The sequence below is a fragment of the Burkholderia crassaminum genome (genome assembly GCF_964265005.1).
In the GTDB taxonomy this organism is placed as follows: Bacteria; Pseudomonadota; Gammaproteobacteria; order Burkholderiales; family Burkholderiaceae; genus Burkholderia.
The window spans coordinates 3,410,990-3,522,470 of sequence record NZ_OZ183800.1 but is presented as its reverse complement, the minus strand read 5'-3'; the positions used below and the strand labels follow the sequence as shown (position 1 = coordinate 3,522,470).

Genomic DNA, 111,481 nt, shown 5'->3' with positions numbered 1-111,481 from the left:
ACATCGTCATTGGCGCCGGGTCGGCGGGCTGCACCCTTGCGACCCGTCTCGTCGAGCGCCGCAAGGGCACCGTCCTGCTGCTGGAAGCGGGCGGGCACGACAAGGACCTGTTCATCCACATGCCGGGCGGGATCGCCAAGGCGATTCCGCGCCATACGTGGCCGTATGCGGCCGAGCCGTCGGACGACGTGAAGGGCCGCTCGATCGCGGTGCCGCAAGGGCGCGTGCTCGGCGGCTCGAGTTCGGTCAACGGGATGCTTTACGTGCGCGGGCACCGCAACGACTACGACCGTTGGGAGAACGAATTCGGCTGCACCGGCTGGGGCGCGGACGACATGCTGCGCTACTTCGCGAAGGCGGAGAACAACGAGTCGCTGACCGCGCCCAATCACGGCAACGACGGACATCTGCAAGTCACCGAGATCCGCTATCGCCATCCGCTGTCGCAGGCGTTCGTGCGGGCCGGCCAGCAGATGGGCCTCGATTATCTGATCGACTACAACGGCGAGCGGCAGGAGGGTGTCGGGTTCTATCAGGCGACGATCTTCAACGGCGAGCGCGGCTCGACGGCCGCGACCTATCTGAAGTCGGTCAGGCACCGCCAGGAACTGCAACTCGAAGTCGATGCGCTGGTGGAGCGGATCGAAATCGAAGGCGGCCGTGCAACCGGCGTCACGTATCGGCAGGGCGGCCGCAAGGTGACGGCCCGGGCGCGTGCGGAAGTCATCCTGACGGCCGGCGCGATCGGCTCGCCGAAGATCCTGCAGCTTTCCGGCATCGGGCCGCGCGGCGTGCTCGACGACGCGGGGGTGGCGGTCAGGCACGTGCTGCCGGTCGGCGAAAATTTCCACGATCACCTGCACATGTCGGTCAACGCGACCATCAACGCGCCGATCTCGCTCTACGGCGAGGATCGCGGCTGGCGCGCGCTCAAGCACGGCATCCAGTGGAAGTGCTTCCGCTCGGGCGTCCTGACGTCGCCGGTGCTCGAAGGGTTCGCGTTCGTCGACACCTGCGGCCAGGGGCAACCGGATGTCCAGTTTCATTTCCTGCCGACGATCGACTCGTTCGACGATCCGGTCGGCGTCACGCGGGGTCGCACGCACGGCATCACCATCAAGACGGGGCATCTGCAGCCGCGTTCGCGCGGCCGCGTGACGATCCGCTCGTCGAACCCGGACGACTTGCCGCGCATCGATGGCCGCTACTTGTCCGACCGCCGGGACGTGGACGGCCAGATCCGCGCGGCGAAGCTCGCGCTGAAGCTGCTGCGCCAGCCCGCGCTCGCCGCACTCGTCGACGAAGTCTTCTCGCCGGACTGCCCGCCCGACGACGAAGCCGCGATCGAGGACTGGGTGCGCGGCGCCGCGAAGACGGTCTATCACCCGGTGGGCACGTGCCGGATGGGCACGGACGCGGCGTCGTCCGTCGTCGATCCGCAACTGCGCGTGCACGGCATCGCGGGGCTGCGGGTGGCCGACAGTTCGACGATGCCGAGTATCCCGAGCGGCAACACGAATGCGCCGACGATCGCGCTCGCCGAAAAGGCGTCGGACCTGATCGCGAACGCGGCCTGACCGATTTTTCATCCCAATCGATTTCCGGAGGTAAACAGATGGCGCTGGTACAGATGCTGGACGAAGTCAAAGCGTTTCTCGCGCGCGAGCAGGGTCAGTACATCGACGGGCGGGCGGTGGCCGGCCGCGGTGGCGAACGGATCGAGGTCGTGAACCCGGCGACGCGAGCGGTGGTCGGTTCCGTCGCGCAGGCGACCGACGACGAGATCGAGGCCGCGATCGCGTCGTCCGATCGCGCGTTTCGCGGCGAGTGGGCGCGCATGACACCGGCCGATCGCGAGCGCATCCTGTTGCGGTTCGCGGATCTGATCGATGCGCACGGCGAGGAGATCGCGCAGATCGAAACCGCGCAATCGGGCAAGCTGATCGGCGTGTCGCGCATGATCGAGGTCGCGTGGTCGGCGCGCTGGCTGCGCTACTACGCGGGCTGGGCGACCAAGATCGCGGGCGAAACGCTGGCGCCGTCGTTTCCGAGCATGAATGGCGAGCGGTACACGTCGTTTACGCTGCGCGAGCCGCTCGGCGTTGTCTTCGGCATCATCCCGTGGAACTTCCCGGTGATGATTCCCGTATGGAAATTCGGTGCGGCGCTCGCGACCGGCAACACGGTGTTGATCAAGTCGTCGGAATTCACGCCGCTGACGATGCTGCGTATCGCCGAGCTCGGTACCGAAGCGGGCCTGCCGCCGGGGACGCTGAACGTCATCAACGGTGCGGGCAAGGTCGGGGCAAAGGTTATTCGGGATCCTCGCGTGGCGAAGGTCTCGTTCACGGGCTCGGTGCCGACCGGCCGCATCATCGGCGAAGAAGCCGTCAACGCGAACCTCACGCGCTTCACGCTCGAACTGGGCGGCAAGAACGCGGCCGCATTCCTGCCGGATACGCCGGTCGAGAAAATTCTCGACGGCGTGGTCGAGGCCGGGTTCCTGCACAGCGGGCAGATCTGCGCGTCGGCGGAGCGCTTCTTCGTGCATCGTTCGCAGTTCGATGAAGTCGTCGGAAAACTGAAGGCGCGCCTCGACAGCTTCGAGCCGTCCGATCCGATGGACGACGCGGGCATGATCGGCCCGGTCTGCAACGAGCCGCAGTTCCGCAAGTGCCTCGATGCATTCGCGCAGGCGAAAGCGGAGGGCGACGACATCGTCGCGGGCGGCGGCGCGTATGCGCGCGACGGGTTCTACGTGAAGCCGACGCTCGTCGTGCCGAAGTCGCTGCAGTCGAGCGTGTACCGCAACGAAATCTTCGGGCCGGTCGGCGCGTTCGTGCCGTTCGACGACGAGGACGAACTGATCGCGATGATGAACGACACGCCGTTCGGGCTGACCGCTAGCCTCTGGACGAACGATCTGTCGAAGGCGCTTCGTCATGTGCCGCGCATCGCGGCGGGCACCGTGTGGGTGAACATGCATACGCTGGTGGATCCGGCCGTGCCGTTCGGCGGCGCGAAAGGGTCCGGCGTCGGCCGCGAATACGGGTCGGCGTTCATCGACGCTTATACGGAACCGAAATCCGTGACGATCCGCTTTTGAGTGCAGGACAGGCGCGTTGCCGCATGAAGGCCCGGTAACGCGCCGGTTCGACCCAAACCGATCGGTTGCGTCGGCCCGGCGACGCGGGCGACGCAATCGATCCCGCCCCGTCAGAACCGCGTACTGAATCCGACTCGGGCGATCGATTGCAGCGCGCCGCTCGACGCGCCGTTCGCATCCATCACGCCGTTGATCTGCGCGTTGCTGCCGTGATTTGCGCGCTGATGCACACCCGCCACGTACACCATCGTGCGCTTCGACAACCAGTACTGGACGGCGGCGAGAAACTGGTGCGCATGTGCGTTGTCGAGCGTGTCGTTGCCTTTCATGTACGTGTAGCTCGCGCCGACCACCCAGGCGGGCGACGGATGCCACGACGCGCCGGCCTCGGCCGACCAGACGCCCGCGCCGTTCGCGGCGTTGCGCACGGTCGTCACGAGCGCCTTCCCCGTGACCGTGCCGAGCGTGTAGTGCACGCCCGCGCCCCAGTTGCGCACGCTGGTGGCCGGCAGCCCGGCCGCCGCGCCGTATTTCTCGTTCGTATAGGCCGCGCCCGCGCCGAACGGGCCGTTGTCGTAGCTCGCGCCGACGCTGACCGTGTTGTTCGCGCCGACCGACCCCGCGACGTTGCCGAAACCGTATAGCGCGCCGAAGGTCAGGCCCGACAGCGACGGGCTCGTGTACTTGACGGAGTTCGCGACGCGATTGCTGCCCGCGACACGATCCCAGTCGAACGCGCCGGTCGGGTTGTTCGGCAGCGCGAGCTTGTCGAACGGCCCGTTGCGAAAGCCGTACAGGCCGACGAGATCCTGCGCGATCTCGTTGCCGCTGCCGGCGAGCGCATCGACCATGAACTCGTACTGGTTGCCGAGCGTGAGCTTGCCGTAGCGGTCGTTTTCCAGCCCGACGTAGGCCTGCCGCGCGAACAGCCCGCCGCCGATGATCGAGCCGTTGCCGAGCGAATACTGGTTCACGAGCCGGAAGATCGCGCGCGTGCCCGCGCCGAGATCCTCCTTGCCTTCGAAACCGAGCAGGTTCGGGAAGAAGATGTTGTCGTCGAATTTCGCATTGCCGTGGCCGCCTTCGTTGCTGACGTAGCTGATGCCGGCGTCCATCAGCCCGAACATCGTTACGCTGCTTTGCGCGAACGCCACGGCGGGAATGGCGCATGCCGCGAGCGCCAGAAGGGTCTTTTTCGTCATCTCCAATGTGCTCCTCACATGTTTCCGATCGGGTCGGATATTTTTGATTGGACTACTGATTGATATGAAGAAACCTGAACCGGAACGATCCCGAATCAGGTGCAACCGAACGGGGCGCGTCGCGCACGGGGCATCGGGGAGCGCTGCCCGCCCGCCGACACGCCGTGCGCCGCGCGCTAGACCGTCGAATACCCGCCATCCACCGGCACGACCGCGCCGGTCACGAACGATGCACCGGGCGAACACAGAAACAGGATCACGTCCGCAACTTCGTCGGCCGTGCCCCAGCGCCCGAGCGGCGTGCGCTCGAGGATGCGGCGCGACGCCTGCGTGTCGGCCATCAGGCCGCTGCTGAGCGGCGTGTCGATCCAGCCGGGGGCGACCGCGTTCACGCGAATGCCGCGATCGGCCCACGCCTGCGCGAGCGAGCGCGTGAGCTGCGCGATGCCGCCCTTGCTCGCGCTGTACGCGGGGCGGTCCTTGCTGCCGAAGTACGTGTACATCGATGCGACGTTGACGATGCTGCCGCCTTGTACGGACAGCGCCGGCAACGCGGCGTCGGACGCGCGCATCACCGACGTCAGGTTCACGTTCAGCACGAGTTCGAACTGGTCCATCCGGTATTCGTCCGCATGCCGGCTGATGCCGACGCCGTTGACGAGCACGTCGAGCCGCGGCAAGGCGGCGATCGTGCGTGTCAGTGCGTCGCTGTCGGTCACGTCCAGCTCCATGCACCGGACGCGCGGATGCACCGGCGCATGTGCGCCGTTCGCGTTGAGCCCAAGCGCAACGACCGATGCGCCGGCTTCCGCGAAGCGCCACGCAGTGCTCGCGCCGATGCCTGACGTGCCGCCCGTTATGGCGACGGTCTTGCCCTCAAATAACCACTGGCGACTCATGTTCGATACTCTCGACGGCGTGGGTGGAGCGCGCGTGCCGCTGCGCGGGGGAAACCAGGATCTTGATCTGCGTACGATCGGCGAGCAGCGCGTCGAAGCCGTCGGCGACGGCGTCCTCCAGCGACACGGTGCGCGTGACGATCGACGTGAGATCGAGCGCGCCCGACGCGACGATGCGCAGCAGGTCCTCGTACGCATGCCGGTAGCCGACGCTCGCCGTGAAGGTCAGTTCGTCGTTGACCGCGCGGAACGCGTCGAAGCCCGCCTGGGGCATCAGGCCGACCATCACGACGCGGCCGCCCTTGCGCAGTGCCTGCATTGCCGCCTCGAACGTGGCCGGCAAGCCGGCCGCCTCGAAGCTCGCATCGACACCGAGCCCGCCCGACGCCTCGTGGATCGCGTCGCGCAGCACGGACGCGTCGAGCGTGCGCGCATTGAACGTGTGCGTTGCGCCGAAGCGTGCGGCGGCCGCGAGGCGCTCGGGCGACACGTCGACCGCGACGATGGTCGTCGCACCCTGCAGCTTCGCGAGCTGGATCAGCAGCAGGCCGATCGGCCCGAGCCCGAACACCGCGCACGTATCGCCGAGCCGGAGCTCGGCGCGGCGCAGCGCGTGCAGCGCGACGGCGGCTGGTTCCATCACGGCGGCCTGTTCGAGACTCACGCCGTCGGGCAGCCGATACAGCATGTAGGCGGGCACGACCGCGAAGTCGGCCATCCCGCCGTCGCCCATCAGCCCGGCGAAGCCCATCGACACGCACAGGTTGTACGACCCCGAACGGCAGTACGCGCATTGGTGGCAGCGATATTCGGGCTCGACGGCGACACAATCGCCGGGGTTCAGCGTCGTCACGCCTTCGCCGACTTCGACAACGGTGCCGCAGAACTCGTGGCCGAGCGTCAGCGGCGCGGTGCGGCCGGACAACGCATGCGGCGTGTCGACCGGAATCGCGTGCGGGCCGTCCGCGTATTCGTGCAGGTCGCTGCCGCAGATGCCGCAATACGCGACCGCGATGCGTACCTCGCCCGGCCCGGCGCGCGGCGTATCGATTTCCACGAGACGGACGTCGCGCGGGCCATGCCATTGAAGTGCACGCATGTCAGCGTCCTCCGAGGTTCTGTGTATCGAGACGGTTCGCGGCCGTGCCGGCGAGCGCGCGCTTGCGCAGCACGGCGGGCGCGGTTTCGACGAGGCCGAACGACAGCACGCACGCGAGGATCGCGCCGGTCGCCGACGTCCACATCGCGAACTGCAGGCCGTACTTGTCGGCGGCGAAGCCGGCGACGGTCGGCGCGACGAAGCCGCCGATCAGTTCGCCGGCGCCCATGATCAGCCCGAGCGCGCTGGCGATCGAACGGGGCGCGACGGTTTCGGCGGGGATCGTCGCCATGAACAGCGTGAAACAGCCGAGGCCCGTGTAGGTCGCGAGTACGAGCGCGCAGAGCGCCCCCAGCGAATTCGCGTGAATCATCGCGACGGGGCACGCGGCGGCGATCAGCGCGAACGCGATCATCGTCGGCTTGCGGCCGATCCGGTCGGAGATCGCGGGCACCGCGAAACCCCAGAACACCCACGCGGCGCCGAGGCAGGTCATCACGACGCCCATGTCGGCAGGGGACAGGTGGCGGCTCTCGACGAGGAACACCGGCGCGAACGAGATGATCACGATGAACCACGTGAGGAAGAAGCAACTGATCAGCATGCAAAGCAGGATGTTGCGTTCCTTCAGCAGCGCCCAGCGGCTGATCGCTGCGCCGCCCGCGGCCGGCGCGCCGACGGTGTCGGCCTGCGCATGCCGTGCACCGCCGGGCGGCCTTTCGCGGACCCAGCGCCAGATGCAGAACGCGATCAGGAAGCCGGGGATGCACGATACGAAGAACGCGTGGCGCCAGCCGTACGCGGTCGCGATGCCGATCACGACCGGCGGGCCGATCATCGCGCCGAGCAGGCCGGCGGCGGAGCCCTGCAGCAGGCCCATGTTCAGCCCGCGGCGGCTCGGCGTCGAGCTCTCGACCATCAGCGATTGCGACAGCGGCAGCACGGGGCCTTCGGCGATGCCCATCAGTGCGCGGAACGCGATCAGGCTCGCGAAGCCGCCGACGAGCCCCGACAGCGCCGAGAACACGGAAAAGCCGATCACGGCGGCGATCAGCAGCGGCTTGCGGGTGCCGCGCGCGTCGGACCACGCGCCGGTCGCGGCGCCCGACAACGCCCACGTGAGCGCGAGCGCGGACGACACCATGCCGAGCTGCGCATTCGTCAGGTGCAGCTCGGCCGACATGAACGGGAACAGGAACGACAGCGCGAGGCGGTCGAAGAATACGAAGCCGAACGTCATGAACAGGATCAGCAGCAGCCTGTTCTCGTACGTCCATGCGGGCCTGGAGGAGGAAGGGGATGTCATGGTGAGCCTCGCCGCGCGTCAGCGGAACAGCTTCTCGATCGCTTGCGCGCCGAGGCCGACCTTCTCGTAGTGCGCCTTGCACATCGCGATGTACGAGTGCACGTCGAAGTAGCCGTCGGGATTGCCTTCGTCGTCGAGCCAGATCAGTGGCCCCTTGACGATGAAGAACGCGCGCATCGGCTCGGGGTGATCGAATGCGACGAGCGTGTGGCCCTCCCCCGGCGTCTCGTACACGAAATCGCCGCGCGTCGCGGTCCATTCGTGTTCCAGGTAGCCCCACTTGCCCGACAGCGTGTACGCGAACACCTCGTGCGGGTGATAGTGCCGGTTCACGAGCCCTGCTTGCTTCGCCATCAGGATGTCGCACCATTTGTTCTGCGACGGCGAGATCCACAGCGGCCGCGACGAAACCGTTTCGGTGAACGGAACGTAATAGCGCTCGTCGTCGGTGGCCGCGTTCGCGATGTACGCTTCGGGCAACGCATCGGGCTTGAACGGATTGGCAATCGGCGGGATGTTTTGCCAGAATTCGGCTACGGCTTTGTCGACCACGGTTCGTCTCCTTGTGTTTGGGTGTCGTGGGCTCGACTTTAGCCAGCAGGTGCGCGCCGCTCTTGACTGGGCTGGACGAATTGCTTGATCGGGCCGGACATCGCACCGCACGACGTTTAAACGATCCATCCCCCAATTCCGCAATGCATGCCGCTCCGTACGACGGGCGCCAGCAGGAGGCGACGTGACGAATTCGACCGTTTTTTCCCGCACGCGAGGCTCGACCGCCGACGTGCCGGTGCGCGACCGGATGGCGTACTGGGACGCGTTCAACGCGGCGACGCTGGTCGGCCTGCGCTGCTCGTCGCTATCGCCGGCCGGGCTCGAGGTCGAGAAGACCGATATCGCGCTGCCGGGCCTTGGCCTCGCCGACATCAGCGGCCAGGATCACGTGATCGAACGCAGCCCAGCGCTGGTGCGCCAGTTGCCGAAGGAGTCGCTGTTCGCGTGCCAGATCCTGAGCGGCCGCGCGTATTTCATCCAGCGCGACCGGTGCCTGCTCGCGGAAGCCGGGGATGTCGTCGTCTACGACACGCGCGTGCCTTATCTATTCGGATTCCTCACGCCGATGCGGCAGCTGCTGATCGATATCCCGATCACGACGTTCGACGAACGGCTCGATGCGGAACTGGCGGCGCTGCCGCTGCGGATCGCGCCGAAGCCCGGCGCGGGCGCGATGCTCGGCGCGACGTTGCGCGCGAGTGTCGAGCGGTTCATGAAGGATCCGGTCGAGCGCGACGCCGCGCAGTTCGCCGAACACACGCGCACGCTGATCGCGGAGCTCATCGATGCGGAGGTGAACGGTGCAGGCGCATCGCGCGCGTCGCTGTCGTATCTGCTGACCGCGAAGCAGTACATCGCGACGCACCTGGGTGACCCGGAGCTCGGGCCGCAGGCCGTCGCCGACGCGGTCGGGTTGTCGCTGCGACATCTGAGCCGGCTCTTTGCGGCCGAAGGCGAGTCGATCACGCAGCACATCTGGTCGGAACGGCTGTCGCATGCGCATCGCGAGCTGACCGATGCGCGGCTGCGCAAGGCGAGTGTCGGCGAAATCGCGTTTCGCTGGGGCTTCTCGAGCCAGGCGCACTTCAGCCGTGCGATACGCGAGCGCTATGGCGCGTCGCCGATGGCGCTGCGCGAGGCGGCACGTACGGCCGGGGGCTGATTCCGGCAGTCGATGCGGATGGAGCGGCGGCGCGTGTCTCACGCGCCGTTTCTTTTAGTACAGTGAACGACGGCGCATACGCGCCGCGCCGCGTCGTGTCATTCCGCCAGCATGAATTCGGCGCAGCGCTCCGAGATCATGATCGTCGGCGCGTTCGTGTTGCCGGACACGATGCGCGGCATCACCGACGCATCGCAGATCCGCAAGCCTTCGACGCCCTGCACCGAGAGGCGCGGCGTCACGACCGCGTGTTCGTCGTTGCCCATGCGGCAGGTGCCGGCCGGGTGATAGACGGTTTTCGCGCGGCGCCGCACGTAGTCGGCGAGTGCCGTATCGGTCAGCGTCTCGGCTTCGCGCACGATGCGGGCGAGCGACGGCGCGCGGATGATCTGCCGCGCGAGCGCGACGCCGCGCACGAGACCGTCGACATCGGCCGGGTCGGACAGCGCGCCGCTGTCGAACAGGATCGGCGCGGCCGGATCGTTGCCGCGCAGTTGCACCGAGCCGCGCGAGCGCGGCCTGAGCAGGCACGGGTTGATTGACAGGCCGTGGCCGGGCAGCGGCTCGCGATCGACGTCGCCGACGAGCGTCGGCAGCACGTGGAACTGGATGTCCGGGCGGCCGCTGCCGGTCGTGTCGACGAACGCACCGGATTCGACGACGTTCGACGTCAGCAGGCCCGTGCGGCACAGCATCCACTGCAGCCCGTGCCGCAACGCCTTCAGCCCGCGATCCTCGCCCAGCAGGCTGACAGGCGCGTGGCTGCGGCCGTAGATCGAGACTTCGAGATGATCCTGGTAATTCGCGCCTACGTCGCGGCTGTCGTGCAACACGTCGATGCCGTGCGCGTGCAGGTGCGCGCCGGGCCCGATGCCCGACAGCATCAGCAGCTTCGGTGTGCTCAGCGCGCCGGCCGCGAGCACGACGTCGGCGCGTGCGGCGGCCGAACCCGTCGCGCCGCTTTCCGTCCGCCATTCGACGCCGGTCGCGCGCCGGCCGTCGAACCGGATGCGCGTGACGCGGCAGCCGGTCAGCACGCGCAGGTTCGGGTGGCCGATCGCGGCGGCGAGATAGGTGGCCGCGGTACTGCCGCGCTGCCCGTCGAAGATCGTCGTGTGGTAGAAGCCAGCGCCATGTTGCGCGGCGCCGTTGAAATCGTCGTTGTAGGCGATGCCGGTTTCCTGCGCGGCTTTCACGAACGCGAGGCTCAACGGATGCCGGAAGCGCGTGTCGCCGACCTTCAGCGGCCCGTCGGTGCCGTGAAACGGCTCGGAGAGCCGCAGGTGCGATTCGGCGCGCTTGAACACGGGCAGCACGTCGTCCCAGCCCCAGCCCGTGCAGCCGAGTGAGGCCCAGTCGTCGTAATCGTCGCGCGTGCCGCGCACGTACAGCATCGCGTTGACCGAACTGCCGCCACCGAGCGTACGGCCCTGCGGCACGTAGGTCTTGCGTCCCGCCGCACCGGGTTGCGGCTCGCTCTCGAACGTGACCGTGCGCCGCGTGCCGAGCACGCGGATGAACGTCGCCGGAATCCGGATGAACAGGCTGTCGTCCTTCGGACCGTCCTCGAGCAGCAGCACGCGCCTGCCGGCCTTCACCAGCCGGTGCGCGACCGTGCAGCCGGCCGAGCCGCCGCCGACGACGATATGGTCGTACGTCTCCATCCTGCTTCTTCTCCTTGCTGTTCGGCGGCGAAACGAGTGCCGCCACGCAGGAAGCCAGCTTAGCGGCCGCTATGCGGCCCCATTTGACCGGAACGGACGCCGTGCTTGCCTCGCAGGGACACGGTGGCGGGGGACGGTGGCGGACTATCGCGCGTCGGCCGGCGCCGGTGCCGACGCACGCGACTCGCTCGGCGTCTCGCCGAAGCGCGCGCGATAGCTGCGGCTGAAGTGCGCGCTGTTGTTGAAGCCCCAGCGGAACGCGATTTCGCTGACCGTCAGGTGCTTCAGCGACCGGTCGCGCAAGTCGGCGCGGCAGCGCTCGAGCCGCCGCGCCAGGATGTAGCGCGTGAGCGGCATTCCTTCGATTTCGAAGACGCGCGCGAGCTGGCGCGGCGACAGGTTGATCGCGCGGCTCACCGACTGGCTGTCGAGGTCGTCGTCGGCGAGATGACTGTCGATGAACGCCTTCGCGCGCGACAGCGTGTGGACGGTCGACTTGGTCGGGGACGCGTCGCCGTCGCGCAGCCGCAGCGTCGACTGCACGAGATCGAGTATCGCGGCGGCGCGCCGTTCGCGCGCATCGGGCGTCGGCTCCTGCGGTGCGGCGAGCAGCGCGTAGACCTGCCGCACGGCCCACGATGCGACGCCGTCGTCACGGTCGATCTTGACCAGGCTGCGGTAGCGCCACGGGCCGACGCGCGCTTCGAACACGTCACGCGGCACGTCGAGCACGGTCATCGCCATGTCGGCGGGAAAGCCGTGACCGTACGGCATCGACGTGTCGTAGAGGACGAGGTCGCCGGGCCCGTGCTGCATGCAGTCGACGTCCTGGAACGTATAGCCTTGCCCCGCGTGCATCAGGCAGATGAACACGGCGTCGCGCTGGTCCGCATGGATGTTGTGCGACGTGCGCACGACCGCATGCCGGTTCGCGACGATGTCGCAGGCACCGAACAGCCCGAGATCGCGCCTGCGCAGCGTCGCGTCGATGCCTTCGGACGACTTGCCGCTGCATTCGATCCGCACGAGCGTGCGCGCGACATGGTCGACCCAGAAGTCGACGCGTTCGTGGCCGCGTACGGCGCGCGTCGAGATCGTTGCGATCTCCGTGCTGGTGTCCGGCATGACGTTCTCCCAATGACCGCTCGAGCGGCGCAGTCTCGGGCACGTGGAACGGCGCGGTCAATCCGTGAAAGACCCGGGAAGGGCGTGTGACGCGCTTGCAGCGGGGCGTTGCGGGCGGCGGCGCGATCGATGTCCGGCTGAGTCAACACAAGCGGCCGTTTCGGTCAAAACACGATGTCGGTTTTCAGCTATGTGGCGTGCATTCGCTACGCACGGGAGACAGGTGCCGCCGGCCTACCTTGACGAAGACGACGTCAGCCCGAGCGACACGTCCTGCTCGTAACCCATCTTGCCGCCGCGGTACTCGACGCTGACGTAGCCGGCCCGCCGCGCGTCGGCGACGTTCGCGTAGATCGACGTCATCACCATTCCCGCGTCGCAGTCGAGCGGGATCGTGCGGTCGATGCGGCCCGTCGCGATGTTTACGGCCCGCAGCGACTGCATGGCAATGCCGCACTTGTCGGAAAGCGCGTAGACGCCAACCAGCATGTGCGTCTTCGTGCGATACCACATGGGAATATCGACGGTGCCGTCGAGCTGGAGGTGATCCTGGTCGTTGTCGTTCAGTCGCCCGACTTCGTTCAGCGTGATCGGGAATGTCTTGCGACCGTCGTCCCAGGTGCCGGTTGCCGTTCTACCGGCGACGTTCAAGGCGATCGGGCAGGGCTTCGGCCGCGACGGGGAGGCGGCCGGTACGACCGGCGACTCGGCGTTCGATGCGGGCAGCGATGCTTCGCAGAGCGTGACGCGGCCGTCGGGCTCGCGGTGGCCCTGCAACGGGATCGGCTTGCGATGTGCATCGTAGTAGTAGCTGCCGTCGACGCGCCAGCGGCCCGCGTCGTTGCGGTTGATTGCATCGTAGGTCTGCAGCGATACGTGGACGGGCGCATTGCCGATCGCGCCGGTGTAGTTCGCGACTTCGTACCAGCCTGCGTAAGACGCGACCGGCGCGCACGCGAACAGCACGGCAAGCATGGCGGCGAACGGGGAGGCGTAGCGGGTGCGACGGGTGTTCCGGGGCATGGGCGGTCCGTGTGCGTGGTGTTGGTCCGGCCGTCACGGATATCGGTCCGGCCATGTCGGGCCGTGCGGCGGGCCGCCCGGACGCACACCATTGTATCCATCCGCCACTCACGAATTACCGGCCCCGCGAGTGCGGCGACAAGGTCGTGCACATGACACGGGCCGGTCGCGGAACCGCGCAGACCGCGCGATCCGATCGACCGGCCTGCTACCGACGACCTCAGGCCGCGCTGGCCTCGTCGATTCGTCGAATGTCGTCCTGATCGAGCGTGACTCGGATCGCTTCGCCAAGCGATTCCAACTGCGCCAGCGACGTCGCGCTCGCGATTGGCGCGGTGATCGTCGGCCGAGCGATTTGCCACGCGAGCGCGATCGCGGCCGGCTGCGTGCCGTGCTTCGCCGCCACCGCATCGAGCGCCGCGAGGATGCGCAGCCCGCGTTCATTCAGATAGCCGGCGACGCGATCGCCGCGCACGCTCTTCTTCAGGTCGGCCTCGCTGCGGTACTTGCCCGACAGGAAGCCGCTCGCGAGCGCGTAATAGTTAACGACACCGAGCTTCAGGTCGCGCACGACCGGTTCGAGATCGCGCTCGTAGTCCGCGCGATCGAGCTGGTTGTATTCGGGCTGGATGACCTGGTACGCGGGCAGGCCGTCGCGCTTGCTGACGTCGGCGGCTTCGCGCAGGCGTGCGCCGCTGTAGTTCGATGCGCCGATGATCCGCACCTTGCCCGCGTCGATCAGCGTCTGATAGGCGCCGAGCGTTTCCTCGAGCGGGGCCGTATCGGCGAGATCGCTATGCGAGAAATACAGGTCGATGTAGTCGGTCTGCAGGCGGCGCAGCGAATCGTCGGCGGCTTTCAGGATGTTGTCTTTCGTCAGGCCCGCCCGCGCGGCCAGCAGGCCGACCTTGGTCGAGATCACGACCTGTTCGCGCTTGCCGGAGCGCTTGAGCCACTTGCCGATGATCGTTTCCGACTCGCCGCCGCTGTTGCCGGGGGCCCAGGCCGAATAGACGTCGGCTGTGTCGATGAAGTTGATGCCGGTGTCGGCGAGTGCGTCGAGCAGCGCGAACGATGTGTTCTCGTCGACGGTCCAGCCGAAGACGTTGCCGCCGAATGCGAGCGGTGAAACCTGGATGTTCGACGTGCCGAGGGTGCGGTGTGCCATGTTCTGCTCCGATATCTGCGGGTGACGGAAGGGAACTGCGGGATGGGCCGAGGCGATCACGGCGAGACGACGGGGTACGTGGTGCGGTCACGCCGTTGTCGCGGGACGCCGGACATTCTCGCCGATCGCTCCGATTCGTGCAGGCGGCGCGCCGTCGCGATAGCGGATCGCTTGATGCGCATGGCGGACACCGCGTCCGTTGCGTGAGCGCTTCGTGTGGCTGCGTTCGATCGGGAACCGATTTTTGTTGACGCTGGCGCAGCGGGACGCGGAACGGCGCGTGGGTGGAAGCAGGCGGGAGGGCGGGAAGGTGAATGCTCCGGCGTTGCGCCGGAGCGTACGCGACGACGGGCGGCAAGCGGCCGCCCGTGCGAGGGTGAGCCGGTCAGCGCAACTGCACGGCCGCGAGAAACAGCACCATGCTGCCGATCGCGCCGTCCAGCACGCGCCACGCCACGGCCTTGCGGAACCACGGCGCGAGCAGTCGCGCACCGTAGCCGAGCCCGAGGAACCACACGACGCTGACCGACATCGCGCCGATCGCGAACGCGAGCCGTGCGCCTTCCGGCTCGCGTGCGCCGGCCGTGCCGATCAACAGGAACGTGTCGAGATACACGTGCGGGTTGAGCCACGTGAACGCGAGCGTCATCAGCACGATGGCGAGCCCGCTCTGCGGCGGCGGGGCGACCGCATCGCCGCGCACGTCGAGCGTTTCATGGCCCGGCTTGAACGCGCGGCGCAGCGCGTTGATGCCGAACCACGCGAGATACGCGAGGCCCACATACAGCACCGCGTGGACGAAGGTCGGATAGCGTTCGACGAGCACCGATGCGCCGCCGACGCCCGTGCCGATCAGGATCATGTCGGACAGTGCGCACAGCAGCACGATCTTGCCGACATGCGAGCGCATGATGCCCTGCCGCAGCACGAATGCGTTCTGCGCGCCGATGGTGACGATGAGCGAGCCGCAGAGTGCGGCGCCGTGGGAAAAAGCGAGCCAGTTCATGATGGATGACAGCAGTGGAAGCGGTAGACGGATGAATCGGGTAGCGCTAGTCTGCGGTCAGCATGAAAATAAGAGAAGCTAATTCACCTAATGCAGATTAAGGAAATCTAATGCTCGACTACGCGTTGCTCGATGCCCTCGCGGCCGTGATCCGGCACGGTTCGTTCGAGCGTGCGGCCAAGGAGCTGAATGTCACGCCGTCGGCCGTGTCGCAGCGTGTGAAATTGCTGGAGGAGCGGGTCGGCAGCGTGCTCGTCAAGCGCGGGCAGCCGTGTGTCGCGACCACATCCGGTGCGCTGCTGTGCCGGCACACCGAGCGCGTGCAACTGCTCGAAGCCGAGCTGGGCGGCCGGATGCCGGCGTTGCCGGGCCAGATCGCGAGCGCGTGGCCGACGTTGCGTGTGGCCGTCAACGACGACAGCGTCGCGACGTGGTTCATCGACGCGGTCGGGCCGTTCTGCACGGAGCGCGAGACGTTGCTCGACCTCGTGATCGACGACCAGGATTACACGGCCTCGCGCATTCGCGACGGCAGCGTACAGGGCGCCGTGACCGCGCAGGCCGAACCTATCCAGGGATGCCGGTCGGAGCGGCTCGGGCGGATCTGCTATCGTGCGGTGTGCTCGCCGGCGTTTTACGAACGCTACTTCAGCGCGGGCATTACGCGCGATGCGCTGCGCCGGGCGCCGTGCGTGATGTTCAATCCGAAGGACGGGCTGCAGGCACGTTTCATCCGGCGCGTGACGCGCGCGGATCTCGATCCGCCACAGCACTGGATACCGCACGTCGCGGGCTATCTGCGCGCATGCGAGACGGGATTGGGATGGGGGATGTGTCCGGACCGGATGGTCGATCGCCAACTGGCGGCGGGTGAACTGGTCGACATGTCGCGCGGGCGAACGATCGACATCGACCTTTACTGGCAGAGCTGGCGTTTGTCGATCGGCTGGCTCGACGATTTCAGCGCGGCGCTGAAGGCGCGTGCCGCGCTGTTCCTCGATTGACCGATCGGGTGACGCAGGCGGCGCGGCGCGCAAGATCCGCGCCGTGCGGCATCACGTCAGACTTGATGCAGGCCGTCGAAATCGACGATCTGGACGTGGCGGCCCTGCATTTCGATCAGTCCGCGCTTCTGGAATTTCGACAGCGTGCGGCTGACCGTTTCGAGCGTCATGCCGAGGTAGCTGCCGATGTCTTCGCGCGTCATCCGCAGGTTGAATTCCGACGGCGAGTAACCGCGCTTCAGGTAGCGCGACGATACGTCGAGCAGGAACGCGGCGACGCGCTCTTCGGCATTCAGCGAACCGAGCAGCATCGTTTGCGACGTTTCGCGCACGATCTGTTCGCTCATCAGCTTGTGCATGCGCAACTGCATCGAACCGGCTTCCGAGCACAGCGCCTTGAGCGCGCTGTACGGAATCACACAGACGGAGCTGTCTTCCAGTGCGACCGCGGTGCGCGGATGCGTGTCGTCGCAGATGCCGTCGAGGCCGAGCGCTTCGCCCGCCAGATGCAGGCCGGTGACCTGCTCGCGGCCGTCGTGGCGCGTCGCGACGGTTTTCAGCGAACCCGAGCGCACCGCGTACAGGTTGTCGAATGCGTCGCCTTCGCGGAACAGCGCTTCGCCGCGCTTGACGGGGCGCGCCGCGCAGATGACCGACTCGAGGCGGCTGAGCGCTTCGGGCGCCAGGCCCTGCGGCATGCACAGGTGCCGCATCGCGCACGTCGAGCAGTGCGCAGCCTGGCGAGGGGCCCAGCTACCGGCATGAGGCGTGGCGGCGGGACGTGTGGCGACGGGCGTCAGCATGATCGTTTACTCCGGCGTTGAATCGACGGAATCATTGTCCCACCGCAACTTGCCGCTGTCGGGTGACAAAACGTCGCGACCGGCCGCGCATGCCGAATGCCGTTTACGCGGCCGGTTCGTCGACGTTGGCGGCCGCCGGGATCAGCAGCACGGGCAGCGTCGCGTGGCGCACGCATTGCTCGGCGATGCTGCCGAGCACGAGACGGCGGAACCCGCGGCGGCCGTGCGTGCCGAGCACGAGCAGATCGGCGCCGAACGCTTTCGCGCCGTCGAGGATCAGCGACGCTACGTCGTTGAGCGACGTCGCTTCGCTCAATCGCGTCTCGCCCTTCACGCCCGCTGCCTGCATCAGCGTCGTGAAATCCTTCGCGAGTGCGTTGCCTTGCGCGACGAGCTGGTCGCGCAGCACGGACGGATCGTAGCCGGGCACGTTGTAGTAGATCGCGGCGTTCTCGACGACGTAGAACGGTTGCAGCTCGGCGCCGTGCGATTTCGCGAGCGCCAGCGCGGCGTCGAACGCATGGCGGGACGTGTCGCTGCCGTCGACGGCAACCAGAATACGCTTGTACATAGTGTCTCCGAGTGGCGGGTTGAAACGAAGTCGGCCGGATGGCCGATCAGGCTGGGCAATGCGCAATGCTGCGAGGCAGAGTAAACCAATGGCGGGGACTTTGCAGTGAGGTGCCGGTCGTGCCGCGCGGCAGTGCCGCTTCAGTTTCTACGGTGTACGCCATACACATGGCGCATGCTGGGACGCACGACGCACGACGCACGACGCACGACGCACGACGCACGACGCACGACGCACGACGCACGACGCACGACGCACGACGCACGACGCACGACGCACGACGCACGACGCACGACGCACGACGCACGACGCACGACGCACGGCGTGCGCCGTGGTCGCCGCCGTTGTCCGCATCGTCGGCGGAAAGGCATGCGCGAGCGCCTGAGTCGCATTTGGCACACGCATACGCACGCACCGCACGCACCGCACGCGCCGAACACGCCGAACACGCCGAACACGCCGAACACGCCGAACACGCCGAACACGCCGAACACGCCGAACACGCCGAACACGCCGAACACGCCGAACACGCCGAACACGCCGAACACGCCGAACACGCCGAACACGCCGATCGCATCGACACGGCGCGACAGTCACGCGGATGCCTTACCCGCATCGCCATTCAATCTCAATCGCGCCGTTTCGACATGACCTCGATCAACGCATCTGCGTCGGTGCGATTCACCGCATGAATGACACCGCCGGTGTCGCCGCGCGGAATCGTTCGCTCCTGCATCGCGCGGTTGCCGGCACACGTCCGGCGCACTGTCGCGTACGCCGATCCTCAGCCATCGGCCGTCGGCCGATGCCGGTCCGCAAACGAACGATCGATTCAAACGCCGCGCCGGCTATCTCGGGACGGCCGTCAGCTCGAACACGCGTTCCGGCCGCCGCTGGTGGCCGGGCCAGTACGTGCTGCCGTACATCCGGTGAACGGGGCCGAACAGGGCATCGCTCATGGGCTGCGGCGCGTCGAAGCCTTTCTCGATCACCATGTATCCGGCGCGCAGCGCGAACGCCGGATGATTGCCGCCGGGGCGGCTGTCGAAACCGGCGAAACCGTCGCCGGCTTCGGGCATCGCATTGACGAGCGACGCGTTGCTGCCCGTGATCTGGTCGGGCGAGATCGGCCCGCCGCCGGCGAGAAGCCACGCCTCGCGGTTCTTGCCGTCGGTATCGACCGTGCTGTCGTGGGTTTCGTCGTTGTCGATCTCGACGCTGTGCGGATGCGAACGTTCGGTTTGACCGGATGATTCCATCGCGGCTCTCCTGGCGGCGAAGCGTTCCGGATCGAAGCAAATCCCGTTCCGGCTGTGACGGGAAAAGGCGCGCGGGCGATCGCCGCGGTCGCGCGACGCGCACTGATTTGTCGTGATTTATTTCAGCTAGAAGACGCGTTTTCTACAGAGTATGATTCTTTTCCTGCAAAGCGGCGACAGGGGATTCGGTCGCGCCGCCTCTGCCCGCGCCGGGGGCGCCGCAGCACCCTTAAAGACGGGCAGTGAACAACAAAGCAAGGGACTAGAGGTGGCGGATTCATGCAAGCGACTACTGCCTTCACGCACCGCGGTTATCTGTTGAATTGCGCGCCCGCGCGCGCCAGTGACGGTTCGTTCAAGCCCTATGTCGTGATCTCCCGATCGAGCGACGGGGAGCTCGTGGCGAACCGTTTTTTCCCGATCGAGCTCCAGTTCAACGACGAAGGCGACGCGATTGCGCACGCGCGCGACTGGGCCGTGCGATGGATCGACGCCAGCAGCATCACGATCTGACGCCGCCGCGATTCGGCACCATCGGCCGTCCGGCCGATCCCCTGCGTGCCGCCCCGCGGCAAAAAACGCGGTAATCTTGCGGAACCCGTCACTTTATTCGCGGCCGTGCGACCGAGCGCGGCCGCCTGCATTGGCATATGTCGACATCACCCGCCCGTCAGTGGGGCCTTGAAGAAATCGTCGCCGGCTTGCGCGAGTCGCGCGAGGAACTCCATCGCACGCGCCATCCGCGCGGCATCCGCGAACTGCCGTCGCGCGATGCAATCTGCAAGATTGTGACCGGCCTGCGCGCGTCGATGTTTCCGACGCATTACGGCGCACCGGATCTGACCGACGAAAGCGTCGACTTCTACGTCGGCCACACGCTCGAAAGCACATTGCGCATTCTGTCCGAACAGATCCGCCGTGCGCTGCCGTTCCTGCCCGAGCATGCGGATACGCCGTTCGCCGAGCTCGACGAACGCGCGTTCGAGATCGCGCGCGAATTCGGCCGGCAGTTGCCGGCGGTCCGCGCGCTGCTCGTCAGCGATATCCAGGCCGCCTATGCGGGCGATCCGGCCGCGCAGCACATCACCGAGATCCTGCTGTGCTACCCCGGCGTGCTGGCGATGATGCACCACCGGCTTGCGCACGCGCTGCACCAGCTTGGCGTACCGCTGCTTGCGCGATTCATCAATGAAATCGCCCACTCGGCTACCGGCATCGACATTCACCCGGGTGCGCGGATCGGCCCGAGCTTCTTCATCGACCACGGCACCGGCGTCGTGATCGGCGAGACGGCGATCATCGGCGAGCGCGTGCGCGTGTACCAGGCCGTCACGCTCGGCGCGAAAAGCTTCCCGGCCGATGGCGAAGGCGCGCTGGTCAAGGGCAACGCACGGCACCCGATCGTCGAGGACGACGTGGTGATCTACGCGGGCGCGACGATTCTCGGCCGCGTGACGATCGGGCGCGGTTCGGTGATCGGCGGCAACGTGTGGCTCACGCACAGCGTGCCGCCCGGCACGAGCGTCGCGCAGGGCAAGGTTCGCGAAGGCGGGAGCGCAGATAAGCCGTAACGCGGCGCGCGGCCACTGGCCGCCGCCACACGCGTCGGTCAGTGCTTGCCGTCGGGCGCGCGGTGCTTGTACAGCACGTCCTGGTCGACGCGGATCAGGTTCTGCCCTGCATCGACGACGAAATCCACGCCGTTGTACGCGTTGCCCGTCAGCATCAGGATCGCGCTCGCGACATCGTCGGGGCCCGCGATGCGCGCGAGCGGCGTCGAAGCGCGGCTCGCGTGCTCGAAGTCGGCCGGCGTCTGGTCGTCGCTCGGCAGCATCAGTCCGGGGAACACCGCGTTCACACGCAGCACCGGCGCGGACGACAGCGCGAGCATCTGCGTGAGGTTGCCGAGCGCGGCTTTCGCGACCGTATAGCTGAAATGGTCGCGGTGAAAGTTTTCCTTGATCTTCTGGTCGACGACATTCACGACGACGCCCTGCGTACCGGCCGCGCGGGCCCGTTCGTAGACCGCGCGCGTGAGCAGGATCGGCGCGCGGCAGTTGACCGCCCACGCCTGGTCGAATGCCGCGAGGTCGAAGCTCGGGAAATGGTCCTGCCAGAATACCGACGCATTGTTGACGAGCACGTCGAGGCGCCCGAAGCGCGCATACACCTGGTCGATCAGCGCGGTGATCTGTTCGGCGTCGGACAGGTCGGCCTGCAACGCAATCGAATCGTGCCCGCGTTCGGCGATCGCGCGGGCCGCCGCCTGCGCCGCATCGGCCGAACGGTCGTAGTGCACCGCGGTGCGATAGCCGTGCGTGGCGAAATACTCGGCGAACGCGCGCCCGGCCCGGCGCGCGGCGCCGGTCACGAGCACGACAGGCGCGTGCGCCGCTTGCTTCGTCGACTCCATTACGTATTCGTCAGGTTGACTGAAGAAGGATTCGCGACGATCGACAGGAATTCACGCCGCGTCGACGGGTCGGTGCGGAACGTGCCGAGCATGCGCGACGTCACCATCTCGACGCCCGGCTTGTGCACGCCGCGGGTCGAGATGCACTGGTGCGCGGCTTCGAGGATCACGCCGACGCCCTTCGGCTGCAGCACGTCGAACAGCGTGTCGGCGATCTGCACGGTCATCTTTTCCTGGATCTGCAGGCGCTTCGCGAACGCGTCGACGAGGCGTGCGAGCTTCGAGATGCCGACCACGCGATGGTTCGGCAGATACGCGACGTGTGCGCGGCCGATGATCGGCACCATGTGGTGCTCGCAATAGCTCTCGAAGCGGATGTCCTTCAGCACGATCATTTCGTCGTAGCCGTCGACTTCGCTGAACGTGCGCGCGAGGATGTCGCGCGGCTCCAGCGCATAACCGGCGAAGAACTGCTCATAGGCGCGCACGACGCGTGCGGGCGTGTCGAGCAGGCCTTCGCGTGCGGGATCGTCGCCGGCCCAGCGCAACAGCACGCGAACGGCGTCTTCCGCTTCTTCACGGCTCGGGCGGGATGCGGCCGGCTCGGGCCGCGCGGATTTCTTTTTAGCCATCTATCTACTCCATCGAATGCCGCCGCCGGGGCGGCGCGGAATCCGGGCATTGTTTCATGCTTTCGCAGGGCGCGTGCGCGGCCTGGCGCTCACTTCGGCCATTCGTCCTGCTCGTCGTTGAACAGCGACGCGACGACGCCACGCAGCCACGCGGTGCGCGGATCGTTGTGGTACTTGCGATGCCAGTGCTGCTTCAGGTCGAAGCGCGGCAGTGCGAGCGGCGGCTCGACGGGCACGATGAACGCATGCTCGGCCGCATACGCATAGCCGATCGCATGCGGCACCGTCGCAATCAGGTCGGTGCGGCTCAGGATGAACGGCAGGCTCATGAAGTGCGGCGTCTCGAGCACCGCGCGGCGCTGCATGCGCTGCTTCGCGAGATATTTCTCGAGCACCTCCTGGCTGCGGCCTTCGGCGCGCACCACCGCGTGCCCGCACGTGAGGAACTGTTCGACCGTAAACGGCGGCGCCTGTTCGAACGGATGGCCGCGCCGCATCAGGCAGACGAACCGGTGCGTGAACAACCGCTGCTGGAAGAAGTTGTTGCCGTCGAGGTCGGGGAAGTAGCCGACCGCGAGATCGATCGACCCGGCTTCGAGGCCACGCCCGACTTCGTCGTGCGCGAGCGAGACCGAGCGCAGGTTCGCGTGCGGCGCGCGCGTGGCGAATGCCTGCAGCAGCTTCGGCAGGAACACGATCTCGCCGACGTCCGACAGCGCGATCGAGAAGGTATGCGTGCTCGCGGCCGGGTCGAAATCGTGCGGCGCGACGAGGCCGCGCTCGATCTGCGCGAGCGCGTCTCGGGCGGCCGGCAGCAGCGCGAGCGCGCGTGGCGTCGGTTCCATCCCGCGCGACGTGCGCACGAACAGCGGATCGCCGAAATATTCGCGCAGCCGGCCGAGCGCGGTGCTCACGCGTGGCTGGCTCACGCCGAGCAGGTCGCCCGCGCGGCTCACGTTGCGCGTGTCGTCGAGCGCGACGAGGTAGGGAATCAGGTTCAGATCGAGCGTGTCCATCGCCAGGCCAGTATCTTCAAAACGTATACAACATATCTCCTGAATCGCGTTGCCGCATAGTCGGGAAAGCGCTCAAATGTGTTCCATTACTCGAACCAATGTTCAGGAGACGAACAATGCGCACCCAAGTCGCGATCATCGGCGCCGGTCCGTCCGGCCTTCTGCTTTCCCATCTGCTGCGCCTGCAAGGCGTCGATTCCATCCTCGTCGAAGCGCGTTCGCGCGAATACTGCGAGAACCGCATCCGCGCCGGCGTGCTGGAGCAGGGCACGGTCGACACGCTGAACGAAGCCGGCCTCGGCGAGCGGATGCGCCGCGAAGGGCTCGAGCATCATGGCATCGAGCTGTTGTTCTCGGGCCAGCGCCATCGCATCGACCTGTCCGCGCTCACCGGCGGGCGCGCGATCACCGTCTACAGCCAGCATGAAGTGGTGCGCGACCTGATCGCGGCCGGCGTCGAGCATGGCCACGCGATGCATTTCGAAGTGAGCGACGTCGCGCTGCACGACGTCGAAGGCGAGCATCCGTTCGTCACGTTCAAGCATGCCGACGGCCGCGAAGACCGCATCGACTGTGACTACATCGCCGGCTGCGACGGCTTCCACGGCATCGCGCGCCAGACGATTCCGGCCGAGCGGCTGAATACGTTCGAGCGCGTCTACCCGTTCGCGTGGCTCGGCATCCTCGCGGACGCGGCGCCGTCGCTCGACGAGCTCGTCTACGCGCATCACGACAACGGCTTCGCGCTGTTCTCGATGCGTTCGCCGACGGTCACGCGCCTGTACCTGCAGTGCAAGCCCGATGAAGACCTCGCCGAATGGTCCGACACGCGGATCTGGGACGAACTGCACACGCGCTTCTCGAACGACACGGGCTGGACGCCGACCGAGGGCCGGATCACGCAGAAAAGCGTCACGCCGATGCGCAGTTTCGTGTCGGAGACGATGCAGCACGGGCGCCTCTTCCTTGCCGGCGACGCCGCGCACATCGTGCCGCCGACCGGCGCGAAGGGGATGAACCTGGCGGTGGCCGACGTCCGCGCGCTGTCCCGTGCGCTCGGTGCGCGCTATCGCAACGGCGACACGACGCCGCTCGACACGTATTCCGCGACCTGCCTCGAACGCGTGTGGCGTGCCGAGCACTTCTCGTACTTCATGACGAACATGCTGCATTCGTCGCCGGAGGATTCGCCGTTCGTCAATCGCCTGAAGTTTGCCGAACTGAAGTACGTGACGCGCTCGCGGGCCGCCGCGCAGGCGCTTGCCGAAAACTACGTCGGGCTGCCGTTCGACGACGCGACGGCCCCCGAGGGAACCCGCCTTGACAACGCGCTGTGCGCGACTCTATGATCGGCTCATCGTTCGCTAATCGAATCTAGGTTCGAATAGCGAACAAAACCGGGATCGATATCGGCCCCGGCGCGGCACGCGGCACGCGCGTGTCCCCTCGACAGGCCGCGCATCGAGCCGCGGGTTCGTATCAGGAAGAGACATGGTCAACAAGATTTTCGAATCGCTTCAGTCGGCGGTGGCCGACATCCACGACGGCGCGACAATCATGATCGGCGGCTTCGGCACGGCCGGCATGCCGTCCGAGCTGATCGACGCGCTGATCGAACAGGGCGCGCGCGACCTGACGATCGTCAACAACAACGCGGGCAACGGCGAGACGGGCCTCGCGGCGCTGCTGAAGGCGAAGCAGGTGCGCAAGATCATCTGTTCGTTCCCGCGCCAGAGCGACTCGCAGGTGTTCGACGGGCTGTATCGCGCCGGCGAGATCGAGCTGGAGCTCGTGCCGCAGGGCAACCTCGCGGAGCGCATCCGCGCGGCGGGCGCCGGCATCGGCGGCTTCTTCACGCCGACGGGTTTTGGCACCAAGCTCGCGGAAGGCAAGGAAACGCGCGTGATCGACGGCAAGCAGTACGTGTTCGAGACGCCGATCCACGCCGATTTCGCGCTCGTGAAAGCGTACAAGGGCGATCGCTGGGGCAATCTCGTGTATCGCAAGACCGCGCGCAACTTCGGGCCGATCATGGCCAGCGCCGCGAAGGTCGCGATCGTGCAGGTGTCGGAAGTCGTGCCGCTCGGCGCGCTGAACCCGGAACACATCGTGACGCCGGGCATTTTCGTCCAGCGCATCGTCGAGGTGCCGCAGGCCGCGCATGCGGCCGAGCTGGCCGCCGAACACGCTGCATCGCAAGCTGCCTGACCGAGGAGACCGACATGAAACGACTGACCCGCGATGAAATGGCCAAGCGCGTCGCCCAGGACATCCCCGAAGGCGCGTACGTGAACCTCGGCATCGGCGTGCCGACGCTGGTGGCGAACCACCTCGACCCGAGCAAGGAAATCTTCCTGCACAGCGAGAACGGGCTGCTCGGCATGGGCCCCGCGCCCGCACCCGGCGAGGAAGACGACGAACTGATCAACGCCGGCAAGCAGCACGTGACGCTGCTCACCGGCGGCGCGTATTTCCACCATTCGGATTCGTTCGCGATGATGCGCGGCGGCCACCTCGACTACTGCGTGCTCGGCGCGTTCCAGGTGTCCGCGACCGGCGACCTCGCGAACTGGCACACGGGCGCACCCGATGCGATTCCGGCCGTCGGCGGCGCGATGGATCTCGCGATCGGCGCGAAGCAGGTGTTCGTGATGATGGAGCACCTGACGAAGCAGGGCGAAAGCAAGATCGTCGCGCAGTGTTCGTATCCGGTCACCGGCGTGCAATGCGTGAGCCGCATCTATACGGATCTCGCCGTGCTCGACGTGACGGCCGATGGCCTTGCGGTGAGCGAGATCTTCACCGACCTGTCGTTCGACGAACTGCAGAAGCTGACCGGCGTGCCGCTGATCGACGCGACGCAAAAGGCCGCTGCCTGAACCGCAGGCGTGCCGGCGCGTGCGCTTGCGCGCAGGCCGGCACGCTTGGGTGGACAATAGGCGCACGCCGTTTCCCCAATCTGATGCCATGCTCGAAGACAGCGCCCGCCTGACCTCCCTCATCTGCGGCACCGAGCCGCTCAACCGGATCTGGTCGCCCCGCGCGACGATCCAGCGGATGCTCGACGTCGAGGCCGCGCTCGCGCGCGCGCTCGCCGCGCAGCAGGTGATTCCCGCCGCCGCGGTCGCGCCGATCGAGCGCGCGTGCGACGCCGGCCGGCTCGACGCCGACGCGCTCGCCCACGGCGCGGCGCTCGGCGGCAATCTCGCGATTCCGCTCGTCAAGCAGCTCACCGCGCAAGTGAAGGCCGACGACCCCGAGGCCGCGAAGTTCGTGCACTGGGGGGCAACGAGCCAGGACATCATCGATACCGCCACCGTGCTGCAGCTGCGCGACACGCTCGACGTGCTCGAGCCGATGCTCGACGAAGCGTGTGCGTCGCTCGCAGCGCTCGCACGCACGCATCGCGCAACGCCGATGATCGGCCGCACGTGGCTGCAGCAGGCGCTGCCGATCACGCTCGGCCTGAAATTCGCCCAATGGCTCGATGCGCTGCTGCGCCATCGCACGCGTTTCGCCGAATTGCGTGCGCGCGTGCTCGTGCTGCAGTTCGGCGGCGCGGCCGGCACGCTCGCGAGCCTGCGCGAGCAGGCGACCGGTGTCACGGCCGCGCTGGCCGCGGACCTGAAGCTCACGGCACCGGCCGTGCCGTGGCACACGCAGCGCGACCGCATCGCGGAAGCCGCGTCCTGCTTCGGGATGCTGACGGGTACGCTCGGCAAGATCGCGCGCGACGTGTCGCTGCAGATGCAGACCGAAGTCGGCGAACTTGGCGAACCGGCCGCTGCCGGCAAGGGCGGCTCGTCGACGATGCCGCACAAGCGCAACCCGGTCGGTTGCGCGGCCGTGCTCACCGCTGCGGTGCGCGCGCCGAACCTCGTTGCGACGGTGTTCGCGGGAATGGTCCAGGAACATGAACGCGCACTCGGCGGCTGGCAAGCCGAATGGGATGCGCTGCCCGATCTCGCGCGCCTGACCGGCGGCGCGCTTGCACAGATCGCGCAGATCGTCGCGGGCCTCGACGTGAACACCGAACGCCTGGCCGCGAACCTCGACCTGACGCGCGGGCTGATTCTCGGCGAAGCGGTGATGCTCGCGCTCGGCGACAAGATCGGCCGGCTCGACGCGCATCACGTCGTCGAGCATGCGTCGAAGGAAGCCGTGCGCACGGGCGCAACGCTATTCGATGTGCTCGCCGCCGATGCGACCGTGTCGGCGCACCTGTCGCGCGACGCGCTCGCGCGGCTGCTCGATCCCGCTCATTACGTCGGCGAGGCCCAGGCCTACGTCGACGCCGTGCTCGCGTTGCACGCGGGCGCGCAATAACCAGGAGAACCTCGATGCCTTTCGCCACTGTCAACGGCGTGAAACTGCATTACCGGATCGACCGTGCCGCGCGCGACGACGCGTCGTGGCTCGTCTTCTCGAATTCGCTCGGCGCCGACCTGCAGATGTGGGCACCGCAGATCCGTCCGCTCACGCAGCACTTCAACATCCTGCGCTACGACACGCGCGGCCACGGCCATTCCGATGCATCGGCCGGTTCGTACACGATCGAGCAGCTCGCCGGCGACGTGATCGGCCTGCTCGACCACGTCGGCATCGCACGCGCGCATTTCTGCGGGATCTCGATGGGCGGGCTGACGGGTGCGGCGCTGGCCGCACGCTTCCCGTCGCGCATCGTTCGTGCGGTGCTGTCGAACACCGCCGCGAAGATCGGTTCGCCGGAAGTGTGGGCGCCGCGCGCGCAGAAGGCACGCACCGAAGGGATGGCCGCGCTCGCCGACGCCGTGCTGCCGCGCTGGTTCACGGACGCGTTCGTCGAGCGTGAGCCGCGCCTGTTCGATGCGATCCGCGACACCTTCGTGCATACCGACAAGGACGGCTATGCGGCGAACTGCGACGCGCTGAATGCAGCCGACCTGCGCGAAGAGGTGAAAGGCATCGCGCTGCCGGTGCTCGTCGTGACCGGCGCGAAGGACATGTCGACGCCGCCCGACCAGGGCCGCGCGCTCGCCGCCGCGATTCCGGGTTCGCAGCACGTCGAATTCGACGCTGCGCATATTTCGAACATCGAGTGCACCGACGGCTTCAACCGCGCGCTGCTCGATTTCCTGACCGCGTGAGGCAAAGGCGATGGACGACCAGGAACGTTATGAAGCAGGGATGAAGGTGCGTCGCGCGGTGCTCGGCGATGCACACGTCGATCGCTCGATCGAGAACCGCACCGAGGTGACCGACGAGTTCCAGAACCTGATCACGCGCTATGCATGGGGCGAGATCTGGACGCGCGACGGCCTGCCGCGCCATACGCGCAGCCTGCTGACCATCGCGATGATGGTGGCGCTCAACCGCGGCGAGGAACTGGCGCTGCACCTGCGCGCCGCGCGCAACAACGGCGTGACGCGCGACGAGATCAAGGAAGTGCTGCTGCAGACCGCGATCTATTGCGGCGTGCCGGCCGCGAATTCCGCGTTCCATCTCGCGGACAGGATTTTCAAGGAACAGGACGGGGCCGCCTAGGTGGCGGCCGTGTAGTGCGATCTTGAATCGAGGCCCGCTGACCTGATGGTTGGCGGGCCGTCGACGATGAATGAACGCGCCGGCAGAGCATCGGCGCGCGGCGCACCGGATGACCGGTGCGCGAACAAAGGCAAGACGCGGTTCCGAGGCCGCGTCGCTTATAAACATATCAGTGCTGCGTGGGGCCAGAGTAAGCGCTGAAACGCAAACTCAGGTCGACCGCGAAGCATGGGACCGGAATAAGCGCTAAAGCGCAAACTCCGGTCGACCGCGCAGCATGGGATCCAAGTAAGCGCTGAAGCGCAAACTTGGATCCGCACAGGAGACTAGCGATGAATCGCGCACCCGTGGTCGATGTCCAGACCTTCATCAACGAGCAGCCGTTCGGCGGTTTTCAATGGCTCGTGTTCCTCATGTGTTTCGTGATCGTGCTGCTCGACGGCTTCGATACGGCCGCGATCGGCTTTATCGCGCCGTCGCTGCTCGGCGAATGGAACCTCACCAAGCCCGATCTCGCACCGGTGCTGAGCGCCGCGCTGTTCGGCCTCGCGTGCGGTGCGCTCGTGTCGGGCCCGCTGTCCGACCGGCTCGGGCGCCGCTCGCTGCTGCTCGGCTCGGTATTCCTGTTCGGCGTCGCATGCCTGATGTCCGCATTCTCGACGACCATCGGGCATCTGACGATCCTGCGTTTCATCACCGGCGTCGGGCTGGGCGCGGCGATGCCGAACGCGGTCACGATGATGGGCGAGTTCTGCCCGGACAAGCGCCGCGCGACCGTGATCAACCTGATGTTCTGCGGCTTCCCGCTCGGCGCAGCGTTCGGCGGTTTCCTGGCCGCGTGGATGATTCCGCATTTCGGCTGGCGCAGCGTGCTGATCCTCGGCGGCGTGACGCCGCTCCTGCTCGGTGTGCTGTTGCTGCTGAAGATGCCGGAATCGGTGCGCTTCATGGTCGCCAACGGCCATGCTGTCGACAAGATCCGCGAAACGCTCGCGCGCATCTCGCGCGATGCGCTGAACGCCGGCTCGTTCGCGATGACCGAAGCCGCGCCGCAGACCGGCAGCAAGGGCCTCGGCGTCGTGCTTTCGCGCTCGTACATCGTCGGTTCGGTGATGCTGTGGATCGCGTACTTCATGGGGCTCGTGATCTTCTACGCGTCGATCAACTGGATGCCGATCCTGCTGAAGGATGCGGGGCTGACGCCGAAGAGCGCGACGCTGATCTCCGCGCTGTTCCCGCTCGGCGGCGTGGGCGCGGTGCTGTGCGGCGTGCTGATGGACCGCTTCAACGCGAACCGCGTGATCGCCGTGTGCTACGCGCTGACGGCGGTGAGCGTCTATGCGATCGGGCAGGCGGCCGGCAACGTCGGGCTGCTCGTGCTGGCCGTGTTCGTGGCCGGCGTGCTGATGAACACCGCGCAATCGTCGATGCCGGCGCTCGCCGCCGCGTTCTATCCGACCGAGGGGCGCGGCACGGGTGTCGCGTGGATGCTCGGCGTCGGCCGCTTCGGCGGGATTGCGGGATCGTTCCTCGTCGCCGAACTGACGCGCCGGCATTTCTCGTTCGCGGGCGTGTTCGCGACGATCGCCGTCGCGGGCTTGCTCGCGTGTATCGCGCTGCTGATCAAGCAGATGGCGCGGCCGCATGGCGTGACGCAGCAGGCAGGCAAGATCGAATCGCTCGGCCATTGAGCGAAGCGCGGGCCGGTGCGATGCGCCGGCCCGCCGATGCGGCGGCCATCGGGCCGCCGGCTATTCTTCCGCGTCGTGTTGCTTCACGAAGTTGCGCAGATACGCGTGCAGCGCGGCCTCCCGGCTGCGATGATCGGCGAGGTTCGCGGCGCCCATGTCTTCCTCTTCGCCGAACATCGTCGGCGGCGCGCAGTAGGTGCCGATCTCGATGTCTTCGCGCAGCACGCGAATCTCGTGCGTGAGCGGGTGATACTCGGCGATCCAGTGCATCCCCTCGATGTGGTCGCCCACCCTCAGCAGTGGTTTCATCGGCACTCTCCCGGCAGCAGCGGCGCAACCGGCGAAGCGGTTGCGCGCGCCCGTACCGAAAGGGTACGCCTGCATCGCATGAATCTCAACGGGCGCGCTGTGAGCGCTCACTGCGCCAGCAAGTGCGCGATGAGGGGGTACAGCGACAGGATCAGCAGCACGGCCATCGTCACGTTGAAGATGCGCAGCGCGCGGCGATTTGACAGGAAGCGGCGCAGGCCGAGCCCGAACGCGGCCCACAGGCTGATGCACGGGAAGCCGATCAGGATGAACACGACGGCCATCCACGCGGCGTTCATCCCGTAGTCGGCGGACAGGCGGATCGTCGTCGCGGCGGTCAGCACCATCATCCATGCCTTCGGATTGATCCACTGGAAAGCGGCGGCCTCGATGAACGTCATCGGCCGCGGCTTGCCGCCGTGCGCCTTCACTTCGCCCGACGTACCGATGCGCCACGCGAGGTACAGCAGGTACGCGACGCTCGCGGCTTCGAGGATCGTGTAGAGCAGCGGCAGGCGCTTGAATACTTCGCCGAGGCCGAAGCCGACGCAAAGCATCAGGATCGCGACGCCGATGCTGATGCCGAACAGGTGCGGCATGGTGCGGCGGAACCCGAAATTGACGCCGGATGCGAGCAGCATCGTGTTGTTCGGGCCGGGCGTGATCGTTGTGACGAGCGCAAACAGCATGCCGGCGGGCAGCGCGCTCAGGGTGAGGAATTCCATCGCGGATTCTCCATTCTGTTCTGGACTGGGATGGAGGTCAGTTTAGCGACGGTTTTCTGTACAGTACCGGTACAGTTTGATTGACGATTGCCGGTACGGGGATGCGGGGCGGGATGGTTGCTGCGGGGCTAGTTGTTGTCTCTCGGAAAAGACGTCCGCGGTCTCGATAAGTTGTCTTTGAATAAAAGACGGCGTCCGACCCGTTCGGGGTGAGATCTGACTCGCTCTGCGAGACTCTGTGAGTCAATATTTGGCAGTGTGGGATTTTGACGCGTTGTTAGATCGACATCATCGTGTCGTTGTTGTCGCACTGAGGGTACTCAACCGCCACTTCACTTCGAACGCTTATCGGCAGAGGCAGGAGCCGGGAAGTGCGAACGGCAAACGCTTAAGCTATGCAAGACGTAACTCTGCCGGGCCTCCTGCAGCTGCGTTCGTCTTAAGTGGCATGCCTGCGATGATATGAGCCACATATTGGCCATCCCGCCGACTGAGCTGGAAATCGTGCTTAGCGCGCCAATGCGGTTTGAGGAGCATCTCATGTGGCATCGTGATAGTTAGGTAAATTCGCAGCCGCTAAAGACGCTGTGTCCAAAAGACTAAGAGACGCGTGGTGCGGGGATTCCGTCACACTCGACTTTTTGGAGGCGCAAGCTGCCGGCAACCAGGACATGGTCGAACTGATGCGGCTATCCGCCAGCAACTTTTCGAGTTTGCCACCGCCGTCGAGCCGACCGAGCACGGTTTCGCTCGGCTGCTTTTCCCATCGCCCCGTCAGACCGGCGTCATGCTCGTGCCAACCGCTTCCCCATTTCATTTCTTCGAGGCAGTAGTACGCACCGACGTGTTCAGCGATCAAGCCTGTGTATTTCGTGTCGAGCATCTTCGATACGGCAACGTGCCCCCACGCGCACCCAAGAATGGAGGCGCGGAGGTAGGCAATCCCGTGCACTCGCAGCCCAACGTTGAGACGCCGGCTCAGGCTGCTGAAGCGAATTAAGTGCGCAGTGCTACCTGGCCGGAATTGATACTGAAACCTGTGCTGCAAGCAAGGCGTTCAGTCGGCAAGGGGGTGCCGCGCCAAACTTGTTGCACCAGCAACGGATCGTTTCGCATGTGACCACGACACCACGCTCGAGCAGCAACTCCTCGATGTCCCGCAGGTTCAGGTTGAACCGGAAATACCAGCGAATCGCACAGCTAATGACGATAGCCGGGAAGCGGTGGCCATGATAAAGCGATTTTGTCCTCTTTATTGTTTCATTTTTCCGCCCTATCGCCGCCTCCAACTTGACGCTGCGAAAATAAGCGCATAGCGCGTTATATTGCAGATAGAAATTTATTTTCATGCAAATTAGGTTGAAGTATTAGTGAGCGATTTCTAGAATCAGTCTTAATACAAGGTGTGAAGACGCCGCTTTTTTCGGCATTTCACGGGGGCGCACAATGAAAGCGGCTTGCATCGCTCGATGGGCAGTGTTGATGCTTGTGGCCAGCGAACCCGCGCTGGCGCAATTGGCCGCGCAGCCTTTTCTTCCGCCGCCAAAGCTGGCAGAGAAGGGGCCGCTGGAAGCGCCGACAATCGAGAAGCAATCCTCTGCGACGACGTGCAATCCTTCGGGCGATATCACTCGTGACGGGCAGACCGTCACGCTGAACCTGCGCGTCGAGAAGCGAGAAAACAAGATCTACAACCCCGGCAATCCCAACGGAGCGGAGGATCGCGTCAGGCTGCGGTCGTATGGCGGCTGCCTTTCCGGCCCGCTGCTTGAACTGAAACCCGGCAACACGCTGCGGGTGAATCTTGACAACCGGCTGGACAAGAATGACCCGAGCTGTCCTGGCGGGCACGATCCGGCGGGCGGGAAGCCAGGCTGCTTCAACACGATCAACATGCATTTCCACGGACTGCATGTATCGCCTGCCGGAAACAGCGACAATGTCCTGCTCAACATCGGCCCGCAAACAAAATTCGAATACGAGATCAACATCCCGTCCGATCATCCATCGGGCACCTTCTGGTACCACGCGCACCGCCACGGCTCAACTGCGCTACAAGTCGCGAGCGGAGCGGCAGGGCCGCTGATCGTGCGCGGCAATCGGCGCTACGTCGGTGCAGCACCGGGAGACATCGATACAATCCTGCACGACGCCTCGGGACGGCCGATCCCCGAGCAAATCTTCCTCTTCCAACAGATTCCGTACGCCTGCTTCGACGACAAAGGCGAAATCATCCAGGCGAAAGGCCAATGGTTATGTCCGGCTGGAAAGGTCGGTGTCGTTGAAGACTTCAACAAGCAACTCTCTTCGTCAACCGTATGGGACGACAGCGGCCGGTTCACAAGCATCAACGGCGTCGTCCAGCCGACGCTACGTAACGTAGCCGCTGGGGAAATTCAGCGCTGGCGCTTCATCCATGCAGGCATCCACGACACGATCAACTTGCAGATCGTGCCTATGGCCACCAATACGCCCGAGTCCCGGGCGGCACTCGCGGGCGTACTGGCGGGTTCGCGCAAGGAGCAGCTGGCCGCGATCGCGGCACTTTGCCCGGTGCTTGTGCCGGACACGAGCAAGCCTGTCGATCTGGTGCCACAGTTTGAAATCGCATCAGATGGCCTGACCCGTAAGGCCATACGCGCGATCGGCGTCGACAAGAAAAGCGTGAGCGGCGGCATCGGCAGCAATTTCCTGCAGCCGGGCTATCGCAGCGACGTGTTGATCGCGTTCCCGCGGCCAGGTGTCTATTGCATCCTGAACCAGGCTGCAACGCGCGCGGAGCGCGCCAACGCTGGCTCCCATGGCGGCCAAGGGCCAAACGAGACGCAGCTGCTTGCAACGGTGGTCGTGTCGGACGGCAAGCCTGTGGTGACTGGCGATCTCAAGACCTATGTCCAGCAGGCTCTCTACGACGGGAACAAGGCCGACAAATCGCTTCCACCCGCGGCCTTGAATGGACTGCTGGCTGGTGACTTGACACCCTGGCGTGCCATGGACGACCTCAAGAATGTGGCTGTCAACCCCGCTATGCAGAAGGTCGATTTCTTCATCGGCTATCCGCCCTCCCCGCCAGCGCCGCCTGTCACGCCACCCGCCAAGCCGGGTGAGCCCTGGACTGGCCCGTTCGGTTTCTACATCAACGACAAGGCGTACGATCCAGACCGCGTCGACTTCACGCGCCAAGTGGGCACCACGGACGACTGGGTGCTCACCTCGCAGGGCGAACCGCACATCTTCCATATTCATGTCAACCCGTTCGAGGTGATGGATGTCCGCCACGCGCCGCGAGGTGCGCAGCCCAAGAGCATCTTCGGTCCGAACGGAGAGTGCCTGGTTCCACCCAACGAAAACGGTCTGCAAAACCAGTATTGCGGGATGTGGCACGTCTTCAAGGACACCGTCTTCGTGCAGAACGACTACCAGGTGCTTGTGCGCACACGCTACGACCGTTACATCGGCGAGTTCGTTATCCACTGCCATATCCTCGATCACGAAGACGGCGGGATGATGACCAACATCCGCATTGTTCCGGATGCAACGGCCCCCGGCGGCGGCATCGGCATGGTTGGCATGAATCACGCGAACCACAACCATCCGACCGGCGACTTCCCCTAAGCCCGCGTCGGGGCTTCCACACACCGTGGCTTGGCGACACCACCGCTCATGCGTGCGGTGCTGATTGGCCTGCACCTCGATTTTTCTTTCGTCGAAATACCCCAAGGAGATATACATGGTATCCAGCCTGGCAGCTTCAGTCGTCGCCAATCCCACCTGGTATGGACCGCTTCCCGTATAAGTTGATGGGCAACCCCACCATCGAGGTAAATATCCCGCTGGAGACGGACTAACGGACCCGGCGCGTCTTCACAACAGGCGCCGCAGTGAGCCCTTCCCGGAGTGACCTGGAGGTACGCCATGACGCAAGAGCATCCGCCGTTCCACATCACGATCCCGATCTATCCCGGTGTTGACCTGCTGGACGTGGCCGCGCCGGTCGAGTTGTTCAGTTGGATGGCCGAAATCTGGACCACGCGGGCGACGACGATCACCCTGGCTGCGGAGCACCTGTCTCCGCTCAAAACTCGCGATGGCCTGACCCTCACGCCACAGCGCCGATTTGCCGACTACGCTGAGCCTGAATCCCAAACCCACTTGCTATGGGTACCAGGTGGGAATCCGAGTGCCCTGCAGCAGTTGATGCAAGGTGGCCCGTATCTGGACTTCCTGAAGGTGCAGAGCGCTGGCGCCGACTATGTCTCGTCCGTATGCGAGGGTGCCATGCTGCTCGCCGCCGCAGGTCTGCTCGATAACTATTGGGCGACCACGCATTGGGCGTTTATCCCTTGCCTCGGCCAATTCCCCGCGATCAAGGTAGCCGAAGGCTTCCCCCGCTATGTCATCGATGGCAACCGGATCACCGGCGGTGGCATTTCGTCAGGACTGGACGAGGCGTTGGCCATCGTAGAGTGTGTCGCAGGATCGGATGTCGCCAAGGAGGTCCAGATGACCACGCAATATTTCCCGCAACCGCCTTTCCAGCAAACCATCGTTCCGGCCACGCACTGCCCGCTCGATCCGTGATGCCGATGGCGACGTGCCTTGTTGACCTTCGTGGCACGGACTTTACCTCTGCCGCGTCGCTGGTACGACGGCTGTCGATCGACTGCGTCGATCGCGATTTCTGGATCAAGACTTCACCTGAGGAGCTGGCACTTCTCATGGACGCGATCGAGGTATCACTAGTGCTTCGGTCCGCACTTATCTGGCGCCAGATGCATTTGTGATTCGCGAGCCAACCCTCACGCTGCAACGGCACGTGAATACGGCGATAGCCGTAGCGGCGCTTTTGTGCTCGCAATGGCGATCATCCGGTCGGTTACCCCGACGCAGATGGGCAATCTTCCCAAGGACGACTTTTCTGAGAATTCCCGTGCCCAAGGACACTTTTTCTGAGACGGGCGCCATGCAGTAGTCTCAGAAAAGATGTCCAAGTCCTTGATTTATCGAGGGTGCCAAAGACATCTTTTCCGAGAGCCCACAGTTGTTGGTTCTCACAAAAGATGTCCGCAGTCTCGATATGTTGTCTTTGAATAAAAGGCGACATTTCAGGGGTTGTGTCCCCCTGCACTCCGCGTTTAGCACGATGACAGTGTAGAGACCGTTCCAGAGTGAACCGCAATGAAAAGGCGATTCAACGAAGAACAAATCATCGGCATCTTGAAGGAAGCCGAGGCTGCGCGCCCCGTTGAACAGGCCGCCGCGCGCACTGCGCGTCGCCTGGTCGTGGGATGGGACCGAGAAAAAAGCGCTGACTGGCGGCGGCCACGCCCAAGTTGATGACGGTAGTGTTGCTTGAGGGGATCGTGCCGATCATGGCCCTGATGTGAGATAGCGCTTGCATGGCCGTGGTATAGGGCGCATTCTCGTGAGGTTCGATGTGCGCGACCGATGGTTTTGCTTCGACTCCATACGCTTCCCCTTGTCCGCACAGCTAAGCCGAAAGCTCACCACGACGATTCCGCGCGCGAACGTCGAAGCTGCGAACTTCACGCGTCAACCGAGCCTCCCTTTGGGGTTCGATCCGGCAGTTCCGTGCGCGAGAGATGCCGTCTGCGGCAAGCCCGCGGGTCGTCGTCCGGTCCTCGTATAGGGCGAGCGACGACGAAATTCAGTCAACGCGACGGTCCTGAAACTTGAAATGCATTTCTGGGGAACCGGCATGCCTAAGCAAACTGAACTGAAGCCAGCCACGCCCGCCGCGCACAGCGATTACGTTGACATGAAAAAGGCGCGTGCGTCGGCACTGAAGCGCGCGGACAGTGAGCGTGCCGAGAAGCGGCGCGAAAATGACGCCCGCATCAATGTCAACGCGAGCAAGTGGCGTTATATCTGTCAGGAGGGTTAGATGGGGAATAGCGCCATGACACTCAACTTTCCCAATCCTAGTCGCACCTACGACGCTTCCAGGCACTGTGTATGCTTCTGGGGCTACGACAATTCTCGCGAGATTACCTTTCTGGTCGACGATGCGATGCTGGCGAAACTGAACGCCGACATGGGTTCTGGCGAGCCCGCCTTGCTTGCGGCCTTCGACCGTAATCGCGACCGGATTCTGGGGCTTGCCAGGGACCTTTACAAGGGTGGCCCCCAGAACCGGTACACGATCTCGTGAAAGTGGCCCTCGTTTGCGCACGCACCCCACGTGCGCCTTCTTCCTGACCTGCACTGGCCACGTGTGCGGGTATTCCGGGCTGAGGGGGCATGGATCGGTCAAAGCGTGCGCTGCTTGATTATCACGAACGCAGCAAGCACCGTCTCAACTTCTATGCTCCTGGCCCTGGGGGGCTCGACTGGACAACCCAGCCGGATCCGTTCCGGGTATTTCACGGGGCGCCGCGCGTTGCTCTGCCGTTAGCCGCAGACACCCTGGCCGCGCGCTACAACGCGTTACGCCGCGGCACCCTGCCGCCCGCGCAGAGATTCGATCTATCCAATCTGGCAATCCTGTTCGAACTCTCGCTCGGCTTGTCGGCGTGGAAATCCAGTGGCGCCAAGCGGTGGGCACTGCGCTGCAACCCTTCGAGCGGAAATCTGCATCCGACAGAGGGATATCTTCTCTGTCCGGCTCTGCCCGGCTTGTCCGCAGGCGTCTACCACTACCTGAGCCGGGATCATGCGCTTGAACATCGCGCTGCGGTGGACGAGCCACAATGGACCGAGGCGTTTTCGGCAAGTGGTGTCCTGGTCGGCATAAGCTCGATCCATTGGCGCGAGGCGTGGAAATACGGCATGCGCGCCTGGCGCTACTGCCAGCAGGATTGCGGCCATGTCATCGCTGCGATGAGTTACGCAGCCGCAGCGCTCGGCTGGCAGACGCGGTTGATGGAGTCTGCTGCGGATGATGCAGTGGCCGGCTTGCTTGGAGTGGACCGCCACGAGGATTTCAAGGATGCCGAAATGGAGTCGCCGGATCTTTTGCTCTGGATCGGGAATCCCGACACGCGGCCCGATCTCGAGCGCATGCTGATCGCTTTGGACAGGGCACAGTGGCACGGACGCGCCAATCAACTCAGTTCGGGGCATGTGATGTGGCCGGACATCGATTCGATTCATTGCGCCACACACAAGACCCATACTCGCGAACCACCCTCGCCGCCGGACCCTGGGCAGTGTTCAGCGCCGGCGACGCCAGGCCTCGATCTCAGCTTCGCCCGAATCGCCAGACAGCGTCGCAGCGCTGTCAATTTCGATGGCACGACGCGCATCAGCGACGCGGCTTTTCTCGGCATGCTGGCGTGCCTGCTGGCACATCCCGATACGCCGCCTTGGAATGCGTTGATGTCTCCTGCCGCAGTGCATGCGGCGCTATTGGTGCACCGCGTCGACGGCCTGGAGCCGGGCCTCTATATGCTCGTACGAACGCCGGGCGCACTGCCGGATCTCAAGCGATCTCTGCGTCCAGAATGGCTGTGGCTAAAGACCGGGCCGGACGATCTGCCGCTCTATCTTCTACTGCCTTACGATTTGCGCGCGGCGGCAAAGTTGATTTGCTGCCACCAGGATATCGGGGCTGATTCCTGCTTTGCGCTTGGGATGATCGCGAGATTCGAAATCGCGTTGAAGCAACCATGGCGTTATCGACATCTGTTCTGGGAATGCGGCATGCTTGGCCAGGCGCTCTATCTCGAAGCAGAAGCCGCCGGTGTGCGCGCGACGGGGATCGGCTGCTTTTTCGATGATGAAATGCACGCATTGCTCGGCGTGAAGGATCATGTCTGGCAATCCCTGTATCACTTCACCGTCGGTGGCGCGGTGGACGATCCACGCCTGTCGGCATTTCCGCCGTACGAGATTCAGCCATGATGGGAAAGCCCACGCATCGATCCTGGCGGGAGAATATCCGCAAGGATTGCTCGCTGCCCGGACATCGAACGTCATTTCGATGAAGTGAACGCCATGACGCGTGCACAGTGAGCGGCGGGCATAGTGGTCCGATGTCGCCATCGTCCTTGCCAGCTTCCTGGTCGACCTGTGCGGATTTGACCGGTTCCGTTCGATTTCACGCAGAGTACCAGGATGATTGAACACGCGCAGAAAGTCATCCTGGACGATTTCACATCGAGAGCAGTACGGTCTCGCGCTCTAAGGCGCCAAGATCCTCGCGCAACGTCTGCTTCGCGAGGTCGAGTCGTAAGCCGATGACTCTTCGCGTCATCGGGTCGTCTTGGGTAGACGCCGCAGCCACGGGAGGCATGACATATGTCGGGTCAGCCGTCCATGATCGAGAATCATCTGCCAGCAGCATTACCGGCAGAAGATCTGGCGCATGTTTCGAAGCAGCTTGCGTTGGTTGACATGCCGTTGGGAAAGGTGCTGTACGAGTCGGATGGCGCAAACAGCCGTATGCAATTGGTATCACTCGATCGATCAACCACTCTGCCGATGGCTCCTGCCCAGCCTCGATCGCCTGCCATCGAGTGAGCTGAAAATGACGCAGGAGCTGATCGCCAATATGCTCGGTGTCCGACGGTCGGGCGTGACGGAAGCTGCGCTGACACATCAGGATGCCGGACTGATCCGGTACAACTATGGGCACATCGAGGTATCGGATCGCTCCGGGCTCGAGAGGCGTGTGTGCGAATGCTACGGCTTGGTCCGGCGAGAATTCGACCGCCTGCTCCGTGATTTGAACGCCTTTAGAAGCGGCACGGATGCCAGCCCAGCATCCATGCCATCCCTTCCGTACGGCAACGTACCGACTTCAGACGCTCGCACGCGCAGGCTGACACATGACGCACAGACTGCGGATCGGCCGCAGCCGTCATCGAGATGGAAACGCCGTGATTGAAGTGGGCTGTCGCGATCCGTATCGCGTGCGCAGTTTTATCTCGATTCGAGCAGCGCGAGCCAATCAATGACGAAACCGGGGTTGTGGAAGGAGCATGTTGATGAACGATTACCCGACGCGGGAAAAAAATGCGAAGGACGGGCAACAAGAACAGGCGGAGGCACGCGCGACCGACGACGGAATGCCCGTGGTTCAGCCTGAGCGGCAGAGAGGCCATGCTCATTCATGGAAAGCCGTTACATCCAAGAAACGTATTTCCGATGCAAGGAAACGTCTGGGCATGGGCCTTCTGCCGAACCTATAACGTAGGCGTAGCAAAACTCCTCGCTCTCAAACAGAACGTGGAGCCGCCCCAGCAAGGCGGAACTCGAAGCCGGCCAAGCGCCGGCTTTTTACTTTGGCGGGTCGTTCGTTGCGATAAACGGCCCATGCATCACTTTCCCGCACCGGTGAAGCGACGCAACCCGGGAAGATGAATCCGCTGAGTCGCGTTCCGTAGCTACGCCAAGACAAGTTCGCGGCAGGAGGACTGCAACGCTGGTACGCCAATTCCTTCTGTACACTCGGCCACCAACGCTTCGCGGCTCATATGACGCGATTTCGCCACTGCATCGATCTTTTCGACGAGCTGCTTAGGAAGGCATAGCAAGACCGCCACCGAACACGACGTCGGCCGAGCAATATCGATGAACCTCCAGATTCCCTCGCCGTCGTCGATGAACGACGCCTGCAATGCCGCCATGTCCGTTGTAGGAAACGGAATGAGGCGCGCGCATTGGTCATACAGTTCATTGACCCGGTCGTTTGCGGTGTTTGCCAATTCGCTGTATGTGTTGCCCTCCACATGCGCGCCGGGAAAATCCGGCAGCCATCCGCGATAGCCTGGGCCTTCCTGTCGGGTGATAAAAATGGGGTATTCCACGATCAGCTCCGGGATTCCTGTGTGACGTCAATCATTGTTCTTCCCCGGGGCTGGGCGTGTCAGTACGCTAGAGAACGATCTCGAGGGATCTGACCTCATGCGGCAGGTTCGGATCCGGGTACGTCACCGTACAGATTTGCATCGCAATCCGGCGCATGTTCAGGGTGGGCGCCCAATCGCAGATGCCAAGGCGCCAGAGAGCAACCGGGCGAATATGTGTCGTGCTTCGTGACGCTTGCCGGAAGTCGGCATCACTGAATGGAGCGCCATCATGAACCCCGTCACACTATTTCTTTCCGCCGCTTTTCTGTTTGCCGCGCTAGCCGTCGGCGCCTTGGTCAATCCGTACCTCGCGTTACCCTTCTTCATCGTCGCCGTCCTTATCGCACTCTCCGTGAAAGTGGCCAATGTCTGGGAGAAGTTCGTAATCCTGCGCGTCGGGAAACTGCAGAGCGTCAAGGGTGCCGGTTTTTTTATGATTATCCCGATACTGGACAACGTTGTCGCGGTGATCGACGAACGGATTCAAACGACTGCGTTCAACGCACAGGAGGCGCTTACCAGGGATACAGTGCCGGTCAACGTCGACGCCATCATTTTCTGGCACGTACACGACGCTCGGAAAGCGGCACTCGCCATCACTGATTACCGGCAGGCCATCGATCGCGTCGCGCAAACCTCGCTGCGGGAGATGATCGGTTCATCGATGCTGGCCACGCTGCTCTCTGATCGGAAAGCTGCCGATGCACACCTCGCGGACGAGATCGGCAGGAAAACCGCAGATTGGGGTATCACGGTACGATCCGTGGAAACCCGAGACGTGGCGATCCCTGTCGCGCTGCAGGATTCGATGTCACGGCAGGCGCAAGCCGAACGCGAGAAGCAGGCGCGCGTGATACTCGGTTCCGCGGAGGCCGAAGTGGCGGAGAAATTCGTCGAAGCTTCGCGAGTCTATGAAAATCACCCGGCCGCACTTCAATTGCGGGCAATGAACATCATCTATGAAACGACGAAAGAGCGTGGGGCCACGATCCTGATTCCGAGTTCGATGGTGGACAGCTTGAACCCGGTGCTGGCGTTGGCCATTGCCGGGCATGACGTGACGGAGTCGACATCGCCGCCGACGCTCAAGACAGCGGCATAGCCACGCAGACAGCGCGTGTCGCGTGCCATTCGATGCGAATCGGCTGGCCCGCTCGCCCCGCGGCGAAGCGCGGAACGAGGAAACGCTGCGCAGATATGGGTCGGGTACGCCGGACGGCTGGCTCGAACGCCACGTCTATGCTCGCTATCCGAATCTCTGCGTCGGGCTGCTGGCCGTGATCGACGTCAGACCGTTCGGGCTGCCCGGCGTGTCGGCGCGGGCGATCCAGATGATGTGGATTCCGTTCCAATGCCAACCGGTGAATACGCGTGTACGTGGATAGGTATGAGGCTTTGCTCGATCTATGAGCGTGGTCACACGCATCGCGCGAGCAATTGCTGGTCCAGTTGAAAAATGGGTGCCGCGATGCGGAGCAAAGCGATGTCACCGCGATTGCCGATTTTTCGATACGCCTGCGCCGATATACCTGATCCCGGAACGCAGGTGACGCGCCATGCGGATTCGGCGCGCTACAACGCGAGTGGCGAGCGTGACCCTCTGGCGGTATCGGGAGCAACGCTGCACCACTACTTCACCTGACGATCGGAATCGGAATAGCGCCACTTGCTCGCATTGGAATCGATGCCGGCATAGTCGCGGGTACGCTTTTCAGCCCGTTCGATATCGGCTCGGGCCAGATTGTCGCGCTCCTTTTCTCGGGTTGCCTGATCATGTCGATCAGGCAATGTGCTTGGATAAGATTTCATAGACCACTCCGAAGTGAGGTGTGCTCGCGTAGCGAGGAGCCGCATCGAGTCAGATCGCCCGAACAGGATCGCGGTCAGATGCACGGGTGTTGAGCACAGGATGGGCGAGAGGGAAGGGGAAGTCGGTACGTTGCCGTGCAGTGGCTGCTGGAGCCGTTTCGGTCAGTCAAGCGGTGATGTGCTCAAAGGCTGCTTCCAGATGTCGGGCGGCCACCCAAAAGCGCGCTGCGCTACGACGCATAGATGACGCTCGGACCGGAGCCCGAAGCAGGAGCCCGCGATCAACCTGCGGATCATGAGTGCTGGATCAGCCGATGGCCAACCCATCGGGCGGTAGAACGGCGCGAGATGGCAGCGCTGATCACGCGGGTCCAGAAAGTGATCGGTGCTTCTCGGCAGGTGTTCACGAGGCGCGTGGCAATAACGATTGATTTCCCACTCGGCATGAAGCTGCCATATCCACGCCCGCCCAGGTTGATCGATCGAAGATGTACGTACCTCCAGCCGCGCCGCAATCGACGATTTTTCCGACTGGATGCCTTCGAAAACCGACCTCGTTTCGAACAAGCTGCCGAGCTCGCCGTCCGCAAGGAATGCGTACGTTGGTGCGGTCAGAGAGCGGCCAGTAACCGGAGTTGATGTTCGCTTTCGGCCCCGCGAACCAGGGCGTAGGCCCGCATCTCCATGCGCTCGAGGAGCGAAATGGATTCCGAGCCGGAGAAGTCGCTCCATGCGTCGTCAGCGATGGAGGTCGGCGTGCCGCGGGCTCTCGCGAACGCTCGCAGGAGAGGACTTGCGTTGCGGCGCAGGACATGGCGGTCAGCGTTCAGCACATACGGCGGACAGTCCGTGCGTAAGACGAGGTAGTACGGAATCGCATTGCGATCACTTTGCATGGTGGCGATACCCGTGAGGAGGAATGCGTGCGTTCAGCTTCTCGCGTCGCCATGGCCGACCGCTGCGTTTGACCGAACGAACAAGCATGCCGAAGGGTACGCTCCGCCTGTGACCATTGTTAAGAAACAACGACGGTCAAATTGCCTATCGACGAGGGCGCAACGCGCAGCCCGAACAAATCAGTCGATGCCAGACGCCAGCAGCTTTTTCACATGTCGATGACCGAAGCTCCGCTCACCTTTCCGTCGATGATGTCCTTTCCCTGCTGCCCGGCGGCACGCCTTGCCATACCGAAGTCGGAATATGCATGCGGCCGGTCCAGCCTGAAAATACGGCTCGCGGCGGAGGTCGCGATCGCGCCCGGGCGGCATATCCGTACCGCGATGTCATACCCTTCGGCGTAACGGGAATGCCCGTCAAAGCGACTGAATGTGCGGGCGAAGACGAGGGGATGAAGTTCGTACCCCTTGTAGAGAAGAAGCAGGTGTGTCGACATGTTGGCCACTCCACAGGGGGCGACTCGCTATACGTTCGAACGAGCTTTTCATTTCCGCCGCCGCAGCCGGCTCAGCAGCTCAAGCGCCACCGTGTCAACGTCGTTGCTGATCATTTCCGCTCGCAACAGCAGGCCGCCAACACGGGCGGCTGCGTCCCAACTATCTTCTGTCATTGCCTGATGGTTGCGTGCAAGCTGCTCGGCAAGGGCCAGGAGTGCCGCCATCCTTGGTGACTCGCCGGAAGTCCGGCGCTCCTCCCTCCCGGCGATGAGCCGGAACAGACCCAGGACCGATTCGGTAGTAACGGAGGGGATAGTCATTCGGACTTTATACGCCCTTTCGGTCCACCCCGCCGATATATTCGCGCTGGCCCCTGAACCTGCCTAGTACCGCCTCGCATACCCCTCGCGATACAGCGAGGCGCCGATCGACGTCAGCAGAGCGATCTCGTCCTCACTCAATCGACTCCATGCCTCCGCCAGCCAGCCAGCGAACTCGGCACACGCATGGTCCAGATCGGTGGCCGCCTTTCCGTCTGCGTTCACCCGCTCGAAGATCGTCATCACGTCATGCGGTGCCATGGTCGGCTCCTTGTGAGCTTCCAGCATAGTTGATCGGTTAAGGCGCTACGTGCGCCATACCATTGCTCGTATCGCCGAGCATCCCGTGAACCGCGTTGACCGGTTGCTGCCGCGGACCGTCGCGGATCAGCCTTGCTCCAATATCATGTGAGTGATTCGCCATATCAGTTCGTAATCCTTTGGGAACCGTTGGGCATGACCGGCGACATCGGATATCTGTGGCGGCTGCCACTCGGTTACTGGTTCGCATGTAGGTCGTGAACGCAGTGGGCAACCTGGAACAGGAGAGCTGCCTGCGGCGCTCGGAGGCGTACTCGCAGACTGAATGGCGGACGGAATGTCATTTAACCGATGTGGATTCGACCCGTCGATGCAACGAATTGATGAAATCGCCCAGCCGGTGTATCGAAGTCTCGCGTCTTTCGCGGACGCTCATTGAGCCGCCTGGTTACAGCGTTGAACTTGGCCTGCGAATTGGCCGGGAGATCGATCCCCTTGGGCGAATACCGTCTCAGGAGCCCATTTGTGTTTTCGTTCGAGCCACGTTGCCGCGGACTCTGCGGATCGCAAAAGTAGACCCTTATGTCAGTGGCCATGGTGAAGCGCATGTGATCATGCCATCTCTTTGCCTCGATCCCGGCGAGGCGCTGATTGCTCGGGTGGCTGGCGTGCCACCCGAAGTTCAATTCATCGGCACCGGGAGATCATCGACCAGATGCACGTCGAGCCATTCGAGCGCCCAGTTTTTCGCAAAGGCAATCGCATCCTCGCGCACGTCGAAGGCCGCCAGATCTCCGCTCAGTTGAACGTCGCACTCACTGCCGTCTGCGCGATTGATGCTGATCCGCGCGTGTGCCATGTATTCCCCGTCGGCCCTGCGCGGTGTCGGGTCGATATGGAGTCGGGTTGAGTCGAGCTGCATTTTCCTTCCTCCTTCAGTTGTTGCGGGGCCCTTGGCCACCGCAACGCGTTTCGTCGCGACCAGAACCGTCAAAGCTTGAGGAGCGCCATGATCTGGCCTGCTTCCTGGTCCGATTCGCAGGTCGCCATTCCGCCTTTGCGCAACAGCGCGCGGATCGAGAAAAACATCAGGAACGCATCCTCATCGATTTCATGACGCCGATCGAGAATGACGCCGTCCAACTCGGCACGCGCGTCAATCGGCAGGAGTTGCTCGATGACGCCGGCACCATCGTGTCGAATCCATTTCAACAGGTCTTTCCTGTTCATATCCAGCCTCCCGACGTTGCCGGCGCGCCATGCGCCAGGCGGGTTTGAGTCTGTGGCGGCGCCGCGGACGCAGAAGCAGGATGGACCGAGGAAGAGATCAGGACGCGTTATCCAACACGCTCATGTCCTGTAGACAGGCATCGATCAGGCGCTTCGCATACGCAATCGATCCGCGGCGCGTTCGCCCGCATTGCGCGGTATCGATGAGAGGCCCGATCACGTTCGGAGGGGGGGCGCCTTGAGTGGCGCGGGAATCGGTAGCGAGTCAGTCAACGAACCCATCCTACGCCCATTGGCGAACTTGTACAGTGAAAGTTCTGCGCGAACCGCCGCATGGCATGCGGCCCCGATTGGGTGCGGGACGCATCGGTTCAGCCACGTGTGAACAATCGCCGATACACGGGGAGAGGGTGCCTTGAGGGTATCGTCGAAATTTAAATTAGAAATTCGAAGCAACTCAAAACCATGGAGCCAGGATGCGCAGCCGGGGCGAGCCTCGTCGATCGCGGCGGCTTCTTGCGTTGCCACCCTTAACGTTCCGACCGAAACGGCTTGACAGGGTGTTTGGCCCCGCGTAGGGTGGGTCTCTGAAGCCTTCAAGAAGCGCGATTGCTGTTCATCACTGACCGCGGAACGCGGTATTCGTTGTCCTCTCCCTCCTTGATCCTTTTTCATGCCCCCTATCGGGGTGCATACGTTTGTCCAATATCAGGAAATTTCCATGGATACCGGTACCGTCAAGTGGTTCAACGACAGCAAGGGTTTTGGCTTCATCACGCCTGACAGTGGCGGCGATGATCTGTTCGCGCACTTCTCGGAGATTCGCGGCGATGGCTTCAAGACGCTGGCCGAAGGTCAAAAGGTCAGCTACGAGACAAAGCGCGGGCCCAAGGGTCTGCAGGCCTCGAACATCATTCCTCAGTAATCCACATCACTCGTCGGTCCTGTGTTCGGGATCGGCCACGCAGTCATCGGTCGAGGATCTTTCGCATCCGTCGCAGGCGCCCCCAGTCCTGCTGAGGCTACCGTTTAGCGTCGAAACGACCCGCACGGATATGCGCGAGCGAATCCCACGAGGAAGTATGTGGGGGAAGCCGCGCATTCGGTGGCGAACGATCGGACGGCTCGTTCATCGTGAATTCGCGATCGACGCACACGGAGGTAACTTTGACCAAGAGTCAGTTTCGCAACAAAAGACTACTTGCGAGACCACGGCGCTCCAAGGATTTGCCGTTGCTCGGCGTGGCGCTGAACTGGGTGCCACCAGCGGCACCCCCGGCGCCGGCCAAATCGAGCGGGAAGAAGCGCACCACCGAGACGCGATAACGAGACGCGTGAGCGCCCGGACGAGGTGCGGCCCGCGTGTCGCGTTGGTACGCGCCCCCCCACGCATGGGCATTTTTCGATATTTGCACTGAAACTGCGCTCTATCGGGGAGCGGAAGTCCACACACCGCTGCGATTGCCGCGCGTCACATTGATTGGAGAAAGTGATTTGGCAAAGGAAGAATTGCTGGAATTGGACGGCGTAGTGAATGAGGTGCTCCCGGACAGCAGGTTTCGCGTGACCTTGGAAAACGGCGCGGTCGTTGCGGCTTACGCATCGGGCCGCATGCGCAAGCACCGCATTCGTATTCTCGCTGGCGATCGGGTCAGGCTGGAGTTGTCGGTCTATGACCTGACCAAGGGGCGTATCAATTTCCGGCACAAAGACGAACGGGCTCCGCCCAGTGCGCCTCGAAACCGATTTGCTCGACGCTAAACGTATAGCGCCGAGACAGGATTGATTGCGCTCGTCTACACAATGCGTAGCCACAATCATCAGGAGTTCATCATGAGTATGCGTACCTATCGCGGATTCGAAATATATCCACTGATTTACCCTCACTTTCACGCAGGCGCCGGCCGTACTCACAACTACGAAGCCGGTTTTGACGCAGCGGTCAAGGTTTGCCGGCGCGGCACTGACACCACGCTGACCCGGAGCCTGACCTTCAAGCTTGTCGACGGTTCGCCGTTTGCCAGCGCCGGTGACGCACGCCGGGCTTCGCAACGTTACGCAGAATCCATCATCGACCGGAACCGGGGCGAACATTGGATGCTCGACGCAGTTCTTTGATACGGATCTCTGTTGTGCAGCAATGCATGGGAGCGCGCGTCAATCGGCGATGCGCGTCCCGATTTGAAATAACGCGAGCCGACGCCATGCTGCCGGTCAGCGGAAAACTCGCGTCGAAACACCGGCATTCCTTTCCGTCCCGTGCTCTCGAAGCAGATCGACGGACGAGCGGCCGCATGTGCGACTGGCGCGCTACGCGCTGATGGACGTCGCGTTGCCGCCGAGCGACGCTGCGTAGCGACCAACCCGCCGACGCAGATTCAATCGATTCCTTGCGCCTTTTCGTGCGTCTGGATTTGCTCTTCGAGCAAACCGTGCGCGAGCGCTCGGGCGGCGTCACGCGCCTCCACGTCCGTCGCAAAATCCCCTTCGGTCTGGTGTTGCTCAGAGGTGCCGGAATCCTCTCCGATGCGGTGCAGGTTGACGATTCCGCGATAGCGGCCAGACGTGGTCTGCATCACGCGAAGGCGTGCCACGTGCGTATGGGTCGTGCACACTTCATCATCCATGATGCCGTCCTTGCCAAGACCCTTGGCGCGACAACGACAAAGCAGACTTCACCCGCCCGCCTGCTTCCGTGTGTTTGGCTCCCGGTAAACTTCGGCAAGGCGGGGTTATTGCCGCCAGCGTGGAGAGGTCAATGTTTGCGGTGCATCCACCCCAGGTGATGGGAGTCCAACCACTGAACGACGTCCATACTGGAATGTTCGCTCTGGTAACGGCGCGCCAACGCGACTGCAACCACCGCGACCACCGCAAAACCAACCACCCAACCAATCATCGACTGAGTCATGACAGCCTCCTTGTGGAATGCAGCCATGACTGAATTCTAGGCGCTTTGGGAGAATGATTCCTGAGCCGTGCGCCACGCCGAGCGGACGAACCGCCTCCACATACACGATCCCGGGGAAAGTGCTCTCGACCTGCACCTGTTCGGTAGCGCCCCATATCCGAAGATCGGGTTCGCAAGCGATTAAGCAGGTCATAGGCTGGAAATAGTCGCGTCGGAGCGCGAACCTCTGCTGTTTCGGCACCAGGATGCCGGCAAACGCACGCTCGTGCGTCTTGCGACAGGCGGCGGTTGAGCCGCCGCCGGGCCAACAGGCGCCGTCGGATCGCTTGGACGTCACAGGCACCCAGACAGATCGCTTTCCTCGGATTGCCGGGCGATAGGGGCGCATGCTCGGTCGAATCCGAGATATCTGTCGCCATGCGTCAGGCGTCGACGCGGAAATCCTGTCGACGTATGAGCCGCCGTGAGACCTGACCGTTACGCGGCCCACACATCAAATGATCATGGAACTGTACTCGATGCGTGAAGCGCTCGAAGCCGAGGCGGCGAGCCCGGCAACGCAGCATGCATACCTGATACAGCCGCCGTTCGCGATGCCGTCCCAATTGTGCGCGATACCCGATGTCGAGGTCCGCAAACTACCGTTCGTTGTGTGCGAGCGGGTGCGAAATACACACTTTCGCTCGGGCATTCGAAGAGGTGGGGCAGGAACATGACACGGAACCACGTCCAAGCCGGTAAGCCCTGCATCCTGTTTTCTTTCGCCGAACATAGGTCGCGACGACGTGAGAGTAGCCGCCATTTTGCAGACCCGCTACGTATCCCGCCGCACCGGTCTCGGGCGAGGTACGTGGGCCAGCCGTGCGAGCGTCAGCATATCGAGATGTAAGGCGAGAGCAAACCGGCGAGCCGAAATGATTGGCGTGGTGCTATCCGGGTCTCGGAAGGACGCCATGAATTGATCGAAATTCGGGGGCAGGTCAAAACGATGGCCTCCTTTTTTCGGCCGCTCTCACCCTATTCGAACTGAAGCGGATCGCTCGACTCGCGGCCCGCTCCATGGCCTATTCCCGGGGATATCAGAATCGATGGCGAATGCCGATCATTGCCGCCGTGGTGCCGACACCCGGAGCCACTGGCTGACCATACTCAAGCGCCTGATTCATCGTGCCGCGGTTGTTGACGTAGCCTACGTCGGCGTAAACCAGCGTTGCCCTGGAAAAAATGTAGTCGGCTTCGAGTGCCACTTCAGTCGATCTGTTATCCGAATGATTCTTGTCCTTCATATAGTAGACGCCCGATGACAACAAAAACGCCGGCGTGAACTGATAGGCCAGACCGCCCGAAATCAGATCGTAGTTGGCGCTGCTCGAATTCGCAGGATTGCGTCCATTCGAGAAAGAAGCACTCACTGAAAAATCGCCTCGCGTATACAGCGCACTCAACGACATGAACCGGTTGTTCGCCAGCCCCGTGGCCACAGTAGTCGCGCCTGGATTGGTGTCATGGCCGTTGTAATAGATCGCCGCGAGCTTCAGTCCGAAGTTGTCGTACTGGACGACGGCCGATTCGCGTGCATTCCCCTGGATGCTGCCCGCCACGCCGCCAGGGGCATATTCGAGCGATACCGTGACGCCTGCCAGCTTGGGTGACACGTAGACGATCGCATTGCTGTCGTAGATCGAGCCTATCGCCGCGTTGGTGCTCGCCCCAACCCAGCCCGCCGCCGAATTCATTCCAACCAGCAGCGTCAGAATGCTGCCGAAATACTCTGCGTGGCGGGCATCCGTGTCGATGAGCGCCAAATACATGGGCGTGTACTGCCGCCCAACCTTGACGGTCCCGAACGGGCCAGACACGCCAACGAGGGCGAGCATGTTGAAAATCGACGTGGCGGCCACACCCGTATCGCCAAGGCCCATTTTTCCGGTTCCGGAGTCAAAGCCTCCCTGCAGTTGCATGATTGCATTGTAGCCACCGCCCAGGTCTTCGACGCCCTTCATACCCCAGAAGCTCGTGTATGTGCCGCCGTCCTTATAGCGGACGATGCTCCCCGTGTTCTTCGCTTTGGAGCTGAACGAAGCGGCGGAAGAGGTCTGCCACGTCAGCCCACCATCGATGATTCCATACAGCGTCACGGAGGACTGCGCGTGAGCGATGCCGCTCAGGAGCGTAAGCGCAACCGCTACTGTCAATTTCAGCTTCATATTGTCTCCTCTTTTATGAGTTTCGCCGGATTTGCGGAGTACACATCAGATCCGGTGTTAACCTTTGCCAAACAATTTCGAGTGCTAATCAATAAAGTGGTATATGCGGGGTAGTCGACATGATCAGGCGGTCAGCGCTTGAGGAGCCGGTGTGCCGTCAATCGCCGAGGTTCCGTCCGCGAAAGGAACGCCTTTCATACTCGGATCAACTTTCTCGGTGCCGCGGATCTTGCTCCAGGTGTGCTCGACCGATTCAATCAGCTTGAACGCCGTCGCGAGGAAGGTCGAACGCGGCAGACAGTTGCGCGTGTGGCTCGTGCGATGACGTACCGTCGCAACCGTTGATTCGATCGGATTCGTGGTCCGCATATGCTGCCGGTGCCCGGCAGGGCCATCGTAGAACGCAAGCAGTGCGTCCGGATCCTTCGTGAGCTTCGGGTACTGGGCCGCGTAAGCGTCGACAACGTGATCAGCGGAACACGTGGCGACTTGCGCACATAGGGTGGTGGTACGGTCGACGAGCGGGAGGGGCGCCCGCTCTTTCGAATCAGGATGCCGGGATGGTGGCCGGAGCGATCTCCAGCACCGTCGGCTCTGCGTTTTCGATCGACATACGCCGGACGGGCGCCTGTTGCGAAAAGTCGATCTTTTTCAAGTCGATCATTCGAAGCGTGGCGTCATCGTAGGTGCGATAGTAGTAGCGCAAGTTGACGTGATCGCGGAACACAGCCCATTGGGTCCAGTCACCTGGATTCGCGGCCGAATCCCGAGTCAAGCCCTTCGGTCTGTCCACGCGGTTCATCAGCTTTTGGGCCAGTACGAGTGCTTCCCTTGCGTCTTTGGGCGTCGTCGCGAAATTGAGCGCAAAGGCGGTTTGAATCAGACGTGACGGCGGCGTCGGGTCGCCTGGAATCCCGAGCAGACCCGAGCCATCACCGGTCTGCATTACCGAAACGCTGCTGATCTTCACCGGCTGCCGGTCGTTGGGCGAAAGATTGACGTAGTTTCGCAGGTTGGTCATCTGCCAATCATAGGGCGGCGAATTCGTCACCACCCCTGCTGCGTCGTCATACGTCGTAAGCTTGCCGCCCACCCACTCCAGGATCAGGCTCTTGCCCGACGCGTCGTGAATGACGTAATGAAGCGGAACATAGTGTTTACCGAATGCCGCGAGGGGCTCGCCCCATACGTGAATCTTCGGTAACGCCGCCTTGACCTCTTCGACGGAGCCGAACTGCGAGAGAATCCATGCGCCAAGGTGAACGTTGGACATCGCCGTCGCGCGGGCAGCATGGCCGATTTCTTCATAAGCAGCGTACCCGGGCAGATATAGTGCGCCGAAGCTTAGGCCCCTTTCGTTCATGCCGTCAGCGGGCACGTCCAGCTTGAGCACACTGATATAGACATAGCCGTACTTACCCGTCCACGCATCCCCTTGAGTCCCGTCCGGTGCCGGCGATTGGAGCCGCGCGCCGCGCGCGCGGACGACGAGCTGCGAATCCAGGGGAATGTTCAGTTCCATGCTGCGCGCAGTCAGCACGGAACCGTCTTTCGCGACCACCCGGGCGTCGGTGCAAGCCAGCGCAGACTGAAGCGCTGCGCCACCGAACGTCAGTGCGGAGATCGCGAAGAATACGATTTTCCTGATGGTGTTTTGTCTCATCTTCGTTCTCTTGATTTGTAGTCCATATTGACTGAATGATTCCAGTCCATGCCTTTGGCGCATGTGTGGTCCAACGAAATTCGTCGGGCTTCCTCGCGTCCGGTGCCGAAGACGGTACGGCTCCGGTTAGCCGGAGCGAGTTCGGACGGCTTCACCTTGCCGGTGTTCGTCGAAGGCTCGCTCCGGAAGAGAGTTTCAACCAACTGACGCGCCCCGCATAATGCATAATTCGCTCGCTATTTATGCGTTTCACGCCATGCTGGAACATTCGACGCTCGATCGTCGGCCTTTCTGTTCGACGCGCCCGGCATGCGGGATGCCGCAAAGCGATGGCGTGTGCCGCAGATATCGCTCTTCGCGGTTGGCGGGAGGATTCGGAGCTGTGTCGAAACAAGACCTGCGACTAGCCCGCGGTCTGTCACCAATTGCGAGGCTCTTGTGGAAATTGGGGGGGCGAATCGGTTTGGGTTGTCGGAGCAAAGCGAACTGATAACCCCCGGTGAGCAAGCCGAAGAGTCTGGAGGAGTTGTTCGGTGGGCGCCATTTTGATCGGAAGATCATCGCTTTGCGTGTTTGCTGGTACCCGCGCTGCAAGCTCGGCCTGCGTGATCTGGTCGTGATATTGGCTAAACAGGCGGCGTCGCTGGCTCGCACGGCGGTCCTGCGCTGGGTGAGGCATCCTACGGTCGAGTTCGTCAAACGCTGGAAGCAGCTTTGCTGCACCTGTGGGTCGTCCGCGGCGTGTCGACGAGACCCACCTGAAGATTCGTGGCAGGCGGGGCTACCTGTACCAGGCAGTGGGTCGGACTGGCGAGGCGGTGGACCTCATGCTCAGAGCAGATCCCGATGTGGCTGCGGATCGAATGTTGTTTCGTCCGATCGATAAGGTATCCTGCCTAGAGTAAACCTCTCAACCGGTTTACCTATTTGCATCAGAACCGTTCCGGCGGACTATTTTGAAAGGTGTGTAGAGTTCGGGCCTTGATCGAACTGGAATGCAGTTGGCCCATGATCGGTGCCTGAGAATCCTACGCGTCACTGGCGATTGCAGCTGAACTGGATTCTATGATCTGTATTGCCGCTTGTGCTGCGGGTGAACATGTGCGCCCAGCCAATTGCACCACACCCCGGCGAAGAAGGGAGTCGGAGTTGTTGAGCGAGGGTTTAAGCGAAGACCCGACGTCGATTAGCCGACCTGCATCCAGATCCGCACGCAGCCAGTCATACCAGGTGAATAACAAAGTATCTGTATTGACCGTCACTTCGCGAAGCAGGTTCGTATCGCCGCAGGACAGCGCGACAGGAAGGGGCGCGTGATCGTCGAGTCCACACATCTGTCTGAGAAGGGCGAGGACGTCGTCGGAGAACTGGACTGCGGCCCACGGATACGGAAGCAACCCGGAAGCAACGATCGGTTCCTTGCTCAAGACTAGCGGGTGTTGCGGCCTGCAGAAAATCGAAGCGCTCTGCGCACAGAGTGGGCGGACGCTGAACTTTGGATCACTGGCAAGCTGTCCCGGGAAGGCGACAAAGAACTCAATTCTCTCTTCTTCAAGTTGCTGCAACAGGATCGTCCAGTTCGCCGTTTCTATATTCAGCCTTAACTTGGGGTAGCGTCGAGTTAGATCAACGATGCTTCGCCGAAGAACGGAGTCCATCGCCAATGGACTGACTCCGAACGACAGATCTCCGGCTTCGACAAGACTGATCAAGCTCAATTCTCTTGCGATATCACCTGCCTCGGCCAGTAGCTTTTTGCTTCTGGTAGCCAGACGCCTTCCGACTAGGGTGAGCGTGACCGAACGGGTATCGCGATCGAAAAGCCTTGTACCGAATTCGGCTTCCAATGCTTGAATACTTCGACTGAAAGCCGTTTGAGATAGATGTGCCCGCTCCGCTGCTCGCGTGAAGCTAAGCTCCTCCGCAAGAAGAAGGAAGTGACTGAGGCGACGCAGATCCATTGTGACGTTTGATGCGTAGATTTCCGGCGAGCGATATATCCTACACGCCGGTGGCGGGCAGTTCAAATTCCTCCATGTGTGGGCGCGTAGATTCCCCCACTCCGCGAAGCAGGACGAGGTTGCTGATTTGCGCTCTCTCGCTTTGCACACAAGGGTTGCAGCCATTGGCGGCGAGCCAGCCCCGAGCGCGTTCCCGGACGGCTTCCGAGTGACTAAAAGAACGCCGTATCCCGCGCGTCGCACTGCGTCACGCGCTGTCTCGCACCGCCATCGCGAGCGGCATCATCGCCGGCCCGATGGCGGCGAGCAGTCGCTCCTTCGATACCCCGTCGCGGGATTGAACGGAAATGCCGTGCAACTGCGTCGCATAGAAATCGGCCAGCGCGTTGATGTCGGTGCCTCGCGCGAGCTGCCCCTGCTCGGCCGCGAGCTGCAAGCGCTCGGCGATCGATTGCGTGCGTGCGCGCCGATGGGCGGCCAGCCATTCCATGACCCCTTCGTTTTCGGCGGAGTAGTTGGTCGCGGCGGTGACCACCATGCAGCCGTGCGGCTGGCCGCGCCGGGTATAGGCGGCGACAGCATCACGCAGCATCCGTTCGACGGCCGCGCGGACATCGGTTTCCTCGCCGAGCGCACGATCGGCGAAGCCGCCTTCGTTTTGCTCGTAGAGCGCCACGGCCTCATGGAACAGGGCTTCCTTGCTGCCGAAGGCGGCATAGATGCGCGCTGACGCGATGCCCATCGCTTCGACCAGGTCGGCCATCGACGTGCCTTCGTAGCCGCGTCGCCAGAACGCCAGCATCGCGCGTTTCAGCGCCATGTCGCGATCAAATTCTCTCGGTCGTCCCGCCATGTTCCTTTCGTCCGTCGTCACATCGTGCGCCGATTTTATCGCGCGCCGTGTTGACACGCGCTGTTCCCGCATTCTATTCTTTGTCAATCGACAAATAATTGGAGTTGATCATGCGTACCCTCAAGGGCCCCAGTCTCCATCTCGCGCAGTTCGCCGACGAGGCGGCGCCGTTCAACAGCTTGCCGAATATCGCGCAATGGGCGGCCGGCGTCGGCTTCAAGGCGCTGCAGATTCCCGCGTGGGACGGCCGGCTGTTCGACGTGGAGACCGCTGCGGAAAGCCAGGCCTATTGCGATGACGTGAAGGGCATGCTGGCCGAACATGGGCTGGAGATCAGCGAACTGACCACGCACATCTTCGGGCAACTGGTCGCCGTGCATCCGGCGTACGACGCCATGTGCGACAACTTCGCGCCCGAGGCGGTGCGCGGCAACCCGGCCGCGCGCACGGCATGGGCGCTGGACCGGCTCGAGCTGGCGGCGCGAGCTTCACGCCGCCTGGGGTTGACCGACATGGGCACCTTTTCGGGCTCGTTCGCGTGGCCTTACCTGTTTCCGTTCCCGCAACGGCCTGCCGGCCTGATCGAGACGGCGTTCGACGAGCTGGCGCGCCGCTGGCGGCCGATTCTCGACGTCTGCGACGAAAACGGCGTCAACCTCTGCTATGAGATCCACCCGAGCGAGGACCTGCACGACGGCGTGAGTTTCGAGCGCTTCCATGCGCTGGTCGGCCAGCACGCGCGCTGCAAGATGCTGTTCGATCCCAGCCATTTCGTGCTGCAGCAGCTGGACTATCTGGCGTACATCGACATCTACCGCGACCACATCCGCATGTTCCATGTGAAGGATGCCGAATTTCTGCCTTCTGGGCGACAGGGCATCTACGGCGGTTACAGTTCGTGGCTCGAGCGGGCCGGCCGTTTCCGTTCGCTCGGCGACGGTCAGGTCGACTTCAAGGCGATTTTTTCGAAATTTGCTCAGTACGACTACGCAGGATGGGCCACCCTCGAGTGGGAATGCTGCCTCAAGGATCAGGAGGACGGTGCGCGTGAAGGCGTCGCGTTCATCAACGACCACATCATCCGGGTGACGGAGCGTGTCTTCGACGACTTCGCCGGCGCCGCGGTCGATCAACGGCAAATCCACGACATGCTCGGCATCGCCTGAGCCGCTTCCCCTCCCTCCACAGCCAGGAATAATCGATATGTCCGCTCAACTTAAGCCGTCGTCGGCCGACGCCCAAGGCTTTGCTCACCAATACGTACGCGTTGACGGCCAGCGCGTCCATTGCGTCACGGCCGGCGCGGGTACGCCGGTCCTGCTGATTCCGGGATGGCCGCAAACCTGGTACGCATGGCGTCATGTGATGCAGGCGCTCGCCGCGCACGGCTTCATGGCCGTCGCGGTCGATCCGCCCGGTACCGGCTATTCCGATCGGCCGCATGCGGGTTACGACACGGGGCACACGGCGGCGACATTGCATCGCGTGATGGCGCAGCTCGGCTTCGATGTGTACCAGGTGGCCGGCCACGACGTCGGCATGTGGGTGGCCTACGCGCTGGCGAGCGATCGGCCCGAGGCAGTGAAGTCGCTGGCGCTCACGGAAGCGGTGATCCCCGGGCTGGCACCCGCGCCGTCGATCTTCGCTCCGCCCGAAGAAAATATCTTCCTGTGGCATTTCATGTTCAACCAGCTGGCCGATCTGCCCGAGACGCTGATTGCGGGGCGCGAGCGGGCGTATCTGGAGTTCATGTTCAACCGCTGGTCGTTCCGGCGCGATTGTGTGGCCGTCGATGTGTATATCGACGCCTATGCGGCACCGGGCGGCTTGCGCGGCGGGTTCTCCTATTACCGTGCGATTCCCGAGACGATCCGGCAGAACCAGGAGCGGGCGCAGCGCAAGCTGACGATGCCCGTGCTCGCCATCGGTGCCGAACATGCCACCGGCGATGCGCCGCTGGTCACGATGCGCGACAACGCGACCGATCTGCAGGGCGCGGTCGTCCCGGCTTGCGGACACTTCATCATGGAAGAGGCACCCGACGCATTCATCGGCCACCTGCTGCCGTTCCTGGAGCGGAGCCGCTGAACATGCCGATCGACATCAACATCGCGTCATTGCTGGAGCAACTGGCCGTGGCCGAGGCGCCTGCGTCGCTGGACGCGTTGCGGCAGGCGACTGATACGGCACTGCGGGGCTGGCATGGACCGCTGGAAACGGTTGACCGTACGGAAACCTTTGAGGTGCCCACGCGCGACGGGCAGCAGATTCGCGTGCGGGCTTACTGGCCATCGGTCACGTCGGCGGGCGAGGCACGCCAGCCGGCGATCGTTTATGCACACGGCGGCGGGTGGTGCCTCGGCACACTCGAGCTCTACGACAATCCTTGCCGCGCGCTGGCCAACGCGACGCAATGCGTCGTGCTGTCGGTCGACTACCGGCTTGCGCCGGAGCACCGGTTTCCGGTGCCGCTGGAGGATTTCTGCGATGCGCTGGACTGGGTATGCCGCGAGGCGGCTGGCCTGGGGCTGGACCCGGCGCGCATCGCCGTCGGCGGCGACAGTGCCGGAGGAAACCTGGCGGCGGCTGCCTGTCTGGTCGCACGGGAGCGGGGCGGCCCGCCGATCGCGCATCAGCTGTTGCTGTACCCGCCGCTGGATGCGTCGATGAGCTCGACGTCCTATCGGACTTGCGGGCAGGGTTACTACCTGACGCAAGAGATCATGCGGTATTGCTTCGACATGTACCTGACCGATCCGGCCGACGGCGGGTCGCCCTGCGTGTCGCCGCTGCGGGCGGCTTCGCTCGAGGGGTTGCCACCGGCCACGTTGCTGGCGTGCGAGTACGATCCGGTGCGCGACGACGCGCACGCGTATGCGCAGCGATTGCGGGCGGCCGGTGTGCCGGTCGAGTTCGTCGTGCTGCCGGGGATGATCCATGCGTGCATCCATATGGCCGGCATGACGCCGGCAGCCCGCCAGGTGTTCGACGTGGCCGGCGCGCAGATGCGCCGGGCTTTCCAGCGGTGAGTGCATTGCCGAAGGGGATGGGCGACCTGCATGGACGGTTGTACGGTTCGGCGGTCGCGCGATATCCGGAACGCCGGCGCGTTTTCCATGATTTCGACGGACTGCCTGTTTGACCGGCCACGCAATCGGCGTATTGACGGCCGACTGCAGGTTGACTAGATTCTTCACATGAACGCACTTTTCGTCACGACTACGACCACCACCACGACCGCCAATGGCGGGCCGGGAGGAGGTTGCGCGTCGTAAGTCGGTGTGTCGAACCCACCCCAAGCCCCGCCGGAAACGGACGGGGCTTTTTTCATGCTCCGTTTGGCCGGCATCGAACGTCAGCGGAGAACATGATGGATGATTGCGATCGCCGAGCATCCGGCGACAGAGTCGACCCGTTTCACCAGAAGGACAACAAACCGGCCGCATGGCTCACCGGAATCGTGGCAGGCGTGCCGGCGTCGACGCGGGTCCTGCTGGTCTTCCAGTTCCTCGTGAATCTGTCGGTGTTCGGGTCGCTGCCGCTGCTTGCCGCGTTCCTGGACATGGAGCGCCATCTGGACGCGAGCAGCGTCGCCAGCGTGCTGACGGTGAATCTGCTGGCGAGCCGGCTGTTGCCGCTGGTGCTGGGTGCGTCGGCGGATCGCTTCAGCAGTCGTGTGCTGACCACACTCGGCCTGCTTTTCCGTGCGGCCGGGTTTGCCGGATTCGCATTTGCGCGGTCGCTGCCGGGCCTGTTGATGTGGGCGTGTGTGTCCGGGCTCGGGGCCGCGCTTTACGAAACGACCGCGTATTCGATCTTCGGCTCGCTCGATGGCGCCGTGCGTCCCAAGGTGTTCGCGCTGAACAACCTGGCGCTCAATCTCGGGGCGTTGATCGGCCCTGCGCTCCTGATCGTCGTGCCGAACACGAACGGGGCACTGCCGTTTCTGGTGAGCGGTGCGGTCTTCACGGCGCTCGCGCTGATCGCCCCTTGGATCGCGGGGCGAAGACGGCACAGCGCAGTCGACGCGCACCCGCTGCGCGGTGTGCTGGTCGCGTTTGGCGACAGGCGGTTTCGCCGGCTCTGTTGGGCGCTTGTGCCGTTCTGGACCGTGTATACGCAGATTTACGTATTCATCCCGTTGACCTTTTCGCATGGCGCACACGGCTATAACGGCGTGAGACCGTTCTACATCACGAATGCGCTGATGGGAATCGCCACCGCCTGGCTCGGCATGGGCTGGTTTCAGCGTACGCGCTGGCGATCGATGATGGTGATCGGGCATGCCGCGTTGTGCGGCTGTTTTGCGCTTGCGGCACTGCTCGTCGCCCGCGATCGGGGCGCAGATGCGTCGCTCGCGATCCTGATCGTGATCGCGATCGTCTTCACGTTGGGCGAAAGCCTGATTCTTCCCGCGTCGAACATCGCGCTCGCCGACCTGACGACGGACGGCAACACCGGCAGCTATTTCGGTGCGTCGGCGATTTCGTGGGCGATTGGCGGGATGCTCGGCAACTTCATCGGCAGCGCGGCCGCAGGCTGGACGACACTCGCGCCGGGATGGGTCATGTTCCTGGGGATCGCACTGACCGGCCTGCTCGCATTCCGCAGCCGGCGGCCGGAATAACCATGGGTGCGGTCGATGCCGCGTGAACTTACCCGTGCCTCCGAACCCGCGCCTTCGCACACTTGAACCAAAGCCGCATCGCACCGACCCCGCCCGCCACCGGAATCCGCGGCAACAGGAACGCATCGTCGGACGCATCGGCGCAACCGCGCCGGGTCGTCGTCGCGTTGCGGTAGCCGGCGGCGGCGACCTGATCGCGCACGCGCGGGTCCAGGTCGCCGTACGGGTAGCAGAACGATTCGACGGGCTGGCCGCTGTACGCTTCGAGCCGCCGTTTCGATTCGCTGATCTGAACCGCCGACACGTGGGCCGGCACGTGCGACAGCGCGACGTGATCGAGCGTATGCGAGCCGATCTCATGGCCGTGATCGCGCCAGGCGAGCATGTGCGCGCACGTCATGAGCGACGAACGTGCCGTATCGGCACCCGCATCCCAGTCGTTCTCGCCGCCGAACCGGCCGGCGACGAAGTAGCAGGTCGCGGTGAAGCCGAGCGCGTCCAGCACGGGCATCGCATGCGTCAGCACGTTGAGAAAGCCGTCGTCGAACGAAATGCCGAAGACTTTCCCGCTGCGCTCGCCGCGCAGGTAGGGCTGCAGTTCGCGCACGCTCAGGCCACGATAGCCGAGCCGCCGGAACAGCGTCATCTGGCGGCGGAACGCGTCGGGCGCGACGCTCAGGCCGCGCAGCCGGTCGGACGGCGGCGGCAGCGTGCGGATCTGGTGATACATCAGGATCGGGTAGCGCGTGGCGGACAGCAGCATGAGCGGGTCGCGAGATCAGGGAATTACGCGGCCTTGCGGAAAATCCGCAGGGTCTTGAAATCGCCGGTTTCGACGAAATCGGCATTCGCCGCCCATTGCTCGATGATCGGCTCGGCCTTCCGGTACGCCGACGAGCCCTTGTAGAACAACAGGTGGCCGTCGCGCGCGGTATGGCGTGCGAACAGGTCGAGCACTTCGGCGTCGGTCTTCGCACCGTAGCGGCTGTTCGTTTCGTCGCGGAACTCGCACAGATGGAACAGGGTGACGACGTCGAACGCGGGCAGCAGGTCCGTATTGCTCGTATAGATGTCGCCGAAATAGGCCAGATAGGTCTTGCTCACCTCCGGTTGCCGCGTGACGAGATCGACGTACGACTTGTATTCCTTCGGCGACGCCGTCACGCCGAAGACGGTGTTGTTCAGGTGCGGCCGCGCGCATTCCGTGCCGACATGGTGGTGGCCGCCGGTGCCGAAGTGATAGATGCGGATGCCGTTGAGGCGAACGGCTTCCAGCCATTCGACGAAGTGCACGTCGCACGGGCACTCCTGGGTGCGCAGGTCCCAGTACTTCTTCCAGATGTTCATTGCCATTAAACGGACCTCATGGATGTCACCCAACGATAGGGGTTGTGTCGAATCGATTTCTGATAGACGGACAACGTCGCATCGACGAACCGGTCGAACGAGAACTCGCGCTTGCCCTTCAGCCGCGCGCTGCGCCCCATCGCGCGCACGCACGCGGGTTCGCGCACGATCGCACGCAGGATGGCCTCGATCGCTTCGGGCTCGCGCGGCGGGACGACCCAGCCGTCCACGCCCGGCTCGACGTTCTCGGGCAGCCCGCCCACGCGCGTCACGATCGCGGGGCAGCCGAGCGACATCGCTTCGCGACACGCATACGACAAGCTCTCGTGGTACGACAGCACGAACGACACGTCGATGATCGAGAACGGCGTGCGCACATCGTCGAGGCGCCCGGTGAAAGCGGTGCGCGACGCCATGTGGTGCCGCGCGATCTGCTCGCGTTGCTCGCCGGACGGCTCCGCGCCGACCAGCAGCACGCGAAACCGCTCGCGCTCGTGTTCGGGCAGGCGGCCCAGCGCTGCGACGAGGTCCATCCAGCCTTTTTCCGGCGCGGTGCCGGCGCTGCTGCCCAGCACGATCGCGTCGGCGCCGGACGGCCCGAACAGCGCGATCTTGCGGCGGCGGATTTCGTCGCCGGCCAGTCGTTCCGCGGCCTGCCGGCGCACGCCGTGCTTGACGACCGTGACGTTGCCATACGGCGACCGGAGCGCGAGCATGCCCGCCACGTAGTCGCTGACCGCGATGGTGTGGTCGGTTGCCAGCCGGGCGCGCAGCACGTTGCCGAAGCTGTCGGCGCGATAGGTGTTGTGCTTGGTGAGCACGACCGCGGGCCGATACCGGCAGCCGAGCAGCGCGAGCATCACCTGCCGGTGATCGGCGGACCCGTTGACGTGGATGATGTCGAAGCGCTCGGCGACGATGCGCTGGCGCAGCCGGACGATTTCCTGGCACAGCCGGTTCCAGCGCGGCTTGAATTCCATGTCGAAGATGGTCACGTCGGGACTGTCCTCCAACAGTCGCGACAGGCGGCTGCCTTCCGGCGACGCGACGGTCACGCGATGATGCCGGCTCATCGCGGCGGCGAGGTCGCGGACGTAGGTATCCTGGCCGCCGCCGTAGTCGCCGTGGAAGTTGGTATACAGAATGTTCATCACGATGCCGCCTTTCCTCGATCATTCATTTGACAGGACTGCTGAGAAAATGAATGCCTCAACCTGTTGAAAGCCATGACGCGATCCCGGTTACGCGTTGCCGAGGCGTGATTGCGCAACGACGCCCGGGCGGGGCGTCGTTGCGAATCGTTTCCAAATATTACAGACGCATTACGTGCCGTAGTGTCAAGGTCTGCGCATCTTTGTGTGAATGTGTCGCGATCGCTTGCGGTGTCGTCACACCGAGCGATGCCGCCGGGGAGGAGGGGCCGGTGACGTGTTTTTCTGTCGCCGGCGTGTGAGCTGTTGCGATTCCGGCGTGAACGGTGGTGCGGCCCGGTTACCCCCGCCGATCGGGCGGGAAACAGGTCGGAAGCGAGCAGGAAGCAGGCAGGAAGCGGTCAAGAAGCGGGCCGGATCGCGACAAAATCCGATTTTTCGACGACATCCGGACGCAAATCAACCCGTCCGTCTTTCAGATTTGAAAGCCGAGGGGCCATTTGCGTTAGAATGCCCCCCCTTGTCCGCCATGGCGACCGCCAAAGGCGGACTGGTCGCACCCAGAGAGACGTGGGTTTCGATTCGTAGCCGGGCGCGAAAGTTAGCCAGCCGTTAGCAACATACGCTTTGTGATTTGGATTACTAATGAAGAAGAAGCACAACATCACCAAGTACATCGTTGTCGCGATGATTCTTGGTATCGCCGTGGGTTACGGCTGTCATAGCGCGTTTCCCGACCCGGCCATGGCGAAGGAAGTCGCCGGCTACGTGTCGTTGCTGTCCGACGTGTTCCTGCGCCTGATCAAGATGATCATCGCGCCGCTGGTATTTGCGACGCTGACCGTCGGCATTGCGCAGATGGGCGACGGCAGCGCCGTGGGCCGCGTCGGCGTCAAGGCGTTCGGCTGGTTCTTCATCGCATCGTTTATGTCGTTGCTGCTCGGCTTGCTGACCGCAACGATCCTGCAACCGGGCAGCCACCTGAGCCTGCCGCTGCCGGCGTCCGATGCGGCCCTCGGCCTGAAGACGGGCGCCTTCACGCTGAAGGACTTCGTGGTCCACCTGGTGCCGAAGTCGATCGCGGAAGCGATGGCGAACAACGAAATCCTGCAGATCGTCGTTTTCTCGATCTTCTTCGGCACTGCGCTGTCGGCGCTCGGCGAATCGGGCAAGCGCCTGACCGGCGTGATCGACGATCTCGCGCAGGTGATGCTGAAGGTGACGGGCGCGGTGATGTGGTTCGCGCCGGTCGCGGTGTTCGCGGCGCTGGCGTCGACGATCACCACCCAGGGGCTCGGCATCCTGCTCACGTTCGCGAAGTTCATGGCGAGCTTCTACCTGGCCCTGGCGCTGCTGTGGGGCGTGCTGACGCTCGCCGGCGTGACGTTCCTCGGCAAGCGCGCGTTCACGCTGATCCGGCTGATTCGCGAGCCGTTCCTGCTGTCGTTCGCGACGGCGAGCTCCGAGGCCGCCTATCCGAAGCTGCTGGATGCGCTCGACCGCTTCGGCGTGAACCGCAAGATCTCGAGCTTCGTGCTGCCGATCGGTTATTCGTTCAACCTCGACGGCTCGATGATGTACTGCACGTTCGCGGTGCTGTTCATCGCGCAGGTGTACGGCATCCATCTGCCGCTGGGCACGCAGATCACGATGCTGCTGATGCTGATGGTCACGTCGAAGGGGATGGCGGGCGTGCCGCGCGCATCGCTGGTCGTGATCGCGGCGACGCTCAACCAGTTCAACATGCCCGAAGCCGGGTTGCTGCTGATCATGGGCGTCGACATGTTCCTCGACATGGGGCGCTCGGCCACCAACGCCGTCGGCAACTCGATCGCGGCGGCCGTGGTCGCGAAGTGGGAAGGGCAGCTCGACGACCCGCGCGACGACAACGATCCGGACAACGGACGCGTCATGAAGGTGAAGGTGCCGGAAACCTCGGCATCGGCATGATGCACGGCAGTGCGGCAGCGCAGCGATAGCGGTGCGTTGCCCGCCCCGCGGTATTGAATGATCGCCGGCCTGGATTCGCAACGGATTCAGGCCGGCGATTTGTTTTGCGCAACGATTCCGCGTTGAATGCGGCGCTTTTCCGAGATTCGCTGAAACAGGCACTCGCCGTTTCAATCGTTCGTCGTTGAACAGGCGGCGATATTCCCGCAGGCACACGCCTGATTTTCCCGATCCCCCGATCCCCCGATTCAGCGCGTAAGTGACCATTCACTGTCGCGCAGTCGCGTTCCCCGCCAACGGGCATGGGCGCCACGGGCGATGCGCTCGAAGCCGAACCCGTGAACAGCACAACGGTGCGAGCGATCCGCAATTTTTTTTGATTTATATAACGCTATTCTCGCGCTGCGCATGATCGAACGCATGCTGCACGTAATACCGACTGCGCCGGATGCTTCAGCGGAAGAATTGACGAATTGCGCCTTTCAAGCCATCCGGCCGGCCCTTCATGTGAATGTTCGCACCATTCAGGAGAGCATCCGTCATGGTCGCCAGACAACGGTTTCAGGCTGCGCTGCTCGCCGCGGCGATCGCCGCGATTACCCCTTCCGTTCACGCACGCAACACCACCGACTGGCTGGCGAACACGTACGGCACGCTGGCGGCCCACGTCGGCAACGTCGCGCGCGCGATGTGGGTCGCGCCCGAAGGCGTGATCTATACGGCCTCGATGTGGGACGAGGATGAAGGCGGTGTCGCGATCTACCAGAACGGCAAGAGCGCCGGCTCGATCGGCACGCACTCGGAGTTCCAGGGCAGCGCGATCACGGGCAACGCGACCTCGCTGTTCGTCGCGCTGCAGCCCGGCAAGACATACGGCAGCGGCGCGGTGGGGCGCTACAACCGCGCGACGAAGTATCGCGACCGCGTCATCCAGGTGAGCGCGGCCACCAACCAGCCGCGTATCGACGTCGTCACCGGGCTCGCGACGGCCGGCTCGCTGCTCTATGCCAGCGACTTCTACGGCAATCGCGTGCGCGTGTTCACCACCGACGGCGTGTGGCAGCGGGATATCAACGTATCGGAGCCGGGCGCGCTTGCGGTGGACGCAGCGGGCAACGTGTGGGTGGCGCAGAAGCGCGCGGGCTCGATCGTCGGCTTCAGCCCGGCCGGTGCGCTGCTCAACACGATCCGGATGCCGGCCGGGTCGCAGCCGTCGGCGCTGTATTTCGATGCGGCGGCGGGGCAACTGCTGGCGGGCGACGAAGGCCCCGACCAGAACATCAAGCGCTATACGGTGTCGGGCCGGCCCGCGCAGGCCGGTACGTTCGGCGTGCGCGGCGGCTATCTCGACACGACGACGGGCATCAAGGGGCAGGTCGGGGCGCAGCGCTTCACGCGCATCGTCGGGATCGGCAAGGACAGCGGCGGCAATCTCTACGTGCTCAACAATCCGTGGGGCGGCAGCTGGGATCTCGGCCGCAACGGCGCGACCGACATCCATGCGTACAGCAGCACCGGCAGCCTGCGGTGGACGCTGCAGTCGTTGAACTTCGAAGGCATCGCCGCGCCGGACCCGGTCACGGACGGCGCGCTGTTCTACGGCGCCACGCACGTGTACGGCGGCAGCGCGGGCGGCACGTTCGTCGCGAACACGGTCGATCCGTTCACGTATCCGGCCGATCCGCGCATCGACATGAACGACACGCAGCGCGACGAGCATTTCGGGCTGCTCACGTCGGTGGGCGCGAACCGGATTCTCGTCGCGGCCGGCCAGAACCCGCCGGTCTTCTACTTCTTCCACTTCAATGCGGCGAACGGCTATGTCGCGATTCCGGACGGCTCGATCCCGGGCCCCGCGTTCAACACGACGCGGCGCGTGACGGGCGGCTTCAGCGTCGACAGCAAGGGCGGCGTATGGGCCGGCCTCGACAAGACCGGCGCGATCACCCACTACCCGCTGACCGGCTTCGACGCGAGCGGCAAGCCGTCGTGGGGGCCGGGCGTCGCGACCCGCGTGCCCGACAGCATCCAGCCGCTCACGCGCATCGTCTATCTCGCTGACAGCGACACGATGGTGCTCGCGCAAGGCGCCATCGGCACCAACGACTGGACGTCGATCGGCACGCGCATCGAGGTGTATCACGGCTGGAGCGCGGGCAACACGACGAAGCCGGACCCGGTGATCACGCTGCCGCACAGCGGCGCGAAATCGATCGACGCGGTGGGCAACCATCTGTTCGTCGGCTACTGGTTCAGCAGCAGCGGGCCGCTGTGGCCGAACGTCGACGCGTTCAACCTCACGACCGGCAATCTCGACACCACGCTGGTCAACGCGAGCCCCGCGACCGTGGATACCAGCAGCGCGATCGATGCGATGTACAGCATCCGCGCCTACCGCCGCTCGAACGGCGAGTACGTGGTGATGAAGAACAACGTGAAAGGCAACAGCATCACCGTGTACCGGTGGACGCCTTGACTTGATGAACGCGCGGCCGCCTCGACCGGCGGCCGCGCCCGCGAAGCAATCACCGCATTCGTCGCGATTTCGCAGGATTTCCACCGCGCATCCACGCAATTTCCACATCACGCGTTCGTAATGAGCGGCGTGCTCAACGCGCGCGTCACCGCCCGCCGGGCGGCGGTGCCCAACCTCACGACGCGGAAAACCGCTTCCGGGCACAATGACAGCGGCACCGGCAGGCACTGCGGGTGCCCACGACGATGAACCGGATCGACTGACTGGTTGCGCCGGCGCATTGCCGCGCTGGTGAACTCGCGCGGCTACCCCATGCCGCGTTTTTTATGCCGAAGTGACGAAACGATGAAGATGAAAACGACACCGAACCGCCTGTTTCTGATCGCCGCGCTGGCCGGCGCGTTGAGCGGCCCCGTCCACGCAGAGACGGCCGCAGCGGCGACCGTTGCGACAGTCAACGGCACGCCGATCACGCAGGCCGACGTCGATACGCTGCTGCGCGCGTCCGGGCAACCCGACTCGCCGCAGATCCGCCAGGCGATCAAGAATCAGCTGATCACGCGCGTGCTGGTTCAGCAGGCCGCCGAGAAGGCGAACTACGGAGACAAACCCGAGGTCAAGGCGGCGGTGCAGCAGGCGAAAGCGAATGCCGAGGTGCAGCTTTACCTGCGCGACAACGTGAAGCCCGAGCCGGTGACCGAAGAACAGGTCAAGGCGCGCTACGACGAACTCGTGGCCGCGCTGGGCAAGAACGAGTACAAGCCGCGCCTGATCATCGTCCAGGATCCGGTGACGGCCGCGACGGTGCTGAGCGAGCTGAAGGCGGGCAAGTCGTTCGAAGGGCTGGCGCGCCAGTACAGCATGGCGCCGAGCCGCGATACCGGCGGCGAGTTGCCGTGGGTGAGCTTCCACACGCCGGCGACGGAAGGCAAGACGTCCGGCTTGCCGCTGCCGGTCGCGCAGGCGCTCGAGAAACTGAAGGTCGGCGCCGCGACGAGCGATTCGATCCCCGTCGATGGCGTGCGGGCGATCGTGAAGCTGGATGCGAAGCGGCCGACGCAGGTGCCGGGCTTCGCGACCGCGAAGCCGGCGCTCCAGCAGCAACTGCAGGCGGCCGCCGTGGAGAAGGCGAGTGCGCAGATGATCGGCAACCTGCTGAAGGACGCGAAGATCACGCAGTAATGCGGCGGCGTGGAAACGCTGGGCGTCACGCGCGCCAGATCATGCTCGCGCTCGTGTCGGTTTGCGACTCGACGCGAAAGCCGAGCCGTTCGTAGAGCCGCCGCGCCGGGTTGCCGTGCAGCACGCTGAGCGACACCGGCACGTGCGCGCGCGCCGCGTCGGTCAGCAAGGCGTTCAGCACGGCTTCGCCGATGCCCCGGCCCTGGTGATCGGGGTGGATCTGGATCTGGTGCACGTGCCACTCATCGGTGGCGCGTGTCACCTTCAGCAAGCCGATTGCTTCATCGTCCTTGCAGACGATCATTGCATCGTCGAAATTCGCGCGAATGCGCTGATCGTGCGCTGCGTCGTCGGACGGCACGCCGGCGCGTTGCAGGTGCTCGGTCATCGTGAGCTGGCGAAGCGTCAGCAGAAAGGGGAGGTCGGTGGTGGAGGCAGGACGCAGATCGATCGCCGGTTTCATGATGGATGACGGGTTGCGTTGGGCATCGGGCTTCGACGCGGATCACAGCCCGGGCAACTGAATCTGCAGGCCGGCCGGGCGATGTTCGAGGACATCCGTGACTTCATATTCGGTTTTTGCGCCGTCCGAAGTTTGCCACTGCTGCATACGGACATTGCACAAGAGCACGTCCCCCTTGCTGAAACTGATCTGGCTGTTGTTCACGCGCGACAGGAAGCCGGCATCCGTGATCGCCGCGTGAATCGTCGACGTGCCGTCGTACAGCCGCCATTTGTTGTCGTCCTTGAACGCGAGCGACACGATCGAGAACGCCATCTTGCGATGCTCGTCGAGCAGGAGCGTGTTGGTCGGCTCGGGCGCGTGAAACCACGCAATTTCGTGGCGGGCGACCGTCTCGAACACTTCCGTATCGGTACCGGCCGCGAAAATCTCGACGCCTTCGCGTGCGAGCGGCGCAAGGACCTGCGCGGTTGCGTGGCGAACGCGGACGTCGCGCAGCAGCGTGAGGACGGGCAGGTCGATCTCGAGCTCGTCGCCCTCGACCTGCAGCACCGCGGTGTGGTCCTGCATCCGCACCTGCCGGATCTCGCGCCCGCGCAGCCACTTGAGGACGGCGAAGAGCCCCTTCCTCGCCTTGGGCGCGGCGATGCCGAGCGCGGTCAGGATCGTGACCGCATTGGCGAGCGCTGTGCCTTCGTTGCCGCTCAGCATGTCGCGCATCCGGCCGAGCAGCGAGGTCGCGAGTGTGAAGTCGATGCCGAAACTGCCGGTCTTGAAGCTGCCGCGCACGTTCACCTGCGGCCGAACCCGATCGCCGCACAGTGCGCGCGTCGATGCGTCGAGCAAATCGCCGAACGCAAGCAGCGCGGGTGCGAGTTCGCGCACGTCCATCTCGGAAGATTCGAGCGCGGGCCCGTCGTACGTGACGCGGAATCGGCTCATGGCTTCGAAGGGGCCGATGTCGGCCGGACCGGGGCTGTTTCCATTACGTGTGGTCATGGGGAATGCGGGCTGAAGACGTGGACGATACCCGAAACGAACGCTTTCGGATGCCTTTCATCGTAGGGGAGAACGATCGGCTGCGCGCGATTTTGGCCGTCCGGACAGGACGGCATACGGACGTCTCCCGATAGCAGTCGGCAAGCCACGAACTTTTCCGATACTTTCCCGGTCACACTCGCCAGCCTGCGGGCGTACCGGCGCCTCGAACGCGCTTCCGGGCCCCGGTATTCCCCCGCCTACCCCATCCGCATATCATTCGCACATCGCGCACCTGCCGGCCGCAGGCGCCGCCGCTTCCGACGCGGCGGTGCGTTTGCCCGCACGGCGCAGCACACAGGGATTCTCGATGGACACCAAACGATCGCGGCCAGGCCTCGTCGCCGCGCTGCTCTGGGCAGCGCTGTATCTCGCGACCGGCTACATCTCGCACCAGTTCAACGGCCCCGTCCGGCTGACCGGCTACATCTGGCTGCCGGCCGGCGTGACGGTCGGCGCGTTCATGCTGCGGCCGACGCGCGAATGGCTGACGCTGGCCGGCGCATTCCTGGTCGGGCAGCTCGCGCTGACCGGCATCGAACACGGCAGCCTGGTCAACGCGGTGCTGTTCACGGTCGACGAGGTCGGCGCGGCCGCGCTCGCGGTGTGGCTCGTCCAGCGCGTGCGCTTCTCGCTCGAAGGGCTGTATTTCCTGCGCTCGGTGATTCTCGCCGGCCTGATCGCGGGCGTGGTCGGCGCGATCGGCGGCGCGGCGTGGTACACGGCGGTCAAGGGCGCGCCGTTCTTCGACGTGTGGTCGGTGTGGGCCGCGTCCGATTTCGTCGGCGTGCTGCTGGTCACGCCGGTGCTCGCGTCATGGTCGCGCTTTCGCGCGCACCGCTCGGGTGATCACGAGCGCTTCGACCTGGTGCTCGGCATGGTCTCGTTCGCGCTGGTCGTGGGCGTCGCGCTCGTGATCTTCGACGGCGACACGTCGCAGAAATTCGGCACCGGCGCCGGCTTCGCACTGACGTATATCCCGCTGTTCCTCACCGTCGCGGTGACGCTGCTGCTCGGCGGCCGCGCGGGTTCGTCGTCGGTGCTGGTGCTCGCGCTGATCGTGATCGAGCAGACCGCGCAGGGCGATGGCCCGTTCGCGTCGTTTCACGAGCACTACGGCAGCGCGCTGCTCGAGGCGCAGCTTTACCTGGCGGTTGCGTCGCTGCTGGTGCTGACGGTGAGCACGCTGAAGACGACGCGCGAACGCGTGCACGAGCATGCGGCGGTCCTGCAGAACAACATGGAGCTCGCGCTCGCGAGCGCCGGCCAGATCGCGTACGTGCTCGATCCGGAATCGGGGCGGATCGAGTGGAGCGGCGACGTCGAGCGCGTGTTCGGGGTCGGCGTCGATGCGGCACAGATCGCGAGCGTGCCGCTCGTGCTCGACCGTGTGCAGCCGGGCGACCGCGATGCGCTGCGCGACTACTGGAATGCGGAGATCGCGGGCGAGGATCGCGCATCGTTGTCGCTGCGTATCGTGCAGCGCGACGGCGGCACGCAGACGATCACCGATCACGGTGCGCCGCTGCTCGATTCGAATGTCGACGTGACGGTGGTGGCGGGTGTTTGGCAGCTCGAGCGCGTGTGGCCGGCGGAAGAATGACCGGGGACGCGTCATGACGGGCCGCACGGGCGTCCTGCTGATCCACGGGCTCGGCGGCACGCAATACGATCTCGGTTCGCTGCACAAGGCGATGCGGCGCGCGGGCGGCGATACGCACATGATCACGCTGCCGGGGCACGGCACGCGCCCCGAGGATCTGGCCGGCGTGCGCGCGGAGGCATGGCTCGACGCGGTGACCGAGCAGTATCGCGCGCTGGAAAACGAGTACGACACGCTGCATGTCGCGGGCATGTGCATGGGCGCGCTGGTCGCGCTGCTGCTGTGCCATCGCGTGCAGCATGCGCGCGGCCGGCTGGCGTTGCTGGCCACGCCGGTGTTCATCGATGGCTGGTCGACGCCGTGGTACCGCGCGTTGCGGCATGTGCTGTACCGCGTGCCGGGTGTCGCGGAGCGGATGCGGGTCGAGGAAGGCGATCCGTTCGGCATCAAGAACGCGACGATCCGCGCGATCGTGAAGAAGAAGTTCGAGCGTGAAGACAGTTTCCACTATGCGTGGGTGCCGCTCGCGTGCGTGCGCCAGGTCGACCGGATGCGTGACTGGGCGCTCGAGGCCGCGGCCGGCACGCCGTCGCCGACGCTCGTGCTGCATGCGCGCGAGGACGAACTCACGAGCCTGCGCTCGGCCGATTTCCTGCTCGCGAAGATGCCCGATGCGCGCGGGATCGTGCTGGAGAACAGCTACCACATGATCTGCGCGGACAACGATCGCGACGACGTCGCGCGCCACGTGCTCGAATTCTTCGGGTTCGATCCGGTGCATGCGGTCAGCCCGGCGATGGCGCGCAGGATGGGGCGGATGGAATCGTGAGACGCCGTGTCAAGCGAGCCGGCGGCGCGGCTGCAGCAGTGGCCCCGCACCCGGTCTGGATTGACGTTAAATTGCTGCGACCATGAATCAATTTGAAAAGCTGTCCGGGCGGATCAAGGCGATGCAACGCCAATTGAACAGCGAGCGGTTTCTCGAGCTTCGCATCTACCGGCGTGACGCATATATCTATCAGCTATCGAGTACCGTGAATCATTCGATCGCTTGCTGGTTGAGCGAAAACCATGTGCCGCTGAGGATACTCATCGACAGGGGCCGGCGCTTCATGGAGGCGATTCCCCCCGGCCCGGACAAGCCCGGCTGGGAGGCGTACTACGATTTGGTGAAGACCTATTTCGATACGATGGAAGAGGCGCTGAACGTCCTGGAAAAAAACTAGCGCGGGAAGAACCGGGATATCCCGGTTCGCGGTGCGGTTCGGTCAGTCGTACTCGACATGGGAAGCGAAGGACGGGTATTTCTGCGCCATGTTCCGGACGCAGTCGCTCATCAGCTTCGCGTCACGGGGAAAGCGGCGTTCAAATTCAGGCCAGCCCTTCAGCCGGAGAACAAGCGGCATATCGACAAGCGCGGTAATGGCATCCCAGAACGCATCCCAGTTTCTTCCGTACCAATCCGGGAAATTCAACCTCTCCATCAACCGCATGTGCAACTGCGCGGTTGACTCGATATCGCCAAGTTCAATTTCTACCAGCTTGTCGCGTGCCATCATGGTCTCCGACGGACAGGTCGCGCAGTATTCATTTTCTGCCCCGTGCGAAGCATGATAGCGCGCGGTTAGCCGTCAGTCGGCGGCCGCCGCGCAATCCGCTCGCGGATCTCCGGCGACGCCAGGCAGGTCGCTACGGCTTCGTAGCCGGGCGCACCGGGGTAAGGCGCCACGCGCGAAGGCGGGCTGTGATTGGCAGGGCACAGCAGGATGGTTTCGTCGGGGCCGACCGCAGTCAGATCAAGGATCGCCGATGAGCGCGTGAGCAGGAACAGCGGTCGCAAGCCGGCGGCCGCGCATTCACGCAGATGCGCGATCAACGCCAGTTGCGTGGGCCGGTCGAGATCCTGTTCGATCATGTCGACGACCCGCGCGCGCGGGCCGTCCGCTTCGAGACTGACGAGCAGCGCGGTCAGCGCTGTCGACGGCGTTGCGCCTCTGTCGGTGAGCGAGGTCAATGTGCGGTCGACGCGCGACTTCAGCGCAGGATCGGCGCGCAATACCGCGTGTGCCGCCGCGCAATCGCTTTCCAGCCGATCGAGCCCCACGAACACGGCGCCGGGCAGCGCGTCGGCCAGCCGAAGCGCGAGCCGCGTCTTGCCGCTTCCCAGCGAGCCGATGATGTAGTTCAGCGGCCGGATATCACGACACTCGAACCACTCGCCGCCCCATGGCCACGGCAGGTTGAACGCGACACCCGCACCGGTATCGTCGACGAGCCGCGTCAGCTCACCCTCGGCCGGCATCCGGCCGCGCGCGAGGCCGGCGCGGATCGCGCGCACCCGGTCGATCTTGCGCACGAGATCCTGAATGCCGTGGTCCAGCGCAGCTTCGTGAGCGGCCAGCGCGTCGTCGAGGCTGCGCGCGTCGCCGTGGAGCACGCTCGCCACCTGCGCGAGACTGAGGCCGAGTGCGCGCAGCGCGGCGATGTCGGCCGCGCGGGCGAGATCGTCGGGGCCGTACGCACGGTATCCGGCCGGCGTGCGTTCCGGCGTGACGAGGCCGTGCCGCTCGTACAGCCGCAGCGCCTTGATCGAGACGCCGAGCCGCGCGGCGGCGGCCGACGCGTTCAAACGGGGCGTGGACGTGCCCATCCGTCACCTCTCTTTGCTGTCGATTCGTTGCGCTCAGCATAAAGGCGATCCCAAGGGCCGGGTCAAGCGCGATCGCGCGCGAATCGACGACGACGCGGCCGCGACGCCCGGCAGACACGCGCCGAGCAGCTCGCCCGCTGCGACGATTCGCATCTTGTTGCCCCGTGTCTCCTTGATTCCGCTTGTTCGAGTGTCGTCGATGATGGCAGGACTCGTGGTGTGACGGCGGCGATGCGTGCACCGCATCAAAAGAAAATGCCAACCGATACTTTTTGCCTGGATCGGGTCGTGCGATGCCCGAAATGGGGGGGCTGCGGCGCGCCGCCCGATCGACACGAGGGGGAATGGAAGGGAAGGCGGCGCTATCCGCGAACCGGCCGCGGCAGCGCGTCGAGCGCGATCCGGTAGATGCGCAGCGCGTTGTCATGCCAGATCGCCCGGCGTGCGGTGTCGTCGAGATGCGTCATCGCGCGCGCGAACGTGCGCAGCAGCGTCGGATAGGTCACGCGCAGGCCGGCCACCGGGAAATTGCTCGCGAACAGGCAGCGCTCCCAGCCGAAGATCGCGATCGTGTCGCGGATGATCCGTGCGTTGTCCGCGTCGTTCCACGCCGCGTCGCGCAAGCCGAGTTCGGAGATTTTCACGGCGACGCGCGGCAACGCGGCGAGCGCTTCCATGCCGCTGCGCCAGCGCGCGAGCCCGGCTGCCGAGCGGTCCCACGGCAGCCCCGCGTGTTCGAGCACGACGTCGACGCCGGGTGCATCGGCGAGCAGCGCGGCCGCTTCGCCGAGATGCCAGAACGGCACGCGCAGATCCCAGCTCAGGCCGTGCGCGGCGAGGCGTGCGAGCGCGGCCGGCCAGCGCGGGTCGTGCAGCGTGCCGGGCCCGTCGATGGCGGCATCCGGTGCTGCCGCGGTGCGCGGCTTGAAGCGCACGCCGCGCACGAGCGGCCACGCGGCCTGCTCGGCAAGCCGTTCGTCCGCATCGCCGGCGAGCAGGTCGACCCACGCGACGACGGCCGACGGCAGCCCGTGCGTTTCAGCGACCTCGTGCAGCCAGCGCGTTTCCGCCAGCGCTTCGTCGTGCGCGCGCTCGGCTTCGACGTGCACGCTGGCGACGATCGGCGCACCTTGCGCCGCGTGCCGGAGATCGTCCACCCCGAAATCGCGGCACAGTGCCGCGTAGTCGCCGAACATGAAGCGCGCCGGATCGTAGTGCGCCTGCAGCCACGGGTAGTGCGCACCCGCATCGAGACGCCACAGGTGGTGATGCGCATCGACGAGCGCATCCGGCATGCCGTCCGGCGGCGTCCCTTCGCGCATGTCAGCGTACTCCGGCGAGCACGTACGACGCATCGGGCTCGCGCAGCGTCGCCAATGCGCCGACGAACCGCCAGCTATCGAGATCGAGCTCGCGCACGTAGTCGTCCTGGAACGACACGTACGCGACGCGCCGCGACGGATGGAACGATAGCGCAGTCGGGTTCGCGGGCAGCGCGATGCGTTCGATCTCCTCGAGCTGCCGTGCATCGAACACCGAGATCGACCGCTCGCCCGAATTGGTCAACAGCAGCAGGTCGCGGCCGTCCGGCGTGCTCGTCCGGTAGATGCGGTTCGGATCGCTGCGCGTCTTTACGCGGCGGCCGCAGGTCATCGTTTCGGTGTCGATCTCGACCAGCGTGTCGTCGCCGCGATTCGCGACGAACAGCGTGCGCGCGTCGCTCGACAGCGCATTGCCTTCGGGGCGCGGGCCGGGCATCACCGCGCGCGGCGCGACCGTTGCGTCGCGCGGATGGAACTGCGTGACCGTGTTCGACAGCAGGTGCACGCCGTAGGCGCGGCTCGCGTCGCGCGTGAGCGTCACGAGGTGCGTCTTCACGCCGCCGGACGGCACGGCCATGTTCGGCACGGGCTGCCGGGTCGGCTCGTCGAACACGAGCAGCATGTCGTGCGCCTCGCTCATCGCGTACAGCCGGCCGTCGCGGTCGCTCGCCATCCCGTGCGGCCGGTAGTAAGGCCACAGGTCGAGCATGCGCGTATGCGTGCGTGCGACGAGATCGATCTCGGCGATCCGGTGATCGCCTTCATGGCCGCGCGACCACGCGGTCTCGATCCCGAAGATGCCGACGTAGGCGTAGCGCTCGTTCACGTCGACGGTGAACTCGTGCGGGAAGTTCGGCAGCACGACGTGCTTGAGCGCGGTTTTCGTGTCGAGGTCGTAGAAGCTGAAGGTATGGGCGCATTTCTGCACCAGCAACAGGATGTCGTTCATGGTGAGTCTCCGTTAGATCGTTCGCTGTCCCGCGTATCCGGTATCAGTCCTCGCAGCGTTTCGGCAGCGTCATCGCGAGCACGCCGGCCACCGCGAGCGTGACCGCGAGGCTGTACACGCCGGCCGCCGCGCTCACGTGCTGGGTCAGCACGCCGACTGCATACGGGCCGCAGAAGCCGCCGAGATTGCCGAGCGCGTTGATCAGGCCGCGCGCGCTGCCGGCCGTCTCGACGCTGCAGAGCTTCGGCGGAATCGCCCAGAACACGCCGGCGGCCGCCTGCAGGAAGAAGCCGCAGCCGATCAGGAACGCGAACGACACGGCCATCGACGCATGCGTGAGCACCGACAGCGCGAGGCACGCGGCGAAGCCGGCGAGCGGCAGCAGCACGAACAGGCGGCGCTTGCCGGTTCGGTCAGACCAATACGACGTGACGAACATCCCGATCACCATCGCGACATAGGGCAGCATCGCGAGCAGGCCGATCTTGCCCATCCCGCTGTGCGTGAGGTTTTTCAGCAGGGTCGGCAACCACATCGTATAGCCGTAGATGCCGACCTGATAGCAGAAGTTGATCGCGATGAGCAGCCAGATCGTCGGGTTGCGCAGCAGCTCGCGGAACGAGGTGGCCGCCGTCGTGCCGGCCGCGCGCTTGCGCTCCTGCTCGTCGCGCAGCGCGTCGAGGATGTACGCCTTCTCGCGCGGCGACACCCAGCGCGCGGTTTCCGGGCCGTCGTCGGCGAACAGCAGCCATACGACCAGGCACAGCAGCGACAGCGCGCCCGCGCTGAAGAACAGGTGATGCCAGTCGTACGCGGCGAGGATGAAGCCGGACAGCGGCGCGGTGATCATCCCGGCGAGCGGCACGAACATGATGACCATCGCATTCGCGCGGCCGCGTTCGCGGTCAGGAAACCAGTGGCTGACCATCGTCAGTACGACGGGCAACATCCCGCCTTCCGCCACGCCGAGCAGGAAGCGCAGCGTCAAAAGTTGCCACGTATGGGTGACGAGCCCGGTCAGCACCGACAGCACGGCCCAGCTCACGAGCGACCACGCGATGAACGTCTTGCCGCTGCCGAGCGCCGCGCGGCGGCCGCCCGGAATCTGCAGGAACAGGTAGCCGAAGAAAAAGATGCCGCCGGCGAGGCCGGCCATCGTCGCGTCCATGCCGAGATCGGCGTTCATCCCGCCGGGCATCGCGAACGCGATGTTCACGCGGTCCATGTAGGAAATGATGCAGGCGAGCAGCAGCGGCGGAATCACGCGCAGCCAGCGGCGGCGCGGAATGGCTTCGCCGGCTTCGTATGCCGGGGTGGCCGGGGTCAACAGGGTCATGGTGTCTCCAATCTTGGTGGTGGGCGGCGGCGGTCTTCTGATGGACCGCTGTCACGCCGTGACGCGCCGGTATCGCACCGGCCGCCGATGCGCAACGCCCTGCGGCGTTGCACGTGTGTACCGATGTGAACCGTTGTCTAGCGTCCCCAGCGCAGCACGAGCGGGTCGAGCCGCCGCGCGACGTCGAGCAGGCCCGCGCGCACCTGCGGATGCAACTCGGGCCACGGTGCGCGCGGCTGGTCGCACGCGATCACGCCGCCTTCGCGCATCAGCGCCTTCGCGGTCAGGAAGCCCGACTGGCGGTTCTCGTAGTTGATGAGCGGCAGCCAGCGCGCGTACTGCTCGACCGCTTCGTCGCGGCGTCCGGCGAAATACGCGTCGGTGATCTGGCGAATCCCGTCGGGATAGCCGCCGCCCGTCATCGCGCCGGTCGCGCCGGCATCGAGATCGGCGAGCAGCGTGATGCCTTCCTCGCCGTCCCACGGCCCCTCGATCGCGTCGCCGCCGAGCGCGATCAGCTCGCGCAGCTTCGACGCGGCGCCGGTCGTCTCGATCTTGAAGTACGACACGGCGTCGATCTCGCGTGCGAGCGACGCGAGGAACGGCGCCGGCAGCGCGACGCCGCTCGCGGGCGCGTCCTGGATCATCAGCGGAATGTCGAGGCCGTCCGCGACTTCGCGGAAGAACGCGCGCACCTGCGCTTCAGGCACGCGGAACGTCGCGCCGTGATACGGCGGCATCACCATCACCATCGCCGCGCCCATCGCCTGAGCGTGCCGGTTGCGTTCCGCGCAGATCCGCGCGCTGAAGTGCGACGTCGTGACGATCACCGGCACGCGGCCCGCGACGTGTTCGAGCGTGGTGCGCGTGATCAGGTCGCGCTCGTCGTCGCCGAGTGCGAATTGCTCCGAATAATTCGCATGGATGCAGATGCCGTGCGAACCGGCATCGATCATGAAGTCGAGGCAGCGGCGCTGGCCGTCGAGATCGAGCGCGCCGTGCGCATCGAAGATCGTCGGCGCGACCGGAAAGACGCCCTGGTAGCGTGCGTTCATGGCGGGCCTCACTCGACGATGTCGAACTGGTCGAGGAATTCGGTCTTCAGCGTGAGGCCGAGGCCCGGCACGTCGTCGCGCAATTGCACGAAGCCGTTCTCGGCCACCGGCTCGCCGTCGAAGATGTAATAGAACAGCTCGTTGCCGACCTCGACGTCGAACATCGGGAAGTATTCGCTCATCGGCGACGCGAGCGTGCTCATCGTCAGGTGATAGTTGTGCATCTGGCCCGCGTGCGGAATCACCGGCACGCTGTACGCTTCGCACAGCGCATTGATCTTGTGCGCCATCGTGATCCCGCCGACGCGGTTCGTGTCGTACTGGACGACCGACACGGCCTTGCGGTCGAGCAGTTGCTTGAAGCCGTACAGCGAGAACTCGTGCTCGCCGCCGGAGATCGGAATACGCGTGAGCTGGTTCAGCTCCGCGTAGCCGTCGATATCGTCGGCAATCACCGGCTCCTCGAGCCAGCGCGGCTGGTATTTCTCGAGCTTCGGCAGGATGCGCTTCGCGTACTCGAGGTTCCAGCCCATGTAGCACTCGAGCATCAGGTCGTTGTCGTAGCCGATCACCTCGCGGATCGCCGCCACCGACTTCAGGTTCTCGGTCACGCCTTGCTGCCCGTGAGCGGGCCCGTAGCCGAAGCGCATCTTGAATGCACGAAAGCCTTCCTTCATGTAGCGCTGCGCCTCGTCCTGCGTCTCTCTCAGGTCGGTGCGGTAGAGCTTCGAGTAATAGCAGGGGATCTTTTCCTTGGTGCGGCCGCCGAGCAGCTTGAACACGGGCTTGCCGACGCTCTTGCCGAGGATGTCCCAGATCGCGATGTCGACCGCCGAGATCGCCGCCATGCCGATGCCCTTGCGGCCCCACGCATGGGTCGCGCGATACATCCGCTGGTTCAGGTATTCGTAGTCCCACGGGTCCTGGCCGATCACGAGCGGCGCGAGGTACTGGTCGATGATCACCTTCGCGACGTGCGGTGCGAGCGCGACGTTACCGAGGCCGACGATGCCGTCGTCGGTCTCGACCTCGACGACCGTCCACGAATGGAAGCGGAACGTGCTCATCGTTTCCTGCGGCGCGTACAGCAGGTCCATCGCGTTCGAGCAGAAGTTGCCCTGCGGCGGAACGGTCTTGCCTTTCCACTGGAATACGCGGGCGCGTACGGAACGGATCTTCATGATGGTGTCTCCGGGATTCGGTGTTGTCGTGTGTAAAGGGTGTGCAAGCGGGGTGTGCGAGCGGGGCGTGCGGGCGTCACGCCGAAACGGTGGGGGTGCGGCGCGCGGCGCCCATCCGGCAGGCGATCTGCAGCGCCTGCCAGGTCGCGCCGACGTCGGCCGTGCCGCGGCCCGCGATGTCGTACGCGGTGCCGTGCGCGGGCGTCGTGATCGGCACGGGCAGCCCGCCCTGCACGGTCACGCCGCGCGAGAAGCCGAGCAGCTTGATCGCGATCTGCCCCTGGTCGTGGTACATCGTGACGATCGCCTGGTAGTCGCCGGCCTGCGCCTTCAGGAAGATCGTGTCGGCCGGGAACGGGCCGTGGAACGGCGCATCGGTCGGCCAGTCGCGCGACTGCAGCTTGCGGACCGCCGGCTCGATGATGTCGACTTCCTCGCGGCCGCAGCTGCCGCCGTCGCCGCCGTGCGGGTTGAACGCGGCGATCGCGACCTTCGGCGTCACGACACCGTTCGCGAGCAGCGATCGGTAAATCAGTTCGGATGCCTGTTCGATCCGCTCGATGCTCAGGTAGCCCGGCGCATCCTTCAGCGGAATGTGCGACGAGATGCGCGCGGTCCACAGCTCGCCGAGCGTGTTGAATTCGCAGAAGTAGCCGGTCACGCCGAGCGCCTCGGCGAAGTGGTGCAGTTCGTCCTCGTGCTTCAGCCCGCCGAGCTTCATCGCGTATTTGTTCAGCGGCGCGAAGCAGATCGCGTCGATGTCGCCGGCGAGCGCGGCGTCGAGGCACAGGTCGAGTACGGTCAGCGTCGAGCGGCCGCCGGCCGCGCCGGGCTGCCCGACCGTGACGTTGGCCGGATCGATCGTGTCGATGGCGACGAACGCGGCACGTGCGGTCGACGGCCGGCTGCGCACGGCGGCGAGCGACGCGACGGGTTCGACGTCGACCTCGACGCCCGCGACGCGCTGGCCGGCTTCCCACAGCCAGCGATCGCCGATCAGCACGAGATTCGCGCGGGAAGTTGCGTCGGGGCGGGCGAGCAGTTTCGCGATCAGTTCGGCGCCGATGCCGGCGGGGTCGCCGAGCGTCAGTGCGACGACGGGCAGGGGGGCGGCGGTCGATGGGGTGTGCATGCGGTGTCTCCGGTGGCGGCGCGTGGCCGTTCGTGTATGGGGTTGATGCTAGGTAGACGGAATGAGTCGGTAAATTGAAAACTCTTGATGAATCGATAACCTGGAGTAATCAAAGATGGGCTCGATCGACCGACGAGACTCGACCCCGCAGCTGCTGAACCGGCTGCGCATGCGGCAGATCGCGCTGCTGCTGGCCGTGGACGAATGCTCGACGCTGCGCGCGGCGGCCGAGCAGATGGGCCTCACGCAGCCGGCCGCGACGAAGATGCTGGCCGAACTGGAGAGCGCGCTCGGCCAGCGGCTGTTCGATCGGGTCGGGCGCGGGCTCGTGCTGAACCCGGCCGGCGAGCGCGTGCTCGGCTATTTCCGCGGGATCCGCGGCAGCATGGAGGCGCTGAACCGCGAGCTCGGCGAGCTGCAGCTCGGCAGCGCGGGGCGGCTCGCGATCGGCAGCATCATGGCGGCGTCGCCGGGGCGGCTCACCGAGGCGCTGGTGCAGCTGAAGGCGCGTTACCCGCTGCTGGCGATCGACATCGCGGTGGATACGAGTGACCGGCTGATGCCGCAGCTGCGCGAAGGCGTGCTCGAAGTGGTGATCGGGCGGCACGTCGGGACCGATTGCGACTTCCGCGTGGTCGACGACGAGGCGCTCGCGATCATCGCGGGCCGCGACCATCCGCTCGCGGGCGCGGGGCCGGTGGCATTCGACGCGCTGCTCAATTATGCGTGGATCCTGCAGCCGGCCGGCAGCCCGGCGCGCGAGGTGGTCGAGCGCGAGTTCAGCGCGCGGCACCAGCCGATGCCGCGCGGGCTGGTCGAAACGGGGTCGATCCTGACCACGATGAACCTCGTCGACCGTTCGCCGATGCTCGGCGTGATTCCGCTGACGGTGGCGCAGCGCAATGCGGAGCACGGGCTCGTCGCGATCATCGATTACACGCTCGAACAGAAGCTGCCGTCGTACGGCAGCCTCGTGCGGCGCGACCGGCCGCTGAGCATCCCTGCGCAGCAATTTCTCGCGCTGTTTCACCGGGACGGGGCGGGGGATGACGGCGATGCGTAATGGCGCGGTTTGCCAGCCGAGGCGGCCGAGCCAGCCGCGCCAACCGCGCTGGCCGAGCAGGCCCACCAAGCCCATTAATCCGATCAAGCCGATCAAGCCGATCAAGCCGATCAAGCCGATCAAGCCGATCAAGCCGATCAAGCCGATCAAGCCGATCAAGCCGAACCAGCCGAACCAGCCGAACCAGCCGAACCAGCCGAACCAGCCGAACCAGCCGAACCAACCGAACCAACCGAACCAACCGAACTAGCCAAGCAAGCCAAGCCAAGCCAAGTCAAGCCACCACCATCGCGGAACGCGGTGAAGCGTGATGGCGACGCCGGCGAGGCGGCTGCGACAGCCGAACCCGAAGCGAACGGCTTCAGTGCGCCGACGGCGCAGCGGGCGCCTCTCCGAGCGTCGGCATCGATTCCGACAGCGTGCGTTCCGGGCGGATCCGCAGCGCGGCGACGATGCCGATCAGCAGCATCGCGACCGAGCCGATGAACGGCACCGTCCAGCTTCCCGTGCGATCGACGAGATAGCCGAACAGGATCGGCGACAGGATCCCCGAGATCGCGGAGCCCGCGTTCATCATCCCGCTCGCGATGCCGGCGTGAGTCGGCGCGATGTCGCTCGGCACGGCCCAGATCGGCCCGATCGTCAGTTCGAGGCACAGGAACGACCCCGACAGGCACAGCGCGACGCCAGCCGTCGAGTGCACGAACGCGAGTGGCAGCAGGCAGGTGAGCGCGCCGGCGAAGCTCGCGACGATCACGCTCTGGCGCGACAGCGCGAGGTTGCCGGTCTTCCGGTAGATCCGGTCGCACAGCCAGCCGCCGAGCGTGTCGCCGACCACGCCCGCGAAGAACACGCCGGACGCGAACAGCGCGGTCGACTTCAGGTTCAGGCCCTGGCCGTTCAGGAAGAAGGTCGGCAGCCACGTGAAGAACAGCCACGCGGTCCAGCCGTAGCAGAAGTAGACGAAGATGGTCGGCGCCATCCGGCGGAACAGCGGCCCCCACGGCGTCGGGCCGGACGGTGCGGCAGCGCGGGCGGCGCGCGCGTGGCCGGTGCCCGCTTCGTCGCCGAGCGGATGTTCGCGGAAGCCGACGATCCACCACGCGAGCCACACGAGCGTCACCGCGCCGATCACGAAGAACGCGGCGCGCCACGACAGCCAGGTCATCAGCGCGGCGACGAGCGGCGGCGTGACCGCGTTGCCGAGCCGCGAGAACGAATGCGTGAAACCCTGCACGACGCCGCGCCGCTCGCGCGGGAACCAGTGGGTGATCGCGCGGGCCTGGGCGGGCAGCGTCGCGCCTTCGCCGATGCCGAGCAGCAGGCGCGCGGCGAACAGCAGCCCGAGGCTGTGCACAAGGCCCGTCGTGAAGGTGGACACGACCCAGATCAGCCCGCAGCCGATCAGCGTGACGCGGGCGCCGAACCGGTCGGCGATCCAGCCGCCGCCGATCTGGCAGATTGCATACGAATACGCGAACGCGGAAAATGCGACGCCGAGTTCGGTATTCGACAGGCCGAGCTCGGCCTTGATCGCGCCGGCCGCGGTCGCGAGGTTGACGCGGTCGACGTAGAGGATGAACGAAAGCGCGCACAGCAGCCACAGGGTGTGGCGCCGTTGACGTTGGTCGTTGGGCATGTGTCTCACTCCATTCTCGTGCGCGGCGTGGCAATGACGCCGCGTTCACTGGCCGGGCCAGCATCGCGCGGCGGCGGAGACACTGTCTAATGAATCTTTGGGATCAATCGATAACCCCAGGTATTCATTCCCGTTTCAGCCGTAGCCGCCGCGGCAGCCGTACCCGACGCAACGAAGCACCACAGGTGAAGAATTGACCGACAACGAAGAACTTTCGCTCCATCAGGAGAGCCGCTTCTGGCAGCTTGCGCCGGTGAAATGGTGGATCCGCGGGCAGGGCCGCGACGGCTATTCGTTCCGGCTGCTGCTGTGGCCGCCGGTGATCGTGTTCGTGCTCGAATTCATCTGCATGCTGTTCGATGCGCTGTACCCCAGCATCGGCATCAGCGCGGTCGCGACGCTGTTCCTCGGCTTCGCCGGATACCACGGCGCGCAGCGCGAATGGCTGGTGCCGTCCGCGACCACCCGCGCGCTCGTGAAGGCACGCATGAAGAAGGCGGCCGAGCGGTTCTCGTCGCTCGGCGTGGGCGCGACCGTGCTCGCGATCTTCGTCGCCGCGACGTCGCTGTCGCTCGTGATGTCGGGTCAGCCGGTGCTGGACAGCGTATCGAAGGACGCCGTGTCGATCTTCATCGCGCTGGTGTTCCTGCCGGTGTATGTGTCCGGCGCGGTGCGCAAGCTGGCGATCGCGCGGATCGAGGAGCTGGAGGCGCTGCGCAATGCCACCGTCGGCACCCGCCTGAAATTCGACCGGGCCGGCGCCGTGCGCGCGGTCGTCGTGCAGGGCGCGGCCGGGAAAGGGACGGTGTCCGTGCTCGAGTACACGGTGCTCGGGTTCAACCCGCCGCTCGAACAGGTCGGGCGCGAGCCGCGCGCGTGAGCGCGCAACGTCGGACGTAAAGTCGGCGTCTCAGGCCGGAAAGCGCTCGTGTTCCGGTGCCGGTACGAGGTTCTCGGGCCACTGCACTTCGAACAGCGTGCCGCCGGTGCGGCTCGGCACGCAGACGGCTTCGCCGTGATGCGCATGCGCGATCGCCGCGACGACGGCGAGCCCGAGGCCGCTGCCGCCGGGCTGCGTGTCGTCGGCGCGCCGGAATGCCTTGAACACGTGCTGTGCGAAATCGGCCGGGATGCCGGGGCCGTCGTCCTCGACGCGCAACCGGCACATCCCGTCTTCGATGCGAGTCTGGATGCGGATCGTGCCGGGCACCGCATGGCGGCGCGCATTTTCCAGCAGCGCCAGCAGCGCCTGGCGCATGCGCACCGGGTCGCAGCGCATGCGCCGCGTGTCGAGATCGAGTACCGGATGCTGGCCGGCGGCCTGCAGCGCAGGCTCGAACATGTCGACCACCGCACGCGCATCCGACGCGAGATCGGCGTCGCGGATCTCGATGCTCAGATGGCCGCTATCCGCGAGGCTGACCACGCGCAGATCCTCGATCAGCCGCGTCAGCCCCTCGACCTGCCCGAGCAGGCTGCGGAACTGTGCTTCGTCGGGGGTGAACACGCCTTCGGCGAGCCCCTGCAGGCGCCCGCGCAGCACCGTGACGGGCGTGCGCAGCTCGTGCGCGATCGCCGCGTTCCAGATCGCCTGCTCGTTGGTCACGCGCTGCAGCTCGCTGGCGAGCGCGTTGAAGTTGTCGGCGAGCAGCGCGGCTTCATGCAGCGAGCGGTCGCCGGCGACGGCGCGCGCGTCGAGATCGCCGCGCGCGACGCGGCGAATGCTTTCGGTGACCGAATTGAGCGGCACGAGGATGCGGCGTGCGAGATTGACCGCGACCGCGACCGACAGCGCGAGGCCGACCGACGTGGTCGCGATCAGCCATACCCATTCCGGCCCGGTCGGCAGAAAGTCCTTCGTGTTGAAATGCGCGGGCCAGTAATTGAACGCGATGTAGTAGAAGACGGTGGCGGTGAGCACCATCAGCACGGTCACGCCGAACACCATCCCTGCCATGGTCAACGCGATCTGCCGGCTCAGGCCGTCGAGCTTCATGTTCAGCTCCAGAGCTTGTAGCCGACGCCGCGCACGCTGACCGGCACGCCCTGCACGCCGAGGTCGTCCAGCTTCTTGCGCAGCTTGCTGACGTGGCTGTCCACCGTACGTTCCAGTGCGTCGCCTTCCGGCAGGCAGGTGGCCATCAGCTCGGCGCGGCTGAACACGCGCCGCGGCGCGCGCGCGAGCTGCGCGAGCAGCTTGAACTCGGTGAGCGTCAGGACGAGCGTGTGCCGTTCGCTGCCCACTTCGAGCGTGGCTTCGTGGTGTTCGAGATCGATCTCGAACGGTGCGACCCGCAGCACGCGCTGTTCTTCCTGGCGCGAGCCGGCCATCGAGCGGCGCAGCACCGCTTGCGCGCGCGCCACGACTTCGGCGGGATTGAACGGCTTCACGACGTAGTCGTCGGCGCCGATGCGCAGGCCGGTGAGCTTGTCGATGTCCTGGTCGAGCGCGGTCAGCATGATGACGGGCGTGTCGCCGCGATGACGGATTTCGGCGAGCACCTTCCAGCCGTCGACATGCGGCATCTGCACGTCGAGCAGCACGAGGTCGGGCTTGAGCTGCAGGTGCAGTTCCAGTGCGCGGCGGCCGTCGGCCGCGTGCACGGTGCGCAGGCCGCCGCGCGCGAGATAGGCGGTCAGGATCTCTGCGATCTCGGGTTCGTCCTCGGCGATGAGGACGAGCGCCTGGGCGTCCTGGCCGGCGCTGGAAAGGGTCGGGAGATCAGGCAGGGCCATTCGTGTGAGTCCATCGGGGTTTCCATCGAGCCGCCATACTACCGCATGGGAAATGCCGCCGAACAAAGGCCGGGCGGCGGCGCGCGGCGCACGGCGTCAGCGGATTGCTTCGAAGGCGGGGCCTTGCCGAAACCTTTCGGCCGGCTCGCGATTCAACGGGGTTGCATGCCGGCGCCGCGTTACGCGCGGTCGCGCTTGCCGTGCATCACCATGATGGTTTGCTGCATGACCGCGCACAGCGTTTCCTCGTCGCCGCTGACGGCGAAGACTTCCGCCTTGGTGACGATCAGCGTGCGGCCCGGCCGGATCACCTCGCCACGGGCGATCAGCTTGTCGCCCGCGGCAGGTGCGACGAGATTGACCTTGTACTCGACGGTCAGGACCGACGCATCGGCAGCCACCGTGGTCATCGCCGCGTAGCCCGCGGCCGAATCGGCGATCATGCCGACCACACCCCCGTGGACGAAGCCGTGCTGCTGCTCGATGCCCTGCCAGTGCGGCACGTGGATTTCGGTTCGTCCGACGTCGATCAGCGGCATGCTAGCCTGGATCAGGCGCATCGCGTGCTGCTTGTCGAAACTGGCGGCGACGGATTCGATGAAGTTCGGGTTGAGGACGTCGGTCATGGCGTGTCGAGCGCGGTGGGCAGGGGCGGAGGCGGGGCGCAAACGGCTGGCGGGGCGTTCCGGGAGCGTAACGCAAAAGGCATTCCGTTCGCCTTAGAATCGGCTTTCTCGTCTTCGGCGCCTATCCGATGCTGATGCTCACCATCCACCCGCTTTCCGCCGAGTCGGCCAGCGACCGCGCCAACGTCCGGCGCGTCTTCGCCGAAGCGCCTTCGTACACGCAACGCGTCGAAGGCCGTTTGCCGACCGAGGCAGACGTCGACGATTTTTTCGCCGGCAAGCCGGCCGCCAAGGACGCGGCTGACAAATCGGTGTTCGGCGTGTTCGTCGACCAGCAGATGATCGGCTGCGCGGATGTCATCCGCGCCTATCCGAACGACGACTGCATATGGATCGGCCTGCTGCTGCTCTCGGAAGCGCATCAACGGCGTGGTTACGGGAAGGCTTCGCTGGGGTTGCTCCTCGACATGGCGCGGAAATGGGGCTTTCGCACGGTGCAACTGGCGGTGATCTCGACCAATCCTCACGCCCAGGCATTCTGGCAGCGCGAAGGCTTCGTGGAGATTCGGCGCACGGTGAATCCGAGATTTACCGGCGACGTCATCGTCATGCAGCGCCCGATCCGTTAGCGCTCACTTCCCGATCCACGGAAACGGTGGCCCACCATAATTCACCCAATGAATACCCCCGGATTCAGAAAATAAAGTTTGAAAATGCATCCCCGCCGCCTATGCTGAATCCCTCTGATCTGGCGGGCATGCGATGGCTGAACTTTTTCTGGTACGGCACGGGCAGGCGTCTTTCGGCACGGACGACTACGACCGTTTATCCCCGGCGGGCGAGCAGCAGAGCGTCTGGCTCGGCGAATACTTCGCACGGCAAGAGCTGACGTTCGACCGCGTGATCTGCGGCACGATGCACCGCCACGCGCAGACGGTCGACGCAATCCTGCGAGGGATGGGCCGCGAGGGCGCGCAGGTCGACCGCCATCCCGGCCTGAACGAATACGACTTCCACGGCCTGTTCGCCGCCGCCGCGCACGACTACCCCGAAATCGCCCGCCTCGCGGCCGGCTCGATGAAAGAGCATTTCCGCGCGCTCCGGCAGGTGCTGCAGCTCTGGTCGGAAGACAAGCTCGACGATTCGGCCCCCGAGACCTGGGCGCACTTCCAGCAGCGCGTGTCCGATGCCCGCGCGGCCATCCGCCACGGCGGCGGCCAGCGCGTGCTGGCGGTGAGCTCCGGCGGCCCGATCGCGGTCACCGTGCAGCAGGTGCTGGCCGCCCCGCCGTCGAGCGCGATCGCGCTGAACCTGCAGATCCGCAACAGCAGCCTTTCGCAGTTTTTCTTCAACGCCGATGCATTCCACCTCGCGTCGTTCAACGGCATCCCGCATCTGGAGGATCCCGAACGACACGCGCTGCGAACCTACGGCTGACCCACGAACGACACGCGACGATGACGAACCCTACCCAGCAACTCGACGTAGCCCGCCTCACGCGCTATCTGGAAGCGCACGTGCCGGGCTTCGAAGGCCCGGTCGACATGGAGAAGTTTGCCGGCGGCCAGTCGAATCCGACTTTCCTGCTGCATGCGAAGAGCGGCCGCTACGTGCTGCGCCGCCAGCCGCCGGGCGAACTGCTGAAGTCCGCGCATGCGGTCGACCGCGAATTCCGTGTGCTGAGCGCGCTGTCGGGCACCGCGGTGCCGGTCGCGCGCCCGTATCACCTCTGCGAAGACCGTGACGTGATCGGCAGCCTGTTCTACGTGATGAGCTTCGAGGACGGCCGGATCTTCTGGGATCCCGCGTTGCCGGAACTGCCGAAGGCCGATCGCGCGGCGTGCTACGACGCACTGCTGCAGACGATGGCCGCGTTGCACGACGTCGATGTCGACGCGGTGGGCCTCGCCGACTACGGCCGCCCCGGCAACTACTTCGAGCGCCAGATCGGCGTGTGGACGAAGCAGTACCGCGCGGCGGAAACGGAGCGCCTCGACGCGATGGAGACGCTGATCGACTGGCTGCCGAAGGCGTGCCCCGAGGACACGGGCCGGCCGACGCTGGTGCACGGCGATTTCCGGATCGACAACCTGATGTTCGCGCGCGACGGCTATCGCGTGCAGGCCGTGCTCGACTGGGAACTGTCGACGCTCGGCAATCCGCTCGCCGATCTCGCGTATCTCTGCATGTGCCTGCGGTTGCCGTCCGGCGGACAGGTGCGCGGGCTCGCGGGCCAGGATCGCGCCGAACTCGGCGTGCCGGACGAAGCGGCGATCGTCGCGCGCTATTGCGAACTGCGCGGCATCGAGCCGATCCGCGACTGGCACTTCTACCTCGCCTTCAGTTTCTTCCGGCTCGCGGCGATCGCGCAGGGCGTGAAGGCGCGCGCGCTGCAGGGCAATGCATCGAGCGAGCAGGCGCTGCGCGTCGGCGCGATGGCCGGGCGGCTGGCCGAGATGGCCGTCGGCGTGATCGACGCGCATCGCTGAGCGGCGGCGGCGGTACGACAATCCAAAAATGGAGGAGCACAGCAACATGGCAACGAATCTGTTCGACCTGACGGGCAAGATCGCACTGGTGACGGGCGCGAGCCGCGGCATCGGCGAGGAAATCGCGAAACTGCTCGCGCAGCAGGGCGCGCACGTGATCGTGTCGAGCCGCAAGCTCGACGACTGCCAGGCCGTGGCCGACGAGATCGTCGCGGCAGGCGGCCGCGCCGAGGCGCTGGCGTGCCACGTCGGACGCCTGGAAGACATCGCCGCGACGTTCGAGCATATCCGCGGCAAGCACGGGCGGCTCGACATCCTCGTGAACAACGCGGCCGCGAACCCGTATTTCGGGCACATCCTCGATACCGATCTCGCCGCTTACGACAAGACGGTCGACGTGAACATCCGCGGCTACTTCTTCATGTCGGTCGAGGCCGGCAAGCTGATGAAGGAACACGGCGGCGGCGCGATCGTCAACACGGCGTCGGTGAATGCGCTGCAGCCGGGCGACCGGCAGGGCATCTACTCGATCACGAAGGCGGCCGTCGTCAACATGACGAAGGCGTTCGCGAAGGAGTGCGGGCCGCTCGGCATCCGCGTGAACGCGCTGCTGCCGGGGCTCACGAAAACGAAGTTCGCGGGCGCGCTGTTCGCCGACAAGGAGATCTACGAGACGTGGAAGGCGAAGATCCCGCTGCGCCGCCACGCGGAACCGCGCGAAATGGCCGGCACCGTGCTGTACCTCGTGTCGGACGCGGCGAGCTACACGAACGGCGAATGCATCGTCGTCGACGGCGGCCTGACGATCTGAGCGCGCGATGAAGATCGACAGCTATGCCGGGCAGGCCGTGATGATCACTGGCGCCGCGAGCGGCTTCGGCGCGTTGCTCGCGAGCGAACTCGCCGCGATGGGCGCGCGGCTGGCGCTCGGCGACCTGAACGGCGAAGCGCTCGAACGCGTGGCCGCGCCGCTGCGCGCGGCCGGTGCCGACGTGATCGCGCAGCGCTGCGACGTGCGTGTGGAAGCGGAGGTTGCCGCGCTGGTGCATGAGGCCGCCGAGCGTTTCGGCCGGCTCGACGTCGGCATCAACAACGCGGGCATCGCGCCGCCGATGAAGGCGCTGATCGACACCGACGAAGCCGATCTCGACCTGAGCTTCGCGGTGAACGCGAAGGGCGTGTTCTTCGGGATGAAGCACCAGATCCGCCAGATGCTCGCGCAGCGCGAGGGCGTGATCCTGAACGTCGCGTCGATGGCCGGGCTCGGCGGCGCGCCGAAGCTGGCGGCCTACGCGGCGTCGAAGCATGCGGTGGTCGGGCTCACGAAGACGGCGGCCATCGAATACGCGCGCCACGGTATTCGCGTGAATGCGGTGTGCCCGTTCTACAGCGCGACGCCGATGGTCACCGACAGCGATCTCGGCGAGCGCCAGGACTTTCTCGCGCAGGGCTCGCCGATGAAGCGGCTCGGCCGGCCCGACGAAATCGTCGCGACGATGCTGACGCTGTGCGCGAAGGAAAACACATATCTGACCGGGCAGGCCGTCGCCGTCGACGGCGGTGTCTCGGCCTTCTGACGAAACCGAACGAACGGAATCGAGGAGTCGATCATGGACTTTGGCTATACCCCGAAAGTGGAAGAACTGCGCAGCCGCGTGCGCGCATTCATGGACGCGCACATCGTGCCGCGCATCCGCCAGTGGAACGAGGAAGTGCACGCGGGCCAGTATCCCGTGTCGTTCATGGAGGAGCTGAAGGAGCGCGCGAAGGCGGAAGGGCTGTGGAACCTGTTCCTGCCGCACCTGAAGGACGACGAGCCCGGCACGGGCCTGACGAACCTCGAATACGCGCCGCTCGCCGAGATCATGGGGCGCGTGAGCTGGGCGTCGGAGGTGTTCAACTGCAACGCGCCGGACACCGGCAACATGGAGCTGCTGCACATGTTCGCGTCGCCCGAGCAGCGTGAGCAGTGGCTGAAGCCGCTGCTGCGCGGCGAGATCCGGTCGGCGTTCGCGATGACGGAGCCTGATGTGGCGTCGTCGGATGCGACGAACATCACGACGCGCATCGAGCGCGTCGGCAACGAGTACGTGATCAACGGCCGCAAGTGGTTCATCACGAACGCCGCGCATCCGAACTGCAAGATCTTCATCGTGATGGGCAAGACCGACCCCGAGGCCGCGTCGCACCAGCAGCAGAGCATGATTCTCGTGCCGCGCGACACGCCGGGCGTGACGATCGTGCGCAACATCACGGTGGTCAATCACTACGCGCCGGAAGGGCACTGCGAGATTACGTTCGACAACGTGCGCGTGCCGGCGAGCAACCTGCTCGGCGAGGAAGGCAGCGGCTTCGCGCTCGCGCAGGCCCGCCTCGGGCCGGGCCGCATTCACCACTGCATGCGTTCGATCGGCGCGGCCGAGCTCGCGCTGGAGCTGATGGTCGACCGCGCGCAGTCGCGCGTCGCGTTCGGCAAGCCGCTGAACCGGCACGGCACGGTCGGCGAATGGATCGCGCGCTCGCGCATCGAGATCGAGCAGGCGCGCCTGCTCGTGCTGAAGGCCGCGTGGATGATCGACAAGGTCGGCGCGAAGGCCGCGCGCAAGGAAATCGCGATGATCAAGGCGCTGGTGCCGACCGTGTACACGGACGTGTGCGACCGCGCGATGCAGGTGTTCGGCGCGGCGGGGTTGAGCCCCGATACGCCGCTCGCCGACCTCTGGACCTGGGGCCGCGCGCTGCGCTTCGCCGACGGCCCGGACGAGGTGCACCTGCAGGCGATCGCGCGGATGGAAATCAAGGACGGCGAGCCGGGTTCGACGGCCCCGTACCTGACGCCGCCGCTGCGCGCCTGAGCGTCGCGCCGGGATGCGCAGGGCCGTGGACGAACGGGCGGCGCACGCCGTAAGATGCCGGCAAGGAGATCCGGCGATGCGCCTTTCGAAGATTGACCTGAACCTGTTCGTCGTATTCGACGCGATCTACACCAAGCGTAACCTGACGCGGGCGGCCGAAGTGCTGAATCTCACGCAGCCGGCCGTCAGCAACGCGCTGGCGCGGCTGCGCAAGACCCTGAACGATCCGCTGTTCGTCAGCACGCCGGCCGGGATGATGCCGACACCGCTGGCCGAGAACATCGTCGGCCGTGTGCGCGAGGCGATGCAACTGCTCGATTCGAGCGCGCACGAAGGCGACGTGTTCGATCCGGCGTCGTCGACGCGCGTGTTCCGGATGAGCATGAGCGACCTGACCGAAGCGCTGCTGCTGCCCGCGCTCGGCGAACTGCTGCAGACGCATGCACCCGGCATGCACGTGCGCAGCTACACGATGGACCGCCGTGAAGTCGCGACCGCGCTCGCGAACGGCTCCGTCGACATCGCGATCGACGCGCCGCTGATCGGCGATCCGCACCTGCACCAGGCGCTGCTCGTGCGCGACCGCTATGCGTGCATGATCCGCGACGATCATCCGTTCAAGGGCGACACGCTCACCATGGACGACTACCTTGCGATGGGGCACATCCACGTGTCGAGCCGCCGCAAGGGCAGCGGGCACGTTGACGCGGAACTGACGCGCCTCGGGCTGCGCCGCACCATCCAGATGCGCGTGCAGCACTACATGGTCGCGCCGCTGATCGCGATGCGCGGCGATCTCGCGCTGACGGCGCCGCTGCGGCTGCTGCAGCGCTATCCGGCGCGCATTCTCGAACTGCCGTTCGAGATGCCGGCCCTCGAGTACTTCTGCTACTGGCATCGCAGCGCGGATCAGGATCAGGGCAGCCGATGGCTGCGCGAGCAGCTGATGATGCTGATGGGCGGGATCGGCGAGCCGCAATGATGCGCACGCGGCGGCCGTCGGCTACCTCGACGTGAGCCAGACCCCCGCGACGATCGCGCCGATGCCGGCGAAACGCGTGAGGTCGAGCGGCCGCGGCATCGCGCCGAGCCAGCCGAAGTGATCGAGCATCGCGGACACGACGAACTGCGTCGCGACGATGATCGTGAATGCCGTCGTCAGGCCGAGCTGCGAGGCCGTATAGCCGATCGATCCGGCAATCACGAGGCCGAGCACGCCGGCCGACAGCGCATACCACGGCACCGACGTCCACGCCCGGAGTTCTCCGCCGTGCTGCGCGGCCAGGAGCACGATCGCGACCAGCGCGCCGCTGATGTAGTTCACGAAGATCCCGCCGGTCGTGCCGATGCTCTTCGACATGACGCCCATGAATTGCCCCTGCAATGCGACCGCGCAGCCGCCGATCGCCGCGATCGCGGCGAGCCCGATGATGTTGTTTGCCATACGCCCTCTGTCTCCCGATGTGTCGAACCGCGAATACTGTGGGTAACAGTATCGGTCTGGGCCGGGCGCGCGTGAAACGGTATATTTTCACGCGCGCATTCAAAAGAATTCACGGCAAGGAGACGCGTGGTGCTGTCCATCGAGTCGCTTCAACTGATCGAGCTGATCGCACGCACGCGCAGCTTCACGGCCGCGGCGAGCGCGCTGCATCGCGTGCCGTCGGCCGTCAGCTATGCGGTCAGGAACATCGAGGAAGAGCTGGGCGTCGTGCTGTTCAAGCGCCTGCACCGGCACGTCGTGCCGACCGAGGCCGGCGAGCACTTCGTGAACGAGGCGCGCGACATCCTGAAGCGGATGGACGAGATCCGCCGCGATACGCTGCGCGTCGCGAACGGCTGGCAGCCGAGCCTGTCGATCGCGCTCGACAACATCGTGTCGAGCCGCCGCATCGATGCACTGATGGCCGACTTCTACCGCCGCTTCGACAACGTCGAGCTGATCGTGCGGATCGAAGTGTTCAACGGCGTGTGGGAAGCGCTTGCCACCGGGCGCGCGGACATCGCGATCGGCGCGACGACGGCCGTACCCGTCGGCGGCGAATTCCGGTTCCGCGACATGGGCGCGATCGAGTGGGCCTTTCTCGTGAGCCCCGATCATCCGCTTGCCGGCGCCGAAGGGCCGCTGTCGTCAGACGCGCTCACCGCGTTCCCGTCGATCTGCCTCGAAGACACGTCACGCGACATTCCGCGCCGCGACACGTGGCTGTTGCCGCATCAACGGCGGCTCGTGGTGCCGGACTGGCAGCGTGCGATCAACTGCTTCGTCGAAGGGCTCGGCATCGGCTACATGCCGCTGCATCTCGCGCGGCCGTTCGTCGAAACCGGGCGGTTGGTCGAGAAGCTGCTGTGCGATCCGAAAGCGCCGAGCCCGTGCTGTGTGGCCTGGCATGCGCAGAAGACGGCGCCGGTGATGCACTGGGTGCTCGACTATCTCGGCGACAGCGAGCAACTGCATGCGGAGTGGATTTCCTGAGATTCCCGGTGCGTTCGACCGCGCTGGCCGTCACTTTCGCAATGCCTGCGCCAGCACGCGCGCCACGTGCACGGCCTGTGTCTGCGCGCCGTCCTGAATCTGATGCCGGCAACTCGTGCCGTCCGCGACGACGATCGCGCCTTCTGCCCGCGCCCGTACGGCCGGCAGCAGCGACAGCTCGGCCATCGCCTGCGATGCGGCGTAGTGCTCCGCTTCATAGCCGAAGCTGCCGGCCATTCCGCAGCACGACGACTCGACCGGCGACACCTTCAACCCCGGAATCCAGCGCAGCACCGTCTGCACCGGCGTGAACGCGCCGAACGCCTTCTGATGGCAGTGGCCGTGCACGAGCGCTTCCTTCGCATCGATTGCGTGCAGCGGCAGCGACAACCGGCCGGCCTCCTGTTCGCGCACGAGAAACTCCTCGAACAGGAACGCGTGGCTTGCGAGCCGTGTGGCTTCGTCGCCATACCCATAAGCAAGAAACTCGTCGCGCATCGACAGCAGGCACGAAGGCTCCAGCCCGACGATCGCGACGCCGCGTTCGAGGTAGGGGCGCAATGTATCGAGCGTGCGTTTCGCCTCGGCCTTCGCTTCGTCGACGAGCCCGGCCGCGAGGAACGTGCGGCCGCAGCACAGTGGCCGCTCGCCTTCGTGCACGTTGAAATGCACGGTGTAGCCCGCCGCTTCGAGCACGGCCTGCGCGGCGCGCGCGTTGTCCGGCTCCTGGTAGTTGCTGAACGTGTCGACGAAGAGCAGCACTTCGCGGGTTGCCGAGCCGGTATCTTGCGAAGACGCACCAGCACCAGCACCAGCACCAGCACCAGCACCAGCACCAGCACCAGCACCAGCACCAGCACCCGCATCCACGTCTACATCTGCCAGGAACGGCCGCGCAAACTCGGGCAGCGCACGCTGTGGCGCGAGGCCGATCCATCGCTTCATCGACGACGCGACGACCGGTACGCCGTTTGCAAACGCGATCGCGCCGCGCAGCCGTGCAGCCCACGGCGCATAACGCGGCAGATACGCGACGAGCCGTTCGCGCAGCGTCGTGCCGTGCTTGCGGTTCCACGCATGCCGCGCCTCGATCTTGAAGCGCGCCATGTCGACGCCCGTCGGGCAATCGCGCTTGCAGCCCTTGCACGACACGCACAGGTCGAGCGCGGCCTTCACGTCGTCGCCGGCGAGGCCATCGTCGCCGAGCTGGCCCGTCACCGCGAGCCGCAGCGTGTTCGCACGGCCGCGCGTCACGTGCTGCTCGTCGCGCGTCACGCGGTAGCTCGGGCACATCGTGCCCGCGTCGAACTTGCGGCAGTGGCCGTTGTTGTTGCACATCTCGACGGCCGACGCGAGCCCGTGCGTGATGTCGGTGCCGGAGCCGGGCGCAGTTTCTTCACCGGTCAGCGGGTTGCGCGTGACGTTCCAGGCCGACCAGTCGAGCGCGGGCCGCAGCGGCAGCGCCGCATAGCCGGGCGCGAACCGGAAATGTTCGCGCGCGTCCATCTTCGGCGGGTTGACGATCTTGTCCGGGTTGAAGCGGTTGTCGGGATCGAACAGCGCCTTGATCTCCGCGAACGCCGCGTTCAGGCGCGGGCCGTACTGCCACGCGACCCATTCGCCACGGCACAGCCCGTCGCCGTGCTCGCCCGAATACGCGCCTTTGTACTCGCGCACGAGTGCCGCCGCTTCCTCGGCGATCTCGCGCATGCGCGTCGCGCCGTCGCGCCGCATGTCGAGGATCGGCCGCACGTGAAGCGTGCCGACGCTCGCATGCGCGTACCACGTGCCTTCGGTTTCATGCTTGTGGAATACGTCGGTCAGACGGCGCGTGTAGTCGGCGAGGTGTTCGAGCGGTACCGCGCAATCCTCGATGAACGACACCGGTTTGCCGTCGCCCTTCATGCTCATCATGATGTTCAACCCGGCCTTGCGCACGTCCCACAGCGCCTTCTGCGCGCCGGCATCGGTCATCTTCACGACGCTGTCGGGCAGGCCGAGATCGGCCATCAACTCGGCGAGCCGGTCGAGTTGCGCCATCTGTGCATCGCGCGATTCGCCCGCGAATTCGACGAGCAGGATCGCCTGCGGCTGCCCGACCAGCGCCTGTTCGATCACCGGGCGGAACGCCGGGTTCTCCATCGACAGGTCGATCATCGTGCGATCGACGAGCTCGACGGCCACCGGCTTCAGCTTCACGATGTGCTGCGCGGTATCCATCGCCTGATAGAAGGTCGGGAAGTTCACGACGCCGAGCGCCTTGTGCGCAGGCAGCGGCGCGAGCTTCAGCGTGATCTGCCGGCTATAGGCCAGCGTGCCTTCCGAACCGACTAACAGGTGCGCCAGATTCGCGTGGCCGTCGTCGGTGTACGCACGTGGGTTCTGACAGTCGAACAGGTCGAGGTTGTAGCCGGCCACGCGGCGCAGCACCTTCGGCACGCGCTCGACGAGTTCGTCGCGCTCGCGCCTCGCGATGCGTTCGACGCCGTGCAGCAGGTCGAGCGTGCGGCGATCGGTGATGGGCTGCGCGAGCGAACCGAACCGGCATTCGCTGCCGTCGGCGAGGATCGCGTCGATCGCGAGCACGTTGTGCACCATGTTGCCGTACTCGATCGAGCGCGACCCGCACGAGTTGTTGCCGGCCATCCCGCCGATCGTGCATTGCGCGCCGGTCGATACGTCGACCGGAAACCACAGCCCGTGCGGCTTCAACCACGCGTTCAGGTGATCGAGCACGATGCCGGGCTCGACGGTGACGGTGCGTGCCTGCGCATCGAATTCGACGATCCGGTTCAGCCATTTGCTGTTGTCGACGACGAGCGCTTCGCCGACCGTCTGCCCGCACTGGCTCGTGCCGGCGCCGCGTGCGAGCACGGGAATCTTGCGGTCGCGCGCGATGTCGAGCGCGATCCGCAGGTCGTCCTGGTCGCGCGGCACGACCACGCCGAGCGGCATGATCTGGTAGATCGACGCGTCGGTCGCGTAGCGGCCGCGACTCGCGCGATCGGCGTGGACGTCGCCGCGCATTTCGCGGCGCAGCCGCTCGAACAGCGGCGACAGCGCGGCGCCTTGCGACGGCACGAGATGGACGGGGCGAACCAGCGAAGGCGAGACGGCGGATGTCATGGTGACGGTCGGTATCGGGTGGGAACGGATCGGGCGAGGCTCAGGCAAGCGTGACGCTGACGGGCGGCAGCCCCGCGATGCGGCCGACGGCGGTGCCTGCGGCCTGCGGGAAATGCATGCCTGTGTACGAGCCGGTCGTGACGACGGTACCGGCCGGCAGCGCGATGCCGCGCCGCGAGGCGTGATTCACGAGCCACGGCAGCAGGCGGCGCGGGTCGCCGGCCGGGTTGGTGCCCGGTGCGGCGCCGGCGATGTCGTGCCCGTCGAACGTGAACGCGGGGGCCGGCGCGACGAACGGGAAATCGGCGCGATAGCCGGTCATCTCGCCGAGCACGAGCGCGCCGTGGTTCTGCAGGTCGGCGAGCTGCGCGGCGGGCGCGACGTCCGGCCATTCACGGAAACGGCTCGCGACGATCTCGATCGATGCGCCCATCTGCGCGATCCCGTCGAACACTTCATCGTCGGCATAGGCGGCCGCACGCGGCGCGAAGTCGCGGCCGAAGCGGAATGCGATCTCCAGTTCGAGGCCGAGCGGCCGGAATGCGCCGCGCGGCAGCGTGACGCCGCTCGCATGGCGGCATTCGTCCGGCAGCGGCGCGCCCTGGATCGGCCCGTCGGGCTGTTTCGCGCCGACTTTCCACGCGCCGATCGCGGCGTTGCGTGCGCGCAGGATTTGCGCCTGTACCGCGTAAGCCGCGTCGGCGCTGGCGGGAACGAGTTCGGGCGGCAGTTCGGCGAACGCGATGCCGTGTTGCCAGCCGGCGGCGAGCCGGGCGGCGAGGTCGTGAGTGGCTTGAGTCATCGTGAGTGGTGAAGAGGTGAGGAACCGGGGCGGCGCACCGCCCCGTCGGCTTCAGGCCGGCGAGCGATTGGCGGCCGGTTGTTCGGCGGGTGCGTCGGCGAAGCGGCTTTCCGGCTGCATGCGGAACGCGAGCAGCACGCCCACGCCCATCAGCACCATGCTGCCGATGAACGGCAGCTCCCAGCTGCCGAAGCGGTCGATCACGAAGCCGGAGATCACGGGCGACAGGATCGCCGCGAGCGCGGAGCCGGAATTCATCATCCCGCTCGCGGTGCCCGAGTAATCCGGCGCGATGTCCATCGGCACGGCCCACATCGGCCCGATCGTCATCTCGGCGAAGAAGAAGCCGGCCGCGAGGCACGCCATCGACACGTACAGGTCGTGCATGAACAGCAGCGGCAACAGCGACAGCAGCGTGAGCAGCATGCAGATCGACACCATCCAGCTGCGTGCGCGCTTGAGGTTGCCGGTGTGCGCGAGGATGCGGTCGGTGACGATGCCGCCGAGCGTGTCGCCGATCACGCCCGCGAAGAACACCGCGGACGCGAACACGGCCGATTTCTTCAGGTCGAGGTCGTAGCTGTGCAGGAAGTACTGCGGAATCCAGCTCAGGAACAGCCACAGCGTCCAGCCGTAGCAGAAGTAGACGATGGTGACGGGCATCATCCGGCGGAACAGCGGGCCCCACGGCACGGCGGCGGGTTTCGGCTTCGGTTGCGGCAGCGCATCGAGTTCGGCCTGCGTGATGCGCGGGTGATCCTTCGGGTGTTCGGTATAGACGAGCGCCCACACCACGACCCACACGATGCTGATCACGCCGCAGATGTAGAACGATTCGCGCCACCCGTACACGGCCATCACCGCGACGACGGCGGCCGGCGCGACCGCGTTGCCGACGCGCGAGAACGCGTGCGTGATGCCCTGTGCGAAGCCGCGTTTCTCGCGCGGCACCCAGCGCGACATCGCCGACGTGGCCGCCGGGAACGTCGCGCCTTCGCCGAGGCCGAGCAGCAGGCGCGCGGCGAGCAGGGACGCGAGGCCGCCGGCCATCCCGGTGAGCAGGGTCGCCACGGCCCACAGCAGCCCGCACGCGAGCAGCGTGCGGCGTGCGCCGAAGCGGTCGCTGACCCAGCCGCCGATGATCTGGAACACGAGGTACGGATACGCGAACGCGGAGAAGACGAGGCCGATCTCCGTCTTGTTCAGCCCGAATTCCTTGCCGAATCCGGCGGCGGCCGTGCTCACGTTCACGCGATCGAGGTACGTGATGAAGTACATCACGCATAGCATCACCAGCACGATGCCGGTCGCTCGGAACAGCTTCATGTTTCGTCTCCTTGATGTTGTCTGGCTTGCTGCCCGTGCCGGCGTCGAGGCCGGCATCGAGGCGGGTCGTGCTGATGAAGCGGGGCGGGCACGCGTCGGCGGCGGACGGTGCGTGTCGTGACGACTTCGTGCAGCCGCCCGTGAAGGGGAAAGGGCGCGTCAGGCGGCGTGCGGTAAGCGCGCCACCTGCCGGCGCTCAGGCCGCCGCGCGCAGTGCGGGTGCGTGCGTGTTCGAGGCGAGAGTGTCCATTGCCGCGACGACGCCGCTCGCGGCCACCGGCACGCCGGCGAGCTTCAGCCCCATCTCGCAGCCGGCGAGCGTGGCCATCAGCGTGAGGTCGTTGCAGTCGCCGAGGTGGCCGATGCGGAACATCTTGCCGCGCATCTTGCCGAGCGCCTGCCCGAGCGACATGTCGAAGCGTTCGTAGATCAGCTTGCGCACGGCGTCCGCGTCGACGCCGTCCGGCATCATCACGCCGGTCAGCACGGGGCTGTAGACGGCCGGGTCCGCGCACTGGATCTCGAGGCCCCATGCGCGCACCGCGCGGCGCGTGGCTTCCGCGAGCCGCTGGTGGCGCGCGAACACGTTATCGAGCCCTTCGCCGAGGATCATGTCGAGCGCTTCGGCCAGCCCGTACAGCAGGTTGGTGTTCGGCGTGTACGGCCAGTAGCCGTTCTTGTTCGCCTCGATGATCTCTTGCCAGCCCCAGAACGCGCGCGGCAGCTTCGCGTGCTCGCTTGCCGCGAGCGCCTTCGGCGACACCGCGTTGAAGCTGATGCCGGGCGGCAGCATCAGCCCTTTTTGCGAACCCGATACCGTCACGTCGACGCCCCATTCGTCATGGCGGTAGTCGGCGGACGCAAGCCCCGAGATCGTGTCGACCATCAGCAGCGCCGGGTGGCCGGCCGCGTCGATCGCGCGGCGCACCGCGGCGATGTCGGAGGTGACGCCGGTGGACGTCTCGTTGTGCACCACGCACACGGCCTTGATGTCGTGCGCGGTGTCGGCGCGCAGGCGCGCCTCGATCATGTCGGGCTGCACGCCGCGGCGCCAGCCTTCGATGCCCGGCAGCCCGAGGAATTCGGGTTTCAGGCCGAGCGCTTCGGCCATCTTCTTCCACAACGTCGCGAAGTGGCCGGTCTCGTACATCAGCACGGTGTCGCCGGCGCTCAGCGTGTTGGTCAGCGCGGCTTCCCATGCGCCGGTACCCGACGCCGGATAGATGATCACCGGCTGCGTGGTCTTGAAGATCTTCTTGATGCCGGCCAGCACCTTGAGGCCGAGCGCACCGAATTCGGGGCCACGGTGGTCGATGGTCGGATAGCTCATCGCCCGCAGGATGCGGTCGGGCACCGGGCTCGGCCCCGGAATCTGCAGGAAATGGCGGCCGGACGGGTGAAAGTCGAGTTGCAGCATGGTCGTTCTGTCTCCTTGGTTGCATTTTGAATTTTGCATGCAAAATACTTTAGCAGAGCGATCACGGCAAAACCAAGCGATGATTTCAACGAAAATGCCGGTGTTTACCCGACATTGGCGGGGAGATATTCGGGTCGGGCGAGTTGAAGTAGAATCGCGTGAAGCAAGAAGGAAGGACTTTGCATGCAAGATTTGAATGATCTGGAGCATGCCGGCGGCGCGCCGGCACTGCCGAAACTGGAGCGGCAGCGGCTGCACGACACGGTTGTCGAGCACCTGCGCAAATTCATCGTCGAAGGCGTGCTCACGCCGGGTATGCGGCTGAACGAGCGCGAGCTGTGCGAGACGCTCGGCATCTCGCGCACGCCGCTGCGCGAGGCGTTCAAGGTGCTGGCGGCGGAGGGGCTGCTGGTGCTGTCGCCGAATCGCGGCGCGAGCGTGTACCGGATGAGCGAATCGGAGATCCGCGAGACGTTCGAGCTGATGTCGGGGCTGGAGGCGTTTTCAGGCGAGCTGGCTTGCGAGCGCATCACGCCCGCGGAGCTCGCGGAGATCAAGGCGCTGCATTACTCGATGCTCGCGTGCCGGATGCAGAACGACCTGCCCGGCTACTACAGCCGCAACCAGGAAATCCACGACCGCATCAACGAGGCCGCGCGCAACTCGGCGCTGCGGGCCACGTACCAGTCGATCAATCGCCGGATCATGTCGATGCGGTTCCGCTCGAACCAGCACGTCGAGAAATGGGATCGCGCGGTGCACGATCACGAGGAGATGATCAAGGCGCTGGAAGCGCGCGACGGCAAGGCGCTCTCGGCGATCCTGCGGCGGCATCTGCTGGAAAAGCGCGACGCGGTGTTGTTGCTGCACGCGGAAGTGGACGCGTAGTCATCGCGCGCCGCGCGCGAAACGTTGCATCGTCGTCGCGCCGCGCCGCAGCGCAGCGCAGCGCACGGCAGCGAGGCGCACGGCAGCGAGGCGCACGGCAGCGAGGCGCACGGCATCGCACCGCACGGCATCGCATCGCACCGACACCGCACCGGCACCGGCACCGGCACCGGCACCGGCACTGCAACGCACGGCAACGCAACGCAACGCACGGCACGGCAACGCATCGGCACCACACCTCACCGCGCTGTCGCTCGCGGGCTCAGAACGCGGTGCGCAGGCCGAGCCCGGCCGAATCGCCGTTCCCGTAGCCGCTCGCACGGTCGCGCATAAACGCGACGTAGACGTCGGTGCGTTTCGACAGCCGGTAGTCGTAGCCGAGCGCCCAGGTCGTTCTCGACGGGCGGTCGCGCCCGTGGCTCTTCGCGGCCATCACCGACGCGAGCACCGTGCCGAAGCCGATCGGCACCGCTGCGCCCACCTGCCCGCTGTGCGTGCCGAGCCCGCCGCTGTCGATCGCGTCGTGCACGTACTGGTAGAACGCGGTGAACTTCACGAACTTCAGGTCGTAGCCGACGCCGGCCAGCACGGCCTCCTGCTGCGTGAAGCCGGCGATGGATGCGTTCAGGTCGCCGGGCATCCGGTCGAATTTCGCCTGCTGGAATGCGAGCGTTGCGCTGAACGCGCGGTGCCCGTCGTAGGTGACGTTGCCGCCCCACTGGTTCGCGCCGGTGTGGCCGGGCTCGTTGCCGGTCGCATAGATCAGGCTCGCCTGCAGCGCGTGCTCGCCGGGTGTCGAGACCAGCACCGAGTTGCTCCAGCTGTTGTCGCCGACGAGGCCTTGCCCCGCGACGCCCTTGTACATCTGGTTCAGCGCCGGTGAAAAGCCGAACGACGTCGAGAACGGATTGAAGCGTACGGCGGAGATGTAGTACGGCGTTGTGTTGCGTCCGGCGCGCAGCACACCGTACGGTGTCGCGACGCCGACATACGCATTGCGCCCGAAGAACGTATCGCCGCTGAAGCGGCCGGCGCCGCCGTTCGACGGGCGCATGAACGCTTCGAGCGCGAACTGCAGCGCGTAGCCGCCGCCGAGATCCTCGCGGCCGCCGATCCCCCAGAAGCTCGTCGTGAAGCCGCCCGAATTCATCGCGTACGCGCGCGGCTTGCCGAGACTCTTTTGCGTGCCGACGTACACGTCGGCCAGCCCGTACAGCGACACGGACGACTGGGCCGCGGCGTCGTCGGCGATCGTGCAGGCGATCAGCGATGCGCCGACGGCCGACAGCAGCCGGCGGCTGGCTGCCGGTGCGAACCGGTGGCGTCGCCCGCTTTTATTTCGGGTTGAATGAGTAGGCATACTGATCGAATCGTCTGGAGGAAGCGGATGAAAGCGGCGCACGCCGATGCGTCGCGGCGTTTGCCGAACGGCTGACGGCAGGCATCACGCCTGACCGTCAGCCATCACGAACGTCAGAATGCGTGGCGGATACCCGCGCGGCCCACCGCCTGCTTCTGGTTGCCCGACGGGTTGAAGCCCGCGATCTGCGCGACCGGCGCGTCGCCCGCCGCCTTCTGGAACGCACCCATCACGTAGACGCTCGTGCGCTTGGACAGCGCGTATTCGACGCTCAGGTTGAACTGGTGATACTTCGGCTCCGCGTTCGTCGCGTGGTCGCGTCCCGTCGTGTACGTATAGCCCGCGCCGATCGTCACGGCCGGCGTCGGCGTGACCAGGGTCGACAGCTCGTAGTTCTGGAACGTCGCGTCGTGCCCCGCGCTGCCCTGCTGGAAGTTCGTGTTCGTGAAGTCGGCCAGCAGCTTGAGCCACTGCACGACCTGGTACGACGCGCCCACGCCGAACACCTTCTGCGCACGTGCCGCATCGAGGTAGTTGCCGTAGATCGCGTTCGTGAAGCCCGGATAGTTCTGGTAGCCCTGCGTCGACACGCCCGGGTTGTTGATCCGCAGATAGCCGACGCCGAAGCCGAGCGGGCCTGCAGCGTAGCTCGCGCCGACGCTGAACGTCGCGTTGTCCGAGAAGCGGCCGGGTTGCCCGCCGAACGCGTAGAGGCCGCCGAACGTGATGCCCGCGATCGTCGGGCTGCGGTACTTCACCGCGTTCGAGATCGGGAAGCCGTTGTCGGTGTTGTCCATGTCGTTCGGGTGTGCGAAGTAGTAGCCGCCGATGTTGCCGTTCAGCGTGAACGGCTCGACGTAATCGACGATCGAATCCCACTGGCGGCCGAGCGTGAGCGTGCCGAGCTTCGCGTCGTTCAGGCCGACGTATGCGTTGCGTGAGAACGCGAGCCCGCTGCCGAGGCGCCCGGAGTTGAGATCGAAGCCGCTTTCGAGCCGGAAGATCGCGCTCAGGCCGCCGCCGAGATCCTCGGTGCCGCGCACGCCCCAGCGGCTGCCGGCCGTCACGCCCGACGCGAGCTGCACGAGGTGCTTGCCCTGCACGTTCGACACGTAGTCGACGCCGTCCTCGACGATGCCGTACAGCGTGACGCTGCTTTGCGCGTGAGCGGTGGCGGCCGCGGCGAGCGGCAGCGCGAACAGGAATTTTTTCATGATGGTGTTCCGGTGCGGGGTGGTTGAAAGGCGGCGAGCGGTGGTTCGATGCGGTTGCGTGCGAACTGGCGAAATGACGAACGTACGGACATGCGAACGTACGGACGTGCCCCGCGCCGCGATCGAACGACGATCGCGGCGGCGGGTGCGGCGGCTAAAGCGTGAAACGAAGGAAGGGCGGTGTGCCGCTCAGTCGCGATACGCGCGCAGCAGCGTATCGGCGGCGCGGAAGTCGGGCGTGAGCGGGCGGTCGCGCTGGAGGAACGCGACCTTGGTGCGCAATGCGCGGTACAACGGCTGCGTGGCCGGCGCGAGCGTGAACGACGGCTGCTTGCGCTGGCGCAGGTCGATCGCCTGCGATGCCTCGATCAGTTCGAGGCCGAGCAGCGTGTAGCTCGCGTCGATCTGCTTCTGTACGCGCTGCACGACGTCGGGCGCATTCGTCGCGATATCCTCGATGCCGCCGGCGACCGGCAGGTAGTCGAGCGACACGGGCATCGCGAGCGACTTCACCGTCATCGCGAGCGCGGTCGGCGGCTTCTCCATCGCGCCGAACGCGTGCACGGTGTCTTCGGTGCCGAGGAAGCGCGACAGGCCGGTGAGGTGCGGGTCGTTCAGCTTGACGATGCGCTGCGCGGATGCGAGCGCGTTGTGGCCGAGCGCGAGCCCGAGCTGTTCGAACGCGAGCACCCACGGCAGCGGCTCGAAGTTCGCGCTCGGCAGCACCGCGCCGCCGCCGTCGACGTAACCGGCCGCATCCTGCGCGCGATTCGACTTCGGCGTGACGCCGACCGCGACGCCCGGATTGTCGTCGCTCGAATTCAACTGCACCTGCAGCAGCGCGCGCGCTTCGTCGTAGGTGCGATCCTCTTCGCCGAGCAGGTAGACGCCGGAGCGGAAGCTGAGCGGATCCTGCAGCGGCCGGTCCGGATCGCGGTTCCACAGGCTGCTGCCCGCGAGCAGCGTGCGCAGTGCCGCACCGGCGCGCAGCGTGGCCGGGAACGGCCGCAGCGCGAGCGTGTCCTCGCGGAACGGCGACACGTTGCCGTTCAGCCCCTGCAGGCTCAGCGCGAACACGACCTTCGACACCTGCGCGAGCCGCGCCATGTCGGTGAGCGCCAGCGCGCCCATGCCGGCCGAATATGCGTTGGAGCTGAGGATCGCGAGCGCGTCCTTGCCGTACGGGCGGATCGTCGTGATGCCGGCCGATTTCAGCGCGTCGGCGGCCGCGACCTTGCGGCCCTGGTAGTACACGTCGCCTTCGCCGAGCATCGCGAGGCCGACATGGCTCAGGATCGTGATGTCGGCTTCGCCGATCGAGCCGTCCGCCGGCATCGCGGGCGTGACGCCGCGATTGAGGAACTGCGCGTACGCGTCGACGATCGCCGGCTGCACGCCGGCGCCGCCGTCGAGCATCGCGTTCAGGCGGGCGGCCATCGCGGCGCGCGCCACGCGCACGCTCATGTCGGGGCCGACGCTGCCCGAGTGCGCGTGGATCAGCCCGATGTTGAAGCGCGTCGACGCGTCGATGACTTCCTGCGACAGCTTGCCGTGCGCATCGACCATCTCACGGTCTTTATTGAGGCCGACGCCGACCGTCAGCCCGTAGATCTGCTGGCCGGCCGCGGCGGCCTTCAGCAGCACGTCGTGCGCGGCAACGACCCGCTGGCGGGCGGCCGGTGCGATCGACACGGCTTCGCCGTCGGCGATGCGTGCGATCGATTCGGGCGTGACGGACCGGCCGTCGAGCGTGACGTCCGCGAAGGCCGGGACGGCGGCGAAAAGCGCGAGCGCGATCGCGCTCCGCATGAGGAAGCGTTGCATGAAGCGGTTCTCCGATTTCAGGCGTGACGTGAGGTGGAAGACAGCGCGGCGATCGACGCGAGCGCGATGACGCTCGCGGCCATCACATACCAGGCGGGCGCGAACGGATTGCCGGACCGTTGCGTGAGCCACGCGAGGATCGCGGGTGCGAAGCCGCCGAAGATCGTCGTGGCGATGTTGTAGGACAGCGACATACCGGTCGCGCGTACCTGCGTCGGGAACAGTTCCGACAGCGCGGCGGGCGCGACGCCCGTGAAGATCGCGACCATCACGCAGAACGCGCTTTGCACCGTGACCAGCGCGGCGAGCGTGTGCACGTCGGCGAGCCAGTGCAGCAGCGGATACACCGACACGAGCATCAGCACGGCACCGGCCGTCAGCACCTTGCGCCGCCCGAAGCGATCCGACCAGCTTCCGGCGCACACGCAGGTGACGGCCATCAGGCAGTTGCCGACCAGCGACGCGATGAACGCATCGCGCCCGTCGAAGTGCAGCGCGCGCTGCACGTGCGTCGGCATGTAGATCACCAGCGCATACACGCACACGGCCCACAGTACCGAGAACCCGGTGCCGACGACGAGGGCGCGCGGATAGTCGCGCACGACCTGCAGCAGCGGCGCCTTGCGTTCGGCCGGTGCATGTGCGGCACGCGCCATCTCCGCGCGGAAATGCGGCGTTTCGTCGAGCGTCTTGCGCAGCCACAGGCCGACCGGCGCGATCGCGAGACCGAGGATGAACGGAATCCGCCAGCCCCAGTCGCCGATCTGTTCGCGCGACAGCGTGAGCGTCACGGCCGTGGCGACCAGCGCGCCGAGGATGTTCGACGCGGCCATGCTCGCCTGCAGCCACGAGGCGTAGCGGCCCTTCTTGTCCGCCGGCGCGTGCTCGATCAGGAACGCCGCCGCGCCGCCCACTTCGCCGCCGGCCGAGAAGCCCTGCAGCAGGCGGCCGCACAGGATCAGCAGCGGTGCGCCGATGCCGATCGCGGTGTACGGCGGCGCGAACGCGATGATGCCGGTGCCGACCGCCATCACGAGGATGGTCAGCGTCAGTGCGGCCTTGCGGCCGGCGCGATCGCCGTACACGCCGATCGCGAGTGCGCCGAGCGGCCGTGCGATGAAGCCGATCCCGAACGCCATGAACGCCTCGACCAGCTCGGTGCCGGTGTTGCCGCGATGGAAGAAGTTCTGCGCGATGTACACGGCAAAGAACGCGTAGACGGAAAAGTCGTACCACTCCAGCGCGTTGCCGATCGAGGCCGCGGCGATCGCGCGCCCGGCACGCGAGGTGGGGGGCGACACGGCCGTGGCCGTGTCGAGGGGAACCGCGGTTTGCTTCACTTCGATCTCCTGTCCTGTCGTCGTGCGAGCCGGCCGTTACAGCCGGATGTGCGGAATCTGCTTGCGTTGCGCTTCGTCGAGCGCTTCTTCGTAGCCGGCGTCTGCATAGCGGATCACGCCGAGCGCGGTGTCGTTGGTCATCGACAGCGTGAGCCGCTCGTTCGCCGCCGCGCTGCCGTCGGCGACGACGGTGATGCCCGCGCTCGTCATGTAGCCGCTGTAGCCGCCGCCGCCCGAATGGATCGCGACGAGGTCGGCCATCGACGAACAGCTCATCATCGCGTTGAGCAGCGGCCAGTCGGCCACCGCGTCGGAGCCGTCGCGCAGGTTCTCGGTCATGATGTTCGGGTGTGCCATCGCGCCGGCGTCGAGGTGGTCGCGCGTGAACGCGACCGGCCCGGCCAGCACGCCGTCGCGCACCATCGCGTTGACCGCGAGCGCGAGCCGCGTACGCTCGCCGTGGCCGAGCCAAGCGATGCGCGCCGGCAGCCCTTCGAACGGCACGCATTCGCGGGCGCGCTGGATCCAGTTCGTGACGATCCGGTTGTCCGGGAAGTGTTCGAGCAGGTAGTCGTCGATGAGGCGGATGTCGTTCGGGTCGTTCGACAGTGCGATCCAGCGGAACGGGCCGATCGCGCGGCAGAACAGCGGGCGCAGGAAGGCCTCGGTGAACACCGGGATCTCGAAGGCGCGCGCGACACCACCGTCCTTCGCATGCGTGCGGATCAGGTTGCCGTTGTCGAACACGATCGCGCCGCGATCCTTGAAGCCGAGCATCGCTTCGACGTGCCGCACGATCGACGCGCGGCTCGCGTCCATCAGCTTCGTGCGATCGCTGTCGCGCAGCGCACGCACTTCGTCGAGCGTGAAGCCGGACGGCACGTACCCGTACACGAGATCGTGCGCGGCCGTCTGGTCGGTGACGATATCGGGTACGACGCCGCGCGCGAGGATCGCCGGGAACACGTCGGCCGCGTTGCCGAGCAGGCCGACCGAGATCGGCTCGCGCCGCGCCTGCGCGTCGCGGATCAGCGCGAGCGCCTCGTCGAGATCGCGCGCCTGCCGTTCGAGGAAGCCGATCTGCAGCCGCTTGTCGATGCGCGTCTGGTCGATCTCGACGACGAGCGTCGCCGCGTTCGCCATCCGGCCTGCGAGCGGTTGCGCACCGCCCATTCCGCCGAGGCCGGCGGTCAGGATGAAGCGGCCGCGCAGGTCGTTGTCGAAATGGCGCTCGGCGATCCGCGAGAAGATCTCGTAGGTGCCCTGGATCACGCCCTGCGAGCCGATGTACTGCCAGTCGCCGGCCGTGAGCCCGCCCCAGCAGATCAGGTTGCGGCGTTCCAGTTCGTAGAAGTGCTCGGCTTTCGCCCACTGGCCGATCAGGTTGCAGTTCGCCATCACGACGAGCGGCGCGCTCGCATGCGTGCGCAGCAGCGCGACGGGCTTGCCGGACTGCACGACGAGCGTCTCGTTCTCGTCCATCGTCTTCAGCGTCTGCACGATCGCGTCGTGCGACGGCCAGTCGCGCGCCGCGCGGCCGAGCGCCGCGTAGACGATCAATTGTTCGGGGTCCTCGCCGACGGCGAGCACGTTCTCGAGCAGGCGCAGCAGTGCTTCCTGGCGCCAGCCCTTGCAGCGCAGCGTATTGCCGGACGTGACTTCGAAGGTGCGGGTCATGGTGTCGCCCTCCGTTCAGCGCGCGAGCGCATAGCCGGCGATCGAGATGCCGAGCGCGGCTTCGACCGGCGGATACACGGCCGGATCGAATACCGACGACGACAGCGGAATGTGCGCCTTCGCCACGCGCAGCACGTGGATCTCCATCCCTTCCTTCAACTGTCCGGCGCTGACGGGGCGGCCTTCGGCATCGAGCGTCGTGATCACGTCGGGGTAGGTCGCGATCCGTGCGCCGTGCGCGTCGTCCACCGCCATGTGTTCGTTCATCACGTGAATGACCGCGCGCTGCGCGCCGCTGCCGAGGTAGACGAGGCCGACGTCGAACGCTTCGCGCGTGTATTCGAGCGTGTTGCGCTCGACCTTGCCGCTCGCGATGATCTCGCCGTGCGTGGCCGCGCAGATCGCGTCGATCACCGCGCTGCCGCCGCGCCGCTCGGCGTCGATGATCGCTTCGCCGAGTGCGAGCGCGCGGCTGATGCCGCCGAGCGCCGCGTGCTGGCGAACATAGGAGGCCCGAATCGGGTTGCGGCAGCTCGCGATGAAGCCGCCGGCCATGTCGGCCGCCTTGCGCAGCACCGGCGACACTTTCGCGGTCGCGCCGCGCACGACCACTTCCATGTACGCGTGCTGGGCGCGGTTGCCGCCGGCCGCTGCCTGGATCATCGGTGCCGTGCTCGACGCGAGGCCGAGCGAGCCCATGTCGCCGGTCGGATGGGCGCGGATGTCGCCCACCGCGTCGACCACCTTGGTGCCGAGCAGCGCGGACGGCAGCCACGCGTTCAGCGTGCTCGACATCCCGTTCTGCCCGATGATGAGCCCCGCGAGCGGCGCGCCGAGCGCGTCCTGCACGAGCTGCGCGGCCTTCACGTAATCGGCGCCGAGCATCTGCCAGTCGGTGAGGCCGCCCGGCGCGCCGATCGCGGCGGCCGTGGCGATCCATGCGTCGTCCGGCAACTCGTCGATGCTCACCAGTTCGGGGCGGCCGATCGTGACCGCGAGCGTGCCGAGTTCACGGCCGTGGTCGGCCCAGCCGCCGCCGCCGCATGCGAAAACCGAACCGCCCTTGACGGCGGCTTCGACGTCCTTCGAAGACAGAATGCGTCCCATGTGTCGTTTGTCCTGAGAGGGAAAAAGGGCTGTACGCGCCGGCCGAAAAGCCTTGTGTGGCGGTACTGTCCAAACGATTCTAGGGACGCCGAATATTGAGCGTTATTGCTATTTTATGGAGACTTCATAACGCGATGTTAAGCGTAGGGTAATCCCGGTGACGCTTGAACGACGGAGGGCGAACGCGGTGATCCGCCGCCGTCGGTGCGACGACGAAACGCAGGCTGGACAACGGTTTCAGCCTGTTCAGGCAACGAAATTCACGCGGGCGCGGAGAGTGCTTGCAGCGTGTCGATGAACTCGTGCGCGAGCCGCGACAGCGGTGCGAGCACCGGGTGCAGCACGCTGACCGGCGCGGAAATGGTCGGCACG

The 111,481-nt window shown here is 65.4% G+C and carries 111 protein-coding genes and 5 pseudogenes (2 of these 116 cut by a window edge); 50 read left to right on the top strand and 66 right to left on the bottom strand.

The window, feature by feature from the left end:
• Both ACPTTF_RS32910 and ACPTTF_RS32905 read left to right on the top strand, forming a co-directional pair.
• A protein-coding gene (locus ACPTTF_RS32910; RefSeq protein ID WP_423369795.1) for a GMC family oxidoreductase crosses the window boundary here: on the top strand, window positions 1–1,577 show its 3' portion. It extends 22 nt beyond the left edge of the window; only the last 1,577 of its 1,599 coding nucleotides appear in the window; the start codon falls outside the window, past its left edge; the stop codon is at window positions 1,575–1,577.
• Between the two features lie 38 nt (window positions 1,578–1,615).
• Complete coding sequence (locus tag ACPTTF_RS32905) at window positions 1,616–3,106, top strand: aldehyde dehydrogenase family protein (RefSeq protein ID WP_423369794.1); 1,491 nt, start codon at window positions 1,616–1,618, stop codon at window positions 3,104–3,106.
• A gap of 110 nt (window positions 3,107–3,216) precedes the next feature.
• On the opposite strand, the gene ACPTTF_RS32900 is transcribed toward ACPTTF_RS32905, so the two are convergent.
• The 5 genes from ACPTTF_RS32900 to ACPTTF_RS32880 form a co-directional block, all read right to left on the bottom strand.
• Complete coding sequence (locus ACPTTF_RS32900; protein ID WP_423369793.1) at window positions 3,217–4,308, bottom strand: porin; 1,092 nt, start codon at window positions 4,306–4,308, stop codon at window positions 3,217–3,219.
• A 176-nt stretch (window positions 4,309–4,484) separates the two neighbouring features.
• Window positions 4,485–5,207 (bottom strand): SDR family NAD(P)-dependent oxidoreductase, encoded by a 723-nt coding sequence (locus ACPTTF_RS32895; protein WP_423369792.1) that lies wholly within the window; start codon window positions 5,205–5,207, stop codon window positions 4,485–4,487.
• Window positions 5,185–6,306 carry a 2,3-butanediol dehydrogenase gene (locus tag ACPTTF_RS32890; protein ID WP_423369791.1) on the bottom strand — a complete coding sequence of 374 codons (1,122 nt, stop codon included), beginning with the start codon at window positions 6,304–6,306 and terminating at the stop codon, window positions 5,185–5,187. The genes ACPTTF_RS32895 and ACPTTF_RS32890 overlap by 23 nt, the downstream gene beginning before the upstream one ends.
• A gap of 1 nt (window position 6,307) precedes the next feature.
• On the bottom strand, window positions 6,308–7,612 hold the full coding sequence (locus ACPTTF_RS32885; protein WP_423369790.1) for an MFS transporter: 1,305 nt from the start codon (window positions 7,610–7,612) through the stop codon (window positions 6,308–6,310).
• Between the two features lie 18 nt (window positions 7,613–7,630).
• A complete protein-coding gene (locus ACPTTF_RS32880) occupies window positions 7,631–8,164 on the bottom strand; it encodes a cupin domain-containing protein (protein WP_166955681.1) in 534 nt (177 codons plus the stop codon).
• A gap of 184 nt (window positions 8,165–8,348) precedes the next feature.
• Here ACPTTF_RS32880 and ACPTTF_RS32875 point away from each other — a divergent pair, with 184 nt between their 5' ends.
• Window positions 8,349–9,329 carry a helix-turn-helix domain-containing protein gene (locus ACPTTF_RS32875; protein ID WP_423369789.1) on the top strand — a complete coding sequence of 327 codons (981 nt, stop codon included), beginning with the start codon at window positions 8,349–8,351 and terminating at the stop codon, window positions 9,327–9,329.
• Between the two features lie 98 nt (window positions 9,330–9,427).
• Here ACPTTF_RS32875 and ACPTTF_RS32870 read toward each other — a convergent pair whose 3' ends face one another.
• From ACPTTF_RS32870 to ACPTTF_RS32850, 5 genes are all read right to left on the bottom strand, one after another.
• Window positions 9,428–10,993, bottom strand: a complete 1,566-nt coding sequence (locus ACPTTF_RS32870; RefSeq protein WP_423369788.1) for a GMC family oxidoreductase — start codon at window positions 10,991–10,993, stop codon at window positions 9,428–9,430.
• Between the two features lie 144 nt (window positions 10,994–11,137).
• A complete protein-coding gene (locus tag ACPTTF_RS32865) occupies window positions 11,138–12,118 on the bottom strand; it encodes a helix-turn-helix domain-containing protein (protein ID WP_423369787.1) in 981 nt (326 codons plus the stop codon).
• 234 nt (window positions 12,119–12,352) lie between these two features.
• On the bottom strand, window positions 12,353–13,141 hold the full coding sequence (locus ACPTTF_RS32860; RefSeq protein WP_423369786.1) for a hypothetical protein: 789 nt from the start codon (window positions 13,139–13,141) through the stop codon (window positions 12,353–12,355).
• A gap of 220 nt (window positions 13,142–13,361) precedes the next feature.
• A complete protein-coding gene (locus tag ACPTTF_RS32855) occupies window positions 13,362–14,309 on the bottom strand; it encodes an aldo/keto reductase (RefSeq protein WP_423369785.1) in 948 nt (315 codons plus the stop codon).
• Window positions 14,310–14,694: 385 nt separating this feature from the next.
• A complete protein-coding gene (locus ACPTTF_RS32850) occupies window positions 14,695–15,315 on the bottom strand; it encodes a LysE/ArgO family amino acid transporter (RefSeq protein WP_423369784.1) in 621 nt (206 codons plus the stop codon).
• 110 nt (window positions 15,316–15,425) lie between these two features.
• On the opposite strand from ACPTTF_RS32850, the gene ACPTTF_RS32845 reads away from it, so the two are divergent.
• Window positions 15,426–16,319: a LysR family transcriptional regulator ArgP gene (locus tag ACPTTF_RS32845; RefSeq protein WP_423369783.1), complete on the top strand. Its 894-nt coding sequence runs from the start codon at window positions 15,426–15,428 to the stop codon at window positions 16,317–16,319.
• Window positions 16,320–16,375: 56 nt separating this feature from the next.
• Here the strand turns inward: ACPTTF_RS32845 and fnr are convergent, their stop codons facing one another.
• From fnr to ACPTTF_RS32825, 4 genes are all read right to left on the bottom strand, one after another.
• Window positions 16,376–17,122: a fumarate/nitrate reduction transcriptional regulator Fnr gene (gene fnr, locus ACPTTF_RS32840; protein WP_166955673.1), complete on the bottom strand. Its 747-nt coding sequence runs from the start codon at window positions 17,120–17,122 to the stop codon at window positions 16,376–16,378.
• Between the two features lie 103 nt (window positions 17,123–17,225).
• Window positions 17,226–17,693 (bottom strand): universal stress protein, encoded by a 468-nt coding sequence (locus ACPTTF_RS32835; protein ID WP_166955672.1) that lies wholly within the window; start codon window positions 17,691–17,693, stop codon window positions 17,226–17,228.
• A 140-nt stretch (window positions 17,694–17,833) separates the two neighbouring features.
• On the bottom strand, window positions 17,834–18,259 hold the full coding sequence (locus tag ACPTTF_RS32830; protein WP_423369782.1) for a hypothetical protein: 426 nt from the start codon (window positions 18,257–18,259) through the stop codon (window positions 17,834–17,836).
• A 282-nt stretch (window positions 18,260–18,541) separates the two neighbouring features.
• Window positions 18,542–18,952 carry a DUF3005 domain-containing protein gene (locus tag ACPTTF_RS32825; protein ID WP_166955670.1) on the bottom strand — a complete coding sequence of 137 codons (411 nt, stop codon included), beginning with the start codon at window positions 18,950–18,952 and terminating at the stop codon, window positions 18,542–18,544.
• A 279-nt stretch (window positions 18,953–19,231) separates the two neighbouring features.
• Between ACPTTF_RS32825 and ACPTTF_RS32820 the strand changes: the two genes are divergently transcribed.
• Together ACPTTF_RS32820 and epsC are read left to right on the top strand one after the other, a co-directional pair.
• A complete protein-coding gene (locus tag ACPTTF_RS32820; protein ID WP_011356723.1) occupies window positions 19,232–19,465 on the top strand; it encodes a hypothetical protein in 234 nt (77 codons plus the stop codon).
• Window positions 19,466–19,602: 137 nt separating this feature from the next.
• Window positions 19,603–20,523, top strand: coding sequence for a serine O-acetyltransferase EpsC (gene epsC, locus ACPTTF_RS32815; protein WP_166955669.1), 921 nt, complete (start codon window positions 19,603–19,605; stop codon window positions 20,521–20,523).
• 38 nt (window positions 20,524–20,561) lie between these two features.
• Here epsC and ACPTTF_RS32810 read toward each other — a convergent pair whose 3' ends face one another.
• From ACPTTF_RS32810 to ACPTTF_RS32800, 3 genes are all read right to left on the bottom strand, one after another.
• The gene (locus ACPTTF_RS32810; RefSeq protein ID WP_423369781.1) at window positions 20,562–21,365 is read right to left on the bottom strand and encodes an SDR family oxidoreductase; all 804 of its coding nucleotides are present in this window, start codon (window positions 21,363–21,365) and stop codon (window positions 20,562–20,564) included.
• A complete protein-coding gene (gene folE / locus ACPTTF_RS32805) occupies window positions 21,365–21,997 on the bottom strand; it encodes a GTP cyclohydrolase I FolE (protein ID WP_059523505.1) in 633 nt (210 codons plus the stop codon). Before folE ends, ACPTTF_RS32810 begins: the two co-directional genes overlap by 1 nt.
• A gap of 89 nt (window positions 21,998–22,086) precedes the next feature.
• Window positions 22,087–23,013 (bottom strand): LysR family transcriptional regulator, encoded by a 927-nt coding sequence (locus tag ACPTTF_RS32800; protein ID WP_059523507.1) that lies wholly within the window; start codon window positions 23,011–23,013, stop codon window positions 22,087–22,089.
• A gap of 116 nt (window positions 23,014–23,129) precedes the next feature.
• Here ACPTTF_RS32800 and pobA point away from each other — a divergent pair, with 116 nt between their 5' ends.
• The 7 genes from pobA (at window position 23,130) to ACPTTF_RS32765 (ending at window position 30,227) form a co-directional block, all read left to right on the top strand.
• Window positions 23,130–24,362, top strand: coding sequence for a 4-hydroxybenzoate 3-monooxygenase (pobA, locus tag ACPTTF_RS32795; RefSeq protein WP_423369780.1), 1,233 nt, complete (start codon window positions 23,130–23,132; stop codon window positions 24,360–24,362).
• A gap of 142 nt (window positions 24,363–24,504) precedes the next feature.
• On the top strand, window positions 24,505–25,221 hold the full coding sequence (locus tag ACPTTF_RS32790) for a 3-oxoacid CoA-transferase subunit A (RefSeq protein WP_166955666.1): 717 nt from the start codon (window positions 24,505–24,507) through the stop codon (window positions 25,219–25,221).
• 14 nt (window positions 25,222–25,235) lie between these two features.
• Complete coding sequence (locus ACPTTF_RS32785) at window positions 25,236–25,892, top strand: CoA transferase subunit B (protein WP_124456744.1); 657 nt, start codon at window positions 25,236–25,238, stop codon at window positions 25,890–25,892.
• A gap of 88 nt (window positions 25,893–25,980) precedes the next feature.
• Window positions 25,981–27,339, top strand: coding sequence for a 3-carboxy-cis,cis-muconate cycloisomerase (locus ACPTTF_RS32780; RefSeq protein WP_423369779.1), 1,359 nt, complete (start codon window positions 25,981–25,983; stop codon window positions 27,337–27,339).
• Between the two features lie 14 nt (window positions 27,340–27,353).
• The gene (gene pcaD / locus ACPTTF_RS32775) at window positions 27,354–28,139 is read left to right on the top strand and encodes a 3-oxoadipate enol-lactonase (protein ID WP_423369778.1); all 786 of its coding nucleotides are present in this window, start codon (window positions 27,354–27,356) and stop codon (window positions 28,137–28,139) included.
• A 10-nt stretch (window positions 28,140–28,149) separates the two neighbouring features.
• Window positions 28,150–28,536 (top strand): 4-carboxymuconolactone decarboxylase, encoded by a 387-nt coding sequence (gene pcaC, locus ACPTTF_RS32770; protein ID WP_166955661.1) that lies wholly within the window; start codon window positions 28,150–28,152, stop codon window positions 28,534–28,536.
• A gap of 332 nt (window positions 28,537–28,868) precedes the next feature.
• Window positions 28,869–30,227, top strand: coding sequence for an MFS transporter (locus tag ACPTTF_RS32765; RefSeq protein ID WP_423369777.1), 1,359 nt, complete (start codon window positions 28,869–28,871; stop codon window positions 30,225–30,227).
• Window positions 30,228–30,287: 60 nt separating this feature from the next.
• On the opposite strand, the gene ACPTTF_RS32760 is transcribed toward ACPTTF_RS32765, so the two are convergent.
• The 4 genes and pseudogenes from ACPTTF_RS32760 to ACPTTF_RS32745 form a co-directional block, all read right to left on the bottom strand.
• A complete protein-coding gene (locus ACPTTF_RS32760) occupies window positions 30,288–30,536 on the bottom strand; it encodes a hypothetical protein (RefSeq protein ID WP_166955657.1) in 249 nt (82 codons plus the stop codon).
• A gap of 107 nt (window positions 30,537–30,643) precedes the next feature.
• Window positions 30,644–31,261: a LysE family translocator gene (locus tag ACPTTF_RS32755; RefSeq protein ID WP_423369776.1), complete on the bottom strand. Its 618-nt coding sequence runs from the start codon at window positions 31,259–31,261 to the stop codon at window positions 30,644–30,646.
• A 538-nt stretch (window positions 31,262–31,799) separates the two neighbouring features.
• On the bottom strand, window positions 31,800–32,144 hold the full coding sequence (locus tag ACPTTF_RS32750; RefSeq protein WP_423369775.1) for a hypothetical protein: 345 nt from the start codon (window positions 32,142–32,144) through the stop codon (window positions 31,800–31,802).
• A 190-nt stretch (window positions 32,145–32,334) separates the two neighbouring features.
• Window positions 32,335–32,472, bottom strand: a pseudogene (locus ACPTTF_RS32745) (IS6 family transposase); the annotation flags it as partial.
• 271 nt (window positions 32,473–32,743) lie between these two features.
• Between ACPTTF_RS32745 and ACPTTF_RS32740 the strand changes: the two are divergent.
• From ACPTTF_RS32740 to ACPTTF_RS32705, 8 genes and pseudogenes are all read left to right on the top strand, one after another.
• A complete protein-coding gene (locus ACPTTF_RS32740) occupies window positions 32,744–34,876 on the top strand; it encodes a multicopper oxidase family protein (RefSeq protein ID WP_423369927.1) in 2,133 nt (710 codons plus the stop codon).
• A 300-nt stretch (window positions 34,877–35,176) separates the two neighbouring features.
• On the top strand, window positions 35,177–35,842 hold the full coding sequence (locus tag ACPTTF_RS32735) for a DJ-1/PfpI family protein (protein ID WP_031397192.1): 666 nt from the start codon (window positions 35,177–35,179) through the stop codon (window positions 35,840–35,842).
• Between the two features lie 1,138 nt (window positions 35,843–36,980).
• On the top strand, window positions 36,981–37,166 hold the full coding sequence (locus tag ACPTTF_RS32730; protein WP_423369774.1) for a hypothetical protein: 186 nt from the start codon (window positions 36,981–36,983) through the stop codon (window positions 37,164–37,166).
• Window positions 37,167–37,433 carry a DUF1488 domain-containing protein gene (locus tag ACPTTF_RS32725; RefSeq protein ID WP_166955649.1) on the top strand — a complete coding sequence of 89 codons (267 nt, stop codon included), beginning with the start codon at window positions 37,167–37,169 and terminating at the stop codon, window positions 37,431–37,433. It abuts the gene before it with no gap.
• 89 nt (window positions 37,434–37,522) lie between these two features.
• The gene (locus ACPTTF_RS32720; protein ID WP_423369773.1) at window positions 37,523–39,124 is read left to right on the top strand and encodes a SagB/ThcOx family dehydrogenase; all 1,602 of its coding nucleotides are present in this window, start codon (window positions 37,523–37,525) and stop codon (window positions 39,122–39,124) included.
• A gap of 414 nt (window positions 39,125–39,538) precedes the next feature.
• A complete protein-coding gene (locus ACPTTF_RS32715; protein ID WP_407062425.1) occupies window positions 39,539–39,742 on the top strand; it encodes a hypothetical protein in 204 nt (67 codons plus the stop codon).
• Window positions 39,645–39,950, top strand: a pseudogene (locus ACPTTF_RS32710) (Crp/Fnr family transcriptional regulator); the annotation flags it as partial. The gene ACPTTF_RS32715 and the pseudogene ACPTTF_RS32710, both read left to right, overlap by 98 nt.
• A 259-nt stretch (window positions 39,951–40,209) precedes the next feature.
• Window positions 40,210–40,413 carry a hypothetical protein gene (locus ACPTTF_RS32705; protein WP_166955645.1) on the top strand — a complete coding sequence of 68 codons (204 nt, stop codon included), beginning with the start codon at window positions 40,210–40,212 and terminating at the stop codon, window positions 40,411–40,413.
• A 195-nt stretch (window positions 40,414–40,608) separates the two neighbouring features.
• Here ACPTTF_RS32705 and ACPTTF_RS32700 read toward each other — a convergent pair whose 3' ends face one another.
• Window positions 40,609–41,031, bottom strand: a complete 423-nt coding sequence (locus ACPTTF_RS32700) for a type II toxin-antitoxin system HicB family antitoxin (RefSeq protein ID WP_166955643.1) — start codon at window positions 41,029–41,031, stop codon at window positions 40,609–40,611.
• A 271-nt stretch (window positions 41,032–41,302) separates the two neighbouring features.
• Here ACPTTF_RS32700 and ACPTTF_RS32695 point away from each other — a divergent pair, with 271 nt between their 5' ends.
• From ACPTTF_RS32695 to ACPTTF_RS32685, 3 genes and pseudogenes are all read left to right on the top strand, one after another.
• Window positions 41,303–42,175 carry a slipin family protein gene (locus tag ACPTTF_RS32695; protein WP_166955641.1) on the top strand — a complete coding sequence of 291 codons (873 nt, stop codon included), beginning with the start codon at window positions 41,303–41,305 and terminating at the stop codon, window positions 42,173–42,175.
• A gap of 58 nt (window positions 42,176–42,233) precedes the next feature.
• Window positions 42,234–42,422, top strand: a pseudogene (locus ACPTTF_RS32690) (acyl-CoA desaturase); the annotation flags it as partial.
• An 88-nt stretch (window positions 42,423–42,510) separates the two neighbouring features.
• Window positions 42,511–42,606, top strand: coding sequence for a hypothetical protein (locus ACPTTF_RS32685; RefSeq protein WP_423369772.1), 96 nt, complete (start codon window positions 42,511–42,513; stop codon window positions 42,604–42,606).
• Window positions 42,607–42,702: 96 nt separating this feature from the next.
• Here the strand turns inward: ACPTTF_RS32685 and ACPTTF_RS32680 are convergent, their stop codons facing one another.
• The 8 genes and pseudogenes from ACPTTF_RS32680 to ACPTTF_RS32645 form a co-directional block, all read right to left on the bottom strand.
• On the bottom strand, window positions 42,703–42,882 hold the full coding sequence (locus tag ACPTTF_RS32680) for a hypothetical protein (protein ID WP_166955639.1): 180 nt from the start codon (window positions 42,880–42,882) through the stop codon (window positions 42,703–42,705).
• A gap of 611 nt (window positions 42,883–43,493) precedes the next feature.
• On the bottom strand, window positions 43,494–43,778 hold the full coding sequence (locus ACPTTF_RS32675) for a hypothetical protein (protein WP_423369771.1): 285 nt from the start codon (window positions 43,776–43,778) through the stop codon (window positions 43,494–43,496).
• Window positions 43,779–43,987: 209 nt separating this feature from the next.
• Window positions 43,988–44,275: a hypothetical protein gene (locus ACPTTF_RS32670; protein ID WP_423369770.1), complete on the bottom strand. Its 288-nt coding sequence runs from the start codon at window positions 44,273–44,275 to the stop codon at window positions 43,988–43,990.
• A 48-nt stretch (window positions 44,276–44,323) separates the two neighbouring features.
• Entirely contained in the window at window positions 44,324–44,500 is a 177-nt protein-coding gene (locus tag ACPTTF_RS32665) for a hypothetical protein (RefSeq protein ID WP_423369769.1), read from the bottom strand.
• Window positions 44,501–44,659: 159 nt separating this feature from the next.
• A complete protein-coding gene (locus ACPTTF_RS32660) occupies window positions 44,660–44,857 on the bottom strand; it encodes a hypothetical protein (protein WP_423369768.1) in 198 nt (65 codons plus the stop codon).
• A 344-nt stretch (window positions 44,858–45,201) separates the two neighbouring features.
• Window positions 45,202–45,493: pseudogene (locus ACPTTF_RS32655) on the bottom strand (IS30 family transposase); the annotation flags it as partial.
• 46 nt (window positions 45,494–45,539) lie between these two features.
• Window positions 45,540–45,779: a hypothetical protein gene (locus tag ACPTTF_RS32650; RefSeq protein WP_423369767.1), complete on the bottom strand. Its 240-nt coding sequence runs from the start codon at window positions 45,777–45,779 to the stop codon at window positions 45,540–45,542.
• 68 nt (window positions 45,780–45,847) lie between these two features.
• On the bottom strand, window positions 45,848–46,087 hold the full coding sequence (locus tag ACPTTF_RS32645; RefSeq protein ID WP_423369766.1) for a hypothetical protein: 240 nt from the start codon (window positions 46,085–46,087) through the stop codon (window positions 45,848–45,850).
• Window positions 46,088–46,808: 721 nt separating this feature from the next.
• Here ACPTTF_RS32645 and ACPTTF_RS32640 point away from each other — a divergent pair.
• The 3 genes from ACPTTF_RS32640 to ACPTTF_RS32630 all read left to right on the top strand — a co-directional run bounded on the left by ACPTTF_RS32640 (window position 46,809) and on the right by ACPTTF_RS32630 (window position 48,205).
• Entirely contained in the window at window positions 46,809–47,012 is a 204-nt protein-coding gene (locus tag ACPTTF_RS32640; protein WP_166955623.1) for a cold-shock protein, read from the top strand.
• 569 nt (window positions 47,013–47,581) lie between these two features.
• Window positions 47,582–47,848 (top strand): translation initiation factor IF-1, encoded by a 267-nt coding sequence (infA, locus tag ACPTTF_RS32635; protein WP_423369765.1) that lies wholly within the window; start codon window positions 47,582–47,584, stop codon window positions 47,846–47,848.
• 72 nt (window positions 47,849–47,920) lie between these two features.
• A complete protein-coding gene (locus ACPTTF_RS32630) occupies window positions 47,921–48,205 on the top strand; it encodes a hypothetical protein (RefSeq protein WP_166955618.1) in 285 nt (94 codons plus the stop codon).
• Window positions 48,206–48,465: 260 nt separating this feature from the next.
• On the opposite strand, the gene ACPTTF_RS32625 is transcribed toward ACPTTF_RS32630, so the two are convergent.
• The 5 genes and pseudogenes from ACPTTF_RS32625 to ACPTTF_RS32605 all read right to left on the bottom strand — a co-directional run bounded on the left by ACPTTF_RS32625 (window position 48,466) and on the right by ACPTTF_RS32605 (window position 52,868).
• Entirely contained in the window at window positions 48,466–48,714 is a 249-nt protein-coding gene (locus tag ACPTTF_RS32625; RefSeq protein WP_243771605.1) for a hypothetical protein, read from the bottom strand.
• A gap of 128 nt (window positions 48,715–48,842) precedes the next feature.
• Window positions 48,843–49,025: a hypothetical protein gene (locus ACPTTF_RS32620; protein WP_423369764.1), complete on the bottom strand. Its 183-nt coding sequence runs from the start codon at window positions 49,023–49,025 to the stop codon at window positions 48,843–48,845.
• 1,052 nt (window positions 49,026–50,077) lie between these two features.
• Window positions 50,078–51,205, bottom strand: a complete 1,128-nt coding sequence (locus ACPTTF_RS32615) for a porin (RefSeq protein ID WP_423369763.1) — start codon at window positions 51,203–51,205, stop codon at window positions 50,078–50,080.
• A 123-nt stretch (window positions 51,206–51,328) separates the two neighbouring features.
• Window positions 51,329–51,640 (bottom strand): annotated as a pseudogene (locus ACPTTF_RS32610) (IS256 family transposase); the annotation flags it as partial.
• 112 nt (window positions 51,641–51,752) lie between these two features.
• Entirely contained in the window at window positions 51,753–52,868 is a 1,116-nt protein-coding gene (locus ACPTTF_RS32605) for a linear amide C-N hydrolase (RefSeq protein WP_423369762.1), read from the bottom strand.
• A gap of 725 nt (window positions 52,869–53,593) precedes the next feature.
• On the opposite strand from ACPTTF_RS32605, the gene ACPTTF_RS32600 reads away from it, so the two are divergent.
• A complete protein-coding gene (locus ACPTTF_RS32600) occupies window positions 53,594–53,773 on the top strand; it encodes a DDE-type integrase/transposase/recombinase (protein WP_423369761.1) in 180 nt (59 codons plus the stop codon).
• 123 nt (window positions 53,774–53,896) lie between these two features.
• On the opposite strand, the gene ACPTTF_RS32595 is transcribed toward ACPTTF_RS32600, so the two are convergent.
• The gene (locus tag ACPTTF_RS32595) at window positions 53,897–54,829 is read right to left on the bottom strand and encodes a LysR family transcriptional regulator (RefSeq protein ID WP_423369760.1); all 933 of its coding nucleotides are present in this window, start codon (window positions 54,827–54,829) and stop codon (window positions 53,897–53,899) included.
• A gap of 247 nt (window positions 54,830–55,076) precedes the next feature.
• Window positions 55,077–55,682, bottom strand: a complete 606-nt coding sequence (locus ACPTTF_RS32590; protein ID WP_423369926.1) for a TetR/AcrR family transcriptional regulator — start codon at window positions 55,680–55,682, stop codon at window positions 55,077–55,079.
• A 110-nt stretch (window positions 55,683–55,792) separates the two neighbouring features.
• Here ACPTTF_RS32590 and ACPTTF_RS32585 point away from each other — a divergent pair, with 110 nt between their 5' ends.
• From ACPTTF_RS32585 to ACPTTF_RS32570, 4 genes are all read left to right on the top strand, one after another.
• A complete protein-coding gene (locus ACPTTF_RS32585) occupies window positions 55,793–56,848 on the top strand; it encodes a sugar phosphate isomerase/epimerase family protein (protein ID WP_423369925.1) in 1,056 nt (351 codons plus the stop codon).
• A 37-nt stretch (window positions 56,849–56,885) separates the two neighbouring features.
• Complete coding sequence (locus ACPTTF_RS32580; protein ID WP_423369759.1) at window positions 56,886–57,770, top strand: alpha/beta fold hydrolase; 885 nt, start codon at window positions 56,886–56,888, stop codon at window positions 57,768–57,770.
• A gap of 2 nt (window positions 57,771–57,772) precedes the next feature.
• Entirely contained in the window at window positions 57,773–58,711 is a 939-nt protein-coding gene (locus ACPTTF_RS32575) for an alpha/beta hydrolase (RefSeq protein WP_423369758.1), read from the top strand.
• A 341-nt stretch (window positions 58,712–59,052) separates the two neighbouring features.
• A complete protein-coding gene (locus ACPTTF_RS32570; protein WP_423369757.1) occupies window positions 59,053–60,309 on the top strand; it encodes an MFS transporter in 1,257 nt (418 codons plus the stop codon).
• Window positions 60,310–60,337: 28 nt separating this feature from the next.
• Here the strand turns inward: ACPTTF_RS32570 and ACPTTF_RS32565 are convergent, their stop codons facing one another.
• From ACPTTF_RS32565 to ACPTTF_RS32555, 3 genes are read right to left on the bottom strand one after another with little or no spacing between them, the layout of a single operon-like run.
• Window positions 60,338–61,072 (bottom strand): polysaccharide deacetylase family protein, encoded by a 735-nt coding sequence (locus ACPTTF_RS32565; protein WP_423369756.1) that lies wholly within the window; start codon window positions 61,070–61,072, stop codon window positions 60,338–60,340.
• A 23-nt stretch (window positions 61,073–61,095) separates the two neighbouring features.
• A complete protein-coding gene (locus ACPTTF_RS32560) occupies window positions 61,096–61,662 on the bottom strand; it encodes a hypothetical protein (RefSeq protein ID WP_243771604.1) in 567 nt (188 codons plus the stop codon).
• Window positions 61,662–62,807 carry a glycosyltransferase gene (locus ACPTTF_RS32555; RefSeq protein ID WP_423369924.1) on the bottom strand — a complete coding sequence of 382 codons (1,146 nt, stop codon included), beginning with the start codon at window positions 62,805–62,807 and terminating at the stop codon, window positions 61,662–61,664. The genes ACPTTF_RS32560 and ACPTTF_RS32555 overlap by 1 nt, the downstream gene beginning before the upstream one ends.
• A 645-nt stretch (window positions 62,808–63,452) precedes the next feature.
• Between ACPTTF_RS32555 and ACPTTF_RS32550 the strand changes: the two genes are divergently transcribed.
• From ACPTTF_RS32550 to ACPTTF_RS32540, 3 genes are all read left to right on the top strand, one after another.
• Window positions 63,453–64,757, top strand: a complete 1,305-nt coding sequence (locus ACPTTF_RS32550) for a dicarboxylate/amino acid:cation symporter (protein WP_423369755.1) — start codon at window positions 63,453–63,455, stop codon at window positions 64,755–64,757.
• Window positions 64,758–65,298: 541 nt separating this feature from the next.
• Window positions 65,299–67,233 (top strand): SMP-30/gluconolactonase/LRE family protein, encoded by a 1,935-nt coding sequence (locus ACPTTF_RS32545; RefSeq protein WP_423369754.1) that lies wholly within the window; start codon window positions 65,299–65,301, stop codon window positions 67,231–67,233.
• Between the two features lie 345 nt (window positions 67,234–67,578).
• The gene (locus ACPTTF_RS32540) at window positions 67,579–68,415 is read left to right on the top strand and encodes a peptidyl-prolyl cis-trans isomerase (RefSeq protein WP_423369753.1); all 837 of its coding nucleotides are present in this window, start codon (window positions 67,579–67,581) and stop codon (window positions 68,413–68,415) included.
• A gap of 25 nt (window positions 68,416–68,440) precedes the next feature.
• Here the strand turns inward: ACPTTF_RS32540 and ACPTTF_RS32535 are convergent, their stop codons facing one another.
• Complete coding sequence (locus tag ACPTTF_RS32535; protein WP_423369752.1) at window positions 68,441–68,878, bottom strand: GNAT family N-acetyltransferase; 438 nt, start codon at window positions 68,876–68,878, stop codon at window positions 68,441–68,443.
• Window positions 68,879–68,920: 42 nt separating this feature from the next.
• Window positions 68,921–69,877: a hypothetical protein gene (locus ACPTTF_RS32530; RefSeq protein WP_423369751.1), complete on the bottom strand. Its 957-nt coding sequence runs from the start codon at window positions 69,875–69,877 to the stop codon at window positions 68,921–68,923.
• A 349-nt stretch (window positions 69,878–70,226) separates the two neighbouring features.
• On the opposite strand from ACPTTF_RS32530, the gene ACPTTF_RS32525 reads away from it, so the two are divergent.
• From ACPTTF_RS32525 to ACPTTF_RS32515, 3 genes are all read left to right on the top strand, one after another.
• Window positions 70,227–71,519 (top strand): MASE1 domain-containing protein, encoded by a 1,293-nt coding sequence (locus ACPTTF_RS32525; RefSeq protein ID WP_423369750.1) that lies wholly within the window; start codon window positions 70,227–70,229, stop codon window positions 71,517–71,519.
• A 13-nt stretch (window positions 71,520–71,532) separates the two neighbouring features.
• Window positions 71,533–72,348 carry an alpha/beta hydrolase gene (locus ACPTTF_RS32520; RefSeq protein WP_423369749.1) on the top strand — a complete coding sequence of 272 codons (816 nt, stop codon included), beginning with the start codon at window positions 71,533–71,535 and terminating at the stop codon, window positions 72,346–72,348.
• 82 nt (window positions 72,349–72,430) lie between these two features.
• Window positions 72,431–72,745, top strand: a complete 315-nt coding sequence (locus tag ACPTTF_RS32515) for a hypothetical protein (protein WP_423369748.1) — start codon at window positions 72,431–72,433, stop codon at window positions 72,743–72,745.
• Between the two features lie 42 nt (window positions 72,746–72,787).
• On the opposite strand, the gene ACPTTF_RS32510 is transcribed toward ACPTTF_RS32515, so the two are convergent.
• The 8 genes from ACPTTF_RS32510 to ACPTTF_RS32475 all read right to left on the bottom strand — a co-directional run bounded on the left by ACPTTF_RS32510 (window position 72,788) and on the right by ACPTTF_RS32475 (window position 81,144).
• Complete coding sequence (locus tag ACPTTF_RS32510) at window positions 72,788–73,075, bottom strand: barstar family protein (protein ID WP_423369747.1); 288 nt, start codon at window positions 73,073–73,075, stop codon at window positions 72,788–72,790.
• Window positions 73,076–73,143: 68 nt separating this feature from the next.
• Complete coding sequence (locus tag ACPTTF_RS32505; protein ID WP_423369746.1) at window positions 73,144–74,169, bottom strand: MerR family transcriptional regulator; 1,026 nt, start codon at window positions 74,167–74,169, stop codon at window positions 73,144–73,146.
• Window positions 74,170–74,531: 362 nt separating this feature from the next.
• Complete coding sequence (locus tag ACPTTF_RS32500; RefSeq protein ID WP_423369745.1) at window positions 74,532–75,491, bottom strand: amidohydrolase family protein; 960 nt, start codon at window positions 75,489–75,491, stop codon at window positions 74,532–74,534.
• A gap of 1 nt (window position 75,492) precedes the next feature.
• The gene (locus tag ACPTTF_RS32495; RefSeq protein ID WP_423369744.1) at window positions 75,493–76,440 is read right to left on the bottom strand and encodes a YncE family protein; all 948 of its coding nucleotides are present in this window, start codon (window positions 76,438–76,440) and stop codon (window positions 75,493–75,495) included.
• A 43-nt stretch (window positions 76,441–76,483) separates the two neighbouring features.
• Window positions 76,484–77,776, bottom strand: coding sequence for an MFS transporter (locus ACPTTF_RS32490; RefSeq protein ID WP_423369743.1), 1,293 nt, complete (start codon window positions 77,774–77,776; stop codon window positions 76,484–76,486).
• Window positions 77,777–77,913: 137 nt separating this feature from the next.
• Window positions 77,914–78,831, bottom strand: a complete 918-nt coding sequence (locus ACPTTF_RS32485; RefSeq protein ID WP_423369742.1) for a dihydrodipicolinate synthase family protein — start codon at window positions 78,829–78,831, stop codon at window positions 77,914–77,916.
• 8 nt (window positions 78,832–78,839) lie between these two features.
• The gene (locus ACPTTF_RS32480) at window positions 78,840–80,012 is read right to left on the bottom strand and encodes an L-rhamnonate dehydratase (RefSeq protein ID WP_423369741.1); all 1,173 of its coding nucleotides are present in this window, start codon (window positions 80,010–80,012) and stop codon (window positions 78,840–78,842) included.
• 76 nt (window positions 80,013–80,088) lie between these two features.
• Window positions 80,089–81,144, bottom strand: coding sequence for a 4-hydroxythreonine-4-phosphate dehydrogenase PdxA (locus tag ACPTTF_RS32475; RefSeq protein WP_423369740.1), 1,056 nt, complete (start codon window positions 81,142–81,144; stop codon window positions 80,089–80,091).
• Between the two features lie 115 nt (window positions 81,145–81,259).
• Here ACPTTF_RS32475 and ACPTTF_RS32470 point away from each other — a divergent pair, with 115 nt between their 5' ends.
• Window positions 81,260–82,207 carry a LysR family transcriptional regulator gene (locus tag ACPTTF_RS32470; protein ID WP_423369739.1) on the top strand — a complete coding sequence of 316 codons (948 nt, stop codon included), beginning with the start codon at window positions 81,260–81,262 and terminating at the stop codon, window positions 82,205–82,207.
• Window positions 82,191–82,457, top strand: a complete 267-nt coding sequence (locus tag ACPTTF_RS32465; RefSeq protein ID WP_423369738.1) for a hypothetical protein — start codon at window positions 82,191–82,193, stop codon at window positions 82,455–82,457. The genes ACPTTF_RS32470 and ACPTTF_RS32465 overlap by 17 nt, the downstream gene beginning before the upstream one ends.
• Before the next feature lie 111 nt (window positions 82,458–82,568).
• On the opposite strand, the gene ACPTTF_RS32460 is transcribed toward ACPTTF_RS32465, so the two are convergent.
• A complete protein-coding gene (locus tag ACPTTF_RS32460) occupies window positions 82,569–83,846 on the bottom strand; it encodes an MFS transporter (RefSeq protein ID WP_423369737.1) in 1,278 nt (425 codons plus the stop codon).
• A 193-nt stretch (window positions 83,847–84,039) separates the two neighbouring features.
• On the opposite strand from ACPTTF_RS32460, the gene ACPTTF_RS32455 reads away from it, so the two are divergent.
• Window positions 84,040–84,726: a hypothetical protein gene (locus ACPTTF_RS32455; RefSeq protein WP_166955538.1), complete on the top strand. Its 687-nt coding sequence runs from the start codon at window positions 84,040–84,042 to the stop codon at window positions 84,724–84,726.
• 30 nt (window positions 84,727–84,756) lie between these two features.
• Here ACPTTF_RS32455 and ACPTTF_RS32450 read toward each other — a convergent pair whose 3' ends face one another.
• From ACPTTF_RS32450 to ACPTTF_RS32440, 3 genes are all read right to left on the bottom strand, one after another.
• The gene (locus ACPTTF_RS32450) at window positions 84,757–85,842 is read right to left on the bottom strand and encodes an ATP-binding protein (protein WP_423369736.1); all 1,086 of its coding nucleotides are present in this window, start codon (window positions 85,840–85,842) and stop codon (window positions 84,757–84,759) included.
• Between the two features lie 2 nt (window positions 85,843–85,844).
• The gene (locus ACPTTF_RS32445; protein WP_407062418.1) at window positions 85,845–86,582 is read right to left on the bottom strand and encodes a response regulator; all 738 of its coding nucleotides are present in this window, start codon (window positions 86,580–86,582) and stop codon (window positions 85,845–85,847) included.
• A 179-nt stretch (window positions 86,583–86,761) separates the two neighbouring features.
• On the bottom strand, window positions 86,762–87,208 hold the full coding sequence (locus tag ACPTTF_RS32440; protein ID WP_166955535.1) for a PaaI family thioesterase: 447 nt from the start codon (window positions 87,206–87,208) through the stop codon (window positions 86,762–86,764).
• A 128-nt stretch (window positions 87,209–87,336) separates the two neighbouring features.
• On the opposite strand from ACPTTF_RS32440, the gene ACPTTF_RS32435 reads away from it, so the two are divergent.
• The 7 genes from ACPTTF_RS32435 to ACPTTF_RS32405 all read left to right on the top strand — a co-directional run bounded on the left by ACPTTF_RS32435 (window position 87,337) and on the right by ACPTTF_RS32405 (window position 93,534).
• Window positions 87,337–87,837 carry a GNAT family N-acetyltransferase gene (locus tag ACPTTF_RS32435; RefSeq protein WP_423369735.1) on the top strand — a complete coding sequence of 167 codons (501 nt, stop codon included), beginning with the start codon at window positions 87,337–87,339 and terminating at the stop codon, window positions 87,835–87,837.
• A 133-nt stretch (window positions 87,838–87,970) separates the two neighbouring features.
• On the top strand, window positions 87,971–88,645 hold the full coding sequence (locus ACPTTF_RS32430) for a histidine phosphatase family protein (RefSeq protein WP_423369734.1): 675 nt from the start codon (window positions 87,971–87,973) through the stop codon (window positions 88,643–88,645).
• 20 nt (window positions 88,646–88,665) lie between these two features.
• Window positions 88,666–89,697, top strand: a complete 1,032-nt coding sequence (locus ACPTTF_RS32425) for a phosphotransferase (RefSeq protein ID WP_423369733.1) — start codon at window positions 88,666–88,668, stop codon at window positions 89,695–89,697.
• Between the two features lie 46 nt (window positions 89,698–89,743).
• Window positions 89,744–90,508, top strand: a complete 765-nt coding sequence (locus ACPTTF_RS32420) for an SDR family oxidoreductase (RefSeq protein WP_166955526.1) — start codon at window positions 89,744–89,746, stop codon at window positions 90,506–90,508.
• Window positions 90,509–90,515: 7 nt separating this feature from the next.
• Complete coding sequence (locus ACPTTF_RS32415) at window positions 90,516–91,274, top strand: SDR family NAD(P)-dependent oxidoreductase (RefSeq protein ID WP_423369732.1); 759 nt, start codon at window positions 90,516–90,518, stop codon at window positions 91,272–91,274.
• A 33-nt stretch (window positions 91,275–91,307) separates the two neighbouring features.
• Window positions 91,308–92,552, top strand: a complete 1,245-nt coding sequence (locus ACPTTF_RS32410; RefSeq protein WP_166955522.1) for an acyl-CoA dehydrogenase family protein — start codon at window positions 91,308–91,310, stop codon at window positions 92,550–92,552.
• Between the two features lie 76 nt (window positions 92,553–92,628).
• A complete protein-coding gene (locus ACPTTF_RS32405) occupies window positions 92,629–93,534 on the top strand; it encodes a LysR family transcriptional regulator (protein WP_166955520.1) in 906 nt (301 codons plus the stop codon).
• Window positions 93,535–93,555: 21 nt separating this feature from the next.
• On the opposite strand, the gene ACPTTF_RS32400 is transcribed toward ACPTTF_RS32405, so the two are convergent.
• The gene (locus ACPTTF_RS32400) at window positions 93,556–93,996 is read right to left on the bottom strand and encodes a DMT family transporter (RefSeq protein WP_423369731.1); all 441 of its coding nucleotides are present in this window, start codon (window positions 93,994–93,996) and stop codon (window positions 93,556–93,558) included.
• 129 nt (window positions 93,997–94,125) lie between these two features.
• Between ACPTTF_RS32400 and punR the strand changes: the two genes are divergently transcribed.
• Window positions 94,126–95,028 (top strand): DNA-binding transcriptional activator PunR, encoded by a 903-nt coding sequence (gene punR / locus ACPTTF_RS32395; RefSeq protein ID WP_423369730.1) that lies wholly within the window; start codon window positions 94,126–94,128, stop codon window positions 95,026–95,028.
• A gap of 30 nt (window positions 95,029–95,058) precedes the next feature.
• Here the strand turns inward: punR and ACPTTF_RS32390 are convergent, their stop codons facing one another.
• From ACPTTF_RS32390 to ACPTTF_RS32375, 4 genes are all read right to left on the bottom strand, one after another.
• Window positions 95,059–98,154, bottom strand: coding sequence for an FAD-binding and (Fe-S)-binding domain-containing protein (locus ACPTTF_RS32390; RefSeq protein WP_423369729.1), 3,096 nt, complete (start codon window positions 98,152–98,154; stop codon window positions 95,059–95,061).
• 40 nt (window positions 98,155–98,194) lie between these two features.
• Window positions 98,195–98,956 carry a 2-keto-4-pentenoate hydratase gene (locus tag ACPTTF_RS32385; RefSeq protein WP_423369728.1) on the bottom strand — a complete coding sequence of 254 codons (762 nt, stop codon included), beginning with the start codon at window positions 98,954–98,956 and terminating at the stop codon, window positions 98,195–98,197.
• Between the two features lie 51 nt (window positions 98,957–99,007).
• Window positions 99,008–100,282, bottom strand: coding sequence for an MFS transporter (locus ACPTTF_RS32380; RefSeq protein WP_423369727.1), 1,275 nt, complete (start codon window positions 100,280–100,282; stop codon window positions 99,008–99,010).
• A 196-nt stretch (window positions 100,283–100,478) separates the two neighbouring features.
• Window positions 100,479–101,699 (bottom strand): pyridoxal-phosphate-dependent aminotransferase family protein, encoded by a 1,221-nt coding sequence (locus tag ACPTTF_RS32375; protein WP_423369726.1) that lies wholly within the window; start codon window positions 101,697–101,699, stop codon window positions 100,479–100,481.
• Window positions 101,700–101,882: 183 nt separating this feature from the next.
• On the opposite strand from ACPTTF_RS32375, the gene ACPTTF_RS32370 reads away from it, so the two are divergent.
• Window positions 101,883–102,587, top strand: coding sequence for a GntR family transcriptional regulator (locus ACPTTF_RS32370; RefSeq protein ID WP_166955506.1), 705 nt, complete (start codon window positions 101,883–101,885; stop codon window positions 102,585–102,587).
• Between the two features lie 262 nt (window positions 102,588–102,849).
• Here ACPTTF_RS32370 and ACPTTF_RS32365 read toward each other — a convergent pair whose 3' ends face one another.
• The 7 genes from ACPTTF_RS32365 to ACPTTF_RS32335 all read right to left on the bottom strand — a co-directional run.
• Entirely contained in the window at window positions 102,850–103,947 is a 1,098-nt protein-coding gene (locus ACPTTF_RS32365) for a porin (RefSeq protein WP_423369725.1), read from the bottom strand.
• A 113-nt stretch (window positions 103,948–104,060) separates the two neighbouring features.
• Window positions 104,061–105,161 (bottom strand): porin, encoded by a 1,101-nt coding sequence (locus tag ACPTTF_RS32360; protein ID WP_423369724.1) that lies wholly within the window; start codon window positions 105,159–105,161, stop codon window positions 104,061–104,063.
• A 189-nt stretch (window positions 105,162–105,350) separates the two neighbouring features.
• Window positions 105,351–106,985: an HAL/PAL/TAL family ammonia-lyase gene (locus ACPTTF_RS32355; RefSeq protein WP_423369723.1), complete on the bottom strand. Its 1,635-nt coding sequence runs from the start codon at window positions 106,983–106,985 to the stop codon at window positions 105,351–105,353.
• Window positions 106,986–107,002: 17 nt separating this feature from the next.
• Complete coding sequence (locus tag ACPTTF_RS32350) at window positions 107,003–108,325, bottom strand: MFS transporter (protein WP_423369722.1); 1,323 nt, start codon at window positions 108,323–108,325, stop codon at window positions 107,003–107,005.
• Between the two features lie 36 nt (window positions 108,326–108,361).
• Window positions 108,362–110,002, bottom strand: a complete 1,641-nt coding sequence (locus ACPTTF_RS32345) for a urocanate hydratase (protein ID WP_423369721.1) — start codon at window positions 110,000–110,002, stop codon at window positions 108,362–108,364.
• A 15-nt stretch (window positions 110,003–110,017) separates the two neighbouring features.
• Window positions 110,018–111,109 (bottom strand): DUF917 domain-containing protein, encoded by a 1,092-nt coding sequence (locus ACPTTF_RS32340; protein ID WP_423369720.1) that lies wholly within the window; start codon window positions 111,107–111,109, stop codon window positions 110,018–110,020.
• Between the two features lie 260 nt (window positions 111,110–111,369).
• On the bottom strand, window positions 111,370–111,481 hold the 3' end of the coding sequence (locus ACPTTF_RS32335) for a LysR family transcriptional regulator (protein WP_423369719.1). 779 nt of this gene lie beyond the right edge of the window; the window shows 112 of its 891 coding nt (coding positions 780–891); the start codon falls outside the window, past its right edge; the stop codon is at window positions 111,370–111,372.

Bases quoted from the DNA above. Each gene is read 5' to 3' on its own strand.
- ACPTTF_RS32490 (WP_423369743.1), bottom strand. From the start codon at position 77,776: ATGACCCTGTTGACCCCGGCCACCCCGGCATACGAAGCCGGCGAAGCC.
- ACPTTF_RS32615 (WP_423369763.1), bottom strand. From the start codon at position 51,205: ATGAAGCTGAAATTGACAGTAGCGGTTGCGCTTACGCTCCTGAGCGGC.
- ACPTTF_RS32900 (WP_423369793.1), bottom strand. From the start codon at position 4,308: ATGACGAAAAAGACCCTTCTGGCGCTCGCGGCATGCGCCATTCCCGCC.
- ACPTTF_RS32665 (WP_423369769.1), bottom strand. From the start codon at position 44,500: ATGGCGGCACTCCTGGCCCTTGCCGAGCAGCTTGCACGCAACCATCAG.
- ACPTTF_RS32865 (WP_423369787.1), bottom strand. From the start codon at position 12,118: ATGCCGGACACCAGCACGGAGATCGCAACGATCTCGACGCGCGCCGTA.
- ACPTTF_RS32430 (WP_423369734.1), top strand. From the start codon at position 87,971: ATGGCTGAACTTTTTCTGGTACGGCACGGGCAGGCGTCTTTCGGCACG.
- ACPTTF_RS32560 (WP_243771604.1), bottom strand. From the start codon at position 61,662: ATGGCAATGAACATCTGGAAGAAGTACTGGGACCTGCGCACCCAGGAG.
- ACPTTF_RS32515 (WP_423369748.1), top strand. From the start codon at position 72,431: ATGAATCAATTTGAAAAGCTGTCCGGGCGGATCAAGGCGATGCAACGC.
- ACPTTF_RS32400 (WP_423369731.1), bottom strand. From the start codon at position 93,996: ATGGCAAACAACATCATCGGGCTCGCCGCGATCGCGGCGATCGGCGGC.
- ACPTTF_RS32470 (WP_423369739.1), top strand. From the start codon at position 81,260: ATGGGCTCGATCGACCGACGAGACTCGACCCCGCAGCTGCTGAACCGG.
- ACPTTF_RS32555 (WP_423369924.1), bottom strand. From the start codon at position 62,807: ATGAACATTCTGTATACCAACTTCCACGGCGACTACGGCGGCGGCCAG.
- ACPTTF_RS32340 (WP_423369720.1), bottom strand. From the start codon at position 111,109: ATGGGACGCATTCTGTCTTCGAAGGACGTCGAAGCCGCCGTCAAGGGC.
- ACPTTF_RS32720 (WP_423369773.1), top strand. From the start codon at position 37,523: ATGGATCGGTCAAAGCGTGCGCTGCTTGATTATCACGAACGCAGCAAG.
- ACPTTF_RS32730 (WP_423369774.1), top strand. From the start codon at position 36,981: ATGCCTAAGCAAACTGAACTGAAGCCAGCCACGCCCGCCGCGCACAGC.
- ACPTTF_RS32410 (WP_166955522.1), top strand. From the start codon at position 91,308: ATGGACTTTGGCTATACCCCGAAAGTGGAAGAACTGCGCAGCCGCGTG.
- ACPTTF_RS32585 (WP_423369925.1), top strand. From the start codon at position 55,793: ATGCGTACCCTCAAGGGCCCCAGTCTCCATCTCGCGCAGTTCGCCGAC.
- ACPTTF_RS32450 (WP_423369736.1), bottom strand. From the start codon at position 85,842: ATGAAGCTCGACGGCCTGAGCCGGCAGATCGCGTTGACCATGGCAGGG.
- ACPTTF_RS32435 (WP_423369735.1), top strand. From the start codon at position 87,337: ATGCTGATGCTCACCATCCACCCGCTTTCCGCCGAGTCGGCCAGCGAC.
- pcaC (WP_166955661.1), top strand. From the start codon at position 28,150: ATGGACGACCAGGAACGTTATGAAGCAGGGATGAAGGTGCGTCGCGCG.
- ACPTTF_RS32525 (WP_423369750.1), top strand. From the start codon at position 70,227: ATGGACACCAAACGATCGCGGCCAGGCCTCGTCGCCGCGCTGCTCTGG.
- ACPTTF_RS32380 (WP_423369727.1), bottom strand. From the start codon at position 100,282: ATGAAGCTGTTCCGAGCGACCGGCATCGTGCTGGTGATGCTATGCGTG.
- ACPTTF_RS32580 (WP_423369759.1), top strand. From the start codon at position 56,886: ATGTCCGCTCAACTTAAGCCGTCGTCGGCCGACGCCCAAGGCTTTGCT.
- ACPTTF_RS32780 (WP_423369779.1), top strand. From the start codon at position 25,981: ATGCTCGAAGACAGCGCCCGCCTGACCTCCCTCATCTGCGGCACCGAG.
- ACPTTF_RS32625 (WP_243771605.1), bottom strand. From the start codon at position 48,714: ATGGATGATGAAGTGTGCACGACCCATACGCACGTGGCACGCCTTCGC.
- ACPTTF_RS32425 (WP_423369733.1), top strand. From the start codon at position 88,666: ATGACGAACCCTACCCAGCAACTCGACGTAGCCCGCCTCACGCGCTAT.
- ACPTTF_RS32670 (WP_423369770.1), bottom strand. From the start codon at position 44,275: ATGTCGACACACCTGCTTCTTCTCTACAAGGGGTACGAACTTCATCCC.
- ACPTTF_RS32375 (WP_423369726.1), bottom strand. From the start codon at position 101,699: ATGCTGCAACTCGACTTTCACCCGTCCGGCCGCCATTTCCTGCAGATT.
- ACPTTF_RS32360 (WP_423369724.1), bottom strand. From the start codon at position 105,161: ATGAAAAAATTCCTGTTCGCGCTGCCGCTCGCCGCGGCCGCCACCGCT.
- ACPTTF_RS32495 (WP_423369744.1), bottom strand. From the start codon at position 76,440: ATGAACGACATCCTGTTGCTGGTGCAGAAATGCGCCCATACCTTCAGC.
- ACPTTF_RS32810 (WP_423369781.1), bottom strand. From the start codon at position 21,365: ATGGAGTCGACGAAGCAAGCGGCGCACGCGCCTGTCGTGCTCGTGACC.
- ACPTTF_RS32820 (WP_011356723.1), top strand. From the start codon at position 19,232: ATGCAAGCGACTACTGCCTTCACGCACCGCGGTTATCTGTTGAATTGC.
- ACPTTF_RS32545 (WP_423369754.1), top strand. From the start codon at position 65,299: ATGGTCGCCAGACAACGGTTTCAGGCTGCGCTGCTCGCCGCGGCGATC.
- pcaD (WP_423369778.1), top strand. From the start codon at position 27,354: ATGCCTTTCGCCACTGTCAACGGCGTGAAACTGCATTACCGGATCGAC.
- ACPTTF_RS32650 (WP_423369767.1), bottom strand. From the start codon at position 45,779: ATGCAGCTCGACTCAACCCGACTCCATATCGACCCGACACCGCGCAGG.
- epsC (WP_166955669.1), top strand. From the start codon at position 19,603: ATGTCGACATCACCCGCCCGTCAGTGGGGCCTTGAAGAAATCGTCGCC.
- ACPTTF_RS32630 (WP_166955618.1), top strand. From the start codon at position 47,921: ATGAGTATGCGTACCTATCGCGGATTCGAAATATATCCACTGATTTAC.
- ACPTTF_RS32420 (WP_166955526.1), top strand. From the start codon at position 89,744: ATGGCAACGAATCTGTTCGACCTGACGGGCAAGATCGCACTGGTGACG.
- ACPTTF_RS32870 (WP_423369788.1), bottom strand. From the start codon at position 10,993: ATGGAGACGTACGACCATATCGTCGTCGGCGGCGGCTCGGCCGGCTGC.
- ACPTTF_RS32640 (WP_166955623.1), top strand. From the start codon at position 46,809: ATGGATACCGGTACCGTCAAGTGGTTCAACGACAGCAAGGGTTTTGGC.
- pobA (WP_423369780.1), top strand. From the start codon at position 23,130: ATGCGCACCCAAGTCGCGATCATCGGCGCCGGTCCGTCCGGCCTTCTG.
- ACPTTF_RS32675 (WP_423369771.1), bottom strand. From the start codon at position 43,778: ATGCAAAGTGATCGCAATGCGATTCCGTACTACCTCGTCTTACGCACG.
- ACPTTF_RS32550 (WP_423369755.1), top strand. From the start codon at position 63,453: ATGAAGAAGAAGCACAACATCACCAAGTACATCGTTGTCGCGATGATT.
- ACPTTF_RS32825 (WP_166955670.1), bottom strand. From the start codon at position 18,952: ATGGAATCATCCGGTCAAACCGAACGTTCGCATCCGCACAGCGTCGAG.
- ACPTTF_RS32885 (WP_423369790.1), bottom strand. From the start codon at position 7,612: ATGACATCCCCTTCCTCCTCCAGGCCCGCATGGACGTACGAGAACAGG.
- ACPTTF_RS32505 (WP_423369746.1), bottom strand. From the start codon at position 74,169: ATGGGCACGTCCACGCCCCGTTTGAACGCGTCGGCCGCCGCCGCGCGG.
- ACPTTF_RS32790 (WP_166955666.1), top strand. From the start codon at position 24,505: ATGGTCAACAAGATTTTCGAATCGCTTCAGTCGGCGGTGGCCGACATC.
- ACPTTF_RS32540 (WP_423369753.1), top strand. From the start codon at position 67,579: ATGAAGATGAAAACGACACCGAACCGCCTGTTTCTGATCGCCGCGCTG.
- ACPTTF_RS32365 (WP_423369725.1), bottom strand. From the start codon at position 103,947: ATGCCTACTCATTCAACCCGAAATAAAAGCGGGCGACGCCACCGGTTC.
- ACPTTF_RS32530 (WP_423369751.1), bottom strand. From the start codon at position 69,877: ATGACCACACGTAATGGAAACAGCCCCGGTCCGGCCGACATCGGCCCC.
- ACPTTF_RS32835 (WP_166955672.1), bottom strand. From the start codon at position 17,693: ATGTACAAGCGTATTCTGGTTGCCGTCGACGGCAGCGACACGTCCCGC.
- fnr (WP_166955673.1), bottom strand. From the start codon at position 17,122: ATGCTGACGCCCGTCGCCACACGTCCCGCCGCCACGCCTCATGCCGGT.
- ACPTTF_RS32355 (WP_423369723.1), bottom strand. From the start codon at position 106,985: ATGCAACGCTTCCTCATGCGGAGCGCGATCGCGCTCGCGCTTTTCGCC.
- ACPTTF_RS32500 (WP_423369745.1), bottom strand. From the start codon at position 75,491: ATGCGCGAAGGGACGCCGCCGGACGGCATGCCGGATGCGCTCGTCGAT.
- ACPTTF_RS32465 (WP_423369738.1), top strand. From the start codon at position 82,191: ATGACGGCGATGCGTAATGGCGCGGTTTGCCAGCCGAGGCGGCCGAGC.
- ACPTTF_RS32535 (WP_423369752.1), bottom strand. From the start codon at position 68,878: ATGAAACCGGCGATCGATCTGCGTCCTGCCTCCACCACCGACCTCCCC.
- ACPTTF_RS32595 (WP_423369760.1), bottom strand. From the start codon at position 54,829: ATGGATCTGCGTCGCCTCAGTCACTTCCTTCTTCTTGCGGAGGAGCTT.
- ACPTTF_RS32695 (WP_166955641.1), top strand. From the start codon at position 41,303: ATGAACCCCGTCACACTATTTCTTTCCGCCGCTTTTCTGTTTGCCGCG.
- ACPTTF_RS32565 (WP_423369756.1), bottom strand. From the start codon at position 61,072: ATGCTGCTGTCCGCCACGCGCTACCCGATCCTGATGTATCACCAGATC.
- ACPTTF_RS32735 (WP_031397192.1), top strand. From the start codon at position 35,177: ATGACGCAAGAGCATCCGCCGTTCCACATCACGATCCCGATCTATCCC.
- ACPTTF_RS32845 (WP_423369783.1), top strand. From the start codon at position 15,426: ATGCTCGACTACGCGTTGCTCGATGCCCTCGCGGCCGTGATCCGGCAC.
- ACPTTF_RS32800 (WP_059523507.1), bottom strand. From the start codon at position 23,013: ATGGACACGCTCGATCTGAACCTGATTCCCTACCTCGTCGCGCTCGAC.
- ACPTTF_RS32475 (WP_423369740.1), bottom strand. From the start codon at position 81,144: ATGCACACCCCATCGACCGCCGCCCCCCTGCCCGTCGTCGCACTGACG.
- ACPTTF_RS32750 (WP_423369775.1), bottom strand. From the start codon at position 32,144: ATGCTCGACACGAAATACACAGGCTTGATCGCTGAACACGTCGGTGCG.
- folE (WP_059523505.1), bottom strand. From the start codon at position 21,997: ATGGCTAAAAAGAAATCCGCGCGGCCCGAGCCGGCCGCATCCCGCCCG.
- ACPTTF_RS32740 (WP_423369927.1), top strand. From the start codon at position 32,744: ATGCTTGTGGCCAGCGAACCCGCGCTGGCGCAATTGGCCGCGCAGCCT.
- ACPTTF_RS32405 (WP_166955520.1), top strand. From the start codon at position 92,629: ATGCGCCTTTCGAAGATTGACCTGAACCTGTTCGTCGTATTCGACGCG.
- ACPTTF_RS32590 (WP_423369926.1), bottom strand. From the start codon at position 55,682: ATGGCGGGACGACCGAGAGAATTTGATCGCGACATGGCGCTGAAACGC.
- ACPTTF_RS32345 (WP_423369721.1), bottom strand. From the start codon at position 110,002: ATGACCCGCACCTTCGAAGTCACGTCCGGCAATACGCTGCGCTGCAAG.
- ACPTTF_RS32445 (WP_407062418.1), bottom strand. From the start codon at position 86,582: ATGGCCCTGCCTGATCTCCCGACCCTTTCCAGCGCCGGCCAGGACGCC.
- ACPTTF_RS32725 (WP_166955649.1), top strand. From the start codon at position 37,167: ATGGGGAATAGCGCCATGACACTCAACTTTCCCAATCCTAGTCGCACC.
- ACPTTF_RS32485 (WP_423369742.1), bottom strand. From the start codon at position 78,831: ATGAACGCACGCTACCAGGGCGTCTTTCCGGTCGCGCCGACGATCTTC.
- ACPTTF_RS32850 (WP_423369784.1), bottom strand. From the start codon at position 15,315: ATGAACTGGCTCGCTTTTTCCCACGGCGCCGCACTCTGCGGCTCGCTC.
- ACPTTF_RS32460 (WP_423369737.1), bottom strand. From the start codon at position 83,846: ATGCCCAACGACCAACGTCAACGGCGCCACACCCTGTGGCTGCTGTGC.
- ACPTTF_RS32620 (WP_423369764.1), bottom strand. From the start codon at position 49,025: ATGGCTGCATTCCACAAGGAGGCTGTCATGACTCAGTCGATGATTGGT.
- ACPTTF_RS32520 (WP_423369749.1), top strand. From the start codon at position 71,533: ATGACGGGCCGCACGGGCGTCCTGCTGATCCACGGGCTCGGCGGCACG.
- ACPTTF_RS32680 (WP_166955639.1), bottom strand. From the start codon at position 42,882: ATGAAATCTTATCCAAGCACATTGCCTGATCGACATGATCAGGCAACC.
- ACPTTF_RS32575 (WP_423369758.1), top strand. From the start codon at position 57,773: ATGCCGATCGACATCAACATCGCGTCATTGCTGGAGCAACTGGCCGTG.
- ACPTTF_RS32755 (WP_423369776.1), bottom strand. From the start codon at position 31,261: ATGGAATTCCTCACCCTGAGCGCGCTGCCCGCCGGCATGCTGTTTGCG.
- ACPTTF_RS32390 (WP_423369729.1), bottom strand. From the start codon at position 98,154: ATGACATCCGCCGTCTCGCCTTCGCTGGTTCGCCCCGTCCATCTCGTG.
- ACPTTF_RS32765 (WP_423369777.1), top strand. From the start codon at position 28,869: ATGAATCGCGCACCCGTGGTCGATGTCCAGACCTTCATCAACGAGCAG.
- ACPTTF_RS32785 (WP_124456744.1), top strand. From the start codon at position 25,236: ATGAAACGACTGACCCGCGATGAAATGGCCAAGCGCGTCGCCCAGGAC.
- ACPTTF_RS32440 (WP_166955535.1), bottom strand. From the start codon at position 87,208: ATGACCGACGTCCTCAACCCGAACTTCATCGAATCCGTCGCCGCCAGT.
- ACPTTF_RS32855 (WP_423369785.1), bottom strand. From the start codon at position 14,309: ATGGCACACCGCACCCTCGGCACGTCGAACATCCAGGTTTCACCGCTC.
- ACPTTF_RS32705 (WP_166955645.1), top strand. From the start codon at position 40,210: ATGAACGATTACCCGACGCGGGAAAAAAATGCGAAGGACGGGCAACAA.
- ACPTTF_RS32510 (WP_423369747.1), bottom strand. From the start codon at position 73,075: ATGGCACGCGACAAGCTGGTAGAAATTGAACTTGGCGATATCGAGTCA.
- ACPTTF_RS32415 (WP_423369732.1), top strand. From the start codon at position 90,516: ATGAAGATCGACAGCTATGCCGGGCAGGCCGTGATGATCACTGGCGCC.
- ACPTTF_RS32890 (WP_423369791.1), bottom strand. From the start codon at position 6,306: ATGCGTGCACTTCAATGGCATGGCCCGCGCGACGTCCGTCTCGTGGAA.
- ACPTTF_RS32385 (WP_423369728.1), bottom strand. From the start codon at position 98,956: ATGACTCAAGCCACTCACGACCTCGCCGCCCGGCTCGCCGCCGGCTGG.
- ACPTTF_RS32370 (WP_166955506.1), top strand. From the start codon at position 101,883: ATGCAAGATTTGAATGATCTGGAGCATGCCGGCGGCGCGCCGGCACTG.
- ACPTTF_RS32760 (WP_166955657.1), bottom strand. From the start codon at position 30,536: ATGAAACCACTGCTGAGGGTGGGCGACCACATCGAGGGGATGCACTGG.
- ACPTTF_RS32570 (WP_423369757.1), top strand. From the start codon at position 59,053: ATGGATGATTGCGATCGCCGAGCATCCGGCGACAGAGTCGACCCGTTT.
- ACPTTF_RS32605 (WP_423369762.1), bottom strand. From the start codon at position 52,868: ATGAGACAAAACACCATCAGGAAAATCGTATTCTTCGCGATCTCCGCA.
- ACPTTF_RS32645 (WP_423369766.1), bottom strand. From the start codon at position 46,087: ATGAACAGGAAAGACCTGTTGAAATGGATTCGACACGATGGTGCCGGC.
- ACPTTF_RS32660 (WP_423369768.1), bottom strand. From the start codon at position 44,857: ATGGCACCGCATGACGTGATGACGATCTTCGAGCGGGTGAACGCAGAC.
- ACPTTF_RS32480 (WP_423369741.1), bottom strand. From the start codon at position 80,012: ATGAAGATCCGTTCCGTACGCGCCCGCGTATTCCAGTGGAAAGGCAAG.
- ACPTTF_RS32860 (WP_423369786.1), bottom strand. From the start codon at position 13,141: ATGCCCCGGAACACCCGTCGCACCCGCTACGCCTCCCCGTTCGCCGCC.
- ACPTTF_RS32895 (WP_423369792.1), bottom strand. From the start codon at position 5,207: ATGAGTCGCCAGTGGTTATTTGAGGGCAAGACCGTCGCCATAACGGGC.
- ACPTTF_RS32715 (WP_407062425.1), top strand. From the start codon at position 39,539: ATGATCGAGAATCATCTGCCAGCAGCATTACCGGCAGAAGATCTGGCG.
- ACPTTF_RS32905 (WP_423369794.1), top strand. From the start codon at position 1,616: ATGGCGCTGGTACAGATGCTGGACGAAGTCAAAGCGTTTCTCGCGCGC.